The sequence below is a fragment of the Glaciibacter kafniensis genome (genome assembly GCF_039538945.1).
GTDB lineage: Bacteria > Actinomycetota > Actinomycetes > Actinomycetales > Microbacteriaceae > Cryobacterium > Cryobacterium kafniensis.
In genome coordinates, this window is sequence record NZ_BAABCN010000002.1 from 1246964 (window position 1) to 1362306 (window position 115343).

The window sequence follows — 115343 nt, forward strand, 5'->3', positions numbered from 1 at the left end:
TCCCAGCTGAACCGTTCGCGTGCCAGTACGTTCTCGTCTGTGACTGACATTTCCCGAGCAGTCAGGAGCGCGCCGCGTTTCTCGGCCTGAGCACGTCACATTGCACCCGGGTGCATGCTCGTACCGGCAAGCAGCGTCGACGGATGAGGCGTATGTTGTCCCCGAAAGAAGTCCTTCACCCGACTGATGGGAGAAGGCTGCGGGGAAGTCATCGGAGGCACAGATGATGAATGCGCTGGAGATTCTGCACCTGGCAGAGAATCCCGGAATCTTCCTCGACTGGGGTCCATTCTCCATTCAGATCGGTAATCTGGTCGTCATCGCACTCATGGTTGTGATGTTCGTTCTCGCCCTGTTCCTGCCGTTTCCCGGCGGAAAGCGGAGGAAATGAACAGCCGCAACGGCCCTGCCCCCGCAGAACCTGAGGATCAACCTCACATGAGCACATGGACGGGGGCCGCGCGTCGTTGGCTTCTGCGTCGACTGCCTCCGGACAAACTCCTTCCGGAGGATCAGCCAAGCTATGTGGCTTCGTGGATTTACGTCTTTGGAATGGCGACCATTGCCGCGCTCGTCTTCATCCTCGTCTCCGGGTTCGTGCTCAGTCTGAATGGCCCGCAGTGGTACCACGTCTCGGCTCTGGGCCACTTCGTCAACAGCGTTCATCTCTGGAGCGTGGAGTTGTTCTTCATGTTCATGGTGGTTCACCTCTGGGGCAAGTTCTGGATGGCCGCCTGGCGCGGCGGGCGAACCCTCACTTGGATCACCGGCGTCGTCGCATTTCTCGTCTCGATTGTCACCGCTTTTACCGGCTACCTTCTGCAGACCAATTTCGATGCGCAATGGATTGCCTTCGAGGCGAAAGACGCCCTCAACGCGACGGGAATCGGAGCCTGGTTCAACGTGGCGAATTTCGGCCAGATCTTCATGTGGCACATCACCTTGTTGCCGCTGGCCGTCGCCGGGGTCGTCGCATTGCACGTTCTACTGGTGCGAATGCATGGGGTCGTGCCTCCGCTCGATGTCGCCGATAGCGACAGTCAGCTCGCGTCGCCCGACGCCGCTCCGTCTGAGACGGATGGTGACCGACCGTGAGCACGACTCCACCGAACGTGTCGGTGCGCAAGCGTAACGATGTGGCGAGCAGGCCCTGGCGCGGGCCAGTACGCAGATACGACCTTTTCAAGGAACTGTCCGTCGGCATTGTTGTTGTCGGCCTCGTGATTGTCGGCCTCTCCGCATTTCTCAGCTCGCCTGACGACCCCAGTGTGACCCTGCGGCAATGGGCGCACAGCGCCCCGGCCGATTTTGTGGCGACGACCACCGCCGAGCTCGGCGGAACCAGCACCACTGCGATGTACGGGCCACCGTACAACTCGACGCCCGACGCAACCCAAACGCTCGGACCGATCGACCTTCAAAGCCTGTCCGGCGTCCGTATTCCAATTGATACCGCCAACGACTTCGTCATCGAGCCGCTGAGCACCTTACCCAGCCCTCCCGTCGCCATCCGTATCTGGAACAGCGCCCCTGAGACGCAGCGCACGACATGGACCTCCGCGTACGCGGCGGCACTCGCTGCCGCACCAAAAAACGATCCGGGCAAGGTTGCGGCCGGCGAGTACGGCCCGGTCCCTGCGCTGACCGGGGCCTTGCTCCAGATGGCCGATGGCGGCGCCCTGGACAACGTCATCCAGGCGCCCGGCGCGTTCTACAACATGGATTACACCCGCGGAATTCTGTTTCTCGGTGATGGAACCTACTTCCCCGGTCTTGCGGATGCTCAGCATCTCACCGGCGACCAGTGGGGAGTGATGAACGAGACGGGTAACTATCCCGGTCAGTCCTGGCTCTGGCTGTTCTCTTTCTGGTATCAGATCGAACCGTTCTCCTCTGCGCCCAACGCTGATCTGCTCGTCGTAGTGATCATGCTCGTGCTCTCTGTTGCGCTGATGCTGGTGCCGTTCATCCCTGGTGTGAGATCGTTGCCCAAATGGATACCGGTACACCGGCTGATCTGGCGGGACTACTACCGGCACAAATAGTGCAGGGGGGACTCTGCATGATGGAGGCCCGCATGAACGCTTCGTTCGCTGAGATAACGCCGGAGGAGCTTGAGCTTCTCAACCGTTACTGGAATGCCGCAAATTACCTTACTGTGGCGCAGATCTATCTCCAGGAGAACGCCTTGCTGCGAGAGCCTCTCACCACAGACCACATCAAACCGCGTCTGCTCGGGCATTGGGGTACGAGCCCCGGCCTCTCTCTGATCTACGTGCACTTGAACCGCCTCATCCAACGAACGGGTGCGCAGGTGCTCTACGTGGCTGGGCCCGGCCATGGTGGGCCCGCGATCGTCGCGAACGTTTACCTCGAGGGCACCTACTCGGAGATCTACCCCGAGGTCAGTAAGGATTCAGCTGGGCTTCGCCGGCTCATTCGCCAGTTCTCGACGCCGGGCGGCATTCCCAGTCATGTGGGACCCCAGACTCCCGGTTCCATCCATGAAGGCGGCGAATTGGGCTATTCGTTGGCGCACGCAACCGGTGCGGCGATGGACAATCCTGATTTGATCGTCGCCTGTGTGGTCGGAGATGGCGAAGCCGAAACCGGCCCACTCGCTGCGTCATGGAAAGCTCCCGCCTTCCTCAACCCCGCGCGCGACGGCGCGGTGATCCCCATCCTTCATCTCAACGGGCACAAGATTTCGGGCCCAACCGTTCTGGGCCGTCAATCAGATTCTGAGGTCGCCGCTCTGCTCGCTGCCCAGGGCTGGAATCCCCTTATCGTCTCCGGCCACGAACCGCTCGTCATGCATGCCGAGTTTGCTGCGGCTCTTGAGCAGGCGTACACCGAGGTTCGTACGATTCAGCAGCAAGCGCGCGAGCACGGCGCGTCCGGCCCCGCACGCTGGCCCGCGATCATTCTGCGTACTCCGAAGGGCTGGACCGGACCGGCCACCGTCGACGGTGTGCAGGTCGAGGGCACATTCCGAGCTCATCAAGTCCCGCTCGCCGGGGTCAGGGAAAGTCCCGCCCACCTGGCACAGCTGGAGGCGTGGATGCGTTCGTATGAGCCAGAGACCTTGTTCGACCGTTCAGGGCGTCTCGTGCCCGAACTTGAAGCCCTCGCGCCACGCGGCAGCCTGCGGATGGGTGCGAGCCCATTCGCGAATGGCGGCCCCGACGTGGCCGACCTCATCCTGCCGCCGATCGATGATTACGCCGTGCACGTCGGGATCCCCGGTTCCACGAAGCATGAGACCACCCGCCCACTCGGCGAGCTACTGCGGGATGTCTATTCCGATACGGCGACCGATCCGCGCTTCAGACTCTTCTGCCCTGACGAAACCAACAGCAACCGCCTGGGGGCTGTCTTCGAAGTCACTGACCGGGCCCTGATGGAGACGGCTCAGGATGGCGGCGAGAAGATCTCACCGGACGGGCGCGTGATGGAAGTTCTCTCTGAGCATCTCTGCCAAGGCTGGCTTGAAGGCTACCTGTTGACCGGGCGACACGGCTTGTTCGCCACCTATGAGGCATTCGCGATGGTCAGCGCCTCCATGACCGTGCAACACGCAAAGTGGCTGCAACATGCGCGAGAGCTCCCCTGGCGCAGACCGGTGCCGAGCCTCAACATCCTGCTCACGTCGACGTGCTGGCGCAACGATCACAATGGCTTCAGCCATCAGGGTCCCGGCCTCATCGACACCGCGCTTTCGCTCTCGGGTTCCGTTGTGCGGGTGTACCTGCCGCCGGACGCGAACACGCTGCTGGCAGCGGCGCAGCATGTGCTCGAAAGTCGCAACTACGTGAACCTGCTCGTCGTCGACAAGCAGTCTCATCCGCAGTATTTGTCGATCGAGGCGGCACGAGTGCATGCTGCGTCGGGTGCGTCGATCTGGGAGTGGGCCGGCAACGAAACCGCATCAGCGCCCACCGATCAACAGCCGGATGAAGAACCAGCCGAGCCGGACATTGTGCTGGCGTGCGCGGGAGATGTGCCCACCGAGGAAACGCTGGCTGCCGCCTGGCTGCTCCAGCGCTATGTTCCCGAATTGAGCGTGCGAGTGGTCAACGTCATGGACCTGCTCGTACTTCCGCCACGCGACGTGCATCCGCACGGCCTCGCCAACGACGCGTTCACACGACTCTTCACTTCGGATCGCCACGTCGTTGTCGCCTGGCACGGGTACGCGCGCGCCTTCCACCAGCTTCTGCACGGGCGGCCAAGCCCCGAGCGATTCCACGTGCGCGGCTATACCGAACAGGGCACGACGACGACCCCGTTCGACATGGTGGTTGTGAACCGGATGAGCCGATTTCACTTGGCGCTGGAGGCCCTTCACCGCGTGTCGGGTCATTTCGATGGCGCCGCTTCCCTCGTCGAACACTGTGAACGGATGCTCCGTCTGCACCACGACCACATCCGCGAGCACCTCGAAGACCTTCCCGAAATTCGCGATTGGGTCTGGACCCCGCCTGACGCCTAGTTGCCGGCTCGGCGTTGCCCGGCGCGAACCTTGCGCGTGCCCGAGGAACTCGCGCCAGCGGCAGGCCAAGCCGAGGACGTTACGCGGGCAGATGGGGCGGCTCGGATGGCCTGGGGTGTGCTGAACCGCGCGGCCCGCCGACTGACGTGGTGGGCGTGGCCGCGTGGTCGTGGGGGCGCTGACGGCTGTTGCGCTGCCTGGGCGAAGAACCAGGCCTTAGCGAACTCGACGACGATCAGATAGATCACGATCATGGCCAGCACGGCGAGAAAGAACGGGGCGGGGAGCGGGTCGAAGCCGAGCACACCCGCCAGCGGCGAGAGCGGAAGGTAGACCCCGATCGCCACGACGCCAAGCGAGGCCACGATCAATCCGGCGGACGGACGACTGCGAAAGAACGGGACTCGGCGAGTTCTGATTGCGAAAATGATCAGTGTCTGCGTCGCAATCGATTCGATGAACCAACCGGCGCGAAATTCTCCAGGAACAGCGTCGAAAACAAAGATCATCAGACCGAACGTTGCGAAGTCGAAGATGGAGCTGATCGGTCCGAACAGCAGCATGAAGCGTCGGATGAACCCGATGTCCCAATGTGACGGCGCGCGAAGCTGTTCCGCGTCGACGCGGTCGCCGGGGATGGCCAGCTGCCCGGCGTCGTAGAGCAGATTATTCAACAGAATCTGGCCTGGCAACATGGGCAAGAAGCTCAAGACGACGGATGCCGTGGCCGCGCTGAACATGTTGCCGAAGTTGCTCGATGTTCCCATCAGCACGTATTTGATGGTGTTCGCAAAGATTCGTCGGCCCTCCATCACCCCCTCGGCCAGAACCCCGAGATCCTTGTCCAAAAGCACGACATCCGCGGCATCCTTCGCGATGTCGGTGGCGCTATCCACCGAGATTCCGATGTCGGCCGAGTGCAGCGCCAGGGCATCATTGACTCCGTCACCGAGAAAGCCGACCGCCCCGCCACTCTGACGCAGAAGCCGGATTAGTCGAGCTTTCTGCTCGGGAGACACGCGGGCGAAGATGCTCGAGTTGCGCGCGGTAACAGCGAGTTCGGCATCCGTCATCGCGTCGACCTGTATGCCAGTGAGAGTTCCGCCCGATACCAGCCCCAGGTCGCCACACACCATTTCGGCCACTCTCGCGTTGTCGCCAGTTGCGATCTTCACCGTGATGCCGAGCGAAGACAGCAGTTCGAGGGATGCCTTGGCATCGGCCTTCGGACGGTCGAGAAAGATCAGAAAACCAGCCAACACCAGATCCCGCTCATCGGCCGGCTCAATGGCAGTCAGCTCGACCGCTGGCGGCTCTATTCGCCTGTCCTGCCGCCAACGGCCTACCCCGCCCCTATTGCCAGTTGCTTTACGTTGGCGACATGGGTGTCCTACTGATCAGCGACCGATGACCTTTGGAGGCGCTGATCCACACGCTTGGATCGCCCATCGCAAGGACGCCAGGGCTGATCGACCTCGGTCACGTCCCGCTGAGTGGTGGAGTTTCTCAACACCGTGCGGGTCAGTGTTTTGATTATGCCGCAGTGAGTTCGGGGAGTGAAACCACCTCCTCGACCGGCTCGACCACGGGAGCGTTCATCGTGAGCAGCGCGGCCATGGAGGCTTCGGAGAGGTAGCGGCGGTCGCCTGCTTCCCACTCGTCGAGCATCATCGCGACCTTCGGATGGGACTTGCCGAGCATGCGGACGACCTCGTCGAACTGGGCGTTCACATGCTCGGCATCGGGCTGCGCGAACGCGGCCTCGACGGCGTGATCAACCACATGGACAAGTGGCACTTCGCCTTCATTGACGCCGAGACCAATGCCTTTGCCCTGGAGCAACTGCAGGCCAGCACCGCTCTGCTGATGGGCCGGCACACCTACGAGGTCCACGCGGACACGTGGCCCGGTCGGGTCGGCGACTATGCCGACAGGATCAACACCATGTCCAAGTACGTCGCCTCGACCACGCTGAGGACGGCCGAGTGGGCAAACACCACCATCCTGGACGGCGACCTGGTAGAGGCAGTCACCACGTTGAAGCAGACACCGGGCGAGGACATCTTGATGCACGGCTACGGCCCGGTCGCCAAGACGCTGCTGGCCCACGGGCTGCTTGACGAACTGCACCTGTGGGTTCACCCCCAGCTCGCCGGAATCGGCGGACCCGGTGACCTGCTGCTCGGCGAGAGCCTGAACACCCGGTTCACCCTCCTGGACGTCCGCCGTCTGACCTCCGGTGTCGTCATCCTCAGCTACCGGGCCAGCTAGATGAACACACGGATCTGGTCAAAAGAATCGACATCCCTGCTGGCTACACCGCACCCTCCAGGCTGGCCCATGTTCCGCTCCCCGGATTGCTGCATCCAGGGTCGCTGCGAGGTTACCGTGACTCCCTGTCCTTCCTCCGCGGCAGTTGGACGGGCGGCCGGCATGAGCAGATCCGCCCACCGTCAACTTGGCTTTCGTGCCATGAAACAAAACCCGCCTCATGAATCTCGAATGGCGTACGGCTATCGGGTAGTAGAGGCGCCTCGCCACTGGAATTGGTCGGTCCGCCTTGCTAGCTTTCAACGCATGGCAATTAAACTCGACGTCGGCGATCGACTCGTCAAGGACGCCGGCCAGGAAGCCCGCAGAACCTGAGTATCGGAGATTTCACTTTTCGCAACCCGAACAAGAAGGGAACTCACCATGAAACTCACCATCAGCCTGCAGATCACCCTCGACGGCGTCGCCCAGGCGAACGGCGGCAACAACGAGGAAATGGACCCCGGATTCACGCGAGGCGGCTGGGCGTTGCCGCTCAACGACGACGAAGCTGTGAAGTACATCCTCCACACATGGCAGAGACCGGACGCGTTCCTGCTTGGCCGGAAGACGTACGGGCTGTTCGAGACGTACTGGGGTGCCCGCAGCGACGATGGCGGCTTCGGCGAGGCGATCAGCTCGAAACCGAAATACCTGGTCTCCACCACCGTGACAGATCCGACGTGGGAACAGACCACGGTCGTCTCCGGCGATGTCACGGCCCGTGTGCGCGAGCTCAAGGCGCAGCCCGGCGGCGAGCTGCTCCTGGTGGGCAGTGCAGCCCTCGCCCGTTGGCTCCTCCAGAACGAGCTGGTGGATGAGTTGAACCTCATCCAGTTCCCGGTGATCGTCGGCGAGGGCCAGCGGCTCTTCCCGCAGAACGGCCTGGACTTTGGGCTGGAACTGCTGGATTCAACTGTGTTCGGCACCGGCATCGTTGCGCTCACCTACCGCGTGGGCGGGCGCCCCGAGTATGCCTGAGCCGGAGGGCCGAGGCCCTGCAGCACACGAGGGCGCCGGACGTGGCTGGCTAGCCTCGGCCGCCGTGGTGCAGGTCAGGATGCCGGCGATACCGGCGACACCGGCGGCCACGCGCAGCCCGTGAAGCACAAACATCCGCAGCGCCTTGAATCGACCGGTGACCGGCCAGGTGGTGACATGATTATCGTCGTTCCATCACGCGGCCGTGGCGACGAACGCATGTACGGCGTCGCGAACCGTCCAGGGTGTCCCCCTCAGGGTTCCGCTTGCGGGCACCTCGCGTCGTCACCTCTCCGGTGGCGGGTTCAGTCATTTGGGCGCCCGTACGACGTCCGGCTTGCGGGCGCAAGTGGACAAGCTGACAGTATAGAACTCATGACAGCCACGGAAAGCGCGCCTGGTCCGGGTCTGGTTCCGGAGATTCTCGTCGATGCTCTCGAGGACAGTTTGGATATGAGCGGAAATGCTTGGTGTGTTAAACATAAAAAACCCCTTGTTTTCCGCGGAAAACAAGGGGTCTGAGGGTGCACCCCCCCGGACTTGAACCGGGAACCCACTGAACCTCGTTCAGCAGTCCGGCCCTCACTCTAAAACTTCAGAGCCCCTTGTATTTACGCGGTTCTCTGTCTTCTGCGAAGAAACTAATATACGGGATCCCACTGGTTGATTCTGATTGAATGCGTGTAATCTCAAGGTTTTCGACACGGTTTTTGATTAGCTAAATTCTTTGTTCACTTGGTCCGAATGCGATGGCTCCGTGCCGGGTCGACCTGATGACCATCGTAGTTCGATAGCAGCTCCCCCACATCCCTCAGCCACTTGCTTATAGCGCGGGCAAAGCGCGGAATTCGACCAGATTTGGAGCAATGCGCGGGGATAAACGCGGGGAGATTGAGCGCTCGATCCGCGCCCCGTCGAACCAACCGAGCAGATCGTGCGCTAGTCCACCAACGTCGGGTAGTAGGAGAATGCTGCCGCCTCAATCGAGTTGCGCGACAGCCGCTTGTTCATCATGCGCGAAACGCTCGTGCTGCCGAGCCTTGATTCGGGGACAAACACGCGCGCGAACGACGGAGAGTCGGGTGTCAGCGTCAATTCCCGCTTGAGCCATTCGAGGAGCCGGTCATTTTGCAAACACCGCTCGTCTACCACTGCGACGAGGATCTCGTCATCATCGTCGTCGAACTCGCTCGGTGGGAGCCACAGCACATCCGCGTTCTCCTCGCGGTCAGGATCGACCCCGACAATGTTCTCGATGAGGAAGCGATCTTCAGCCTGCTTGCGAAAACGCTCACCGTACTTGAAGCCACATTTGATCGGTGGCTCTCCAGCGACACTCACGCCGATTTCGTCCACGCTCTTCCCGACATACTCAACCCGCATACATCGACGTTAGTCAAACCGCGCGCACTGCATTGCCGCAGCTTGTGTCGAACCGGCAGCGTAGTCCATCACGCACTGCCGGTTCGACCCCGAGCCTAGTTGCGCCAGTCAGACGAGACGGCGACGAGGCGATCCCACGCCACCGATGTCATGTGCTCTGCGAACGACTGAGCCTTGTTCTCCCACGCACCACCACCGATGATCGAACGGCGACCGGTCGCGAGATGTGACGCCGCGTTGATGAACGTCTCCCACTCGACCGCTTTCGCGGGGGTGCGAGGCTCAGCGGGGACGCTCCAGGATGCGGGCTCTGCGATCGCCGCGTAGAGCTTGAGCCCGCGCTCGGTGTATTCGCGGATCACTGGAGACTCCTCGGCGAGGGCTTATCCGTTCTCCTCGGTGGGATCATTGGCGAAGTCCGACAAACGCGCTTGCTGGTTTGCTCGCCACCGGAACTGATTCGCGAGACGACCGTAAAGACCGCCCGCTCCGGAACCCGAGCCGTGGTAGACCGTGTACGAGTGCGACGGATCGAACCATCCGTAGATACCCGGCTCGGTGGGGATTTCGCTCTTCTGATCGACGCGAATCCAGCGGAGATCGGTGATCTTTCAGACTGTTTCGAGAGTGAGCCCGTTGACTTCGTACGATGCGACGAGGTCGTTGAACATGGTGAACCAATCTGCTCCTTGCACTGACCCACACGGCGTATCCCTGCGGTGGCTCGACAGCACACGAAGAGTAGCTAGCGCGCCCGACATCGTGCGCGGTCGAGTCAGTAGGTGCCGTACCCGCGATGGAACGCCGCGATGTCGTCAGCGTTGTGGAGAAGCTGCCTCATGAAGTCTGAGCACATTGTGGCGACCGACTCCTTACGCTCGCGCTCATCCCACAGATCGAGGTCTACCAGGTACGGAAGATCCCCGTGGATGATGATGTTTTGCGCCAGCCAATCGTCCGGGGCGAAGACATATCCATCAAGCGGCGGGTACCAGATATCCGAGGCGAGCATCGCTTCGTGAACATCGCGCAACAGCGCTCCGACCGCCTCCGCGTCATCTGCACGAATAGGGCGGTCGGGGCGGAGGTAGCCGACCACTACAGCACCTCGATCGCCGACCTCGATCACCTCGTCGATGAGAATCTGCTCACTACGAACGCCCGCGTCTCGGAGAGCGCGGAGACCGTCAAGGTTGGAGATGCGATTGCCCCAGCCTCCAACCTTGACGACGAGGGTGCGCAGATCACTCCAGATATCGCTTCCCCGTTGAAGATTTACCAGCGGCGCTTCCGGTGTGATCCCATGCGCTCGTAGTGCTTTGGCAATGTCGGCCTTGATCGTCATTACTCCATACTGTCGACCGACGATTCGCGCCGCCCACCGCGACACACGGAAAGACGATTCACACTCACTGACGACGAAGGAGAGTGTCGAACGGCTGAACATCCACTTGGAGAAAACATTGCTAATAGCGACAATGATGGATACTCTCTCTGTTGTCGCTGTTATCAACTCCGACTCGGCGAAAACAAGCCTCTCCCAACCTACTTACGTGCTCACGTCCGGCAGGTCAGGAGAGGCCCGACAGATAGGAACCTACATGAACGACGTACTCACCCTCGACATTGGTGGCATTTCCTCAACGCAAGTCGCGCAGCTGCTTGAAATGGTGCGTGCAATGCGCGCTCCCGAGACTGATCGCCCGGTATTTGAAGACGACGAGCGCTGGCGCAATGCCGAGTCGACCGGCTGGACTCCGGAACACGTCCAAGCTCTGCGTGACAAGCTTGCCTCCCGAGGAAACACGGTGCAGCTCGCGGCATTTGATGAAGCCATTGCGAACGGCGGTTTCCTCTCCCGCGCAGAGCTGTATGACATCGGAGAATACGGCGCCGAACGCAGACTGAATCAATGGTCCACAGCGTTCATAATCATCCAGAAGGAATTGGTCGCCGACCACGCGCTCCCCAAAGACGCCGCTGATGCGATGCTTCCGGATTACGGCCCTGGCACCGGCTACCGCCGGTTGCGCGGATACTCGGTTGCGCCAGAGATCGTACGTCTCGCCCGGGCGTAAGCGCCTTTGAACTGCTGGCCAGCCTGCGTGCTCTCGGCGCAGGGTGGCCAGCATGTCTTCCTGTAGCAGACCCCGGATTGCATCTGGAACCTCCGACAACGGCACGAGTTGCCACCAAAACCAACCGGGCGATCGTATTCGTGCGGCCTTCTTGATCGAGATCGCCGCGTAGCGTTCCGGTCGTCACGAGCAACGCGTGGATGCGCCACGTGCTTTTTTCATGGGCCAGCTACGAACAGATCCATTGAGCAGTCGCAGATGGGTAGGCGTGAGCTTCGCCCATGCGAGCAGTGGTCGTGTTGCCAGAGCCGGAGGACCCGCTGCCCGAGAGCGACGACGGTCTCGGCGGCCTTCATGACGACCGAACCGCAATTGCACCGGTTTGACGGCGCAATTGGATTTTAAATCGACCCAGGGACGGACGGCGCCAGCGCTTAGGATCGCTCCCACAGCAGCAAAACCTCAAAGGTATTCGAATCGCAGCTCGACGCCACTGGATATTGCGTTTGAGTGCCGCCGGGTATTGCCGGTGAGTGCCAGCGGTTCAGCACGCACTCACCGACGTCCGTCACTCCGCGCCAAGAAGTACCCCAAAAGCGGAATTGGCGAATACTGAATGACTTGCCAAGATGATGACAACCAGAAAGGGACGAACGATGGGTGGACGCAACTCTAACGAGCTCCCTTGGATTGCTCGGGCGTTGATGGTCATCGGGCTTGTTGTAGGTCTTCTTGTTTTCTTTAATGTGTGGTCAGGCGGCACGCTACTCCGCTTTTTCGAAGCTGCTACTGCTGTGTCGACTGAGTCTTCTTCGCCTGCCGACATCGCCCCCGAGCCTGTCTTCGAAGCGCCATCTGAAACAGAAATTGACGAGGCGATGCGTGCGCCTTGGGACTGCTACTACGAACCGTCATTCAACGAGGACTGGCATGACGACGTTGTGTGTGTCGATGGCGTTGAATCGTTCCGGCCTCGTCTGCTTCCTGAGTCCGGCTTTGTCACCGAGGATGAGATGCGGGCGGCTGGTGAGGCATACGAGGTTGAGCTAAACGCGGGGCCCTAATGGGGCTACTGCAGCTTCGGTCAACTCGATCACCAGCCCCACGGGTTGGCTATGCAACAGCTTGAGTTTGACGCCGACCCGCGCCAACTCGCGGTGCACATACTTCCAATCGGGCTGTGCGTGCAAGCGTTCATGCACACCCTGGTCGGGGAGCAATAGCGCATACGCCGCGGAGTCTTCTGGGCCGGCGACATCGTCCCAAACGAGCTTCTCCCGATCCGCGGCCTCAAGCACCGCCGCCACATTTGTGCAGGGACAAGCCCTACACGGCGATCTGCTTCCCCGAAGGCCCTTCGCTGCGCAGCCTGAGCACGAGCTTCGCGCTAGTCTTCCGTACATCTTCGACTACTTCTGCCGCGCGATAGGGCACACGGCAGAAGGATCCTACGAACGGTGGCGCTGAACTCGAATATTTGGTGGCGCTGAACAACGCTATTCAGAGAGCGAGCGAGTGGCGCTCAACCGCAATACTGGTGGCGCTCAGAAACTCTAATACTCACCGAAGCGGCGTGACGATGCGTGCGAAGGTGCCAAGGCGTAAGGCCTCAAGCAAAGCAGGCTGACTACGCAGCTGACCCGTTCTGAAGTTCCTATGGGGTCGGCCGCCCATGGCTAAGCCGAGGCCGTGGTGTCACCGGGACAATACCTCGACGTGCTCCCAGGAGAGCTTCATCCTTCACGTTTTCACTCACCGCCATGCGAGTGAGGATGCGCTTCTGCGTCTCGGCCGTCCAGTAGATCTTGAGATGTTGTCGTGCACGCGTGATTGCAGTGTAGAAAATGCTGTGTGAGATCCGCTTCTCGTTGGCGTCAGTGATGACGACCTTCACGCTAGAGTATTCAAGACCCTGCGCCCGATGGATGGAAACCGCGTAGGCAATCTGGAGCGGAAGTACCGTCGTCGCACTGTCATCATCATCGTCGGTATTGGCCCGCTCATAGACGTCGAACTGGACTACCGTTTCCGCAACCCAGCGAAGATCAGTCCAAGACAGCTCCGCTGGAGTCACCACGCGCTTGATGTCAACATCGAAGGTGATCTTGCCGGGCGTGCGCAGGATCTTGGTGATGATGCCCTTCATATTGTTAAAGATCACCGGTCGGAAGCGATCCGTCTCATTGAAGAGCACCGGATCACCCTCCTTGAAGGTGGCATCGCCCCAGACCACTGGCGGGTTCGGGTTGCTTGTTTGCATGAAGCGGTTGATGTTGTTGATTCCATACAGGCCGTCGTAGTTCAGGCAAAGTACGATCTCATCCGGATCGGCCCGCGTGAAGAGCGTCGCGTCGAGCACGGTTGAGTACCCGTTGGCCGAGAGCGACTCCTCGATTCGGTCGTCAAGCGTTCGGACGCGGTCCCACAAGTTCAGGAGACCGTCGTCCTTGGTCCGGTACGGCTCTGTGAGCTCGAAGACCGAGTCTGGAGTGACGTATGACCGGATAGTGCGAAACCAGTTGCCGAACTCGATCGACTCGATTTGGTAGACGTCACCGACGAGCACGAGCAGATCAAATGACGTGCTGTCGAGGACCTTGAGGAGGTCGGCATTTCCGACGGTACTGCACTCATCGATTACCAGCAGGTCGTAGTGCAGAGACGAAGTACTGCCGCTTCCCAGGTGCAGGTCAATCGTGCTGAAGTGCGCATCGCTGCTGTCAATCCGACTTCGCAGGTTGTCGACGGCCGTGTTTGTCTTTGCGAGGAACAACTGTCGATTTCCGTCGAAATAGTCGGCCACGTGCTCAACCATCTTGGTCTTGCCGGTACCGGCAGCGCCGTAGATAAGCGCAACCTTCGAATGAGAGAAAAGTCGTATTAGGGCGTCTGCTTTCAAGCCATCATCGATTTCGAGAGGGTTGGCGACTGTCCACGACTTAGCGTCGGTTTCGTGATTCGCGAGCCCTCCAGCTGCGATCGTCTGAAGCTTGTCGATGATGGTTACGGAGTCATCTTCGTAGCCCGTGATGAACACATGGCCCTTGTCATGGACGAGCTTCCGCGGCGCGTGTCGCGAGGTCGGCGGCAGAAGCTGGTTGTGCGTCGCAATGAGCTGGTCGATATCACCGAGGCCCTCAATTTCCTCATCGGGCGTGTAGATATTGCCTCCCTGCTCGACATTGTTCATGACCCGACGAGCGAGGAACTCATGTTCGCGGCCTGAGGTGTCGAGCGCGACGGCGAGATCGTAGAAGCGAGGAGTGTGGCGGCGCGGATAGCTGCAGAACGGCATGCGGTCGAAAGGGCGTGACATGGAGGTGAGGTACAAGTTCGATAGCCATCCGGCCCGATCGACGTTGTACTGACCGCGGATCAGCATGTTGTTCATGCCGAGCAGCAAATAGCGCAGTATTCGAGTCCCGGGCTGGTTCCCGCGGATGATCCTCCTAGTGCTTTCGAGCATCAGGAAGATTTCGGGGTCGCGCTTTATCCCGGTAGTCGCCCATGCCTGAACACGTCCGAACTCGGCGTCCGGCATATCGACGAGGTCGAGAAGCGTGAATTGCGTGCTCGTGAGGTACTGCATGAGGTTGCGGTACTCGATCTGCCCGGACTGCACCTTGGTGCTTTGCCCGAAGAAGCGAGCATAGTTGTTGAACTCACAGGGTCGGATCGACACTTCCCACGACCGAATGATGTTGATCGGCATCGTCTGCCCAAATACCTCAATCGAACTACCCTCAAGCTCCATATTGGCCGCGTATGTATCGGTGACATCGATGTCAGTGAAGCCGATGACGCGATCGAACTTGCTCGTCTTGTTGTGAGCCGGCGAGAAAGTGACCTCGTAGTAGATCCGCCTATTGGCGTAGAACGGCCGCGAGCTGAGAACGTAGTAGCGATCACGGCGCGGGCCGGTCGGCGGCACCAGCTCCGGCGCATCAATCTTGGCCGCAATCTTGTCGTGATACTCACGGAGCGCTGGATCGAGATCCAGCGGGAAGTCCTCCAAATTCTGAAGGATCACGATGCCGAGATGATCGTTTGCGATCTGTCGTACCCGAAGTAGGTACTCGTAGTACTTGAGCATCAGCCTTTCGGAGGGATCGCCGTCGAGCGTGTAATGCGAAACACTCACCTGCAGCATGGCGTGGAACCGCGTGAGTGGCCTGAACTGCGCTTTACTCTTCGCGTGGTTGCGAGCTGATTCAAACTGCGTCATGTAGTTGAAGCGCAACGCCGCATCACCGGTGTGAGCCCACACAACCATCGCCTCAACGAGATCACGAAGGTACTGCAGCACGTTCTTCGAGAGAAAGCCGCGATCGCTCGTAATCATGGCGATGTTGGCGTCGATCGCGTCACTCGCCGCTCGAACCTGTCCTTCGAGACTTGCCATCAGGTGTCCTGCTCCTCTTCAAACGCTGACCGGACCAAGCAAGTGAGATGACACCGTTCACTGCTTGCCGAGCTTCGGCTACTTGTACTTCTTGTTCACTGTGATCCGCGTCTCGTGCTCGTCGAATGTGCTCACGATTCCACGACTCTGGAGCTCAGCAAGGAGCTTGCGGTTGGCTTCGGTATTGGAAATTTTCGGCTTGTCGTAGCCCACAAATGTCAGCTGCGCGTAAGCGCCCCCGACCGTGCGTAGAAGAGCGAACAGCCGCGGGTCATCGAGCGCACCGAGGTGAGGCCGCAGCAGCGATGTCACAGTTCCCGCATCGACGCGGTCCGCAGCCAACTGCTCGATAACCTCAACAGGGAGCCCTCCGCGATTCGCAAGAGCGAATCGTGCAAGCTCACGTCGGCCGGCAGCGTCCCCAGCATCCGCATAGTCGATCGCCTCATCCAGAACGGCGAGCTTGACGGGCTTGCCAACCTTCGTGCTGACGAGCAATTGGCTGAGGTCATCGCCGATGAGCTCCGGGGTCATGTAGCCCTTGAATTTGGTCGATACTTGAATAGCTTGCTCGTGCGTGTCCCAGTTTGTGCTGGGCGCGAAGTGGGCGTATGTCTCTGCATCATCAACAACGACGCCATTCCGAATAAGTTGAGCGAAGAGCGATCCGTTCTCGGGCTCGACCGACGCGGCTTCGATCGGATCTTGTAGCCGGAGACTCTCGACGAGAGCGACCCGTGTCGCAGCGTTGATGTGCGCGCGTGAACTCAGGATCTTCAGTGCGAGTTGCACCTTTTCGGTCTCGACTGCACCGGTGACCTCCCCGATTGTGCCAGCCTCATTCAACACGTTTGCAAGATCCTCATCGATCAAGCCAACCGTCTCAACGTACGACATGATGTTGTTGAAGGTGGCGGGGAACCGATTAGACCTCGCCAGCGCGGGCCACGCCGCTTCCGGCGTATCCGAGAGGTTGGACACGCGGCTTTTGTCTGAGGCGCGGGCAACAACGTCATCGAGATGATTGGGGCCATGCTCGAGAACGTCCTCGATCACCGAGATGAACCCATCCGCCCCTACGTTCGTGGCGGCGTGACCGTCGACTGCGACGAGGTACCCAGCGATGTCGGTCAGCAGGTAGCCGTACACGTCCTCGTCGATTGATCGAATTGTGTCAAGCGCTAGGTCGGCTTCTTCCCCCAACGCTGCAAGCAGATTCGGTCGGGTGATCGTATACAGATTGCGTGCCACGAACGCCTTGCGCGCTGTATCGCTCAATACGCCCAACTCCGCCGGTTTGATTCCGGCCATGCCAAACACGATCGTGATGCTCACTGCCGTCTGCGCCGTGATGCGATCGACAGTCAGCGCCGGGAGCACCGTGTAGTTCTCAGCGAGGTACCGAGTCGTGGCGTCATCAGTGAAGTACTTCACTCCGCGAGCGAGGTTCGCGAGCGCATCGCTCACGAGCTGGAGCCGGGTAGCGTCGTCAAGTTCGGCCTGTGACACCAAGTACGGAAGCACACGCGCTGACTTATGCACGAGTCGCGCCAGGAAGAGGGAACGCTCAGTCCCTGCGTTTAGGTAGGCCTGCAGGAAGCGACGAGCGTCATCGCCGAGGCGTGCAATGGACGTGACCATAACGTCGGCCTTGTCAACATCCGTTCGCAGCAGGTGATCGAGAATCGCGATGTTGTAGAGCGCGTGCTCGCTAAGGGCGGCGGCGCCGCGCTCGCGCACGACGGCGTCGACGTCCGCACCCGACAGCTCGAAGTCGACGTCCATGAGGTTCTGCTCGACATGGTGAATGATGAAGTTCGTGGCCGCCGAGCTGACCCGATTGCCATGGAATGTCGACGTGTACAAAGTGAAGTTACGGTTGATGTGCCCTTCGCGAACGAGTTGGAACCCGAGGCCGCGGGTGAGAAAAAGCTCGGCTACGGAGTCGAGAGACTGCGCCACGTCCTCGAAGTCGACGAGGAATTCGGGGCGCTTCATCGCGGCGCCTATATCCGCGCTGCGTAGGAATTTGAGCTGCTCGAGCTGATCAGCGAGCGTTTCGTTCAGACCTTCTTTGTCCGCTGCTTCCCAGGCCTCGGAGTCAAGCGGATCGCTCAACGCTTCCGCGAGGTCCGACCGGACAAAGGACAGTGTGTTGTTGGAACTGTTGCGCCAGTTCAAGGTGGCCGACGGAGCCGTCGTAAACTCTTGCCAGAACTCGGGACTCTGCAAATCGGCGACAGTCTTGACCATGTTGCCAAGCCGATACTGCTGACCCTGCTCATGGCAGCCCGCTGCCCGAGCCGTGCGACCGATATGGGCAACCAGCGCATCGCCAAGTCGCTCGCTTCGCGACTTGGTGTTGCCCGCGCGGGTGAGTGCCGATCGCGTCGCACGCACGTCTCCCTCGATGCGCCGGATGTTAGTACTCACCAACTTTCGATGCGCGGCGTAGAGCTTGTCGAGCTTGCTCTTGCCGAGACGGATTGCTTCAAAGTCGCTCAAGTGAGTGCTCTTATAGAGCATCATCGCGAAGAGGTCGGTTTCGCTGAGGTCGAGTTCTTGACCGTCGCCCGAGAAGATGCGGTCGCGGAACACGATGAACTCATTGCGGACGTTCTTGAGCAGACGCATGTCTGGCACGAAGCGGCCCGCGAGGTCTATCAGATCCGGTGACACGTCGTTCTTGAGACCGCCAAGAAGCTGGCTCGCGAGGTTTCGAGCGCTCCGGTGGGTAATGAAGGGGACGACCGGGATCACCAGGTCGAAGAACTTGGTACGGTTCGCTCGAACAGCTTCGGCCTCCGCGGGGTCCGTGATGTCAGCGAGCGTCGCGTCTTTGCGTCCCTCTGATTCAAGGCCAATCCGGTCGAAGATACTGTCCTTGATTGCATAGACGAAGCGGATGGTGCGGTTGGTGCGGCTGACCTCGGGTGCCGCGTTCAGGAGAGTGTTCAGCGATCGGAGGGTTTCGAAGATGTGGGAATCGTTGAAGCGGTCGATGTCTTCGAAGATGACGACGTCGTAGTCAGAGGTCTCGAAGAAATAGACGATCTCGTCGAGATACTGGTCGAAGTAAGAGACGGACTTCTCGTCCAGTGTGACGGCGGCGGGGCCAGCGGAGAATGCCTTGATGTGCACACGACCGTGGAGCAGAAATCTCAGCGCGTACACGGCTCCGGTCGCCAACGCAAACAGGATCGGATATATCCAGAGCGCAAAGTCGACTACCGGCTGGAGCGTTGTCGTGACCGTCGCACCCCAACCCGCCAGCAGAAAGAGAACTGCCACAGCGAATCCGATGATCCCCGCAAGCACAAGTTCCCGGGTCCACTGGAATCGTTCGATGCGCCGGAATCTGGAACCAGGTGCGCGATTCGGCTCCTCGCGGTAGAGAAGCTGCTTGACGATCTCCTGCTGAATGCGATTCGTCGGCGTGGTCGCTTGGGCAGGAACCGAGTCATCGAGACTAGATATCTCGATCGGCGCCAAGGTCGAGAGCGAGAGTTCAACAATCCGACCAGATTCAAGCTGGGTCACCCGCTGCAGAATGCTGCTCTTGCCAACCCCGTAGTTGCCAGAAAGAGCTATGTTCCTGACCTCGGGCGTCTGGAGCGCAGAAATGATCGCCGCTACGTATGGGCCGTGTTCTGCTTCGAGGTACTTCGGGGTGAGGGGCAGCAGATCCCATGCCGCAGGCGTAGCCGAAGAGGCATCCGATTTCATCAGCTTCTACCTCTTAGTGGGCGCTTCTCGCATGACGCACGATTGGTATCGACCTGTACCATTGCTACTCGGTTCCGCCAGAGGCCAAACCGAAGAACCGCTCGAAGAACCTTGTCAGCGCCTCAACCACGTTCTTCTTCTTAACACCGTGCCCGCCGTCGGAAGCGAAGCGCGACACAGGCGGCAGGATCTTCGTGATGGCAGTCCCGCTCGTGCGGAGCTGGCCATCTCGGAAGGCTGATTCGAGGAACGCACGTGTCTGCTCGGGCCGGAGCTTCTGCTCCTCGATAATCGCCTCGAGTTCCGCCTCACGCTTGGCGGCAATGAACGCGCGCCATTGTTCATCGACGGCCCCGTCAACCGAGATTGAGTCGACAAAATTCTCAACCAAGTCGCGCTTGCTCCGTAGGGTCGGGCTCGCGTCAACCGCGCGGGTGATCTGTGCCCGAATTTCCTTGTCGTCACCATCGCCAAATCGCGATCGGTACTTATCGACGAGCATAAGTATGTAGTCGACGTTGATCTCGACTTGTTTCACAAGCTCGATCTCGAACACGACATCGTCGTTGATCAGTTCCTTGTCACCGTCAATCCTCGGGCGCCAGTCGGCGTACAGATCGAGGTAGACGCTGCGGTAGTCCTGGCCCTGACGCTCGGTGAGCGCGTCCTGGCCGGCGAATTCGTCGAACGACGTCAGGATATTCTGCAGTCGCAGAATTGCGCCGAACAGCTTGATGAACTCCTTCTGCGCAGCCTCACCGATGATCTGCTGCCCGAGCGGGTAGTCCTGGAGCAGCTCAGTGACCTTGTCGCTGTATTCGCCGTGATACTCGAGGTACGGCTTGAGCAGAACAACGCCGCGCGCGTCCTTGTTACCAAACAGTTCGAGCGCCGCGTTTGTCGCGTCTTCGAGGTTCCGGAAGGCGATGATGTTGCCGTACGTCTTCACCGAGTTCAGGATGCGGTTGGTGCGGGAATAGGCCTGTATGAGACCATGGGAGCGCAGGTTCTTGTCGACGAAAAGCGTGTTCATCGTCGTCGCGTCGAAGCCCGTCAGGAACATGTTGACCACGATGACCAAGTCGATCTCATGGTTCTTCATCCGCTGAGACAGATCCTTGTAGTAGTTCTGGAATTTGTCAGCCGAGGTGTCATAGCTCGTGCCGAACATCGCGTTGTAGTCGCGGATGGCTGACTCGAGGAAGTCCCTCGTGTTGCCGCTCAAGCCCTCAACGTCGAACGCTTCGTCGTCCAGGATCCCGTCGTCGCTGGCTTCGTTCGCGCCGTACGAGAAGATGATGCCGACCTTGAGGCGGCGATCCGGCGTCACTGACTCTTGCTGAGATTTGAACTGCAGGTAGTAGCGCTGCGCAGCATCGATTGAAGCGGTAGCAAACAGGGCGTTGAAGCCCCGGACGCGCTTCTTCGCGCGGATAGATTCCATCCGCTTGCGCGTGCGAACCGACTCGGCGACGTTGGTGACGATTGAGTGCTCGTAGCCCGCGACGTCGCGCTTCGTCTTCTGATCGAAGTGCTCGAGCGTGTACTTGACGATCTCGCCGATACGGCGCCCATCGAGAAGCGCATTCTCCGCGTCGATGCCAGCTACGTCCTTGTCGATGACCGTCCCGACCTTGACCGTGTTGATGTAGTCGATGCGGAAGGGAAGGACGTTCTTGTCCGTGATCGCATCGACGATCGTGTAGGTGTGGAGCTTCTCGCCGAAGGCTTGCTCGGTGGTCTTCAGTTGCGGATTTCCGCCTGTACCGGCGTTGGCCGAGAAGATCGGCGTGCCGGTGAAGCCGAAGAGGTTGTAGCGCTTGAAGGCGCGGGTAATGTCCGTGTGCATGTCACCGAACTGCGAACGGTGACACTCGTCGAAGATGATCACTACATGGCCCGAGTAGATCTCGTGCCCCTTGTTCGCCTTGATGAAGGTCGACAGCTTCTGGATCGTCGTGATGATGATTGTCGCGTTCGAGTCCGCGAGCTGCTTTTTCAGCACTGCCGTCGAGGCGTTCGAGTTGGCAGCGCCCTTCTCGAATCGCTCGTACTCACGCATCGTCTGATAGTCGAGGTCCTTACGGTCCACGACGAACAGCACCTTGTCGACGCTTGGGAGCTTCGATGCCAACTGGGCAGTCTTGAAGGAGGTGAGTGTCTTACCGGAGCCGGTCGTGTGCCACACGTAGCCGCCGGCCTCGAGCGTGCCAAGCTTCTTGTAGTTGGTGGCGATGTCGATCCGCTGCAGGATTCGCTCCGTCGCGACGATCTGGTACGGCCGCATGACGAGGAGATCCTGATCCGCCGTCAGGACGCAGTACTTGGTGAGGACGTTCAGAAGGGAGTGCTTCGCGAAGAAAGTCTTGACGAACGAGGTCAGCTCCGGGATCGGCTTGTTCTGCGCATCCGCCCACCACGAAGTGAACTCGAAGGAGTTGCTTGTCTTTTTGGCGCCCGCAGACTTCTTGCCTTCGTCGATGTGCCGGTTACGCGTCGTGTTTGAGTAGTACTTCGTGAGCGTCCCGTTTGAGATCACGAACAGCTGGACATATTCAAAGAGCCCAGAACCCGCCCAAAAGCTGTCGCGCTGATAGCGGTTGATCTGATTGAAAGCTTCGCGAATGTCCACGCCGCGACGCTTCAATTCGATATGCACCATCGGAAGGCCGTTGACCAGCACCGTGACGTCGTACCGGTTGGCGTAATTCACGCCACCCTCGCCCTGGCCAAGCTCGTACTGGTTGATGACCTGCAGCCGGTTGTTGTGAATGTTCTGCTTATCCAGCAACGTGATGTTCTTCGTCGAGCCATCGTCGCGCTTCAGGATCTGAACATGATCCTCCTGGATGCGGACGGTCTTCTCGACTATGCCGTCGTTCTGTCCGGCAAGCTTGTTCCTAAAAAACTCGTCCCATTCGCCTTCACTGAAGGTGATGTCGTTGAGCGTTTCGAGCTGAGTGCGCAGATTCGCTACGAGTTGCGCCTCGTTGGTGATGGGCAGGTACTCATAGGCCTGCGACTGGAGCAGACGGATTATCTCGCGTTCGAGGTCAGCCTCCGACTGGTACGCCGCGACCTGGTGCGCGTCCGGATTGTACTCTGCGACGACCGTACTCTCCGCGGAAACAGCGATCGGCTCATACTTGCGAACTTGACCGTCACTCATGCGACGAGCTCCTCGAAGGCCAGAAGGCGATCTCGGTAGTAAACGAACTGCACCTGACGCAACGCGAGCTCCTCCTCAAGGACGGCGATAAGTTCGGACGCCGCGCCAACTCGCTCAACGATCTCCCTCTGCGCTGCGAGCGACGGAAGCTCAATCTCAAATGCTTCGAACTGCTCTTCCTTCCAACGTCGACGGCTCTTTGTGCCACCGGTCGTCTCCGAGGCAGCCGCGTTAACGACGGCCGGAGTCTGGAAGTGAAGGTAGAGCCACTCAGGGATAACTCGGGACGGGTCCAGGTCATACGAGGGAAACTCATTCGATACCACGCCATGGGCGAGGTCCTGGGTGACGAGACCGAACGAGCCCTCGGTAACAAACATGCGGTTGTAGATAAACTGCCCAGGTTTCACTCGATAGAGCGTCGCGGCTTTGATATCTGACCCCAGCTTTGGAGCGCGCGCGAACGCGCCTTCCCCGTACCATTTCACGCCAAGATTTGTGTAAGTTGCTTCAGGAGCGACGCGAACTGGGTCGACATACTTAGTCGCAATATCGCCGATGCGGGTCCGAACGCCCCCCTCTGGATCCAAAGCTTCAAGCCGCTTCGACTTCACCAGCGCTCCCCGCACCGCAAGCCGCTGTTCCCTGCGCGCTTCAAGCTCCGCAATCAGTTCATTCTCGAGTTCGCTGAACGAGTCCAACAGCCACGCGATCTCACGCTGGACGTCCAGCGGCGGCACCGGGACTCGAATCCGCATGAAACGTGACTTCGACACGTTTATGCGCGTCACGCCGCTTGCGGTCTTGCGGATCTGTGACCTGACCAGCTCGCTCCGGAAGAGATACTTGCTGAATTCGGGCAGGAGGTCAGGCTCGTTGAACCGTAGCGCGAAGCAGAAGCTGTTGAGGTAAAGCGGCTCCACTGGCTCCTGAACAAGAACAGCGGACATCCCGACGTCCTCGAAGTTTTCGGATGAAACCGTGAAGACGACATCACCGGCATGGAGTGCGTTCTGGCGCTCGCCAACGGCGACTGTCACGAAGTCGGGCGCTTCCGCGTCCACGGTCGCGTTCGCGAATACGTTCTTGTAGCTGACGTAGCGCGCGTTGCCGCCAGTGAAATCGAGCTTCGACTTGCCGGTCAATCCAGAAACTGTAGTCGCGATCTCGGAGAGTGAGGCATACCGGACGCCGTCGGGAGCGAGCCGCTCGATCAGGTCACGAACCTTGCTCACGCGTCGTCCTCCAGGTCGGCGGCAATCTCATCGACGCGCCTCCGAAGGTCTGCCTGGCGCAGCACAACCTCAGAGATTGCTGCGTTCAAAGCCTTGATGTCGACGTCTTCGGTCAGGTCAGGCTTGTCAACGTACGGGGCGACCGAGAGGATGTAGTCGTTATTCGCGATATCCTCATTGCTCACGAGCTTGGCGAGGTGGTCTTCATCCTGACGGAGCTCGAAGGCGCCAAGGATATTCTGCAGGTGGTCGGGCGTCAGTTTATTCTTGTTGCCGACCCGATCAAACTCCGCCGAAGCGTCAATGAACAATACGTCGTTGCCATTCTTCGACTTCTTCAGCACGAGAACGCAGGTCGCGATTGTTGTGCCGAAGAACAGGTCCGGCGGCAGCTGAATCACGGTATCGACATAGTTGTTGTCCACAAGGTACTTACGAATCTTGCGCTCGGCGGCGCCGCGGTACAGGATCCCTGGGAACTCGACAATGGCGGCAGTACCGTTGACGGCCAACCAACTGAGCATATGCATCGTGAACGCTAGGTCTGCGTAGTTCTTCGGTGCAAGCACGCCGGCCGGTGCAAAGCGCTCATCGTTGATGAGCAGCGGATTCGTGTCACCATCCCACTTGATCGAGTAGGGAGGATTGGAAACGATCGCCTCAAACGGCTCATCGTCCCAGTGCGCCGGGTCGGTGAGCGTGTCGCCGTGGGCGAGATTGAACTTCTCGTAGTTGACGTCGTGCAGGAACATGTTGATCCGCGCGAGGTTGTACGTGGTCAGGTTGATCTCCTGGCCGTAAAAGCCCTGACGGACGTTCTCCTTGCCGAGCACCTTGGCGAACTTCAGCAGCAATGAACCGGAGCCAGCAGCCGGGTCATAAACCTTGTTTACGGCAGTCTTGCCAACGACCGTGATGCGGGCGAGCAGCTCCGAGACTTCCTGCGGCGTGTAGTACTCGCCACCGGACTTACCGGCGTTGGCCGCGTACATCTGCATGAGGTACTCGTAGGCGTCACCGAACAGGTCGATCGAATTGTCCTGTAGGTCGCCGAGCGGCAGGTCACCAATCGCATCCAGAAGCTTTACAAGCTTCTCGTTGCGCTTGGCAACGGTGGCGCCAAGCTTGTTGCTGTTGACATCGAGGTCATCGAAGAGCCCCTTGAGGGCGTCTTCACTGTCGGTGCCGAGTGCCGAGCCCTCGATGTTCTTGAAGACGCGTTCCAGCGTCTCGTTGAGATTCTCGTCAGCGGGCGCGTGCTTCCGCACGTTGGCGAAGAGCTCCGAGGGAAGGATGTAGAAGCCCTTCTCGGCGACTGTCTCACTCCGCCCGAACTCTGCTTGGATGTCGGCGAGGCTGGCGTAGTCGAACGACTCGTCCCCAGCGTCAAACTCGCCCTTGCTGATGTACGCGGTTAGGTTCTCCGACACGAAACGATAAAAAAGCATGCCGAGGACGTAGGTCTTGAAGTCCCAGCCGTCGACACTGCCTCGCAGGTCATTCGCAATGCGCCAGATAGTCTTGTGCAGCTCGGCGCGCTGTCCTTCTTTGGTCCTGGGTGTCATGTAGTTTTCTCCTGCGCGTAGATGCGCCTCAAGTTAAGTCTGCTCGGGTACCTTCTCACGGTACTGGGCAGCACAGACACTGGGTGCCGCGCCACGCGCCCTATGCGCGATGGGTCGCATGCGATCGGGAGCATGAACGCTCACACCTGACATCACAATCTGTCAAAAATTATTTAATGACCAGGTGTTTTAGTAAACGATATTGGTGCCGAGATAGACGAACGCAGCGACGACAACACACCGACCGAGCGCCCCGATGACGTCCCTCGAAGTGGCGGCGTGCGGATGCGGCGGGCGCGGTCGGACATTTCGCGCTTATGTCATCAGGCCTGAGCAGCAGCTACCAAGTCGATGCCTCATGCCACGCCTGGGCATATGGAGAATCTCGACGTCGTGGGACTCGCGGAATACCTCGCAGCGACGGTCGATGAAGCGCGGGCGCTGCACGCTGCGGTTGTTCCGGTGGCGAAGCACCTGTAGCGGTTCACCTTCAATCCTTTCGTGGCGCGACCACTGATCGACCTCGGCGCGACTGGCGTGTGGGCACCCCAGAGCATGCTCGTCTCCCGCGCCACCTTCCCGAGCAACCTCTACTACGTCGGGATGAAGTGGGGCAAGCCATTTGCCGACAACGTGGGCGTCCGCGTCGAGCAGTACGTCGGTCTCCAGTTGCGCCTGCTCGGCGGGGATCACGTCGAGGGCGAAATTGAACACGCGAGGGGACAGAAGTCCGTCGACTCGTTCTGGGTCATTGATCAAGCCGTGATCCTCTTCGAGTGCAAGTCCGCCCGCATGACACAAAGGCTGCAGATGACACCCTCGAGGGCGTCGTCGCACCCTCGATCGGCAAGAATCGGGCGCAGATCGATCGCACCGCAGGATTCATCCGAGACCGCCACTCTGCCTTCGCGCATCTGCCGAGCGACTGACCCATCGTCGGCATGATTGTGACCGCTGAACCGTTCTACCTCGGCAATGCCGGCATACTGCACGAGTACGGCGCAGCCGGCGTGACTGGTTCGCAGGTCGTCTCGCTCCGGGAGCTCGAGTATTTCGTCACGCTCGAGGAAGGCGAAGCTGCGGACCTCTTGCTCTCCGCGGCCGCGGACCCAGTGAAGCGCACCTGGGCGCTGTCGTCCGTCATGAGAGACCTTCGCCACCTCCCCAAGAACCCGATCCTTGAGCACGCATGGAACCAATACGGCTACATCGACGCGCTTGGCCCTGAAGTCGCTCCGACACTAGTCGAGCAGCGTTGATACCGATTGTTCACTGGCGCCCCAGCAGATCACGGGTCGATAGTGGAGGCATGGTCACGAACACGATCGCCGCAGACGCGCAGGTCTTCGAGCACGAGGGGTTGCTCTGGCGACCAAAGCCAGAAGCAACATCGACTTTCGAAGAGTTCCTTCACGCCCAAGGTCGCTGGCTGGAGATTTGGCACGAGACGAACTGGAACCCATGGCGCACCGACGAACTTGCGCCGGAGTTGGCTCACGTCGAACAGGTCACATCAGAGTGGCAGCGGGCAGAGCCCTCCTTCCGGCCACTCACGAACCGCCAACTTGGAGCGCGCATGGGCGAAATCACGCGGAGGGTGCATGCCGAACGTTTGGCCGACGAGGTGCGGTGGGAGCGCGACAAGGAACGATACGACTCTGAACGCGAGAAAGCCCGATTCGCCCTCCTCGAGCGGGAAGTAGTACAGGCGAGCATGGGACGCGAGCTTGCACAGCACCACGCCGGCACCCTGTTTCCAATGATGCCGGCGGATCGGCGCGCCAAAGAGGTCGCGGATTTGGAAGCGACGATCGAGCGGAACCATGCGGAGATCGTCCGGCTTGCCGCACTCGTCGGAGACCGAGAAGACGTCGTCGACGAAGAGGGCAAGCTCCCCCGCGATCGGCGCAAGTGGAACATCATCTGGTACGGCGTCACACGCCGGGATCAGGTTGAAGAGTTCAACGCTTCCATAGGATCACTGCGGGAGAAGATCGCTGAGACGATGGATCGCAGCGAGAAGTCCAGCCTTCGCATTCAGCTGTCGAGCGAAGAGCGATGTCTGGCAGGGCTCCTCGCCGTGCCCCGGCTCGAAGCCGAGCAGATGTGCGCAGACTGCTACACGCCGCAGTTTCAGCACGCCTCTGGCGGTGACATCTACTCGTCACGACCTTGCCCGCGGTGGCCGATGCATGCCGCGAGGATGGAGCACGTCTGGGAGATACTGCGCTCGGCATCCAAGCGTGCGCATCCCACAGCGCCCGAGCCACCGAAGCCGCAACCGCTGGCCACGCTGCCAGGTAGCCTTCCAATCTCCGAAGTGATCGAACGGCTTTCGACACTCCAGAAGGAGCATCCCGACGCGGTCGTCAAGCGCGGTCGTTCCAATCGCTGGGAGCTTTGGCCGAAAGACGCCTAACAACCTCGCCCTCGCAACGAGAGCGCATTGAGCGGTGAGCTCGACGCGGGCGTGCCCGGATGGAACGAACAAATAGATTGTCCGCCTAGCAACCTCGGCCGGCCAGCATGATCGGCTCGTCAAACGTGCAATTGAGCCACGGACTCAACATCATCGGCTTCCGAGCGCGGTTCGCGGTTTCGTTGGACCCGTTCGGTTACTCTCGTGTGTCCAAGGAGCACGAGACTGATCGGCCCCATGATGATGAACTTCAACGCGTTCCAGATGAGCAACAGCAGGAGCACGTTGGCCCAGCCGGGGCCACCGCCTGCGATCCACGCAGAGCAAGTGACTGCGGCGATCAGGTACGGCACGGCCAGGAGCATCGCTGGGATGCCCCATTTGCGCCCGCGACGAGTTCGGATAGCGTCGAGCAGGATGTTGGTGGGCATGTAGCGGCGCAGGAAACTGCTGGTGTAAACGCTGGCCGCCCAGAGAAGTCGGAACATTGTCTGGTCTCGCTTCACTCGCGTATTGCTCCGCCGAGGAGGCAGTTATATATGAGCGCCCGATGGGCCGTCCCGAAGGACCCGAAGTTGAGGAGAGCCTGCCTCACCCGCCACTGTACGCCCAGCCCCGCAGAGCAGGAAGACCCGCGCTGCTACAGGCTCGGCCCGACCCGTTCGGCACCCGCCCGACGGACACGCACCGCAGCGTCGTCGATACCGGCGCCCAGCTGTCGTGCACGCCCCATCGCGGATCGTGCATGGGCCGCGTCGGCGCGTTGGGCGGTGTCCTCGGCCGCAGCACCGAGCGCGCTGTCGGCAGTGATGCCGTATCGGTCGCGGTAAGCGGCAATGACGCGCACCTGTTGCCGCCACGTCTCCGCTTGCCGTTGGCTGCGCGGTGCCTCCCCCATCACGCCTATCCAGGCTTCGTGCAACTCCAACGCGGCGTCGACTAGGGCGATTGAACGCTGTTCGATGAGGTCACGTCGTTCGTCGAGCGCCTGGCGCATGTCCGCGCTCATGGCCCCGGTGGCCGCAGGGATGAGGCCGGCGATCATTCGCGGCGCGCGCCGGGTTCGGCCGGCGCCTGCGGGTCGCGCCGTCGCCCAAGCCACGCGTGCGTGGAGCACAGCGGCGATGTCGTCGGCGTCGGTGAACCCGCGCGCGGCCACCAGTCGCGGGAGCAACGAGTCCATGTCGTGGTGATTGGCCTCTGCGCGGCGCAGCTCGGCGGTCAGCGGTCCGAACGCGTCTGACGCGATTGCGTCCTCCGCGTCGGCATCCGACAAACCGGATGTCCGAACCAACGCCGACCAGCGGTCGTGCTGGGCTGCTGCGGCGATGGTTTCGTATTCTGCGGCAAGCTGCGTGATCGATCCCCAGACATCCTGTTCAGCCCCGATGGTCTCGTGCGCCGACAGCTCGGCGCCGACGTGCTGGAGCACCCCGTGGAGAACGCTGCGCGCCGTCGCGTCCGCCGTGTCGCCGGGATGCGGAGTCGAGTGGACCTCATCGGGCCGGTCGATCGCAACGTAGGCGATGTTCGACTCCCGACCGCGCGTGAGCGCCACATACAGGTTCTCGCGCGTGGTGCTCGGCTCGATCAGTGAGTGGGCGGTGTCTACGGTGAGGCCTTGGGCGCGGTGGGTCGTTACGGCGTAGCCGAGGCCAACATGCTCGGCCACATAGTCGGCGGGCAGATCGAGTGACCCGCCCCACCTCGTGCCGGGGCGTCGCACGGTCAGCGAACCGTCGCCACGCACGCCGGTGACGCGCCAGCTGTGACCGTTGCGCACCCAGTCCCGGCCCGTGCGCAGCCGCCTGTCGTTGCGACGGCTGATCACGATGTCGCCAACGGATGCTGCGGTTCCGTCGCGCAGACCAACTTCCCGGCTCGCATCGACGATCCCGTCGAGGATGAGGTCGGCGCGGGCACGCCGGTTTAGTTCGGTGACGGCCTCCCCGGTCTCGGCGATCAGCATGGACGCCAACCCGGCCGCCCGGTCCTGCCGCCACGCGGTGTACGCCGCGGTAGTCACCTCCTCGGTATTGCCGCCGATGATCCGGCCGTAGTCGCCGTAAGTCTCGATGGCAGCGGGCTGGCCATGCCGGAGGTCGAGTGAGGCGGTTTTCTCCCAGGCGTGGGTGAAGCGGTGCACGTCGACCAGTTCGGGGGCGTCGTCGCGGTCGCCGACGAGCATCGCGAAAGCCCCGCCCGCGTCGACGGACTGGAGTTGTGCCCAGTCGCCGACCAACAGCAGCTTCGCTCCGGCATCCGCGGCGAGTCCGGCGATGCGGTCGAGGGTGAGCGTGCCGGCCAAGGATGCCTCGTCGATGATGACCAGCTGTCCGGCGGTGAATGTCGTGCAGTGGCTGAGGTGGTTCTGCCACCACTTCGCGGTGTTCTCCGTGGCGATTCCCAAGTCATCGGCGAGCACCTGTGCGGCGACGGCGGATGGTGCGAGTCCGACGACGGAACCCGCCCCGTTGCCTTCCTCCCATGCCCGGCGCAGTGCGTTCATCGCCGTGGTCTTCCCCGCGCCCGCCGGGCCGACCAGCACGTCGATCGTGCGCCCCGACACCCCGACGGACGCCAGAGCGGCAGCCTGGTCCTCGCTCAGCAGCCGGCCCCGCGCATCCGGGCGCTCGGTGATCCGCTCCAGCACATCGAGCGCGATCACCGGGCCGCTCGTGTCGTGTGCGAGCGCGAGAAGCCGGTCCTCGGCGGCGAGAAGTGTCTCCGACGAGAAGACCGTGGAATCTTTGGGTCGGAACACACTCGAACCGTCGGGGCGTTGAAACACCGCGGGGCTGGTCGCAAGCTCGGGCGGTGTGAGCCGCAGGGAGGCTCCCTCGGCAGCATCCACGACCATCCCGACAACGGCCTCGCGATCTTGGGTGCTGACGAACCGCCATCCCATCGTCTGCCTTGCCGCCTCCGCGTACAGGTTCCACCGTCGCCACGTCGACCGCTTCTCCCCCACAGCCTCGACAACGGCCTGCCCGAGGTGGGCGACAACATCCAGCGGCATATCGTCCGCGCGCAGCAGCAAGGGAGTCTTCTTGTTGGTGACGGTGCGCGCCCATTGCGTTGCATCCTGCCCGAGCAGGTTGCTCGCGCGCTCACGCCAGCCGGCCGTCAAGTCGGCAAGCGACCTGACCTTCTTCTCGGGACGGGTCGTCAGGGTGGCCTGCTGACGTAGCCGGATGATCGTGGCGTTCGAGGGGTGTCGCCCGTGCTCCGCGGCCCATGCCTCGACGAGGCGGTGGGCCTCGGCGTCGATGTGCCGGGACCGGCTGGAGAACTCCGCGACGATCTCCTCGGGCACCGTCGAGATCGCCCAGGACGGATTGCGGTCACGGCCCCTCTCCCGCTGTTCCCACTCGACGCCGAGCGCGCGGCCGAGGTGGTCGGCGAACACCGCTTCGTGCATTTCGGACAGCGCGACGACGGCCGCGTGCATCGGACGCCCGTCGAGCGAACGCCACTTCTCATCGAACGCGGTGCGCACCTTGTTGCTGATGACGACGTGTGTGTGCAGGTGGGGGTCGCCGGCTCGGGAGTCGAAGTGGTCGAACGCCGTGGCGATCAAGCCGGTCACGTCGACCTGGGCAACGGCGCCGTCGCGTCCGGTTGCGCCCGTCCGGGTGGCTGCAACCTCCCGCTCCATGAACGCCACCATCTCCGTAACCGCGGCGTGGTGGGCGCCGGCGATGAGCGCTTGCGTGCCCGGGTCGGCGACCGCCCAGAGAACCGAAGCGGATTTCGGGATGGAGAACGTGAAGTCGAAACCTGCCACTGCTCGGCGCGTGCCGCGGTCTTTCTCTTCGACTTCGATTGCAGCGGATGCCTCGGCACGGTCGACAACGCCGAGAGCGCGGTCGAGTCGGGCGACGCGCTCGGCAATCCGCTCGGCGACAGCGGTGTAGGCCGGGTACGCCCTCCCGAGCGGTTCGCCGGTGAGGGGGTCGCGGCCCATGCCGACGAGGAGCTGCAGTTGCGACTCCGAGACGGGATCACCGACGACGATCTGACCGTCACCGAGCGACCGAACACCGCTCCCCAACCACCGGCCCGGCGGCGTTCCCGCCTCGGCGTAGTACCTCGTCAGTGGAGTCGACAGCGATCTCTCGCCATCGCCGGCCGCGACGGTCCGCAGCAGATACTTGTAGCCATCGCCCGCGCTCATCACCCTCATCGAAACCGTCACCGCGAACCCACCTCTGAAGAGGAGGTGCGCCGCCGGGGCCAGCCGCATCAGATGCGATCGGCCCAGGGCGTCCTCGATCTGCAAGAAGCGTGGCAGCTCGGTTGGTTCGCGAACGAATGACCGATGTACGCCAGCAAAGGGACAGCGGCGCGAGGAAAGCTTCAAAGCGTTTGAGCGCGATGGCGTCGTGCCCGGGTCCGCCGTAATGCGATGTCGACCGTGCGAGCGGCCCCTGAGTTAACCAAACCTTCCACATTCCCTGTCGGCCTGCCTATACGGCGCTCCCTAAATCCCGTTGAAGAGGGCATTCCTTCGCCCACCTTTGCCGCTATCCCGGACGACTTCCCAGCAGGTGAGGCACATTTCGCGATTCGAAGCCAAGATTCGGTCGTGGTGCGCCGTGCGGACGCCCAATCCGTCTGGTGCAGGTGGGCCTTTACGTCGTCGACGCGATGGGCGAGCCTCTTGTTGACGTCCGACTGCGCTCCTCCGACAATGCAACCGGTCTCGATCCTCAGACCGCATTGCGATCGACCGAGTACGGGCGCCCGTCGAGGAGGATCATCGGAACGTCCCGCCACCCTTGTGCTGCCACGGTGTCGGCGGCCATACGCCAGAAGGCAGACTCAACGTGGGAAGGTGGCCACGGCATGCGCTCGATAAGCTCCGATGACCAGAGACAGTCCCAGAGCAGGTGGAGGTCTCGCACGAACTCCTCTGGCGTCAGCGCCGCGACTTCTCTCGTGGCCAGTTCGACGGCCATGGCGAAATCATGATGGGGCAGCTTCTCGACGATGCCGCACACGACAAAGGCGCTCACGAGATCATTCACCGGAGTCGCCGGCGCAAGGACGCTGCGCGCTCCGGCAACCAGGGCAGCATTCGCCGCAGAGAGCGCGTCCCGTTCCCAGACACCGACAACGCTTGCTCCCGAGTCGCACGCGGCCAACACGACGTTGTCGAAGCCCACCAGCCAACGCTCGGCGAACAGATCCGAGAGCGACACACCCTGGCGGCCGATACCGAGACGGAAGTGGCCGCCGTCGTCGGAGAAGGATCCGTGGCAGCTCGCGATGAGAGTCGCCCCTGACCCGGGGGACCGCACGACCGCCGCCTGGCCGGGGGGCTCTCCAACCAGTGTCGTCGCCGGGCCGTCGTAGTGCGCACGGATCCAGGCTGCCTCCAGCCATGGACCTATCAGAGTCCCTGACCCGTCCCCGAGATGGAGGATCGGGGGTGGACCGGTTGGCATTTCTGCTGCGACGTCGACGAGGAACCGCGCGGAAGGGAGGTGCGCGGGTCGGCCGATTCCAGACGGACCGCCATGGGCGTGTGCGAAGGCGCGGTCGATGGCGATGAGCTCCTGCGGCGCGAGACCGTAGTCGATCAGGACCGGAATCGTTCCGGGCGCCACCCCCTGCCCCATGAGTTCGTCCCAGAACCGCGTCAGATGCATGTTCAATCGCACCTGATCCCCAATGATGCCGCGATCCAGTGAGATTGCGTTCACTCTCTCCCGCCCCAACCCAAGCAAGGTGAGGATCTTCCCGTGGACGAACTGGTACACGATGGGCCGCACCCTCGCTCGCTCGAGCACCACGGACGGGGAAAGGGGCACGAAGAACTCCGTCCACTCGTGCGCGTGTAGCCGGAGGAGGTCGGGCGCTCCAGGTCTCGCCGTGCCAGTACCCTCCGCATGGAGCAGAAACAGATAGCGCAATCGTCCCCGTTCGAGCGCGTCGATGGCGAGCTCCACCTGCCCCTGTTGGATCGCAACGAGGGCGATCGCGCGGGGCGCGTCGCCTAGATGGTCCTCGTACGCCGTGTTGGCGGTCCGATCCAGCAGTTCCCGATCCTGGAGGTGGACGAGCCGCTCCAGATCTTCCCGGAGCGTGGCGTAGGAACCCGACGCTATCGCGCTGCGGATCCGCACCTGGCGCAGCCGCGCTTCGATCGACCGAGGAAACGCCACGTCCAGGAGTGCGGTGAGCCGAGTGAAGGACTCCTCGGCTCGGTAGTCCTCCCTTTCGACGAGCAAAATCTCGCAGCGTGCCAGCTCCGCTTTCGCCCGGGCGGTGCCAGTGCTGTTCTCTGCGAGCGCTAGCAGGTCGTCTTCGAGATCTGACGCCAGCGGCCGCACCTCATCCATTCCGAACCGGGACGCGACCTGGACGACGCCGATGGCCAGATTGACCAGCATCTCGCCGGCGTCGAGCGTTCCCGATGCAGTGAGGTCCTGCAGCGTCCCTAACCAGAAGTGCGCGTCTTCGAGGTCGCTCACATCCACGGCTTGTGTGAGGGCGAGCGCGGCATAGTCCGCCTCGAAGCCAGCGCTGCGCACCTCGGCGCCGTCGTCGACGACCTTCGACAGCCAAGTTCTGGCCGTCGCTAGGTCGCCGGATCGACGCGCAGACTCACCGACCAAGTATGTCAAGAATCTCCGCACCCTCTCATCTGGGTGCTCGACGTGCCGCTCGTGGAGGCAGAGGACCGTCTGGTGAATCTCTGCGAATCCCTCTTGTGCGACGGTCCCAGAGTTCATGAAAACGATGAGCGTCCGGATCGCCTTGGCCAGAGCCTGTTCCTCACCGAGCTCGTCTCGCACCGCGTCGATGGCACGCAGCGTCGCCGTCAACGTCCGGCCGTTGGGCGGTGCAAGCAACGGACCGAGCTCGACCGGGACCTTGCCACGCCTCGGCGACGACGCATACGCACGTCTCGTGCGCGCGGCGAGATCCTCCCGATCTGAGTCAGCCAGGCCAGTTTGCGTCTGAGAAGACTCCAACAGGACGACGAGAATCTCCACCATCCCCGGTAGCGCAAGGTCACTGTCCCGGACCGAACGGTGCACCTCGCGCACCAGGTCGCGGTATTCCATCGCCCCCACTCCAGGGGCGAGCCCCACGGAGCGCATCCGCACGAGGAACTGCGCCAGCCACCGTCGGTCCTCATCGCCTGTCGTCCGATCGCGCCAGGCCGCCAGCATCCCGCTTAGTGCCTCGTCGGCTTTCCCGGCTGCAAGAGCCGCACGCACGAGGTCGGACAACGAGTAGGCGATATCGGAATCGCCTATGGCCCCGTCAAGGGCGTCGTGCAGCATCGCTCGGACGTCGCCGATGAGGTCGCGCCACTGGTCGGAGTCGTCCGTCGATGCCCGGCTCTCGATACGGTGGGCTGCTTCCACAATGAGGTTCCGCCACTCGTCGGTGTCACGACGCTCCTGGACAACTTCCAGAACGTCGCGCGCGGCGTCCGCGGCAGTACCGCCGTTTGCGGCATTTTGTATCAGATCGAACTGCTGGGCGAGGAAGGCCCCTTCCGCCGCGTTCCGCCCGAACATCTCGACGGCGTCGCGGAGATACGCGCGCGCCGCACGCCGGTATTCTCCTGGGATTCGCTCATCTCCGATCCGTGCCCGCCCCCGTAGGCGTGCCAAGTCCGCTTCTCGCAGCGGATCGGCGGCGACGCCCGTGATCGACGCGACGGCGTCCCCAAACTCGTCCAAGGCCATCGTCAGAGATTCCGCGTCGATCGCCCGACCAAAGACCACGACGAGCAGGGCCGGCGGAAAGCCGATGTTCATCATCAAACCGCAGAGGTAGAGCGACGCCCACTGACCAGCCAAGAGGGTTTCCTCCCCGCCGTTCCCGAGCGGATTCAGACGGCTAGCCAGCGCCCGTTCGAACGCTTGCTTCTCCTGGTCGATAAGAGGGTCGGCCCAGCTCCCTGGTGTCGGAGAGTCACCCTCGGCGTGAAAGAGGCTTTCGAACCACTCCCCGCCGGCCATCCGCCAAATTTGCAGCCGGTATCTTGCCCCGTCGCCCTCGTCGATCTCGAGCCGTGAGGCAGCGAGGGAGGACGACTGCAGAAGAAGCGCCACGATCTGATCCCGATAGTGTTCCCATATCCCGACGCCGCGCGGGATCCCGGCGAAGACAGAGGCCCACCGTCCGAAGGCCGCGGTGAGTTCACGCTCTGAGTCCGCCCGGAAAGTCTCGGCGATGCTCCGGTTCACCATCGCCAGCAGAATCCTCTCGGCGCGGCGGAGCGGGTCCTCTGGCCCGGCCCGACGGGCACTGTCCTCCGCATCTGCGAAGAAGCTGACCGCGCACTCCGACCAGTGGCGCCGCTGCTCCAGCTCGGGCGGATGCTGGGCGAGGGTCAGCGTGGCCTTGCCGAGGGCCTGGACAAGCAAGTCCCAAGCGTCTGGAGATCGATCCGCCAAAACGGTGCCATACTCGTCGAAGAAGGCCTGGACACGCGCAATTCCGTCCGGATCGAGCTCCGCCCCGCGAAACAGCCCCGCGAGTTCCGAGACAGTTCGGATCAGCTCCGCCGTGCCGTCCTCGCGGTCCAGCATGTCCCGTATCGACGCTGTCGCCGCCCTGACCGCATCGAACACGGCCGCGTCAGCGGTCCGCCCCTCGGGCGCAACGAACTGGTCGTCCATTCCTTGCTTGGTCGCCTCTGAGTCCATGCCAGATACCCTTCACGCCTGGATCCCGAAGGCTCAGCCTTGGGCAGTTTGCTCGTCGGTCACCGTGATCTTAACTTGTGGTTCGGCTCGGGTGAAAGCATCGAACAGCGTCTCTTCAAGTTCATCAAAAGACCTGTCGGAATCGGCCGAGACGAGGACAGTGGCTCTGGCCGTCGTTTGCGTCGCCACCGTGATTGTCACCTCGGACCCCTGGGCGGCTTTGCCCGCCCAGCGCCGAATCGCCGCGACGATGCCCTTTATTGTGGCCTTGGTCACCTCCGTGACGACCACCGTTGTCGCGGCGCTGACCGCGCCAATGATAATGGCGGGGAGTAAGTCGACGTCCACGCGATCCGGGCGGAACGCCGGGCGGGCCAGTCGTTTCTCAACTAGTTCGATCGACACCTCATGCGGCACTGTGACGAAAAGTTCGCTGCGTACGTCCATCGTCCTCCCTCTCTCTAATATTTCGCATTCTAGCTGTCCGGAATCGCGCGGACGTCCAGATTGAGGTCCATACACACCTCTGAGAACTTGATCGTTGTCCGCTTGGCAGCCGAGGATCTCGCTCAGGCAAACAACTCGTTTCGGCAACGTTCATCAGCTGTGGCCATCGGCGAGGCGCGCCAGACCCGTCTCGACGGTTGATTGTGGCGACGAAGGATAGTCGTTCTGTTTGTGGGCTTTCATGGCGGGTCCTGCCGTTGAGGTAGCCAGGCTCTATCTGGCGACGAACCCACTCGGGAAACCTACTTCTCTTGCGAACAACCAAGCCTCATGAGCTGCCCCGACGGCGTGACCGTCGCATCCTCCCCGCAGTCGGCCGGTTCACCTGGTGCACCTGATTGCCACAGAGTCTCAGAACTCTGTCGATCAGACGACGGAGGTACGCCCATGGCCACAAGCCCAGATTCCCGGGAAACACGGGATGCCAAGATCGATACGCTGCATGAACAGCTCACCGGCGCGGTCGAGAGGCTCGTCTCCGGTGCTGATTGGGCGCGCGCTCTGGAGTTCGCCGCGCGGTTCAGGTCGCGGTCGTTCAACAACACATTGTTGATTTGGACGCAGCACCAGTCGGCGTTCGAGGCCGGGCGCGTGCCCGATCCGACGCCTACTTACGTGGCCGGCTTCAAGCAGTGGCAGGCGCTGGGCCGTTCGGTGCAGAAGGGCCAGTCCGGCTACATGATCCAGGCTCCCGTCACTGCCCGGTTCGCTACCTCCACACCGCAGAACGCGGAGTCATGGCGTCGTCTGGAGCGTTTCGAGAAGCCGCGCCCTGGTGAATCTGTGCGCTCGAAGATGATCGGCGTGCGGCCTGCATATGTGTGGGACGTGTCGCAGACCGCCGGTGATGCGGTGCCCGAGCGACCGCACCCAACGCTATTGGAGGGCAAAGCGCCGGCCGGCCTGTGGGACGGATTGGCCAAGCTGATCGGCGGGCAGGGTTTCACGCTGATGCGCGTGCCACATGAGGGCATGATTGGCGGGGCGAATGGGCTCACCAACTACACCGACCATTCGGTCGCGGTGCGCGAGAACATGGACCCCGCCGCGCAGGTCAAGACGCTCGCTCACGAGCTGGCACACGTGATCCTGCACGTCTCGGGCAGGCCCGACGCGGTAGCGCACCGCGGCATCGACGAAGTGGAAGCCGAGTCCGTCGCCTTGATGATCGGCGCCGCGCACGGCCTGGATACCTCGGGCTACGCCATCCCCTACATCTCCTCGTGGTCGTCCACGGTGGAAGGCAAATCACCGGTGGAGGTCGTGCAGGCGACCGGCGAGCGCGTGCGCGCGACCGCGGTGAAGATCCTCGATGCGCTGCCAACGGTGCAGGTTGGTTTCGGTGACCCACCGGGACTGACTCGTGAGCATCAGGGCCGGGCAGTAATACGCGTCGAACCCGAGCGTTCTCAGGCCGAACCGAATACTGGCTTGCCGAAGCAGACGACGGAACTCGCCGGGTTGAGGAGCCTGTGATGGATGCTGCCGTCCTGCTCGCATCCGTCTCCGGTCTGCCGTTGCCCGCAGCCGCGCGGCGGTTCGTGACTGACGGCGTGGCGGTGTTCCCCTGCGTCCCGGGTGGGAAACGGCCGCTGACCTCGCATGGCTTCCATGATGCGAGCGTTGACCCTGCGCGAGTGGAATCCTGGTGGTCGCGGTGGCCCGATGCGAATATCGGTCTGCCCACTGGAGTGTCGGGGATGGATGTCGTCGACATCGACGTGCACACGCATGTCTCCGGGTTCGTTGCGTTCGAGCGCGCCCGCCGTCGAGGACTCGTTGACGGGTGGGTGGCGCTGGTGCGTACCCCTTCCGGTGGTGTGCATGCCTACTTTCCGGCGAATGCGTCTCATCCGCAATCGTCCTGGCAGGCAGCCACGGTGGGTATCGATTTCCGTGGGGCCGGTGGTTATGTCGTCGCCCCGCCGTCGAGCATCACCGCCGACGACGAGCGGGCCGTGTACGAGCTGATCGCCCGGGGGAAGTCCTCACCGAGGCCGGTGGATGCGAGGGCGTTGCGGGAGTTCCTCAACCCACGGCCGACCGTATCCATGATGCCAACTGACGGCGTTCGAGCGGATGCGAATGTGGCGCGGCTCGTGGGCTGGGTGGCCTCGCGCGGTGAGGGCGAGCGAAATCGCGGCTTGTTTTGGGCTGCGTGCCGTCTGGCTGAGTCCGGCATTCGCGTCGACGTCGCGTGCTCGACACTGGGACCGGCCGCCGAGCACGTGGGACTACCTGGTGCGGAGATCGTCTCGACGATCCGTTCGGCTTACCGAGCGACGGATGGCGGGCGGGCGACGCACAGGCATGACGAAGTACCGCGACGTGAACCGCGACGAGCTATTGCACAGGTGCTCCCGTGAGACCGGGCGTCGCTACGCGGCGTGGTGGACGGATGCCGGTGGTGACGGCTATAGCGGGAACGGTGTTTATCGCAGTGGGGGCATTCTGGCTCTCGTTCACCGCGCTGGCGGACCTTGCCGAGCGTTCGGGCATTGGCGCCGGGCAAGCGTGGGCGTGGCCGCTGATCGTGGACGGAATCATTGTCGTCGCGACGGTCTCGGTCGTTGCCCTCGCGGGGCAGAGTGCGGCTTGGTATCCGTGGCTGCTACTCATGGCTGGTGCTCTTGTTTCGGTTGCGGCGAACGCGATTCATGCGATTGTGGCCGCCGATGTTGATGTGCCGGGCGTGCTTGCCGGTGCGGTCGCTGCTGTGCCGCCGCTCGTTCTTCTGGCGATCACGCACCTGACCGTGATCCTCACACGAACGTCGCCTGAACCGTCGTGCACAGGCGTGGCGCACGATGAGTTGTCCACCGATATGAGATTAGGCGGGCCATTCGAGCCCGAGCCAACCGCATTATTAGCTCGAGAGTTGGCCGTGGTCCTGCACAGCGAAGGTCTTTCCAACAGGGCAATCGCACGGGCGACCAGAGTGCATCCCTCAACGGTGGGGCGCTGGCTGGTATCAGCTGCTTCAGGGCCCCCGCAGACAATCCAAGAGCGTCCAACAGTGAGGCCAACCGATGAGACAGATTCTGACGATGCCCGGGCGTAGTGATCCGAGCGTGCTGGCCGCTGCCGCAGCCGCGGATACCGCCGCTCGCGAATCGAAGACGGCTGTTGAACGCACAGCGGAGGAGGCCGCACTTTGGGCTGTGCATGGCGACCCGTCGCATCGAAAGCCCGCAGCCTCCTCTGCTTCGGTCACACGGTGGCGTTCAGGGGTCGAGTGGGTGCGTGCCTCCGAGCTCTTATCCAGTGCGGGCGGCCGCGTAGCGGGTCGCGGTATCGACTTTCAAGCGGAACTGTCCCGGCGCGCCAGGACGCTGCCCGTTCAAGCGGCTGCTGCCAGCCGTCGGACGATTCGCGACCGCGCGCTCCGTCTACCGCCGGCGTCCGCGTTCGGCCGCCGCGGCGCATCCGCCCCCTTGCCGACACAGGCCAGGATCGGCCGGCGGTGATCTTCCCGTGAGCACTCGGCGAAAGGCCTCCGGCTCTGGGGAGCAGTCGTGCACCTGCTTGCCAGGAGGTGACCGGAGTATGCATGACTACAACGAACTGCGGCCCAGATTTGAGACATCCGAGGGCCTGCGCAGACTGTTGAATCGGATGGAAGCCTTGGGGCGAGACAGCTGGCAGCACGACCCTGAAGTCGCTGCTCTCATGGAACACATCGCAACCCGTTACGCGGCGCTGGCACGCAAGCATGGCCTCGACCGGTGGGATGCCGCAGCAGCCGCATTTGAGGCGATGCGCGCACCGTCCATTCGTAAAGCGATCGACCCATGGGCCGTCGTCACCCGTGCGGTGCAGGTGACGTTGATCGCCGAAGACCGCGCCAACGGGCTGCTGTGCTCCCCTCATCAGGCGCGCCGCCCGCAGTACTCGGTGTTCCACGACGCAGAACGGTTCAGTGATCGCGAGAACCCTCTCACCGACTACCATCACGCATTCCACGTCGATCCTGCTGGCGAGGACGATGCCCCGGATGCCGTGCCTTCGTCAAACGAGGACGGCTCGATGGGCGTGCACACAGCGGTGGAAGATACGATCGCTCTGTTCAGCGCGCTCGGGTGGCCGCCAGAGACGGCACGCGATGCAGTGGAATACGCGTGCGCCCGTCTGGCTGAGAGTTCGTCACGCCCCAGTGCGCATGAGTCCCTGCGCCGTGACAAGCACGCTCGCGCACTACTCGATCTGTCTTCTGAATCGTGGAATGTGCTCCTGCGCATTGTCCTCGGCAACCCTGACCCTGACCGGGCTCACACGTCGACGGGGCGGGGTGTGCTGCTTCGCCTGCTTGTCGGTGATCCACTACGCAGGCTGTTCGACGAGGACGACCTCGTTCTGGCCATCGGGCAATCTGCGCCGCACACGCTCCCTGGGGGTGAGCGACATGGGTAATTCATCTGGGTCGATTGGGCTGGAGCGCGCCACCGACTCCATCATCGTCGGCAACCGACACCGCGTCGACCTCGGTGATATTGACGCTCTGGCAACATCCATCAAACGCGAAGGACTGCTTCAACCGGTCACCGTCACGCCCAACGGAGTACTCGTCTGCGGAGCCCGCAGACTGGCTGCGCTGCGCAAACTTGGCATCAAGAAGGTCAATGTGTGGGTGCGTAACGGAATCTCCGATCGGCTGGGCGAGCTCATGGCCGAGCAAGATGACAACGTGCTGCACAAGCCGCTCTCGCAGACCGAAGCAGCTGCCCTGTACCGCGAGCTCAAGGAGGTCATCGCTGAAGATGCTGCGTCTCGTCAGCAAGCGTCCCGGTTCTCCTCTGATCAACAAAAGCCCAGGTCAGACGGTGCCGCCACCGTGGCGGCACCGTCCGCCGGCGACACCCGACAGCAGGCCGCGCGCATGGTCAGCGGCCGCAACTCCTACACAAGCCTGGAACGCATCAACGAGTTGCAGCAGATGGTCGACGACCCCACCCAAACGGATGCGGTGCGCGAGCAAGCCCAGGCTGCTCTGGACACCATCGACGAGGGAGGGTCAATCACTGCCGCCCAGCAACGTATGCATGCCGCGGTGTCGCTGGCTGAACTTGAGGCGTTTGTCGCCGATGCCACACTGCCCCGCAGCGTCCGGGATGCCGCGGAAGTTGCCGTAGCCCGCGTGCGATCTATCGAAGCGACCGCCCGTGCGGACGATTTGGAGCGAGTCGCCACCGAGGCACTCATACGCGTAAAGAGCGGGGCGAAGCGCAAGAGTTCGCAGCCCCGCACGCAGCTGCCCGACGACCAGCCAGCGCTGCACACTTTGCGCTCATTTGTGTTGATCTGGGACGACCTCGACGGTTGGCCAGGTCGCTACGACCCTGCTGTGATTGGCCCGGGCCTGACCGATGAGAAGTGGGAACAGTTCCTTGCGACGGTCGCCGCGACCAATGACTTCGCCGAGGCTGCCGGTGCTGCCCGTTCCGGCGCGGCCCGCACCGCTGACTGATCTCCCGGTCTCTTGAACGCCCCGGTGGGGCATGCGTACCTTCCCTGCGGCATCCCATCTGATGCTCACCCAGGGGAAGGACCTCGCGCATGAATATTTCCACTCGCCGACACCGCCGGCCGCCCATCATTCTGGCCGTTGCCGTTGCCGCCCTGCTCGCACTTGTCGGCATCGGCCTCTACGGGTTCGAGCACGGACCCGACTCGCGGAGCGATTCGTCTGCCCGGTCGGACGACATTCCGGCACCGACCGCGGTGTCGACCTCGGCGCCGATAGTCCCGGCACTCACCGCGATCACCGCAGCACCGCGGCCGATCGACCCGACCACCGACCCGGAGATGTTCGCGCGGCGGGTTGCTGAGGCGCTGTTCGCGTGGGACACCGCCAGTAACTACGGTCCCGTCGATCACGCGCAAGTCGTGGTTGATGTGGGCGACCCGACGGGCAACGAAACTGCCGGACTCGCATCCGACGTGCACGGCTACCTTCCCACGACCCAGGCATGGGCACAGCTACGGCAGTTCCAGACCCGCCAATGGCTGGACGTCGAAGCGGTAATTGTGTCCGATGCATGGTCGGACGCAGTCGACCAGGCCGTGCCGGGCCAGATCCTGCCGGGCACCATCGCCTACACAATCACCGGCACCCGGCACCGCTCCGGCAGGTGGGCCAGCGACCCCGTGGGCACCACGCACCCCGTCGCATTCACCGTCTTCGTCACCTGTGCGCCAGCGTTCGACACCTGCCACCTGCTGCGCCTCTCCGGCCTCGACAACCCGCTGCGATGAGGCGACCCGCATGAAGAAGCTCGCCATTGCGCTGGGGGCGGCGATTTTGCTCGCGCCGAGCATTGGCCTGCTCAGCGTTGGGCTGCTGTTCAACACCGCAGCCTTGGCCGCTGCCTGCGTCACCTCAAGTTCACTCGTCGTCGGGCCGATCCCCGACACCGTGACGGCCACAACGCGCAGCGGGCAGAAGGTCACGCTCAATCGGGACCAGCTGACGCACGCGGTGTCGATCATCTTTGCAGGCGGCACGACGGAGGGTGTGGGACGACCCGGCGTGATCATCGCGCTGATGGCCGCGCTCACCGAGTCCGATCTACGGATGCTGGCGAACCCATCCGCCTACCCGGAGTCGGCGAACTACCCCAACGACGGCAACGGCTCCGACCACGACTCACTCGGGCTGTTCCAGATGCGCCCCACCGCGGGCTGGGGAACCATCGCGGAGCTCATGGACCCCGGCTATCAAACACACGCGTTCTTTGGCGGGCAAACAGGCCCGAACTACCCCTCACCGCGCGGTCTGCTCGACATCCCGGGCTGGCAGCAAATGGACCCCGGAGCTGTCGCACAGGCCGTAGAAGTGTCCGCCTACCCCGATCGCTACCAGAACTATCAACCCGTCGCCGAAGCCATCGTCGCCGCACTCACCCTCCCTACATCGACCGACGGCGGGTCAAGCGCGCCGCCCGCGGACGCTCCCGAGACCTCGCGCGTCGTGTTCCCCCTGCCGTCGGGCACGTGGGTGCGCTCGGACGGATTCGGCGGCAGGGTTCACCCGGTCACCGGCGAGTGGAAACTGCACACCGGCACTGACCTCGCCGCGGCCGACGGCACTCCGATCCTCGCGATCGCCGACGGCGTAGTCACTCACGCCGGATACCTCGGAACCTACGGCGGACTCATCGTCATCGAACACACCGTCGGCGGGCAGCGTGTTGCCTCCGCGTATGCGCACATGTCGGAGCACGGCATTGTCGTGAGCGAGGGCGATCATGTGTTCGCCGGGCAGCACATCGGCGACGTCGGTTCGTCGGGCAATTCGACCGGCCCGCACCTACACTTCGAGATCCGCCCCGGCGGTAGAAACTCCCCCGCGATCGACGCTGAACCATGGTTGGCCGAGCACGGCGCGCAGGGCCTCAACGCAGCGTCGACGCCACAGTCCGGATGTGCGCCCGACACAGCTCTTTCAGCGATCGCCGGCACCAACACGACCGCTTCTGCATCAACGTCAAAGCCCTGACGTGAATCTCATGAATGTGTTCCCTGACTTCGGCGGCGTCGGCGGCGCCAGCGATCTACGCGCCATCGTTGGCGCACTGATGATGTTCGTACTCATCACCGCAGTGCTCATACTCATCGCCAGCGCGATCGTATGGGCCATCGCCTTGTCAAGCGGCAACTACCAAGCCGCGACCCGCGCCCGCGCCGGGCTGTTCGTCGCCATCGGCACGGCCGCTCTGGCCGGTGCTGGCGTAGCGTGGGTCAACTTCCTTCTCGGCGTCGGCTCGCAGCTCTGACGCCCGAGTAGTCGTAAGCATCGGCGAGTGTGCGTGTGGCTTCGATGACGTCGTTTGTGATGAAGTCGAGGTCGTTCATTTTGAGAACGCGTTCTACCTGTGGGAAGCGGCCTTCGAGGAGCCTGAAGTTGGAACGGCTCATTCGCTCGACGGAGGCGAACGCTTGGCATCGGCTAAATCGTCGGTGCATCCTGGCCATCTTTGGCGTTTCGAGACACCCACCTCGAGCGTATGACGCCCGGCGGGACGGGCTTAATCTCGGGCGGGTCATACGGGCATCACCTTCCCCCGCGCCCAGCGGTGCCGAGCCGCTACATGGGACCGTCCGCTGGCCGTCCGGCTTGCGGGACACTTTCGACATGATCTTTTGCGGATCATGCTGGAGACTGGGACTGTGTGTCAGCAGGGACGGCAGTTGCCGCCCCGGATCTGGAGCTGCGATGGGGGCAATTCGTGTCAGGTGAAGAGTGGGAATTTGAATCACCTTCGTACGCTCCGGCGACGGAGACAGATTATGCGCAGGGCAGGATGCCTGGCCGTTTATATATGTCGAAGACCTTCGCAAATCGCAATCCCAACTCTTCTGACCTTGGCCAGCCAAGTCGTTTCGTCTACCAGGTTTTTGATGATGACGGCACTGCCTCGTCGCTGCGACGAGAGGGCGAGGAGTGGATAGTCACCCCGATCGATGGAACCCGTACACAGATCAAGGTCCTAATTTCAAGAGAAGCAGGATCTCTCGTGGACCTGTGGATTCAACGCGTGCCAGCTGCCGGATCCGGAGCGGTAGTCAAAGAGCTCATACGAGTCCGACGTGAGGACGCAATTCGGTTAGCAGAGTTCTTTCGCCGTCTCATGCTCCTCGAACCCGACGGCGCCGATACCGGTATCAGGCTGGACGAAGAAACACTCTCCCAGCTGTTGAATAACCCCGAGTCGGCGAACCGGCTGTATGAAATGCAGGCCCCGGCCGTCCGCGCCCTTATCGCAGACGATGCGCACGCGCGGGATGTTGTTGCCCTCGCCGGTAGACGCGCGGCGCTCGAGCATTTTCGAAAAATGCTTAGCGACGACGCCTTCTTCGACTCGCTCGTTGAGGCGGGCAAGGGAAAAGAAGCAGTCTGGCAAGAGTTCTTTGAGGCCAATCCTTGGGTTTTAGGTGTCGGTCTCGGCACGCAGTTGTACACGTCGTGGTCAGAAGAGAAGCTGGAGCAGATCGTGAAAGGCCACTCCATTGCTGGGGACGGAAAGCGCGCAGACGCTTTGCTCCGCACTAGTGGGTTGATCCAATCCATGGTGTTCGCAGAAATCAAGCACCACCGGACACCTTTATTGAAGGGGGAATACCGCCCCAGCGTCTGGTCATTGTCAAACGATCTCGTCGGCGGTATCAGCCAGGCACAGGTTACAGTCCACCAGGCTGTCGCGGGAGTGGGTGAGCGAGTGGCTCAGCGAGATGCTGGTGGCTTCGAGATGGCGGACTTAACCTACCTAATCCGACCGCGTTCATTCCTGATCGTTGGAAGGCTTTCAGAGTTCCTGAACGATCGGGACCAGCACCATCCTGAAAAGATTCGCTCTTTTGAACTAGCACGGCGTCATCTTCAAGAGCCCGAAGTCGTTACCTTTGATGAGCTTCTAGCACGAGCGGAATGGATAGTCGACAACTCTGCCTGAACAAGGGCTTAGTCGTGGAGGACTGCTTGGTAAAGGTTGTGGTCTTGCCATTCCCCGGCAATTTGTAGGTACCGTGGAGCCATCCCGATCTGCCGGAATCCCGCCTTCAATAGCACCCGTTGCGAGCCGGCATTGTGCAGGAGAGTGCTGGCCTCTATGCGGTGAAGTCCGAGCTCGTCACGCGCCGTTTCGACGATCAACTGAACTGCCGCAGAGGCAAGCCCGCGTCCCGCGTAGGAGGTATCGACCCAGTAACCTAGCCCAGCACTCTGGAAGGGTCCGCGCACGATTCCGGCTAGGTTGAACCGGCCCACGAGGGTATCCTCGGCAAACAAACCCAAGGGATAGCCCTCGCCGGATTTCACCGCAACAAGGCGGTTAGCAATGTCCGAGGCTTGCCACGCCTCCGTGTAGTACTCCTCGGGACGCACCGGCTCCCACGGAGAAAGATACTCACGGTTGCGCACATACGCAGCGGCAAGCGCCGGCGCATCACTCGAGCGCAGTGTGCGCATGCTGACATTCTCACTAAGTTGACGAGGTTCAAACACCAATCAACAGTACCCGCCGCCTACTCCCGCTATGATTCCCGGTCAGGATTCCGTCTGCGGACAGTATCAGCAATCACGCTCCAACAGGAAAGATTCGTGGACTATCTCCTTTAGCCTTGGCTACGCTACAAGCGAGGCCGCCGCTGGCCGATCGGGGGGTCAAATGTCGTTGTCACTTCAGCCCGCAGGTGTGAAGGAGGCCGACGCATTGCCGATGCAGCCGATCGTGGCGCGCATCCGGCGTCTAATCGTGCTCGCTATGATCTCTGCACTTGGGTACAGCGCCTTTGCGACTGCGAGCAAGGGCTACTGCCCGGGCGGCGTGAATGCTGATGGCTCATTCATCGATGCGGCCGGTAACGCTACCGAGCTCGCGCCGAGCTGCATTAGCCTCACACTCCAACCGAGCGTCCTTATCTTTATCGGGATCTTCGCGATCGTGATCGGAGCACTTACCTTCGTACTCCGCCGGGCGCACGATGTTCCCGCCGCTCTGCGTTACCTCGACCGAGGCGCTGCCGCGGTCGTAATCCTGGTTGTCGCATCGGTCGCGATTAGCCAAATTTGGTTTGCGATGATCCCCATTACGGATTGGAATGGCGCAGGCCGATTCTTTTACCCATTCCCATTTGGTTCAGTCGATCTCGTCATCACTCCAATGCAAATTCAATGACCTTTCGAACGGATGGGTCAGGTGTCCGCATAAGGCCACTCAATGGACGCGAAGTGGCCATGATTAGGATCAGCGACAGTTGTCGTGGGCGAGCAGCTATGCCGCGATGTTCTGGCCTCGTCACTTCAAGTGCCACAGGCTGCGACCGCAGCTCGATAGACAGCGCGCACGTTGCCGAGATATTCCGCCTTCGTTAAGTTGCTGAGGGCGCCAGAAGTGGACCAGTTATTCTCGGCGGCATCGCTGGCGTCGCTGATTGAATAGCCGTCTCCGATGCGATCACATGTGAGGCGCATTGAGACGAGAAGTTGTTCGTCAGGTAGCCCGTCTACTCGCGAGTCGGGGTCTGATCGCAACGCGTGCAGGAACGCTTGTTCCTGATTTACACGTGTGAGGGACACGATCGCAGTGATGACGATCGCGACAACAGCGAGTGCGGCCACGATCGTGATCCATGTGCGTCGCTGGAGCGCTGGCGACGAAGCTGCCGAAGTGTGAGTTGGAGGCCGAACGGTCATGGTTCATCTTGGCGCAAATCCCAGTATCATCCTCGTCCCCTCGCACGGCTTGAAGGAAACACGATTTCACGCTTGACAGTGCCCGTTGATCGTCCCGCTTGAGGCCAGTTCTCGCTTTGGACGTCGATCAAGCGCGGGTGGCTCGACATCGATGGGTACGACCCAAGCGCGGTTCTCGAGCCCGGGACAAAGGTCCTCATCGACGCAAACAACTACAATCACCTCGCCGTGCATCCACCGCACTTGAAGTGGGCAACCATCATCGAAGTAGAGTCCCGCGATTTCGCCCCTGGTATTGCGTGAGAGCAGCCGACGGCAACGTCTATGGGGCGTAACGGGACTATTTTGTGCGAGCACGCTCAGATCTCTAGCCACGACACCGGTGTTGCCAAAGAATAGGCTCCTGGAGTCGGATCCTTGGCTGAGGGGTTGTTCGGCGTCACTCGCTGATCCGCTACCGGAACGTTGAGGCTGTTCCGCTGACCGTTCCGCTTGCGGGACGCCACTACAGGGCCACAGAACATCGCCATATTTCAACAAGAACCTCACCAACTAAATCTGGGGAGGGTTGCGCGCGATACTCAAGCATTCGCCCCTCAACGCCTTGAGCTCCGGGAGCGCTGCAGGATTGTCCTTAATGTTCAGAAGCGGAAGGTGCTTCCTGATGAGCGCCACCTCGAGCGGTCCGACTGGATCGTCGATAACCACGAACGAAACCAGCAGATGCTTGTCGATCCAGTCGACAATTTCCAGCCTGTCGTTAAGGGCAAACGTGTAGTTGTTCTGATTCACTTTGTCGCGCAGCGAACCCTGCTGCGGTCTGAAGCCGAGCACCGCACCGATAGTTCGGAAGAAGGTGCCGTGGCCACGTCCTCGAAGTTCCTGAAAGAGAAACCGTGTGTAAAGGCTTTGACTGGCCTTGCCGAGATAGATCAGATCGTGGCCGCGCTCGATGGCAAGCGATGTGAAGGGCTCAGGAAGGTCGACCCTCTCCACCATCTTGATGACGTAGAGCCCGGGCCGTGTCGGCACTAACGCGTCAATACCACCCGCACTCCTGAAGTTCTCGGCGGCGAGGAGGCGGGCCTCGAAGGCTGTCAAATCAAGCATCACAAGCAAACTCTATTGCCGGGCCACGACATCAGGATCGCGCAGCGCTCGGATCCATCGCGGGGATCGACGTGCGAACAAGGGCATCGGACAAGTCGCAGCTCCGCCGCCAGGACGGGGCGCCGTGCGCACCTTGCAGCCAAGAACTCTTCCATCTGTCAAGGGAGCACCGCCGTGATCGACATCATCCCCAATTCCACCGGTCTACCCGGCATTGAGCAACTGCGCATCATCGTCGGCGCAGTCATGACCGTGGGGCTGATCCTCTCCATCCTCGCTCTGATCGTGTCGGCGATCGTGTGGGGCTTCGGTGCGAACTCGTCCAACCCACACCTCGCCTCGCGCGGCAAGGTCGGCGTGCTCGTGTCTTGCGGTGCGGCGATCATCTGCGGCGCGTCGGTGACGCTGATCAACTTCTTCTGGACTGTCGGCCAGGCCGTCTGATCCGGCGCTGACAGCCAGATAGGAGCGGACGATGAGCGTATGCGACGTCCCCGTCATCGCAAATGTCTGCGATGCGGCCGGTGAAAGCGCCGCATCCCTGGTTGCTGCCCCGTTCGACTGGCTCGCCCAGGCGATGGGGCAAACCGCGGCGTGGCTCTTCAAGGCGGTGTGGGCGGTGTTCGACACCACGACCCTCGTCGACGTGACCGGTGCGGAGTACGTCGGTGTTTACAACATCCTGTTCGGCGTCGCCGTTTTCGTGATGCTGATCTTCTTCTGCCTCCAGCTCATCACCGGCCTCATCCACCGTGATCCCACCGCGCTCTCCCGCGCTGGAATCGGCCTGGCGAAATCAGTGCTCGGGTCGTTCATCGCGATCACGCTGACCGGGACGCTGCTGGAAGTCACCGACCAACTCGCGATCGGGATTGTGCAGGCCAGCGGCAACACGATGGAGGGTATGGGCGACCGCATCGCGCTGCTCGCCGGCGGATTGTTGACGATCAACATTGCGGCGCCTGGCGTCGGTTCGATCGTGACGATCTTCCTGGGCGGGCTCGCCATCTCAGCGGCGGCTGTCGTGTGGTTCACCCTGCTCATCCGCAAGGCTCTCCTGTTGGTGGCAATCGTGTTCGCGCCGATCGCTTTGGCGGGGTACTCGTGGGATGCGACCAAAGGATGGTTCGGCAAGTGGGCGGCATTCGTCATCGCGCTTATCTTGTCCAAGCTCGTACTCGTGGTGACCTTCTTGGTCGCCATCGCCCAGGTCTCCGCCCCAATCGAAGTTGACCTCGCTTCGGTCAGTGACCCGGTCGCCGGCATCGCGCTGATGTTCGTCGCCGCATTCGCCCCCTACCTGACGTACAAGTTCATCTCGTTCGTCGGGTTCGACATGTACCACGCGATGTCGAGCGAGCAGGAGGCCAAGTCGGCACTCAACCGGCCCGTACCTGTACCGCAGAAACCACAGGCCAGCGACGCGAAATCGGTGCTCGACGGCGGCAAGGGATCAGGCTCTGGCTCAGACGCAGCAGCTGGCGCACCGGGCAACGCGGCACTACATCCGCCCGCTGGAGGCGGTGGCGCTGCACCAACGGCCGACGGCGCGTCGGTCTCAACCGCAGGTGCGGGGGCGGGGGCAGGGTCGAGTGCCGCCACCGGTGGTGGAGCCGCTGCCGGCGCGGGGGCTGCTGCCGGCCCGATCGGCGTGGCGGCGGTCGTCGCGGCGAAGGTGGCTGAGGATGCCGCGACTGCTGGCCCCAAAGCCGGTACCGCCGTCGGAAACGTTGCTTCCGGACACGCCAATGCGGCAGAACCCGCTGTCTCGGCTCCATCTCTCGTCTTCACGCCGCTGACATGGCCCGCACCCTCGGTCCCCGCTCCGCGGTCGGCTGGCCCGGCCGCGGCTGCCGCAGCGATTCGACCACGAGGAGCGGAGTAGCCGATGGCCAGTAATCACAAGGCGACCGGTTTGCATCCGCTCAGCCCAGTGCAATTCTCGCGGCTGACGAAGCGGGGCGTGCTGCTCGGGCTCTCGCTGGCACAGCTGGTTGTCCTCGCCGTTGGCATCTTCACCATCGTTGCCGCGCTGTATGCCGGTGGCGGCCTGCTCCTGATGTGGTCGGCACCGATCTGGGGGCTGTGCCTGCTGCTCGCAGCGGTATCGATCGGCGGGCGCAAGCCTATTGAATGGCTGCCGCTGGCAGCGCGCTGGATGTGGCGGGTGAGTCTGGGCCAGCTCGTCTACCGCCGTCGCGTCGTCAAGCCCCGGCCGGCCGGAACACTCGCTCTGCCCGGAGATGCCGCCGCCTTGCGGGAGTTTATTGACCCGGAGACTGGCGCAGCGATGATCCATGATCCGCATGCTGGCACCCTCACCGCGATCGTCGGGGTCACGCATCCGGCATTCGTCCTGCTCGACCCGGGCGAGCAGGATCGCCGCGTTGCGTCCTGGGGGCGGGTGCTTGCGACCGCGTGCCGGTCGGGACGCATCGCCCGGATGCAGATCTCCGAACGCACGCTGCCCAACTCGGGCAGCGGGCTCGAAGAATGGTGGGCCACACACGGTACCGACGACGGCTCGTGGGTCGCGACTACCTACAAGGAGCTGATCGATCGTGCAGGGCCGGCAGGCGAACGACACGCCTCCACGATCTCTGTTGCACTCGACATGAAGTCATCCGCCCGACAGATTCGGGCGGCCGGCGGCGGCCTGCGAGGGGCAGCCGCAGTTCTCCGACAGGAGATGACGACGCTAACCACCGCGCTGCGCGCCGCCGACCTCTCTCCGACCGGGTGGCTCTCCCCCGTTGACGTCGCGGTCATCCTGCGTTCGGCCTACGACCCCGCCGCCGCACCCGCCCTCGAGCGGCACGGTGACCTCGGTGGTTCCCTGGCTACGGCAGGCCCTGTTGCGGTCACCGAAACCTGGGACCGGCTCCGCTCAGATTCAGCGTTCCACACCGTGCTGTGGCTGTCGGAGTGGCCGCGTTCGCTCGTCTACCCGGGGTTCCTCGCTCCGGTATTGCTCTCGTCGGGCATCCAGCGCACGTTCTCACTCATCTGCACACCGATCCGTGCCGACCAGGCCGCGCGCGACATCCGCAAGAAGAGAACCGAACTCATCTCCGACGCCGCGCAACGCGCGAAGATCGGTCAGATCGAGGATGCCCAGCAAACAGCCGAGTATCAGGATGTGCTCCAGCAGGAGTCTGACCTCACCGCCGGGCACGGCGTGCTTCGATTCACCGGCCTCATCGCGGTCGCTGCACCGACAACTGCCGAGCTGGATGCTGCCGTTGCCGCTATCGAGCAGGCCGCCGTCCAGGCGTCTTGTGAAACGCGCCGCCTCGTTGGCCAGCAAGCCCAGGCGTTCACCGTTGCCGCGCTGCCGCTGTGCCGGACGGTTTGACTATCCGACACTGACTGTCAGTCGCCCTGCTCCTCCCTGGGCGCTCAAGACAGCAAAATCGCTCGTTGGACGGGAATGCGCGACCGGATGATCCGATCGTCGGCAGCAGATCGAAGTGCAGCACAAGTTCGAAGCTGGCCATGCAAGAATCCAAATGGGCATTGCCCCGGACACCTGCTCACCTCACCCCGCTGAGGCCGAGCGGGTGCTCTGCAGACAGTAGGGAAGTTGGACTCTACGTCGCTAACTCGACTGTCTCTTCGTCGCTATTTCGGTGAACGGTTGCGCTTTTGAAGTCGTCGACTTATCCACAGCCTCTGGGAGCGAGCGGGGCAACGTCGTCACCGCTAATAAGCTGACCCCCACAATATGCGAGGGGAATTTCTCATGCGCAACATGCTCACCCTGAACGTCTGCTTTTTTGGGTCTGCTGTCCTGCTTCTGGCTGGTTGCACCGCATCGGGCGGTACCGGTGCCGAGGACGGGGTGAGCGCTGCCGATTGGGAGAGCACGGCAAGCCTTCTCTGGAAAAACGCTGACGTGCTCCTGAGCGCGACGAGGGTCGAATCGGAGGTCGCTCTGGCGTACGTGGCTATGGGCGACGGAAACGAGTTCGTCGTTGCACGCGATGCACGCACGGGACGTGAGTTTTGGCGTCAGCAGGCAATCCCCGGCATCAATGCTGCTGGGGTTGAGCATCAGGTTGCGATCGTAGAGGACGGGAACACGCAGACCACCGCATTTCTCGTCCCGACGGACGACTCCCAAAACCATATCTGGGGAACACTGTCCGTCGTTGACGTCGCGACCGGCACAGCGTTGTCACCCTCGTTGAGTTCGCAGTCGGTGTGGAGCAGTCGGCCCAAGGAATGCATCGATACCTTCTGCATCACCGGCCGGGTCGAGGGTCAGGACAAGAACGGTCTACTGATGTACCGCTCCGAAGAGGGAGGAAGTCTTAGCGTTGCGCAGGGCGCAGGAATTCCGTATCTCGACGGTGGCCGCTTCTTGGGCAACTTCGTCTCCTCGTCAACCACGACCGGCCTGGAGAGGCTCAACTTCGGCGAGAATGGCCGGATCACCTGGAGTCGGCCGTACACGGACGTCTTCGGAGAAGGCACCTCATCCGACGGGGGCTGGGCTTGGATCGACGACGAGCTGGACATTCCGCTCGTCGGCGTCGGGTACACGTATACAGATCAGGACCTGTCGAAGCCGTTCGATGGCGAGTACGACATGACCGAAACCAGACTGGTCGGTCTCGACAGAGATACGGGCGCAACCATCTGGCAACACGACGGCCTCGTCCCGTGCCCAGGCCTGGGCTCGGACATGACATATTCCGACGGGATTGTCGTTGCATGTCGTGTGAACTCGGGCACACAGGCCTTCCACTGGGATGGAACGCAGGCCACCGAAGTGCATTACTCGAACACAGACGTCGACCTTGTCGGCGTCAATCCGGAGAGCGGCGAGATCACGTGGGATCTGGCGTTGGGGAGCGACCTTGCGAACGTCGCATCTGCGTCCTGGGGTGGCCGCGCTTTCGCAGTCGGTGACGTTCCAATCGTCACTCTCGACGGCACCGCTTCTGTTGTTGACAGGGCTACGGGCGCAGCCGAGCCAGTGCCCGCGAGAGCTGTTCTCTTGTGCGCGCAGAAGCTAGAGAAGGTTCCCCTGTTGGGGGCGTGGAATGACGGCAAATCGTTCAAGTACCCAGCAGCAACCGTATTTGCCCCATGCTCACCCACTGGTGAAATCCTCGAAGATGGAACGGTATCCGTTGGCACTCTTGCCGCGTCAGGCTACGACACGTCGGTGATCAACATCGTGAATCTGAGCTCTGGCGTGACTGCGTTCGCACCCAAGAAGCCGTAGGCAACCCCGCATGCCAGCGGACAAGACAACCACATAGAAGACCTCGCGCACGTGAGCAAGCGGAGGCTCGTGGAACTCGTCAAGGTGCCATTCGCGGGGGTACTGACGAGGTTGTGCCTGCGACTGGTCGTGAAATACAAGACCAACGCGAGCGGACGGAGCTGCGCTGCCATCCACTGGGGCCACGAAGCGCACCTGCTTGACGAACACAACCGTCGAGGAGGACTTATGCCCACGTTCCACGATCCCGTCGCCGATGGAGACGAAGCCCGAGAGGCGATGCGCGCGCTGGCTCACGCCACACGGGCGTTCGAAGACCCCACACAGACCTATGACGTGATCGGCAACCTAATCGCCGCTGTCCGTTCATTGCGACAAGTGCTCGAGCAAGTCGCCGCCACCCATCTGGACCATCGAGATCGGGCACTCACCGGCGCCGGGGACAGCGTGGCCGGCGCCGCTGACGCACAACGCGCGGCGAACGCGCTGCAAGACTCGGCCTGGCACCTCGGCTTTGTTGAAATCAATCTGGATGCTGCCTCGCAGCATTCGGGGCGAATTGTCTGGCAGACACCCCTGACCCCAGCGAGTCCTCACCGTGCGGTCGTCACCGAGCTTGCAGCCCGACTCGGAACTGCGGCCCCGTTTTCTCGCCCACCACAGGGGCCCCCGCGGCGAGGGATGTCGCTGTGATCGGCGACGGCGAGAATGGTCGCTTGCTCTCGACTGTTCTGGTCGGGCCTGCCGGTGAGCGGCGGCGTGCACGCAAAGGACGTCGCCGGGCGGCCGCACGCCTCTCGACCGAGAATCGCAAAGAGCGACAGGCAAAGGGGCGGGTGCGCTGGGAAGCCGAGCGCGCGGAAAAACGCACCACCCGCTATCTGCCAGCCTCCGGTGAGTCGGGCGCCGCGACGTTGCGCACGCCAGGCCGGTTCCGACTACCGAGGCATCAGGACACTTCGGCGACGCTCGCGGGTGCGTACCCGTTCCTGGCCGAAGGCGGGCTGGGCTCGCAGGGCGTGTTTGTCGGGCAAGACCTCTATTCGGGTGCGTCGTTCGTCTACGACCCGTGGGTGCTCTACTCCCGCGGAGTCATCACCGCGCCCAACATCGTTCTGGCAGGGATCGTCGGCTCAGGCAAGTCATCGCTGGCGAAGTCGCTGTACACACGGTCAATCCCGTTCGGGCGACGCGTCTACGTGCCCGGCGACCCGAAGGGCGAGCACACCGCCGTCGCCAAGGCCGTCGGCGGCCAATCAATCATTCTCGGGCACGGGATGTCGAACCGCCTCAACCCGCTCGATGAAGGCTACCGTCCCTCCGGGCTCTCCGAAGCGGAGTGGGCCAGCCAAGTCACGTCACGGCGCCGGGATCTCATCGGCGCGCTCGCCGAGACGGTGCTCGACCGCGGACTCACCCCGCTGGAGCACACCGCGGTCGACATCGCCCTCGTGGACGCGGTGCGTACGGCCGACGTGCCGATTCTGCCGATGGTCGTCGAGCGCATCCTCGCTCCCAACACCATCGATGACGCCGACGGCCGACTGACTGAGGACGGGAGGATGCTGGGGCACGCGCTGCGCCGCCTGGTCGCCGGCGACCTTCAGGGACTATTCGACGGCCCCTCGACGGTGAGATTCGACCCATCACTGCCGATGGTCTCGCTCGACCTGTCGCGAGTGGCGGAGAACTCCACGCTCGTGGCGGTGCTGATGACGTGCTCGTCGGCGTGGATGGAGTCGGCACTGCTCGATCCGAATGGCGGTCAACGCTGGGTCGTGTACGACGAGGCGTGGCGGTTGATGTCGCATCCGGCTTTGCTGCGCCGGATGGACGCCCAGTGGCGGCTCGCCCGGCATTACGGCATTTCGAACATGCTCATCTTCCACAAACTCACCGACCTGGACAATGTGGGCGACCAAGGCTCGGCGATGCGGGCACTGGCCTCGTCGCTGCTGGCTAATGCTGAGACGCGCATTATCTACCGGCAGGAGGCCGATCAACTCGGCTCGACCGGCACTGCGCTGGGCCTCACCGGAACCGAGCAGGCACTCCTGCCCGGCCTCGGCACCGGACAAGGGCTGTGGCGGATCAAGGACCGCAGCTTCGTCGTGCAGCACCAACTGCATCCGGCGGAGCTCGCGCTGTTCGATACGACGAGCCGCATGACGGATGGTGTGCGATGAGCCGCCCGCACCCGCGTTACCGGCACACCCCGTCACCGGATGACGGCGAACTCATCGTAGAGGTACCGGTGGCGCTCCCGCTCGTCGTGATGACGATCCGACCGGATGCGACGATGACCGTCACCGTCGACGGCCAACCGTATGAGCCGCCACCGTTCGGCCCGTCGTGGGGGCGTTCCTCATTCGCGAAAATCCTCGATGAGCTGACCAGGCAACGCCGCTGCCCGATCCGAGTAGAGGTCCACGAGGCCGACGGAACAACATTCACCGACATCATTACCCCGCCCGCACACCGCCACCGCGCACTCGTTCCAGCCCTAATGCTTGAGCCGACGCCGGAGCTGCCCGCTCGCCCAGCACCTGACACGGCCCCGCGCTCTCGGGCGTTCGTGGCCGTCAGTGGCGCAGGATTCGTTCCCGGCGAAGATGTGGCCGTTGCGGTGATCATCGCGCACACTGACGCCGACCCCGACGGCTCCGCCCGGGCATTCCTTACCCCAGGCGCTCGAGCTCTAAGCACCGAATCCGAAGTCATCCTGCTCGGACGAGTCTCGGGCACGTTCACGCTCGGCCATCCGCGATGAGGGGCTCGGCGCCCGGATCAGGCGCCTACGGTGACGAACTGACCAATCTCGCCCTGGGTGGGCTCGTGGCCGCAATGCTGCTGGCCGGGTTGCTGCGCGTCGCGGGAAACGTCACCGCCTGGGCGACCGGAATCGCACAGCCGACAGCGGGATTGGCGGGCGGGCTCGGGGTGCTGTTCCATGCCGCGAAGCCCGGCACCGCACTCGGGATCCCGGAGCTGAATCCGGTCGCCTACTGGGTCATCGCAAGCATCCTCCTCGGCGTCGTAGGAACGGCAGCCTGGTGGGTCTGGCGACTGTTCCGGGAACAGGGCAGACGAACAACGACGGACCCGTCCCGCATCGTCGGAACCTCCACCCGCGCCGATGTCACCCGCACAGCATCCGATGCTGCGCTGCTCCGCCGAGCGAGCACGTTACGACCGTCGCTGGACAAACCAGTCGCTGCCGATGTCGGCTACCGGCTCGGCACATCGCACGGGAAACGGGTGTGGGCGAGCGTGGAAGACTCGATCCTTCTCATCGGCCCGCCGCGCTCCGGCAAGGGCACGCACATCGTCATCAACTCGATCCTCGACGCCCCCGGCGCCGTCGTGACAACGTCAACCCGCCCCGACAACCTCACCGCGACATTGCGGGCGCGTGAGCGGCGTGGTCCGGTCGCGGTGTTCGACCCTCAGCACCTCGCCGACGGCCTACCCGCAGGCCTGCGCTGGTCTCCCGTGCGGGGCTGCGACGACCCGCTCACGGCGATGATCCGGGCCACCGGCCTGGCCGCCGGCACCGGACTCGGCGGTGGCGGTGTGGACAACGGAGGATTCTGGGAGGGCAAGACCCGCACCGCACTCCAAGCCCTGCTTCATGCCGCCGCCCTCGATCATCGGCCACCGTCCGAGCTGTTTCGGTGGACGCTCGACCCCTCGGCGGCAGCCGATGCTGTGGCGATCCTGACCTCGAACCCTGCGGCGGCGATGGGGTGGGCCGAGTCTCTAGAAGCGATGATCCAGTCCGACCCGCGTACTCGCGACTCCATCTGGCAAGGCGTCTCCCTCGCCCTGTCCGCCCTCGCGGACCCGCGGGTGCTCGATGCGGTCAGCCCCCGCGAGGATGAGGACTTCGATCCTGGGACGTTCCTCCGCGAGTCGGGCACCCTGTACCTGCTGGCGACCGGCGCCGGAGCCGGCGCGGCATCGGCGCTGGTCGCGGCGTTCATCGAAGACCTCGTGGAGACCGCCCGACGGATGGCGGCCCGGTCGGCCGGCGCGCGCCTCGACCCGCCCGTGCTGTTCGCCCTGGACGAGATCGGCAACCTGGCACCGCTGCCGTCGCTACCTGTGCTCATGGCGGAGGGTGGTGGCACCGGCATCACGACGATGCCGGTGCTGCAGTCCCTCGCCCAGGCGCGGGAGAAGTGGGGCGACAACGCCGCCACCGCCATCTGGGACGCCTCGATCATCAAGATCATCCTCGGCGGCGCATCCAATTCCCGTGACCTCCAAGACCTCACCAGCCTCATCGGCGAGCGGGACGAGATCACCGATTCGCAGACCGTCGGCGACCGCGGTTCCCGCTCCGCACAACGTTCCGTGCGCCGGGTCGCCGTGATGCCTCCCGATGTCGTCCGCATGTTCCCCTACGGCACCGCCCTGGTCCTGCTGCGTTCCGCACCGCCGATCGTGACGCGGATGCGGGAATGGACCACGCGTCCGGAGGCACGTGACCTCCGCGCCGATCGCGCCGGCATCGAGGCGATGCTGCGCCAGGGGTGACGTTCGGGAGGCCGTGCGCACCTGATCGATAGGAACGGGCTCCACCGGGGGCCGTGTAACAGACAAGGAACTAATCTGATGGCCATCCGCACCCAGGAGTCCCTGTCGGGATTCATCGCATCCGACCCACAGCTCTCGTTCACCTCCAAAGGCGACGCCAAGTTCTACGCTCGAGTCGGACGCGAGCACTACGTTCGCCACGACGACGGCAGCTTCACCCAGGACGAGACGAGCTTCCACGACCTGGTGATGTACCGACGCAGCGCCGAGCGAGCGTATGAGCAGTTCGCCAAGGCCGACAGTTTCATCGCCGAGGGCTACATCCACCCGTACTCCTACGAGAAAGACGGCCAGACCGTCACCGGTGAGGAGTTCGTCGCCAAACGGCTCGGACACGACGTCGCCCGCACTATCTACACCGTCGACCGCACCCGCCGACAAGCCGCGGGCGTTGAGCCGGCTGCGGGCATCGCGCCGGCCGCAAGCGTCGAACAGGCTACCGGGCAATCTGTTGCCGAACCGATTGGGCCTCCGCCGGCTGCGGCCTCCACGCCCGTTGCTGCACTCGGGCTCTGAACGGGAGATCGAACAATGCGTAACAACGACAAGACCCCGCCGGTCGACGAGCGCACCGAGGCCACCGTCGGCCGAGTCGCCGAAGCCCCACGCGCGGATAGCCCGGAGTCCGACGAGCCTGAGCCCGTCATCCTCGACGACGCCGACGCCTTTGGTGACCAGTCGTTGCCTGAGCCGCCGCACCCGGTCAATTGGAATCTGCTCACCGCCACCGAGGCCGAGACCGAGTGGCTGGAGTTGAACGCCTGGGTGAACTGGTTGCGCCGCACCTACGGACTCGGCGCAAATACCATTCCCCCGTCCTGGCACCGCCACCCCGAGCTGGTCTGGGAGCTGTCGGCACTGCACCTGCACTGGTTATCCGCGTATGACCCCGAGCAAAATGGCTCCGCCCCGCTGGGCTGGCACCGCGACTTCTCGGATGCCCGGCAACGTTTGCGCGACTGGGTGGCCGCATGCGGAGCCCGCCTGGACCGTGACCGGCCGACGCGCCAGACAAGCTGGCCCGGCGAAAATCCGGTGCTCACGGTCGAGGACACGGCAATCGCTGATCGTGACGACGACTTCGTGCAGTTCGTGTTTGAGGATGTTGCGCAACGCCGTGCAGCCGAAGACGCGTTCTACGCCGATCTGGCCGCGGAGGCCGCTGCCGTATCTTGACTGCCGGTAGTTCACGGGGATGCGGAGACATCGCCGGAAATTCCGTCAAGTCCCTCGGCGTCAGGAATTGGCTCGTCGGCGTCATCGCGTGTCCCGGCGGGATTGTGCTCGACCCGTTTGCGGGGACTGGGACGATTCTAGGGGCATGTGCGCGGGCGTGCGTGCAATAGGTGGGGATTGAGCGGCAGGAAGCGTTCCTGCCACTGTCCGAGAAGAGGATGGCGACACTGGGCTGACGTTCTGCGTCGTTAGGCAATGGCCCGGCCTCCAGGGCATTTCTTCGTCCTCAACTACCAGACGAGTGTCTCATCCAGTATTGTCGCTGTCTCGTCACTCACCAGTTCATCTGTAACCACGTAGTGTGCCCTCGTGATTCCCTCATTTGCGTGGCCAAGAAGTCGCGAGGCCAAGCCGATCCCTCCGCGACGTTCGACGAGGGTCGCAGAAGTCCGACGGAAAATATGAGTCGTGAACTCCTCAACAGGAATGTCGGCATCTCTCATCGCCTCGATGTTCCCCTTCAGAAAGGTTCGCATCAGCCGTTCAAAATTGCTAACACTAAAAGGCGCACCAGATCTGGTAGCGAAGAGAAAATCATCTGGCTTCGGCCCCGCCTCGCTGAGTCTCGACCGCACCGCCTCCACGGCCAACTTTGGAAGGTGCACCCTCCGTTTCTGACGTTTGTGCTTGGGTGAGTTCTTCCGAGTCAACCCGTCCTTTCGAGTCTGAGTGAGAGTGCTCGCAATATGAATCGTTGGCTTGTCAGCGAGCAGATCCACATCGCGGCGCCGGAGAGCGAGAACCTCCCCAATGCGCGCACTTGTGCCGATCATGATGAACATTCCATCCTCAAGCTTCGACACATCAGGCCGGGTTCCCCCTTTACTGCGGTCGGTCTTCCACGAGCGCATGAGGTCACGCACGATTCCAATTTGTTCCGGCAGTAGGAACGAGTCCTTCTTTTCGCTCGTCGGCAGGTCCTGAGCATCGCGGACGGGGTTGGAGGCCATTACCCCGACGCGGACGGCGGTCCCGCATACCTGACTGAGGATGCCCCTGGCTTTGCGTGCATCGGAGGGAGAGCGTGACTTTAGGATTCGACGGAGCACAGAATCACACCGTGGCACGTTGAAATCCATGAGCTGGATTGATCCGCACATTGGTACGACAATGAGCCGCACCGAGTTCTCATACGCCTCAATTGTCGTTTGGGTTACGCGGTCGGCAGTTCGTTTCTCCTCTAGCCAGACACCGCACGCCTCAGCAATTGTGGATTCACCGCTGAGTAGAGGCACGTCCTCCCCGTTGACAACCGTGTTGAAATAGGCCGTCATGCGCTCAACGGCCTCATCATTTGAAAATCCAGTGATTCGTGGACGGTAGAGCCGACCTGCTCCGTCACGGAACCTGGCTCGGGCTTGAAACTTCCCGCCCGCCATGGATATCACGGTGATGTTTCCAACGTCACCAAATGGTTTCCGCGGCCTAGCCACGGGACTTGACCCACGCTTTCACATCGACCAGGTCGTACCGAACGTGGCGACCGAGCGTCACAAAAGGCGGGCCCTTCTTGTTGTGGCGCCAGTCCTCTATCGTGCGGACAGGGATCTGGAGCAGCTCGGAAAGCTGCATTTGGGTGAGGTATTCAGGCTGATTGTTATCCATGCCAGGGAAGTACGCAGGCAGTTCCCGAAACCGTCCGTAACGTCGAGAAGCTATACCGTACCGTCTTCTGCAAACGAGGGTTTTCGGCGCATTTCGGGAGTTAACGACAACGTTTTCGACAATATGAGCGGAAATGCTTGGTGTGTCAAACATAAAAAACCCCTTGTTTTCCGCGGAAAACAAGGGGTCTGAGGGTGCACCCCCCCGGACTTGAACCGGGAACCCACTGATTAAGAGTCAGTTGCTCTGCCAATTGAGCTAGAGGTGCGTGTTGTTTCTTTCAGCTTGCGCTGTCCGAACCGAGATCAACAATAACATCAGGCGTATGCCAGATGCCAAATCGTTGAAATGCCGGGCGCGTCACGCCTGAATCACTATCGTGGAGAGTGTGACCGAACCTTCAAATTTCACCCTCTCCGACGATCTCGCACTCGCTCTCCAGCTGGCCGATGCGGCCGATGCGATCTCGTATTCGCGCTTCACGGCGATGGACCTAGTTGTCACGACAAAGCCTGACCGCACACCCGTGACGGATGCCGACCAGGCCGTCGAGCGGGCCATCCGTGCCGGCCTGGCCGAAGCGCGCCCCGAGGATGGCATTCTCGGCGAGGAATATGGCACCGAAGGTTCAACACAGCGGCAGTGGATCATCGATCCGATCGACGGCACTGCCGGATTCTTGCGCGGGCTGCCGATCTGGGCCACCCTCATCTCGCTCGCCGTCGACGGCGTGCCCGTTGTCGGGGTCGTCAGCGCGCCGGCACTCGGCAAACGCTGGTGGGCGACGACCGGCGGCGGTGCGTGGATGAGCGACGAGCGCACGCCCGATGCCGCCCCCGTGCGATTGCAGGTCTCGGCGGTCTCCGAACTCGCCGATGCCTCGCTCAGCTACAACAGCATCCAGCAGTGGGATGTTGCCGGTCACCTGGAGCCGCTCATCGCGCTGTCACGCCAGGTCTGGCGCACGCGCGCCTACGGCGACATGTGGTCGTACATGATGCTGGCCGAAGGACTCATCGACATCGCCGGCGAGTTCGACCTCAAGCCCTACGACATGGCCGCGCTCGTGCCGATCGTGCAGGAGGCCGGCGGGCGCTTCACGTCGGTCGACGGGCAGGATGGGCCCTGGCACGGCAGCGCGCTGGCCACCAACGGATTGCTGCATGAGGCGACGCTCGACGCGCTGGGTATCGCGGCACCGGGCCTCGGCGCCTAGCTGCCGACATCCCATTTCGCGGGTGAAAGATCGCGGGGCCTCAGCGCCCGAGCCGGTTTTCACGCATCGCGAAGTACCGATTCGTTGCCCTGAGCCGAGGGAGAAAGTCGCCTAGCGCAGTGTCTTCGTTCTCGTAGGTGGTGTCGTAAATCGCGTTCGCTCGCTCGTCGGTCGAATACACGCGCCACGAATTGCCGACCTGCACGATTCCGACCTCGTCCGCACGCGGCGCGCGGCCTTCGTACCAGTTGAGGTGAGTGAGTTCCTCAGAAGAAATCACTCTCTCGACTTCAGACTTCAACCCTTGGCTCATTTCTTCGTCTCCCATTCGAGGTAGCACTCCCCCACGAAACGTGGACTCACTCGACCAGCACGATCATCGTCACCCGTGGAAGTAGTTGAACCCCCAGCGCCATCCAAGCGCATCTGCCGCTCGCTCGTCGAGATCAGGACGAATTTCTGCCAGTCGCACGCGGAACGGCTCCCACATGCTTCCGTCGACTGCCTCTGAGCGCGCGAGTTCGATGCGATCCGAATCGGCAAGCGCGTGACGTACCTCGCTCAGCAGCTCGTCAGCATGCTCCAGATCAATCTCGCGCACGGCATTCTCGTCCGCGGTTGGGATTGTCACGCGACCCTTGCCGACGTACGCGATGATTGCATCCGTAAGCAGCTGATCCGTCATCGTCATTTCAACACCCCTCACATTCCTCAACGATTCTCGGCACGCTCAACCAGGAATCGCCGCTGAGACCTAACAGTGGTCGCTGATGTACTTCGCGACCGCCTCCATGTCGTCGGTCATCGTCGTCGACTCTTGAAGAAGATCCGACCCCATCAGAGTGCCACCGGCCGGCAACGCCTCAGCCTCATCCCGGATTCTCTCGTAGTGCCCCTTTACGGCGTTCCACTCGTCAGCGACCTCCGCAGGAGGCGTCGAGTCCCCCAGCGCATCAAGTTTGTCTGACACAGCCGGAAGCAAATCTTCCTTCGGCACCCAGATCTGCACGAGACCAATCGTCGCGGCAGTTCCACCGGCCTCTTCGAATGTCGAACACATCGCTGCGACCTCGGGGCTCGATTCAGCACCACAACCAACTAGCGCCGGCACCGCCAGCAACGCGATGGCTGCCGCCGAAACGATACGAACTCTACTCATCTGATATTTCCCTCTTGTTGTGGCTCAAATTCAGCCGGTTCAGCAATCCGCACCCATTGGTCACGCAACGCGATGAACCGTTGGCACTACTCCAAGGCGACTTCCTCCACATTGCTGAATTCCCATTTGACAAGAGTCTTCAACGCCGCTCCCGATGCAAGCTCGTTCAAAAGAAATGGCACCCGAACCGTCTCGCCAAGTCCCGCTCTGTTTCGCTCCGTCGCACCGTCGCCCCAAGAACCGCACTGAAATGACGTTCAATCTATTTCAGCCCGAAGAGCGGCCTTCCCTCTGGATCAAGAAAAGACTCACGAATCTCTGCAAGTGAGCCTGAGCAGTAGACCGAAGCGGCGACCGCAGGATGGAAATCTCTTCCGTAAAGCTTGAAGACTCCCAGAATTTCACCATTCAGCACAAGCTCTTCTCGACCCGCGTTCTCGCCCTCCGTTACGGCGTGGAGAGAAGCTCCGGAGGCGAGTTCCTTGGCCCGAGTCGGAAGTCGGACGTCTCCAGAAATGCCAGAACGGCTCCTGACGATATTTCCCACATCTGCGGTGAAATGATGCTCAATCACCTCCAGCGAAGCAGCATCAAATTCCCAGCCCTCATCTCCACCACGATCTGATCTAGTGACACGGATCCAGCCGCCTTGAATCTCAGCGAGAAAATAGACCCACTCACCACCCCGTGGTGCAATCGCAATCCGATCAGAATCGGATCGGCCGATCGTGTGATCGGCGCGACGCAGCCATTCGATGAACTCCGGGCGAAAGTCTTCAACGTGGATTGTCATTTCAGAAAGTCTCCCAGTTGGTCAAGCGTCAGCGTTTCCATCTTCCCGTTCACCATTTCAAGGAATCGGACCTGTAATCCGCCACCTTCCCGACCAAAGGCAGGCGCGATCCGGGATATCTCGATCTGGATGCCAGCCGCCTTCAACTTCGCTGCCGCGTCGGGCGTGAATGAATACTCATAGTAATTCTGACGGAGTGAGGAAACCGGCAGGCCGCGCTGCTCAAACGAGGCGGCCTTCCCATCCTGCACCAGACCCAGGTACTTTCCATTCGGCGGACCGATGCGGTCAAACTGCGTGCCGTAGTCCTTGACGAAAGCGACCGGGTCTGTGTATGTCACCCTCGTGCCGGGCACGACACCATCGAATGACGGATAGCGATCCCAGTTGCCTTCGTTGCCCTGCACGAACCGCTCGTCATACTCGGGTTTCTTGAGCGGTGTCCCGTCGGGATGGGAGCCGTAGGGAGCATCGGGGTCCGAAACGAGGTCCCAGGTCTTCTCGTTCAGGGCAGTATCAGGGTTTTGCACGAACTCCCCAGTCTCTTCATCGATGACCTTTTCAGGCCGAGTCGGATATTCACCACTGTCGCCGTGGTTGGTGAAGACCTGTCCGTCTCCGCCGTCAGGCCTCGGGTTGCCCTCGGCCTCGACCGGTGCCTTCGTCCAGCCCTCACCTGCGTCGGCATTCGAGTCAACGGGGCCATGTCCAGAAGTACCACCAGCATCCTGGCCCGGAGCTCCGTCGCCCGCGGGCGTCGTCTCGCCCGGTGCCGAATCCCCCTGATCCGGGTGACCACCCGGCGTCGCGTCACCATCAGGCCCATCAGTGACCGGCTTTTCTGAGCCAGATCCGTCAGAACCGTTCGGCTTCTCGGCATCCGGCTGCTCCGAATGGCCGGGCTTCTCAGAGCCAGGCCCGTCAGAACCCGGCTTTTCTGAGGTGCCGTGCCCACCGTTCGGGGCATCCGCACTCGGGCCATGACCGCCACCCGGCGTGAGATCCGGCTTGGTGACATCGACATCGGCCTTCTTGAGGGTGTCCTCAAGATCGTCCAGAGCCTTCTCGAACCGCGGACCACTACCGCCGTCGAGCTTCAGAACGTCCATCAGGTGCGTCAGCGCACTGCCGACCTTTGTTCCGGCCCCGCCGACTGCGTCGAGAACCACCGCACCGCCCTTGCCGAGCAGCACACTCGCATGCTCGACCAGCGACGCCACCCGCGCACCCAACAGGCCGGCCTTCGCCGCTCCGCCCACGGCACCGGCACCGGGAATGAAGAAGCTGCCGACATTGAACACGATCGCGCCCGCCGCCTTCGACGGGTTCTCCTGCCACGCCTCCGGCGAACCAACCAGACCCTCGACAACCGCGACCTGACGATCCAGAACACCCTGGCCAAACTCCTGCGCCCACGAGCCCTTCGGCGCCAGATTCGCCAGCAACGGCACCGCCGGCCCAATCAACGCGATCGCGCCGAGCGTCGTCGCCATCTCAACCCACGTCGACCCCGCGTTGCCCCAATCCCCCCAATCGCCGGTCTCGGGATTGTACGAAATCAGTGAGCCCAGCCCCGCAACGGTCGAATAGAACGCGTCGTCAAATCCGTCGTTGAACGACTCGTAGCACGAACGGTCGCCGTTGCCCGTTGCACCCCACGGGAGGTCGCCCGCCGCATTCAACTGCTCAATGGTGATCGCCGATTCCGGCACCACACACACATCGGTGCGCAGACCATTGAGCGTGTTCACACACGCCGCCCGCGCCTCATCGAGCAGAACCACCTGCGTGTTGACCTCGGCAAGCAACGCATTGTTCTCGTCGACCCACGGCTGGTACTTGTCCCACGCAATATGAGCGGGACCCATATCCGCGAAATCGGTGAGCAGGATGCCCCCGATCAGTCCGCTGTCCCACGCGGGATGGTTCGAATCCCAAATATCAACCGTGATGCCGCCGTGGGCCTTCGTGACAAAAGTCTCGGCACGCTGCTTGATATCGACCAGCTTCGTGCGAATCGGTTCCACCGTCTCGGCGAGCGTCGACAGCGCAGACCCAATCGAGGTGATCTGATCGCCGAGCGTGGTGGTCTCCGTCCCCACCGGAGTCATCACGGCGAGCAATGTACCCGACTCGGGCGCCGAATACACCGCCGAGAGTCCGCTCCACTTCGTCAGCACAGCAGCGCCCTGGTCGCGAACCGACCCAGCAGCCTTCGTAAAATTGGTCGCCGCCGACGCAATCACACCGGGCTGAATTGTCAGCCCCGGAATCGCCGACGGCTCAATCAAGGTAGACCCCACGAACTACCACCCCCCTGAAACTGAATAACTAAACATTGAAGAATGAGAAATCGCCAGAGGCAGATGCTGCGACCGCAGCCCGTTGGGCATCCGCCGCCATCTTCTCGTCGGCATTGGTGTAGCTGGCCGCAGCCGAACTGGCTCCCAGCACCCCTGCGGTAATGCGGTTGCCGACGTTCGTGAAGCGACTCGCCTCGCTCGACAGCACACCGGCGACCGCCTCGGCCACGCCGGGAAGCCCCGGAAGCCCACCCATCAGTTCCTCTTGCGCAGCGCTCACCGAGCCGAAGGCCGTTCCGAGCGCATCCGAGGTGGTGCGCACGTCGCTCAGCACGCCGAACACGGCCGACGTGTCAATACTCCACTTGCTCATGCAGGCACCCCATTCACGAAAAGCTCGCCGCCCACTGCCTTGGCGATGTTGTGAGCGACCTGTACGCCGACCAGACTGTCCGTCGGCCCATACGCCTCGGTCCAATAGCTGTGCAGCGCGGTCGGCGTGACCGGGAGAAGACGATCGACTCCCGAGCCGGCTTCAACAACAATTGATCGCAACACGGTCAAGACAGCCTGGCCATCAGACCCGACAACCTGCACGGCACCGTTGCCCCAGATGGTTCGAATCTCCCAGTCAAGACTGTTCTCTGCCACACCCAACAGTTGATCGGCCAGATCGACCGGTCGCGGGGAGGTGATCACAAAATCACGAGGCATTGTCGCTCCCCTGTTCGTTCAGCCCGGTCGTCGCCCGCACAGCAAGACCCAGCGCTTCATGCATCTGTGCCGCACCCACGATTCCGACCCCGGCGGCGAACTGCGCCCACCGTTGTGAGGGATCCGCGCCGAACGGCACCACCAGGGAGGGAACTCGGCGCGAACCGGCGCGGATCGCCCCGAAGGAGCGCTCGAGCTCGTCGATGTCGATGTTCAGGTCGCGAATCGCGCGCGCGCCGATGACCGAGGCCACCGGAAGCGGCGGCGATGTCTGCACCGCGGTGAATGTTGCATCCGGCGCGCCGGATTGCTCATAGGCCATGCCGAAAAGCACCTGTTGTGTCGAGGCAATCTGGGCGAGCACCGCCGGCACGCGAGCGATCACTGCCTCAGAAACGGCACGATCGGATCCCAACGCGATGAGAATCTTGGTTTCTTCGGTCACACCGATTGCGCTGCGAAACACCTGCAGCGTGGCCGATAACGGATGCATCGCGCCGCCGGTTGCGAACAACCGGGTATCACGCGGCATCCGCCCCCGCACAAAACGGGTGAGGTTCTCGCGGTTCCAGTGGATGCCAGCCGGCTCGTGAACGCCCCAGCCGGTTGGCGCCTCGCCACAGATCTCTTCGGAGATCATCTCCAGCGCGCGCCCCAGCATCGTCTCATCGCGAGCCGCATGATGTGTCGAAATCGTGAACTGCAACCAGGTTGCCGCGTCGACAAGAGGCTGCGCGAAGTCGGCGGCGACCTCAATGGGCGCAGCGTCGAGATCATTCCACGCGTCATCGAGTCGTTGAAGCACGCGCCCGTTCGCCGCCACACGCAATGCGCCATCCGCGTTGCGAATCACCCACTGGCCCTGCAGAAGCTGCAGGTAGTGCGTCATTGCGAGTGTCAGCCGCGATTCGGGCGGCGTGATCAGCAGCACCCGAGTCGACTGTCTCGCCGCGTCGACGAGCAACCCCATACGACCTTCGGTCAAACCCACCACCGGTGAATCTGAAACGGTGGCGACAAAGCCGTCACCCACGAAATCGACCAGTGGATGCGCGACGGTCACCGCCGAGGTCTCCCCCGGTTCATGCTCCCCCACCGGCGATTAGCCGATCGCGTCGACTGCGGACTTCGCCTTGGTCAGCGCAGCCTGAGCAGACTGGTCGTTCTGCTCCATTGAATTGCGCAGTGAGTTGATGATGCCCTTGACCTCGGCGGCGACGTTCTTCCACCGGAGTTCCTTGGCTGCATACTCCTCGCTGACGCCGTCGGCGAGGTAGTCGGCCATCGCCGCCTTGACATCGCTGTCCCGCTGGTCGATCAGTGTCTCGAGCCGACCGGCGACGCGGTTGAAGTTGTCCTGTGCGTTCTGTGACGCCGCGATGTTGTAGTCGCGACGATCTGTTGCGTTACCCGACATGTTCGCCCCCTATGCCTTGCGCGAGCCGAAGCTCGCCGCGTCGAATGATGCACCCGACTGTGTTGCCGCAGTCTGGTCTGACATCTCCTGGTCACCCTGCGCGTAGCTGGTGTTCTGCGCCGCGATTCCCTGCAAGACGGCGCCCAAGGCACCGCTCAGGTCGACCGAGATGCGGTCAACTTCGTTCTTGAACTTGTCGAACGCTGCGCGACCGGCACCGTTGAACTGTCCCTGCAGCGGCTCAGCCGACTGTGCAAGTTCTTTGACCAGTGCGACCAGCTCATCCGATGAACCTGATGTCTGCGTTGTCAAGCGAGTCAGTGTCGCTTCACCCATGGCAAATTTCATTGTTGATCCCCCCTTTTAAATGAATGTGTAAAACAGAAACCGAGGACAACGTACCTCATTCGAGGGCCACGCCTGAAATCTATATGCGTATGAATTGACCTTGACCGTCTGCTCGGTCGCTCACCGTTGAGCAGAGCAGTCGAATCGCAACGATGACTGCCGCCGTCGCCCCTCCGACTCGACTCCCACCTCAGAGCGCGGCGACGGGCCACGGTACGATGATCACGGTGAAGTCACCGCTGGGGTGCTGTTCATGGGGGTGAAAGCGATGGTCGTTGCGACTGTGCGACCTGCGCACGACATCCTGTTCGGAGGAGTGGCGCGGGCCTCCGGTGCCCGAATCGCGGGATCTCTTCTGATCGATGTGGCGGTGTTCGCCGCTGTGGCTGCGGGAATCGTTCTCTGGGGAACGCTCACGGGTTCTCCCTCTGTGCCCGTGCTTCTCGCGCTTGTCGGTGTGGCGTTCATCGCCGGGCAACTCAGCGCACTCGCCCGCCACGGTCGAACTCTCGGGCGGCTCGTGCTTGGAGTGCGGTCCGTTCACCATCGCACCGCCTCCCCTGTCGGATTCGGTCCCGACCTGATGCTGCTGGCGATCGCGCCCGCTCCCTCCCGCTTCGTGCATGCGCGCCTGACGCTGGGGCGCGACCCCCTCGACCGAGCCTTCCAACCGGTCGCGCCTGAGGCGTTGCTCTCTGCCTCAGCCGTCGCCTCGACAGAGGAGTTCGCGACATCATCTCGGTTTGCGCCGTCCGTTGCCATCATCCGCGCCGATTCCCGCGCCACCGACTTCGCTGACGACCTCGCTGACGACGGTGAAACCGCCCTCGCCGAGCCTCGGGCATCCCGCCAGGAACAGTCGGGGGTTCTGCCCTGGATGCAGGGCCCCGGCTGGGCCGTGACGCCAATCCGCCGAAGCGCCCTCCTCGTTCTCGATAGCGGCGAGCAGCTCACTCTCGACACTCCACTGCTGATCGGTCGTGCGCCGGCACAGATTCCGAACCTCCCGTCGAGCACCCTCTACGCCTGGGCCGATCTCTCCCGCACGATCTCGAAAACCCATGCCCTGATTGAGTGGAGCGGGACTGCGGTCACTGTCACCGATCTCGGTTCCACCAACGGCACGACCCTCGCCGCCGACGATGATGTGTCCGACCCCCTGCTGCCGTTTCATCCCCATCGGGTCGGCAACGGCGCACAGATTCGAATCGGCGACCGTGCCATCCACGTTCAGCTCATCGGGGACCCGCGTTGATCGGCGATCGCCCCCGCACACGAAGAGGGTCGACCGATGTCGCTTAACCGGGACAGCGTCCTTCTCGAATCGGTGCGCACCCACCGGGCGCGCCTCCGTGGCGCATTTCTGCTCGGAACGCTCACCAGCCGCCGCACCGTCAACGACAACGTGAAGCGGATGATCGGCAGCCTCGTGCTAGCCGCCGTCGTCGGCGCCGGCTGTATCGGCACCTCCTTTGTCACGAACTTTCTCGCCGACCAGGCCGCGGCGAAGGCCGCCCAGCAGCAACAATTCGCGCCGACACCCTCCCCCTCCGCAGCACCGTCCGAAGGAACCAAGAAGTGACCGTCTTCACCAGACTGACCGTCATCGGAAGCGCACGGAAGGCCGAACTTGTCGTGCCCAACGATGAGAGCGTCGGCACTCTGCTGGTGCGCATCGCCGAGCTCCTTGAGGAGCCGACCGGTTCGCTCGCCCGGCCCCTGACGTTGACCCGAACGACCGGTGAACAACTCGATCTGAGTGAGTCCCTGGCGTCGCAGGCTGTGCGCGACGGCGAACTCATCCGACTCATTCGGGTCGACGAGGCGCCGCCGCCGCCCGAGGTCTCCGATGTGACGGATGTTGTCGCCGAGGTGCGCGAATCGCACGCCGGAATCTGGACCATCACACACCGCCGCCATGTCTCAGCGGCGGCCATCGGTGTCGGCACGGCGCTTATCGGGATTCTCGTGCTGCTGAACTCTCCCGGCTCCGCGACGACGGGACTTCTGATCGGCGGGTTCGCCGTGCTGCTGGTTGCGGCGGTGGCAACCGGTCTCGGACGGCTGCAGTGGGCGGCGACCGCGTTTCTCAGCGCTGCCCTCGGTGCCGTGCCGGCGGCATCCGCTGCCATTCTCGACCTGCTCTCCGTGCCGTCGGTCTCAGCGTTCGCCGTGCTTCTCCTGCTGATCTCGGTTCTCGGCTGGCTGGCTGTGGGAGCCGGTTTCGGAATCGCGTTGCGCATGCGCCCCGCACTGTGGAGCAGCCTGGTCGGTGTCGGGATCAGCGCGCTGCCCCTCGCTTTGCTCGGCGCCGGACTCCCCCTGGATCGGGTCGCGGCCGTCACCGGCGTCGTCGCCGTCTTCTGCATCGGTTTTCTGCCGTGGTTCGCCATGGCGGCGTCGGGGCTGACCGGGCTCGACGATCAGGTGATCGAGGGTACATTCGCGAGGCGTACCCACGTCACGCGCACCCTGAAACAGGCCTATTCGACGCTCACCTGGACGACGGTGGCGCTGGCCATCCCGGTCGCGGCGAGCATCGTCGTTCTCGTCTCCACCGACGACCCGTGGACGCTTTGGCTCGGGCTCGCGCTCCTGCTGGTCACGGCTCTTCGCACCCGCGCCTTTCCGCTCGCGTCACAGGCGACGATCCTCTGGGCCGCTGCAGCACTCGCGCTCGTGATCGGATTGGTCGCCCAAAGCGTGTTGTCCAGCGGGGCGACCCTCCTCCTGATTGCAGTGTTGACCATCGTTCTCGCACTCATCGGAGCGTTCGCACCGCCCGCGCATCTGCGTGCACGGTTTCGTAAACTGGGCGACCTTGTCGAGGTGGTCTCGGCGGTTGCATTGATCCCCCTGGTGCTCGGCGCCTTCGGCATCTATGCCGACTTGCTTGGGACATTCACGAAGTGACGACCTTCGCGAACCTCGCAGCCCTCGGTTCCCGTGCCCTGTTCGGGAGCCCGGCCGCCGCGCTTCGGCAGCTCTCTGCCGAGGACGAGCAGATTCGCATGGCGCTGCCGGTGAATCGCCGGATCGGGTTCGTGCAACTTGACGCCGGCAACGGATGCTCCACGCTCGCCGCACAGGTCGCCGGCGTCTTCGCCGCCCGCCGCTCCGGCCATGTACTGGGAGTGAACGCATCGGCCGGCCCGCACAACCTGATCGCCCATGCCGGGCTCGGCACCGCGTCATCCGACCAGCCGAACGCCGTGCGCCTGTTCGCCCAGTCGGCACGCGACGCGCTCACCGACCTGCGCCGGTCAGCAACCGGTCTGGTCGTGCAGGATCTGCGGCATTCACCCCTCGCCGACGCGTCGGTGGCGAGTTGGAACGAACAGATCACGCCGATCTCCCGATTCTTCGACCTGACGGTCACCGATTGGGGGGTGCGGCCGCCGGAAAACGACCTCGGCGCCGTCATTGCCACCAGTCACACCATTTGCCTCGTCGCCCGCGCCGATCGATACACCGCCGAGATCGCCGCCTCGCTCGTTCCGGCCATTCACGCGCACCAGACCCAGCCATCCGTGGTGCTGGCACTCGTCGACATCGACGGTTCGGCCGGTCAGGCGCCCAGCCGCATGTTCAGCGACGCGAGCTTGCCCATCTGCGTCATTCGCCACGACCCCGAGCTCGCCCGGGCCGGCGACACGATCGCACGCAGTCGCTCGGGTCGCTCACGACGCGCCGCCTCGACGCTGGCAGCCACCTTGCTCGCCGTGGGTGCACCGACCGCACGACCGTTGGAGTCGATCCGATGAGCACGACGAAAATCCACCGTCCCAGCCGAGTGACCACCCCGGTCGAGCGGCCCCCGGCCGAGACGATCGCCGCTCCGCCGCCCGTGCAAGACGGGGCGGCCGGCGGCATCCCGATCCAAGCTCTGATTCCGGTGCTCGGTGCCGCGACCAGCGTCACGATGATGGTGGTGCTGCGCGGCCAGGCGATCTTCATGCTGATCGGAGCCCTGGTCTTGATCGTGGCCCTGGTCGGCGGTCTGGGCATGGCGATCAGCCAGCGCGGCAACGCCACGCGGCAGCGCCTGACGCAGCGTGAGCGCTACCTCGACTACCTCGAGAAGTCGCGCGCCGACATCCGTGACCGTGCCCATCAGGCGCGGTCAGAACTCGCCCTGTTGAACCCCGCACCGCCGGCCTTACTCGATCTGTGCCGTGATCCCGAACGCCGCTGGGAACGCCGCAAAACGGATGCCGATTTTCTTCGCGTTCGCGTCGGCGACGGCGACGTGCGCTGGTTCGACATCACGGTGCCGAGCGCCGAGAACCCCGTCACACCATTCGACCCGATTCTGATCGACGAGGCCGAATCGGTCATCTCGCACTACTCCACCGTGCACGGGATGCCGGTCATCGTGAACCTCGACAATGCGGGAGAGGTCGCGCTGATCGGCAACCGCGAAGAGGTGCTCGGCATCTCCCGCACCCTGATCGCCCAGATCGCCTCCCTGCACTCCCCCGACGACGTGCACCTCGCCGCCGTGTTCGATGCCGACACAGCCTCGGAATGGGCCGGCTTCGACCTGCTGCCGCACGTGATCGAGCCGTTGGTCTACGACAGCGTTGTGCCGGCCCGCCGTGTCGCGTCAAGCACTCACGCACTGACTCGAGTGCTCGGTGAGGAGCTTGCCGAGCGTGCCCAACGCGCGGCCCTGGCCAAACGGTCGGGCACCCGCACGCCGTCCTCCCGGCTGATCGTCTTCGTCGACGACACGAACCGGGTCGCCTCGACGCTGCCGCTGCCCGACAGCGGCCTCAGCCTCAGCGACATGAACGTGACGGTGGTGCACCTGCTCACCGACCGCCTGCACGAACCGTCGGACGTCACGGTGCGAATCACCGCGACCGGTGACGAACTGCTCATCGAATCGAGCGATCCCGCGGGAGCTGGCGCTGGCGCTGGTGCTGGCGCCACTGGTCTTGCTGCCACCGCTGCCGTCACCGCGTCACTCGATCTGCTCTCCCCCGCGCTTTTCCAGTCGATCGCCCGCGTGCTCTCTCCCCTGCGTCTCACCGTGAGCCACCGCGACGAACCCGACGCGGTCGCCGCCATCGACATCACCGATCTGCTCGGAATCACCGACCTGGAATCGGTGAAGGGCGATGCGCGGTGGGCTCCCCGCTCCACGCGTGACTTCTTGCGCGTGCCGATCGGCGTCGACGACAACGGCGCACCTGTGCTGCTCGATCTCAAGGAATCCGCACAGCTCGGCATGGGCCCGCACGGCATCACCATCGGCGCGACGGGGTCGGGCAAGAGCGAGATGCTGCGCACCCTGATTCTCGGGCTCGCTCTGACGCATTCGCCTGAGGACCTGAGCATGGTTCTCGTCGACTTCAAGGGTGGCGCCGCGTTCGCGCCATTCAACGGGCTGCCCCATGTGGCCGGCATCATCGACAACCTCGCCGATGACCCCCAGCTGACACAGCGTGCCCGGGAGTCGATTGCCGGCGAAGTCGTGCGCCGCCAGCAGGTGCTCCGCGACGCCGGCAGCTCCCCCTCGATCACCCATTACCGCGAGCTGCGGCGCGAACGCCCCGATCTGCCGCCGCTGCCGCACTTGTTCGTGGTCATCGACGAGTTCGGCGAACTACTGACCGCCGAACCCGATTTCGTCGACCTGCTGCTCACCATCGGCCGGATCGGCCGGTCGATCGGCGTTCACCTGCTGCTGTCCAGCCAGCGCATCGAGGCCGGAAAGCTGCGCGGCCTCGAGACCTACCTCTCCTACCGCTTGGGCCTCCGCACCTTCAGCGAGTCCGAGAGCTCGATCGTTCTCGACACCCCAGACGCCTACCATCTGCCCGCCATTCCCGGCTACGGCTACCTCAAGGTCGACACCTCCGTCTACAAGCGCTTTCGCAGCGGCTACGTGTCCGGCCCGCTCCCCGGCGCCACGCCGGTCATCAGCGACGAACGCCTGCTCGAACCCCTCGTGCTCCCGACTTTCAACAGTCTGGCGGCGGCGCCGGGGTCCGACGTGGTCGAGGATTCCCTCGAAGCGCCCCGCGTCGGCCGCGCCCTGATCGACGAGGCCGTCGACCGTCTGCGCGACCCGGCGCGCGCCAGCCGGGCCGTCTGGTTGCCCCCGCTTCCCACCCGCGTCGCGTTGGCCCGGGTTCTCGAAGCCGAAGCGTCGGAGGAGCGCACACAACCGCTTCTCGTGCCGATCGGATTGATCGACGATCCCGCTCGCCAGACGCAGTCCGCCTGGCGACTCGACCTGTCGGCCAGTGGCGGCCATGTTGCGGTGATCGGCGCCCCGCAGTCCGGTCGCAGCACCTTCCTGCGCACCCTCGCCGCATCCATCGCCCTCACCCACACCCCGCGCCAGGTGACCATGTACGGCATGGACCTCACCGGCGGCGGCCTGCGCCGCATCGAAGGTTTTGCCCACGTCGGTGGTGTCGCGACGCGTTCACACAAGGATCGCCTGCTGCGTTCACTCGAAGAACTACACCGGATGCTCGCCACGCGTGAAGAGATTTTCGCGCGTTACGGCATCGACTCCGTGCAGTCGCTGCGCACCATGCACGCCGCCGGTGACATCCCCGAGTTGATCTCCGCCGACATCGTGCTGCTCGTCGACGGCTACGGCTCGTTGCGCAACGACTTCGAAGAGTTGGACGGCCCCTTCGTCGATCTGCTTCAGCGCGGCGGAAGCTTCGGCATCCACATTGTGCTCAGCATGACGCGCTGGAACGAGCTGCGGATGGCTCACCAGCCGCTGGTCGGAACCCGCATCGAGCTGCGCCTCAACGACCCGGCTGACTCGATCATCGGCCGCAAGCTCTCGCAGACGCTGAAGGCCGATCAGCCCGGCCGGATGCTCACGGGTGACGGTCTCTTCGCCCAGCTCGCCCTGCCGGTGCTGGACGACACCGACGACGACCAGCTGGGCGAGGCGCTCGAAGACCTGGCGCGCCGTGTCTCGGCGGGCTGGGAGGGGCCATCCGCGGCTCCGATCCGGCTGCTGCCGACAGAGTTCAGCCTCGACGAACTGCCCGACGAACTCGACGAACCTCACCGGATTCCGCTCGGACTGCGGCAAGACACCATGGAGCCCGCCTACCTCGAGCTCAGTAGTCTCGACCAGCACCTGCTTGCGTTCGGTGATGCCCAATCGGGCAAGTCGACGTTGCTGCGCACGATTCTTCACGGACTGATCGACCGGCACACGCCCGACGAACTCGTCATCGCGTTGATGGACTTGCGCGGCGAGCTCGTCGGAGAGATCCCCGACGCCTACCTCGGCGGGCATGCCTCGACGAGTACAGAGGCGCGCAGCCTGGCCACGGCAATCGCAGCGGAGCTGGAGAAGCGCCAGAACGCATCGACGCGAGCCGAACGCAACCAGGGCCCGCGCATCGTCATCATCGCCGACGATTACGACATCCTCGTCTCGGGCGGCACGGAGCCGCTCAAACCGCTCCTGCCCTACCTGCCGAGCGCGCGCGACCTGCGGTTGCACGTCATTCTCACGCGGCCGGTCGCCGGGGCGAGCCGTGCCATGTACGACGTGGTCTTGCAGTCGATTCGGGACACGGCGGGCTCGGCGTTCATTATGTCCGGTGAACGCAGTGAGGGCCAGCTGTTCCCCGGAGTCTACGCGGAGACCATGCTTCCGGGTCGCGGCCGCTTCGTGCGACGCGGCGACCGGCCCCGCATCATCCACGCGGCAACCGCCGAAACACGAGCGACGCCCGACCAGGAATTGGCGGGTTAGGCCGGCCTGATCGGGCGTCGCGTGAGGTGGGGCGGATGCTGCGGGTTCGGTGTTTGAACCCGGCGGGTTCGGTGCCGCTATGCGGCCTGGGGCAATGCAGCTCGAGCTGTGCGGACCACGAGCGCGTCGCCGTCGACCGACACAGTCACCGATTCGCCTGGCTGCAATGACGACGCCACCAGCAGGTCGGCGATGCGGTCGTCGAGCTCACGCTGGATGACGCGGCGCAACGGACGGGCCCCGTACTCCGGCTCGTAGCCGCGCGTCGCGATCCAATCGATCGCTTCGTCACTGATGACGAGCGACAAGTCGTGCGCCTTCAGCCTGCTCTCGGTCTGGCCCAGCAGCAACCGAACGATCTGGCGGAGCTGCGCCTGATCGAGCTTCTGGAAGAGCACGATCTCGTCGATCCGGTTCAGAAACTCGGGTCGCATGGCTTCACGCAGTTTGCCCATCACGCGGTCACGGAGTGCCTTTTCGGACCCGAATCCGTTGCCGGCGCCATCCGTTTCGGCGATGAAGCCCAGCGCGCCGCTGCGGCTGGCCAGAAACTCAGACCCCAGGTTTGAGGTCATGATGATCACCGTGTTGCGGAAATCAACGGTGCGACCCTGGCCATCGGTCAGGCGTCCGTCGTCGAGCACCTGCAACAGCAGGTTGAACACGTCGGGGTGCGCCTTCTCGATTTCGTCGAGCAGAATCACGGAATACGGATTGCGCCGCACCCGTTCGGTGAGCTGACCGGCCTCGTCGTAGCCGACGTAGCCGGGAGGGGCCCCGACGAGCCGACTGGCAGTGTGCCGTTCGCTGAACTCGCTCATGTCGAAGCGCAGCATGGCCTTCTCGTCGCCGAAGAGCGACTCGGCCAAAGCCTTCGCCAGCTCGGTCTTTCCGACACCGGTCGGGCCGAGAAACAGAAAGCTTCCGACCGGTCGGCCGGAATCGCCCATGCCGGTGCGGTTGCGCCGCACGGCCTTGGCAATCACCGTCACCGCGTCATCCTGGCCGACGAGTCGCCGGTGCAGGTCCTCTTCAAGGCGTCCGAGACGGTCACGGTCGGTCGCGGTGACCCGACTGGCCGGGATGCCCGTCGCTCGCGCGATGATCTCGGCGATCTCGGCTTCGTCGATAACTGCGGCGCCAGCATCCTTACTACCCGGCGCGGTGCCGGCCGATGAAATCTGCGCTTCGACGGCGTCGATCTCATCGCGCAACCGCGATGCCTCCTCGTACTGTTCGGCCGTGACCGCGGCGGACTTCGCGGCCTCGAGCGAGGCGACCTGCTCGCGCAATGCACTCACGTCGACGACGGAGCCGACCTTCAGACGCATCCGGGCACCGGCCTGGTCGATGAGGTCGATGGCCTTGTCGGGCAGAAACCGGTCGGTAATGTAACGGGCCGACATCTCAACCGCGGTGCGAATCGCGGCGTCGGTGTACGTGACGTTGTGGTGCTCCTCGTAGCGGTCTTTCAACCCGTCGAGAATCTGCACGGCATCCTCGATGCCGGGCTCGCCCACCGTCACCGGCTGAAAACGACGCTCCAGTGCGGCATCCTTCTCGACCTTGCGGTACTCCTTGAGGGTGGTGGCACCGATGAGGTGCAGTTCACCGCGCGCCAGGCGTGGCTTCAGAATGTTTCCGGCGTCCATGCCGCCGTCGCCGGCCGCACCGGCGCCGACCACGGTGTGCAGTTCGTCGATGAAAACGATCAGTTCGCCGGAGCGTGCGCTGATCTCATCCATCGTCTTGGTGAGCCGTTCTTCGAAATCGCCGCGGTAGCGGGTTCCGGCGAGCATGGCGGGCAGGTCGAGCGAGATCACACGCTTGTCGCGCAGCTGCTCAGGAACCTGTCCGTCGACGATCGCCTGCGCGAGCCCGTCGACGATGGCCGTCTTTCCGACGCCGGGTTCGCCGATCAGCACCGGATTGTTCTTGGTGCGCCGCGAGAGGATCTCGATCGTCTGTTCGATCTCATCGGCACGTCCGATCACCGGGTCGAGCTTGCCCGCGCGGGCACGCTCGGTGAGGTCGGTTCCGTAGAGGTCGAGCATGGGGGTCTCCGAGTCAGTGGATGCCGCAGCCGGGTTGGCAGCGTTCGTCGCTTCCGCCTGCGCGGCGTTCACGGCGCCGGCCTGCAACGCGGCAGGGGTGACACCGGCGGCCGCGAGCACCTGGCCGGTGGGGGCATCCTGGTTCACCATGAACGCGAAGAACAGGTGTTCGGGGTCGACGTAAGTTGAGCCGAATGAGCGTGCCACTTGGTAGGCGTCGAGCAGGGCGCGCTGGGCCGACGGAGTGAATGCCGGCGGAGTGGTGCCGCGTTCGGATGAAGATTCGGGGAGTCGCTGCTCCACCGCTTTCGCGATCGCCTGGGGGTCAAGTCCGGCGTTGCTGATCGCCTCGACGGCGGGGGCCTGCGCCACCATGACCCGCAGAATGTGCAGGGCGTCAACGTGAGAGTGCCCGTGGCTGACGGCGAACTCCGCGGCCTGCGCGAGCAGTTCGTGAGTGCGCCGGCTGAGCATACGGGTGAGATCAATGGGTCGCACAGGCTGGGCTGCGCGTTGGCTCTGCAGGTAGCGAGCAAGGAATTCGTCGAACGAACCGCTGCCGGAACCATCTGCGCCGAAGAATGTGGGCATCTGTCCTCCTAGAAACTTGAGTGCCTTCGACTCAAGTTAACGTCGCCGTGCCCATTTCATTCCCGCAGAGCCGACATCCGTTCTCTTTCGCGCTGGTGCGCCGGGTGCCGCGTTCAGGCTTCGAAACCCGCCCATCGTTCTCTAGCTGGGTACCGAAATCAGGAGTGGAGGTGTGTCGGCCCTGGCCCGCTTCCGGATTCCCGGGCCGCCGCATCCGCGACACGCACTCCACTCCTGATTTCGGTCCCGTCCGCGCCCGATGTGCTTGCCGCGCACATCGCGACGGATGCGCCCGCCTCGCTGATTGCGGAGCGCCCGACGGAGTCGGCCGCGTCTCGAAATCCCGCGACCAGTTCTCCGGACTCAACCCACGCCCTCTCCGCGGTGGGACCGCGTTCAGGAGTGGAGGTATGTCGGCCCTGGCTTGCCCGCGGATTCCCGAGCCGCCGCATCCGCGACACGCAATCCACTCCTGATTTCGGTCCCGTCTGCGCCCGATGTGCTTGCCGCGCACATCGCGACGGATGCGCCCGCCTCGCTGATTGCGGAGCGCCCGCCGACGGAGTCGGCCGCGTCTCGAGCTCCCTTTCTCCTATCCGGCCGCCAGCTCCGTGCGTGCGCTCAAATCGTCGCGTCGCGACCGCGTAGGCGACGATTCAAGCGCACGCGCGGAGGGTAAGCCGGTGGTCGAGCCTGTCGACCCCGCGAGCCGGCCTCCACACCCGACCACCTCGTTGGTCGAGCCCGTCGACACCCCGCTCGCCAGCCTCCACACCCGCCCAGCACCCCCACTCCGTCCTCCACAGGAACCCTGCCTCGAAGTTATCCACAACCCCCGGTCAGCAGGCCTTTCCGAAAAGTCGAGTGTCAGTGGTGCCTGGCAGACTTTCAGTATGAACCCGTTGTTGGAACGTTTCGGTGAACAGCTCGACCGGGCCGCCCAATCGCATCATCGGGAGGCGGTGGTTGCCGCGGAGACCGTGCTCGAGATCGACCGGACCCGGCTGCTCAGCGAGCGACTGACCATCCTCCCGGAGACCGAATCGAACCTGCGGCAGCGGTGGGCGAACCGGCGGGTGCTCGTCTCTGAATTGGCTGCTGCATTCGACCTGCCGGAGCGCACGATGGAAACGAAGATCGAGGTCGGCAAAGCCCTGATCCATACCCTGCCCGACACGTTCGCCGCGTTGCAGGCCGGGCAGATCAGCTACCGGCATGCCGTCGCCCTCGCCGACCAGACCTTCGGCCTCAGTCCGGAGGACAAAGCCGAACTAGAGCGGGCGGTGCTGCCCGGCGCCGGGGACCTGATCGTGTCGAAGTTCACCCAGAAGGCCCGCAAGGCCCGCGAGCGGCTGGACCCGGCCTCGATCACCGTGCGGCATCAGAAAAGTGTCGCCGATCGGGCCGTATTCTTCGACCCGGCTCCCGACGGAATGGCGTATCTGAGCGCGTTCCTGCCCGCGACCCAGGCACAGGCGATCTGCACCCGGCTGACCGGCACTGCGATGGGGCTGCAACGCTCCGACGAACCGCGCACCCTCACCCAATTGAAAGCCGATGTGCTCGTCGATCTGATCCTCGACCGCGACGAACCCGACGAACCCGACGAACCCGACGACATTGATAGCACCGGACCGAGGGGCCGGTCAACGAACCGGTCTACGAATGGGTCAAGAAACGGCGCGAGAAACGGGTCGACGACCGGCGCAAAGAACAACTCTGGCCGGACCCGGCGTCGCCGGGGCATCAAACCGGATGTAGTGATCCTGGTCCCGGCGCTGACACTGCTCGGGCGGAGCGACGAACCGGCCGTGCTCGAAGGCTACGGGCCGATCGACCTCGACACCGCCAAAGAGCTCGCCGGCACCGCGCCCAGTTGGCTGCGGGTGCTCACCGATCCCGAAACCGGGGCATGGCTCTCCGTCGGCCGCAAACGCTACAAACCACCCGCAGACCTCCGCGCCGTGCTCCGGCTCCGCGACGGAACCTGCCGGTCGGCGGGCTGCACCCGGGCCGCCGCGGACTGCGACATCGATCACAGCATCCCGTTTTGGGAAAACGGCCAGCGCGGCGAAACCAACCTGACCAACCTCGCGAGCCTGTGTCCCAAGGACCATCGCGATAAACACGAAATCGGCTGGTCCTACATCCACGGCGACGCCGGCACCATCATCTGGACCTCCCCCACCGGACACACCTACACGACCCAACCCGAACACCACATCGGACCGGTCGCCCTCCCCAACACCGACACACCACCACCGTTCTAACCTGCGTCGCCAGGCGCGGTCACCTGATCTCGACACGCTCGATCAACGGATGCGCTCGACCACCAGAATGCTCAGTCGTCGGTCGGCTTCCACGAAGCGACCAGCTCAAGAATGTGTGTCGCGAGTGCGGTCATCGCAATCAACGCCGCTCGCCCTTCCTCTTCGACCACGAACTCCTCGTCGATGAGCCACTCGAGAGCGTGCTGCTTGGTCTTGACGCCGTAGTAGCGACTCTGCAGCCGGCCCAATTCCTCCGGTGCGTCGTACATCACGTTGAGGAAACGACGGAACGCGCCCTTGCCGTCCAACGCGACCAGCAGGCGATCTGACGTTCGAGGGTCGGTGACTGCTTGGGCAAACGTCTCCATGTCGCGGTACGAGTCCCGCGACTCAACGGGACCAGTCTGATGCCACCCCATCTCGTCAGGATCGACGTTGTCTCCGTCTGGGCCCATCGCCTCACCACCGTCACCGAGGTAGCTCTGCCCATCGGTCGGGTCGTAGAACCCTCCGTCGCTGTTAGAACGAACGTCGGCGAGTGCATCGAGATTGATACGAGAGAGAGGGAGCGGTGCGATTTTCTCGGCCATGAATCTATTCTGGCGCGTTCAGGAAGTCGCTGGCCACTACTGGTCTCCACCGAGCAGCCACGTCAAGTGCCTGCTGCGCCCCCGCACGCGTTGCTCCTTCGCAGCGTCCGCTTCCGCTTCCGCTTCACTGATGAGATCAATCTGAACCAGCCAGTCGATCACACGGATCTCTACCACTGCGTCTGAGTATGCGAACCAACTCCGGCGGAGCGCCTCGGATATCTCCGCGATCTGATTCTTGAACCGCAGGAAGGCACCCCGACCGTCCAGCGACCGTTCAAGACGCTCACGCGCAACTGGATCGTTCACCGCCGCAGTGAAATCCTCCATATCGCGGTATCCGGTCCAAGACTCGTCGCCGTCAATTCTGATCCAGCCCTCTGCATCAGGGTCAATGTCGGGGTTCTCGAGACCCAAGACCTCGCCACCGCCGATGATATACACGTCACCGGTGACCGGGTCGAAGAGACCGCCCTCCCAATTCGTGAATGCCAATGACAGCTCATCGAGGTTGAGGTCGGACAAGGAAAGACGTCGCTGATCGCTGCTCATGCGGCCATTATGCCCACCCACCATCGCCGCAGAAGGGCGAATCTCAGAATGGCCGTCGTAGCGTCTCAGCTAAACAAGACGAGGCCACCCCGAAGGGTGGCCTCGCTCGATCAAGAGTGTGTGACAGCAACCGATGGTGGAGATGCGGGGAATTGAACCCCGGTCCACTGCTGTGGTCATATGCCTTCTACGGGTGTATCCAGTGAAATCGTTCTACTCGGCTCCGGAATTTGCCACTGGCACCTAATCCGACAAGCCCAGCCTTCGTTTGAGTCCCTCTACACCCCGCGGCTCAATGTAGAAGCAATCTCTCTAAATTGCGCCAGGGTCCGGGTAGAGAGCATTCCCGGTCTGACGGACTTCTTTAGTGCGCTCGCTTAGGCAGCGAGGGCGAAGTCAGTGCGCTTTGAATTGGCACTTATTGTTTTGCAGAGATCGTTTACGAGATAACCCTGCATCCTCGACCCGCTTCTCATAATTGCGCAGGCAGTGTCGAAACCGATCATCCCCATGCACACCTCGCGCCGAGATTCGAGATCCGGCCCTGAAGTGGGTTGTTGTCACACACTGTTGAATTTCCAAATGCAGAACACGAGGCCGAAACCTCTCGCTCCGCAGCCTCCTACTCTACAACACTCGCGCGCGAGGATCTATGCCCTGCGCACAAGCTTCGTCTCGAGCAGCCGCACGTCGTCAGCGGTGAAGCCCTGTGAGAGCAGATAGTCGGTGACGGATCCGTACCGCTCATCAATGAGCCGCAGGAGTTCGGCCATCACCTCGGCCGGCGTCGATCCCATGATGCCGCGAAGCTCTGGTGTGTCAGCAATTCCGAAACGCGACGTCAAAGCGACCATCGCTTCGAGCCATTCCCCCGCCAGATTCGACTCGGACCTCGCGTAGTCGGCGATGACGACATCCGGGGCCACGCCGACCGCCCGCAGGGCCAACGCGATCACAATGCCGGTGCGGTCCTTGCCCGCGGTGCAGTGCACGAGCACCGGTCCAGCATCCGGCGAAGCGATGAGGCGCAGCGCTCTCACGACAACCTCGCCGTGCTCAACCACAATGCTTTCGTACATCGACGGCAGGGTGATTCCCGGCCCACTATTTGCTGCAGCGCTTCCCTCATACACCGGGATGTGCACCGTCTCGATCTCGAGATCGTCAATCGCGTCGGGTTGCACCTCGCGTTCGAAATCGTCACGCAGATCGATGATGGTGTGCACGCCGAGCTCGGCCAGCTCGGCGCGTCCGCGATCGGTCAGACCCTTCAGCCCGTCGGATCGGTACAGCACCCCGCTGCGTGTCACACCGTGAGCGGCCGGGTAGCCAGCCGGCTCCCGCAGGTTGAACGTTCCGTCAACCGCAATGCGAACCGTGCTGTCCATGCCCACCCCATCTTCAATCGGTGAATCGGCCACTCGGCGAATCGGTACCTAGTCGCCGAGATTCTTTCGAGCCGACATCGCGCGATCCGATTCACGCTTGTCTTGACGCTCACGCAGCGTCTGACGCTTGTCGTACTCCTTCTTACCCTTCGCCACGGCAATCTCAACCTTGGCGCGACCGTCGGAGAAGTAGATCTTCAACGGAATGAGGGTATAGCCACCCTCCTTGGTCTTGTGACTGATCTTGACGATCTCTTGCTTGTGCAGCAGCAGCTTGCGCTTGCGACGCGGCGGGTGGTTCGTCCAGGTACCGGCCGAGTACTCGGGAATGTGCACGGCGTCGAGCCAGGCCTCGCCGCCTTCGATGAAGGCGTAGCCATCGACCAGGGACGCCCGTCCGGCACGCAGCGACTTCACTTCGGTACCGCTCAAGACCATTCCGGCCTCGTAGGTGTCTTCGATGTGATAATCGTGGCGGGCTTTGCGATTGGTCGCGACGACCTTTTCGCCTTTTTCCCTGGGCACGAGGTACTCCTTGAATGTCTGGGTGATGCCATGTATCGCAATGATGCCGTGTGGCCGAGCGCCACAGAGCCCATCAGTCTATCGGTCGATCGAGTTCGGAGATTCGCCCTCGCCCGACTGAACGCGAGAAAAACTCCGCCTGATCACCGTCTCAACGTTCGGAAACCCTGCGTCACGAAAAACCGGGGCTCTGTACGAAAGCGGAGCCGACCCGCTAGGTTCATAGCCACGGGGCATGGTGCTCTACGACGAGGGAGGCAGTCATGAGTTTTTGGAGTGATGTGTGGAATATCATTTGGCTCTTTTTCTGGAGCTTCGCGTTCATCGCCTATCTATTCGCTCTCTTCGCTGTCATCGGCGACCTGTTCCGTGACCACAAGCTCAACGGCTGGTGGAAAGCATTGTGGATCATTTTCTTGATCTTCCTGCCGTTCCTGACGGTTCTCATCTACCTGATTGCCAGGGGCCAGGGCATGGCCGAACGCCAAGCCCGCGCTGCTCAACAGGTGCAGCAGCAGACCGAGAGCTACATCAAGACAGTTGCCGGAGCGAGCGCCGCCGACGAAATCGCCAAGGCCAAAGCGCTGCTCGATGCGGGAACAATCACCGCAGAAGAGTTCGCGACCCTCAAGGCTCGCGCACTCGCACACCAGACCGCGTAGGCACGAATCGCACCACAGATACAGCTCAAAACGCAGAACGGCCAGGCGGATATCGCCTGGCCGTTCTTCGTTGAGCTCGTTAGACCTTCAGATAGCGCGAGATCGCGAAGTTCGCCGACACAGCAGCAAGTACCGCGCCGAGCACCAGAAGTATCGGCACGACCAACAGCGCATCGTCGATTCCGACAAGTGCAAACCCGAGGAGGCGCTTGCTCAGATACCCCTGCACGAACCAGTGCACGAGAGCGACGATCGCCCCGCCCGCCAGAATCGAGCCGAGGAGCGCGGCAAAGACGCCCTCCAAAATAAAGGGAGTTTGGATGAACCTGTTCGACGCCCCGACGAGCCGCATGATGCCGAGCTCCTTGCGACGGGAGAACGCCGACAACCTGATCGTCGTCGCGATCAGGAGCACCGCGGCCACGAGCATCAGTGAAGCGATGCCGATCGCTGTGTAGCTGGCGACGTTCAACACCGAGAAGATCTGGTCGAGATACTTGCGCTGGTCTTGTACGTTCTCAACCCCGGGCATCCCCGACAAGCTCTCACTGAGCACGTCAGACTTCGACGGGTCTTTGAGGTTGACCCAGAACGTCTGGTTCAGCTGGTCGGGAGTCGCGTAGTCGGCGACGGGATTGCCGGCGAACTGCTTCTGAAAGTTCTTGAACGCCTCATCGTGATCCTCGAAGAAATACTTCTCGATGAACGGTGAGAGCGTCGGACCCTTGAGCTGCTCTTCGACCGCAGCGAGCTGCTCGGCGTTCGCCTCACCGCCGACACAGGTCTCCCCCGTCGAAAACGAGGTGCACATGTAGATGCCGACCTGGGCCTTGTCGTACCAGTAGTTCTTCATCTGGCCGATCTGCATCTGAATGAGAATCGCCGCACCGACAAAAGTCAGTGAAATGAAGGTGACCAGCACCACCGAGATGACCATCGAGACATTGCGGCGCAGGCCGCTGGACGCCTCGGAAAGAACAAGTCCGAGTCTCATCGGGTGGGTCCTACAATCTGTTCCCCTGATTGGTCAGGCTTCTCGCCCGGAGCTCGCAGGCCCAGTTTTTCGGCGAGAGTGAGCTGTTCAGGAATCTCGTGCTGGGTCACCGGCAGGCCGGGCCGCGTCATGATGCGGCCGGTGTCTGCCGGAAGCTGGTCGCCCACGGTCGACACGGATGCTTCGGCCGCGTTGGCATCTCGCGGCTGCTCGGGAGCGGCCGCGACGGTTGACTGAGCGACAGTTGGCTGAGCGATGGTTGACTGAGCGACCGGCTGAGCGACAGTTGGCTGAGCGATGGTTGGCTGAGCGACCGGCTGAGCAATCGGCGCCGTGATGGGCTGAGCGACCGGAGGGGCGGCCGGGTGGAAGATCTGCTCCGCCGCTGGACGGACCGCCGATTCCGCGACAGGGGCGGCCGGTGGCGTCGACTGGATGATCGGCATTGCGGAGGGGTGCACCAGCGATGGCTGAGTCGCGACCGGAATCTGAACCTGAGTCTCAAGCCGAGCTTCAGGCGCAGCGGGCGCGACCGGCGGGGCAACGGGTGCCGCCGCAACCGGCGCTGCGACGACAGGCGCAACGGCAGCTGCAGAAACTGCAGGAACTGCGGGAGCCGCAGGAGCCGCTGCGGCAGTCGCCGAAGCCGCGACAACGGGTCGAGCGTAAGCCGACGCATCCGTTGAGGGCGTCGCCGCAGCGTCAGCCGCTGCCGCCGCATTCGGGGCCACAATCGTCTGGATCGCGGTCGTGGTGTAGCCGCCCTGACGCTCGTCGCGCACGATCTGGCCGCCGACGAGTTCGATCACTCGACGTTTCATCTTGTCGACGATGCCGGCTTCGTGCGTGGCCATCACGACGGTGGTTCCTGCCGCGTTGATGCTCGCCAGAAGCGCCATGATGCCGGCGCTCGTGGTGGGGTCGAGGTTTCCGGTGGGCTCATCGGCCAGAAGAATCTGGGGCTTGTTGACGATCGCGCGTGCAATAGCGACGCGCTGCTGTTCACCGCCCGAGAGTTCGTGAGGGAACCGACGCGACTTTTCGGAGAGGCCGACCATCTGCAGGGTGTCTGGCACTGCTTCTTGAATGAAGCCGCGCGATTTTCCGATCACCTGCAGACTGAAAGCGACATTGTCGTAGACGGTCTTGTTCGGGAGCAGGCGGAAGTCCTGAAAGACCACGCCGAGATTGCGCCGAAAATACGGCACCTTGCGATTGGAGATCGACCGCAAGTCCTGGCCCAGCACGTGAATGCTGCCGCTTGTCGGCTTCTCCTCCTTCAACATCAGTCGAAGGCAGCTCGATTTTCCGGACCCGGAGGCGCCGACCAGAAACACAAACTCGCCGCGCAGAATTTCTACGTCGACAGAGTTCAGAGCCGGTCGGTTCGTCCCGGGATATTGCTTAGTGATGTGATCAAAACGGATCATGGCTTATCGAGCCTAAGCATCCGGGCGGCTTTTACCCCCCACGACATACCGTGTCTCGGCAAGCTCGACGACCGGGCGTGCCTCAAATTCACGATTTCAGTCCTTGGGGCTCTGCTTGCGCCAGCGGATGCCCGCCGCGATGAACCCGTCGAGGTCGCCGTCAAAGACGTTAGTCGGATTGTTGACCTCGTAGTCGGTGCGCAGGTCTTTGACCATTTGGTAGGGCGCCAGAACGTAGCTGCGCATCTGGTCGCCCCAGCTGGCGGTGATGTTGCCGGCGAACTCTTTCTTCGTCGCTGCTTCCTGCTCGCGCTGCACCAGCAGAAGGCGGGACTGCAGCACACGCATCGCGGCCGCACGGTTCTGAATCTGGCTCTTCTCGTTCTGGCAGCTGACGACGATGCCGGTCGGAAGGTGGGTGATGCGCACGGCGGAGTCGGTGGTGTTCACCGACTGGCCGCCGGGGCCGCTCGAGCGGAACACGTCAACCCGGATGTCGTTGTCGGGAATCTCGACCGATTCGGTCTGTTCGATCAACGGCACAACTTCGACCGCGGCGAAGGAGGTCTGGCGCTTGCCGGCGGAGTTGAAGGGACTCATGCGCACCAGTCGGTGCGTGCCGGCTTCGACGCTCAGCGTGCCGAACGCGTACGGGGCATCCACTTCGAACGTCGTCGACTTGATTCCGGCTTCTTCGGCGTAGCTCACATCGAGCACGCTCGTCGGGTACTTGTGCTGTTCGGCCCAGCGCAGGTACATGCGCATCAGCATCTCGGCGAAGTCGGCGGCGTCGACGCCACCGGCCCCTGCACGGATCGTGATGACGGCCGGGCGCGGGTCGAACTCGCCGTTCAGCAGCGTCTGCACTTCGAGCTCTCCGAGGATCTTCTGGATGCTCTTCAGCTCAGCAGTTGCCTCGTCGGCGGAATCCTGGTCGCCCTGGCCCTCGTTGGCCATCTCGACCAGAATCTCAAGGTCGTCGAGGCGCCGCTCGATGCTTTCGATGCGCGCCAGCTCTGATTGACGATGGCTGAGCGCACTCGTCACCTTCTGAGCGCGCTCCGTGTCGTCCCAGAGGTCAGGCACGCCGGCCTGCTCGCTGAGGTCAGCGATGTCGGCGCGGAGTCGATCAATGTCGATCACCGACCGGATGTCGCCAAACGTGGCCCGCAACGCGGCGATCTGCTCCGAGAAATCCAGCTCAATCATGTCGTGGTCCAGCCTACCGGGCAGACGCGACCCATTCGCCGGTGTTCGATCCGACTTGATCTGTTCTGATCCGGCTTGATTCGTCACAGGCGTAGCATCGACACGTTATGACTACCGCCGATCGTTCGTTCAGCCTGCGCGGTGTTGCTGTGACGGCTTTCTTGCCGACGCTGCTCTTTTCGATCGGCGAGGGCTCGATCATTCCGCTGATTCCGCTCGTCGCCCACGACCTCGGCGCCACCCTCGCCATCGCCGGGTTCATCGCGGCGATGGTCATGCTCGGTGAGTTGATCGGCGACATCCCGAGCGGCTGGGTGGTCTCGCGTTTCGGCGAACGCAACTCGATGATTGCTGCTTCCTTTCTCACCATCGCCGCGGTGCTCGTCTGCATTGCCGCGCCCAACCCGCTCGTGCTCGGCATCGGCATCTTCGTCGTCGGCATCGCGACGGCCGTGTTCGCCCTTGCCCGCCACGCGTTCATGACCAGCTATGTGCCGCTGCCCTACCGAGCACGCGCCCTGTCGACGCTCGGCGGAATCTTTCGTGCGGGATGGTTTGTCGGGCCGTTTCTCGCCGCCGGCCTGATCAGCCTGACCGGAGGAACCCAGGCCGTCTTCTGGGTCTTCATCGGATGCTGCCTCGCCGCCGCCGTCGTCTTGCTGCTGCTCCCCGAGCCCGAGCGCCTGTTCGGTGCTCCGGAGCTCGCTCTCGCACCCGACGGCACGGTGAAGCATGCCGGAGCCGAGTTCGTGGCCGAGGAGTCGCAGGGGCTCTTTCGCTCAATCTGGATGCACCGCGACGTGTTGCTGAGACTCGGTACCGGGGCCGGATTGGTCGGCGCACTGCGCGCCAGCCGCATCGTGATTCTGCCGCTCTGGGCGGTCAGCATCGGCATCGATGCTCCCACCATCGCCCTGATCATCGGGGCGGCCGGCGCGCTCGACTTCGCCCTCTTCTACGCGAGTGGTCAGATCATGGATCGCTTCGGTCGAATGTGGACGGCACTCCCCTCGATGATCGGCCTCGGCCTCGGTCATCTCGTGCTCGCCTTCACGCACAATCTGCCGAACAACGTCGCCTGGTTCATCGGGGTGGCGCTCTTTCTGGCACTCGCCAACGGCATCGGCAGCGGGCTACTGATGACCCTCGGCGCCGATCTCGCCCCGCCGGCCGCTCCGGCACCGTTTCTCGGGGCGTGGCGATTCACCGGCGATCTCGGCAGCGCGACAGCACCGCTCGCCATCGCCGGCATGACCGCGCTCGGCTCCCTCGCGCTCGCGAGTGCGACGATGGGCGTCGTCGGGCTCCTCGGCGCGGCCCTTCTCGGCCGTTACCTCCCCCGCTATGCTCCAGGGCGCGGGGGCAGCAAAAGTGCGATTCAATAGACGGATGCCCCTCATCGGAGAATACAAGCCCAGCCCCGCGAAATGGGTCAGAGACCAAGTCGAGCTCTACGAAAGCTCGGGTGGAACGAAGGGCACAACGCTGCGGGGAATGCCGGTGATCATCTTGTCGACGCTCGGCAAGACATCCGGTGCTGTGCGCAAGACCCCGCTGATGCGGGTGGAACACGACGGTGTCTATGCCGCAGTCGCCTCCCTCGGCGGCGCCGCGAAGAACCCGACGTGGTACGCCAACGTGCTCGCCAACCCCGCCGTCGAGGTGCAGGATGGCCCGCATCGCTTTGATGCGATCGCCCGCGAGGTCACCGGTGATGAGAAGGCGCTCTGGTGGGAGCGCGCCGTCGCCGCCTACCCTGACTACGCCAACTACCAAACCAAAACCGATCGCGTGATTCCGGTGTTCGTGCTCGAACCCGTTGCGGCGGCAGCGAAATGAAGCGGCAGGCGACGAAGCCTCCCGTCCTCGATCAGATCATTCTCGAGAACTTGGTGGATGCCGACGGGGTCGATCTCCGCTCGGGCGACAGCCGTGAGGGTGAACGCTACACCGGGGCTGAACTCGGTGGGCGCGACCTGACCGCAACCAGTTTTCGGGAGTGTGAGTTTCGCATCCTGTCACTGAATGAAACCAAGCTGCGTGGGGCGTCCTTCGCCGAATGCGTGGCCTCCGACGTGCAGGCGCCCATTTTCAGTGTGCCGCGCTCGTCGTGGCGCGATGTGCGCATCGAACGCTCACGGCTCGGCTCGGTGGAAGCGTACGAAGCGCAGATGCGGTCGGTGCAGATCGACGGATCGAAGCTTGACTTCGTCAACCTGCGCAATGCGAACCTCACCGATGTGCTCATCTCGGACTGCATCATCGAAGAACTCGATTTCGGCAGCGCCACCATCCAGCGCCTCGAATTGCGCAACTGCCGCATCGGAACCCTCGATGTGACGGGCGCCAAGCTCAAGGACGTCGACCTGCGTTCGACCGACTTCAGCGCGATCCACGGCCTGGAAGGCTTGCGGGGCGCCACGATCGACGACGCCCAGCTTGCGCTGCTCGCGCCGGTTCTCGCGGCTCATCTCGGCATCCGCGTCGAGTAGGAATGTGCGGCGCGGGTCGAAAACCGTTGCGCCGAATGAATTCAAGGGGCGGCGCGGTTTTCAACCCCCGCCACGACAGCAGAGGCTCACGGGCGGGCGGCGTTGGGGAGTCGGCCAGAGCTATCAATTGATTCCGGCTGACGGCCCCTCGTCACCAGAACACCGACCGCGCCACCGCCGTGACGTCAATCGGAATTCCGGCCGGCAGCATCAGCGCCAACACCGGCGGTCGCCAGGTGGAACGCAGCGACACCGTCGCACTTCGACCGTCTGCACTCGCCGCGCTCACCAGCGTCAACTCGTCGAGCCCGTTGTGTGGGGTGGCCGCCAGATACTGTTCTGCCGCCGCCTCGACCCGCACAGAGTCAAGCCGCGCCCGCAGCAACCCCGCCTCGGCCGTGACGTCGTCGAGATCGAAGGCTTCGGCCCCGGCGAGCGCCGCGCCATCCGCGAGAGTGAAGAGTCGTTTGCGCTCGAGGTAGAGCGAAGTGGCCGCGACACAGGTCAGAATCAGAACCGTCGCCAGAAAGCCGTAGAAGATCGTCAGCAGCAGGGTCGAACCCGCGTCGTTCTCGGTGGCCGGCCGTCTGCGGCGCATCCCCCTCATCCCTCGCCTCCCGCACCCCAGAACCGCGAGACCGTCTGCGTCGCCCGCGCCTCGAGCGGCACCGACGCCACATTCTGCAGCGCGAGAAAATCAGGCATCAGCGGCAACGGGACGCGGATGCGCACAGTGACGGTGACCGACTGCTGTCGCGTCAGGCAGGTCAGTGGCGCCGCACTGCACTCGATCCCGACCTCGGCGGTGCTCGTCTCGACGCCATAGTCGTCAAGTCCCACCTCGACGGCGCGCTGTACCCGCTCGCGCGCAGCGGCTTCGTCGGGCGCGAGCACGAACACACGGGCCGCCTGCCGGGCTGCTCCTTCGGCCGCGAGCGCCCCACTTTGCAACGCCGACAGTGCGAGCACGAGATAGACGAGCGGAACGAGCAGGATCATTCCGACGGTGATGAACTCGAGCGAGGCCGACCCGCCGTCGCTACCCCAGCTACCCCAGGCGCGCCAGCCACTCCGGCTTCTCCCGCTACTCCAGCGTCTCGACCACCGCATGGCCCACCACCTTCAGTCCGCGCTCGAATCCGAGCATGCCGAGAAGCGGCAGCGGCGCGATCACACTCACCTCGACGGTGAGCTGCCCCGCACGTTCTGAGTAGGCAGCCGCAACTCCCGTCGCATAGGTCGACCCCACCGCGGTCGTGATCAGGTCCGTCGTGCGAGCGGCGCCCTCCGACAAACCATTGTCGGCGAGCGCGGCATACCGTGCCCCCTCGGCCGCGGCATCCAGCAGCGTCGTGCGGATGTGCAGGGCCAACGCCAGTTGCATGACCGACAGGGTCAACACGGTGAGAAGCGACCCGACGAGAACGAACTCGACAACGGCAGAACCGGAGTCGGTGCGGCGATGCCATCGCCCATCCCTCAGCCGCCACCGCGTGTGCATCGTCGGAGTGAGGTCACATGCCCGAAACGCGGTCGATCGCTTGTTGAAAGATTCCGGCGAGCGCCGGACCGGCCAGCCCCCAGATCAGCATCACCAATGCCGCGGTCATCAAAGTAATGAGCACCCACCCGGGCACGTCTCCACGTTCGTCGGCTAACCCGCTCCGGAATCGATGCGACAACACTGACATGATGTGTTCCTCTCTCTGCTGTGACACGGACTGCGGTGACACGGACTGCTGTGACACGGGTTGACACGGGTTTCGATCAGAACCCGGCCTGCAAGACGAACAAGCCGGGGAATATCGCAAAAAGGATCGACAAAGGGAGTATCAGAAAGACCAGCGGGATCATCATCGAGATCTCCTTGCGGCCCGCCGTCTCGAGCAGGTCGCGCTTCGCTTCCTCCCGCGCATCCTGAGCCTGAGCCCGCAAGACCTCTGCGAGCGGCGTTCCACGATCAAGGGCTCCCGTCACCTGATCGACAAACCGGGTGAGGGCGGGCAGCTGGATGCGTCGAGCCAGCGCCGACAGCGACGCGCTCAGCGGCATCCCCGTGTGCACGTCGGCGACGACACCGGCGAGCTCCCTCGACAGCTCCCCCGAACTCGTCGCGGCCACCCGCCGCAGCGCGTCGAGGATGCCCTCCCCGGCCGACAACGACAGGGTCAGAAACTCAAGCACCGTCGGAAGCTCACTGCTGATGCGCGCGAGCCGTGCCCGTGCCGCACGTTGGAGCAACCAGCCGCGCAGCAACGCCCCGCACAGTGCGGCGGTCGCCACCAGCAGCACGCGCCCGATCAGCGGCAGGGTCTGTGTGGCGGGACTGACCAGCACCAGAACCAAACCCAGAGCGCTGCCGGCCAGCGCCCAGAGCAGTTGCGTTGTTCGAAACTCATCGACGCTCTGCCGTGAACCGGCCTGACGCAATTGACGAGTGAGGGTCTCGGTACCACCCAGCAGGTGGTCGAGACGGGAGGCCAAGCGCCTCACCACCGGCGAGAAGAGTGAACCGAACACCGGGAGCGGGTTCAACGTCGTGCGCCCCACATAGTCACGTGCTTCAGCCGAGACATCAAGAATGTACGGCGCCACCCGCTGCGCAAGTCTCGGCCGCCCGAGCCGCGGCATGAGACTGACCAACGACCACAGACCGACGCCGAGAACCGTGCCGAGAAGAACACCCCACGCCGCCGGAGCATTCATCGAAACCACCGCCGTTCTTCGGGTAGCCGGCCGAACGCGATCATGATGCGGTACGCCAGCACCGACACGACGAGTCCGCCCAGAATCACGGCCATCCCGGTGGGAGTGTTGTAGGCGAGAGCGGCTTCGGGGCGCGTGATCAGAAGAATCAGGATGATCCACGGTGCGGCAGCCCCGAGCCGCGCGGCGTTCAGTATCCACGACTGACGCGACTCCACTTCCAGCCTGATCGCGGCATCCTGGCGCAACCAGCTCGCCAGGCTCCGCAACACGAGAGTCAGGTCGCTGCCGCCGACCTCGCGAGCCATCCGGAGTGTCTCGAGGATGCGGTCGGCGATCGGATCAGCCAGGGCGCCCTTCAGTTGATCGATACAGTGTGCGAAGTTGCCGGTCGCCCGATACTCCCGCTCGAAGCCGGCGAATGCTTCCCGTGTCGCCGGTGGGCCCGAATGCGCCAGACTGCTCACGCTGTCGGGGAGGGCGAGCCCGGAGCGCACCCCCGAGATCAGGTGATCGACGACATCCGGCCAAACCGTGCGATTGGCACGGCGCCGCGCTCGCGCCCGCCGGGACACGATGACGGCCGGAAGCAGCACCGCACCAAATCCGGCCGTGAACGACAGAGCCCGCACACCCAGGGTCGCCTCGGCGAGCGCGGCAATGGCAATGCCGAGCAGCAGCGAGACCACGATGAAGGCACCCGGCGTCACCCGACTGAACCCGGCCTGGGCAAGCCGGTCCCGCGCCCGTTCGCCCAGGGTAGGCTCCGTGACTGATGGGGCGCCCATACCCGCCGACACTGCCGTACCCGCCAGGCTCGCCGCGCCGGCCGGCCACAGGAACGGTGCCGCGGTGAGAAGCATCCCGGCCCCGAGCAGCAGTCCCAGCAGGAGGCTCATGTCATCGCCCGCCCGAGAACGAGCGCCGGATCAAGACCCGCCGCCTGAAACTTGACGAGCTTCGTCGGATACCCGCCAGTCGGCTGAAGCACACCGTTCTGCACGAGAAAGAGCGGGCTCGCCTCGATCATCGGCCCGGAGAGTTGGCCGCTCGGTGCGATGATCTCCGTCACCCGCCGCTGACCGTGCCGATTGAGTTCACAGTGCACGACGATGTCGATGCACCCCGCCACCGTCGGCAGCACGAACGCAGAGTCAATGTTGCGCCCGGCCAAGAGCGGAAGGGTGCACAGTTTGGCCAGGGCATCCCGTGCACTATTCGCATGGATCGAGCACATGCCAGGCAACCCGCTGTTTAATGCGATCAGCAGGTCGAGGCTCTCGGCTTCGCGCACTTCACCGACGACCAGCCGATCGGGGCGCATCCGCAGCGATTCTTTGATCAACCGGCGGAGCGTGATCTCCCCTGTTCCCTCCAGGCTCGGCTGGCGGCACTGCAGCCCGACGACGTCGCGCGCGGCAAGATCAAGCTCAAATGTCTCCTCGACGGTGACCACGCGCTCGTTTGCCCTGATGCACGACAGCAGTGTGTTGAGCAGCGTCGTCTTTCCGGCTTGGGTCGCTCCCGATACCAGGATGTTTTGCCCCGCCAGCACGCACATGCGCAGAAACTCGGCTGCCTGCACCGTGAGCGAGCCGCTCTCGACCAGCTGCGTGAGCGTTCTGATTCGTTTGGTGAACTTGCGGATGTTGACCGACCAATGCGCGCGTGTGACATCGGGAATCACCACGTGGAGGCGGGACCCGTCGGGCAGCGAGGCATCCACGAACGGTGACGAGAGGTCGACCCGGCGACCCGAAGCCTGCAGCATCCGCTCGACCAAGTCGCGCACGGTCTGCTCGGTCACCACCAGCGGGGTGAGCTCGGCCCGCCCATTCCTGGCGACGAACACCCGCGTCGGGGAATTAATCCAAATCTCTTCGATGCTCGGGTCATCGAGAAAGGGCTGCAACACTCCGAATCCGGTCAGCGCAGCGACGGCTTCTCGAGCGGTCTGGCCTTCGTCGGTGATGAGCGGATGCGCCCCGCCAAGCGCAAGCTCGCTGTAACGCTGCACCTCGTCGTGCACGTAGTGCTCGGCGAGCGCCCCGTCGGCCGCGAGATCGACGCCGTCGTGACGCACGCGCATCCGCACTTGCTCGGTGATGATGCGTGCGGCTTCGCTCATCCCTGCATCCTGCTCCACTGGCGCGCGTGCAGGCGGAACTTATCCACAGGACAGCATCACCGGCGGAGGCGATTACCCGACATACGAGACGCCGGGCGGACCGGACGCCGCCTACTTCACACTCCCCGAGGTGAGCCCGGCCACGAGCCACCGCTGCAGAAACCCGGCCGCAGCGAACAACGGGATGACGGCCATCAGCGAGGCCGCAGCGATCTTGCCGAAGTCCTGAATTCGCTCCCCCAGCATCAGCGACAGCACCACCGGCACCGTCTGCGCATCGACCCCCTGCGTGAGAAAGGTCGCGAGCACGAACTCGTTGTAGTTGCACCGCTTCGCGGCCGGCGAGATCGTGGGCAACGCCTGGAGCGAGATCGGATCGGGCGCCGTCGGCGTCACCGGCACCGTCGTCACACCCTCCGACGACGGCTGGACGCTCACGGGGAGCAAGTACTACACGACCGGCAGCATCTTCGCGGACTGGGTCGATGCCAGCGCCCGCGATCACAATGGCAACGACGTCACGGTTCTCGTCGCGGCACGGCAAGACGGCGTCGTGATTCTCGACGACTGGGACGGCTTCGGGCAGCAGCTCACCGGCACGGGAACCATCGTGTTCGACGGCACCCGCGTCGATGTCGACAACATCGTGCCGTTCGACGCCCGGTTTCGCTATCAAACCGCGCTGTATCAATTGGTGCTCGTGGCCGTCCTGGCGGGCATCGCTCAGGCCACCGAGCGCGATGTCAAAGCGGCGGTGCGGGATCGCAATCGGGTCTACAGCCACGGTCTCGCCTCGCTGGTGCGCAACGACCCGCAGATCCAAGCCGTCGTCGGTGAGATCTCGTCGATTGCGTTCGTGGCACGTCACACCGTACTGGCGGTCGCCGATGCGCTCGATGTCGCCGCAGGCACCGCCGCCGCCCGCGACAGCGACGTCGATCGCGAGGCGAACGTGATTGCCGAGATTCGCGCCGCTCAGGCGCAGGTCGTGCTCTCTGAGTCGGTTCCTCGTTCCGCGACGTTGCTCTTCAACACGCTCGGCGCATCCGCCGTCGGCCCCACGAAGAGCCTCGACCGGCATTGGCGGAACGCCAGGGTCGTCGCTTCGCACAATCCGGTGATCTACAAGGCCCGCATCGTCGGCGATTGGGCGATCAACGACACACCGCCCCCGTTCATCTGGGAGATCGGGGTTGCCGCGCGGGCTGAAACCGCCTCGTGAGGTGCCAACAATTGCTAGTACCGGAGCCCTCCGACTAGCAGAAGTTGGCACCTCACGGGAGGGACGGCGGGAGCCACTGACGAGGCACGGCTGCGCGGCCAGTACACTAGTACGGCACTACGCGGGAGTGGTGAAATTGGCAGACACGCAGGATTTAGGTTCCTGTGCTTTCGAGCGTGGGGGTTCAAGTCCCCTCTCCCGCACCAGATTGTCGGGCCCGATGCGCATCCAGCGCATGCGGGCCCGTTTTGTGCATTCGGGCCCGATCGGCACTCAGCCGCCTGTGAGCCGAGTTGCAGCGCGCTACTGGTCACCGTCCAGAATTATAGGTTAGGATCGCCTTACCAAACTTTCCCTTCTAGAACAGGCGACCCATGACTTCGACACTGACCGAGGCTGAATTCGATCTTGCAGCCTTCATCCGCGCCAGCTCGAGTGAGCAGCACCGCGGAACGGAACAGCGCTCGTTCATCACCGACCTCATGGGCGGCAAGCTGTCACTGGCGGACTACACCCGCTACCTGGCCCAGTACGGCTGGCTGTACGAGGTGCTCGAAGAAGCAGTATTGCGCGTCGACCTCGACAGCGTTCCCGGGCTCGCCGTGCTGTTCGATCCGAAGTTGGCTCGCATGGCCTCGATCGAGAGCGACCTTGTTGCACTCGGCGCAGCGGATTGGCGTGAGGCTCACCCGCCGTTGGCCGCGACAGTGGCGTATGCCGAGCACCTGAAGTCGCTCAGCGAGGCCGATGGCGTGCGTGTGCTCGCACACCACTACACCCGGTACCTCGGCGACCTGTCGGGTGGCCAGGCCATCGCCGCTCTCGTCGCACGTCACTACGCCGCATCCCCTGAGCAGCTCAGCTTCTACCGCTTCGAAGACATCGACAGCGTCGTGCAGTACAAGCGCGGCTACCGCGAAGGCATGAACGCTCTCGCTCTGAGCTCCGAAGATATCGATCTGCTCGTGCGCGAAGTGGATGCCTCGTTCACGTTCAACGGTTCGCTGTTCGACGCGCTGCTGGACTAAACAGTGCTCCGCACTTCAGCCCTCGGCGATCAGCTGGGCGACCTGCTCGGGCAGAGCGGCGTGATTCTCTTTTATCTGGTGATCTGGGGGCTCGTTTTCGCCGGCACTGCCCTGTTCCTCGGCGTCTTCATCCCCTTCATCACCGGCGACTCGTTGCTCTTCGGCGCCGGCCTGGTCGCAGCAACGAACCCGAACCTGAGCATCGCGATTCTCGCGATCGGAACCGGTATCGCAGCTTTTCTCGGCGATCAGGTGGGATTCCTGCTCGGCCGCCGGTACGGACGCGGCTACCTCGACCGACACGGAGGCCGCCGCACACAGGCGGCGATCGCCAAGACCGAGTCCTTCTACCGCAAGTTCGGCTGGTGGTCCGTGATCATCGCCCGCTTCATGCCGTGGGCACGTGTCTTCGTTCCCGTCATCGCCGGGGTCGGCCGAATGAATTACTACAAGTTCCTGAGCAGCAACCTTGTCGGGGCCGTCGCGTGGGGCACGGGAATGACACTGGTCGGGTACTACGCAGCGTCAATTCCGGGGGTGAAGAATGCCGCCTACGTCATCGCCGGTTTCTTCATCGTCGCGTCGATCATTTTCGGGTACCGCACCTGGCGCAGCGATCGGTTGGAGACCCGCGCAGCGGCGACTACGAACGCTGAACCGGAGCACACTTCCGGGGGCTAGCCCACGGGAATTCATGCGGTATTTAGCGTTAGCCTGTACCCAGCACAATCTTTCCGCCGCCTGGCCGTTCTGACCGACGCACTCTGGAGTACCCCTGTGATTCACACCTCACTGATCCCGTGGCTTGACCCAGAGATAATTCTGAATTCTGCCGGTCCGTGGGCTCTCCTCGTCGTGTGCGCGATCGTCTTCGCCGAGACCGGGCTTCTCGTCGGATTTCTGCTTCCCGGCGACACCCTGCTCGTCATCACCGGCTTGCTCACCGGCAGCCTGATCATGATCGATATCTGGTGGGTCTGCTTGGCCATCGGTTTTGCCGCGTTCCTCGGTGGTGAGGTCGGCTATCTGATCGGTCACAAATTCGGCCCCCGCGTTTTTGAGCGCAAGGAATCCGGGCTGTTCAGCATCAAGAATGTTGAACGCACCAATATGTTCTTCACGAAGTTCGGCGGCCTGGCCGTGATCCTCGCCCGATTCGTGCCGATCGTGCGCACTTTCGCACCGGTGGCGGCCGGTGTCGGGCACATGAACTACCGCAAGTACACGCTGTACAACTTCATCGGTGCCATGATCTGGGGCGCGGGTCTCACCTATTTCGGCTACCTGCTGAATCTGATCCCGCCGGTGGCCGAGTTCGTGAAGGCCTACATCGACATCATTCTGATCGGCGCGGTCGTCATCACGTTGATCCCCACGATCATTCACTATTTTCAGTCGGCAGCGAAGGCCAAGCGCGCCAACAATGAAGCCAAAACCGACACCGCGTCTCTCGTTCTGCCGCCCGAGGCCTTCGAGATCGACCACGATGGCAAGCACGAGGCGTAGGCCAATTCGTCCAGATCAGCCGTGCGTGACTCAGGGGTGCGCGTGATCCTCGTGGGCCGCATGCTCGGCTGGTTCCAGCTGGAACGTCGAGTGGTCGACATCAAAATGGTGTGACAAGCACTCGGACAGCTCGTCGAGCAGGGCACCTGCCCCTCCCGAGCTGAGCAGCTTCGGCTCCACCACGATGTGGGCCGAGAAGACGTGGGCTCCAGAGGTGATCGCCCAGACATGCACGTCGTGCACAGCGACGACACCGGCAGTGCCGAGCAGGTGAGTGCGAATCTCGGCGACATCGGTGTCGGCCGGCGCCGATTCGCTCAGCACCCGCACCACGTCGCGCAACAGCGAGTAGGCGCGGGGCACGATCATCGCCGAGATCAGCAGGGAGGCGATCGCGTCGGCCTGCCAGAAGCCGGTAGTCAGGATGACGATGGCCGCGACGATGACGGCAATCGAACCGAGCGTGTCTCCGAGCACCTCAAGGTAGGCGCCACGCATATTGATCGAGGAGCCGGCCGCCGGGCGCAGCAGCAGCAACGCCGCACAGTTCGCGACGAGACCGATGACCGCGACGATCAACATCGGCGTGCCGTGAACTTCAGAACCGGCTGCGGACACCAACCGCGTGATCGCGCCGACCACGACGAAGCCGGCCACGGCGATCAGAATCAGACCGTTGAGCAGGGCGCCGAAGACCTCGGCGCGCTGATAGCCGAACGTCTGACGGTCGGTGGCCGGTCGGGCTGCAAAAACTGTCGCGGTCAGCGCAATAATGAGTCCGGCGAGATCGGAGAACATATGCCCCGCATCGGCAAGCAGTGCCAATGATCCCGACAGCCAGGCACCGACGATCTCCACCACCAGCACAACCGCAACGATGCCGATCGCGAGCGTCAGACGCGTGCGATTCGTGCTCGTCGAATGTGAATGATCGTGGCCCATAACTCAACCGTACGAGCCGCACCGCCCAATCTCCAGCCCGCGCGCTAGTTGGGAATGAGTGTTGTTCTCAGCAACGCAGAAGGGGCGGCAACCGAGAGATTCTCGGATCGCCGCCCCGGTGAATTCGGAGCGAATCAGGCGTTCAGAAGCGCGACGAGAACCGGCACCAGCTCACCGAATGCGATGGCGCGGTGACTCTCGGCGTCCTTGACCTGCTGAGGCAGCTCAGCCGCCGAGACCTCGTGCCCGTCGGGCTGGAAGATCGGGTCGTAGCCGAACCCTCCACCGCCGGCCGGGGTGTGCAGGATGCGTCCCGGCCACACGCCCGTCACGTGAGATTCGGTGCCGTCGGGCAATGCAACGGCAGCGACACAGGTGAAGTGACCGGCGCGGTGCTCGTCGGCCATATCGCTGATCTGCCAGAGCAGCAGCTCAAGGTTCTCGACCGGGTGCTTGCTCGGCCCGGCCCAGCGTGCCGAGAAGATGCCCGGCGCACCACCCAGCACATCGACGCAGATGCCCGAGTCATCGGCGATCGCCGGAAGACCGGTGTGTGCCGCGGCGGCGCGCGCTTTGATCAAGGCGTTGTCGGCGAAGGTCGCGCCATTCTCGACCGGCTCAGGGCCGTCGTAGGCGAGCACCTCGACATCGGGCAGCTGCACAGCGAGAATTCGCCTCAGTTCCTCAACCTTGTGCTGGTTATGAGTGGCGAGAACGATCTGGGTCATGCCGACACCTCGAGCGCCTTCTTCTGGAACTCAGTCAAGGTGATTCCACCGGCGAGAGCCAGATCGAGCAAAGAGTCGAGTTCACGACGGTCAAACGGGGCACCTTCGGCGGTTCCCTGCACCTCCACGAACAGTCCCCGGCCGGTGACAACCACATTCATGTCAGTTTCAGCACGTGAATCTTCGGTGTATTCCAGATCGAGCATGGGCACACCGTCGATGATTCCGACCGAGACGGCGGCCAGGCTGTCGATGAGCGGCTGAGCCTTCTGGCCGATGAATTTCTTGGTGCGTCCCCATTCCAGGGCGTCGGCCAGAGCAACGTAGGCGCCGGTGATTGCGGCGGTGCGGGTTCCGCCATCGGCCTGCAGCACGTCGCAATCGATCACGATGGTGTTCTCGCCGAGTGCCTTCATGTCGACAACGGCACGCAAGCTGCGACCGATCAAGCGGCTGATCTCGTGCGTGCGTCCGCCTATCCTGCCCTTGACCGACTCGCGGTCCATCCGTGAGTTCGTCGAGCGCGGCAGCATCGAGTACTCGGCCGTCACCCAGCCCTTGCCCTTTCCGGCCATCCAACGCGGAACCCCGTTGGTGAAGGTCGCCGTGCAGAGCACCTTGGTGCGACCGAACGAGATCAGCGCGGACCCCTCAGCCTGGGCGCTCCATCCGCGTTCGATCGTGACGGGGCGCAGCTGGTCGGGGGTGCGCCCATCGGCGCGCAGGATGTCGGTCACGAGGTCTCCTTGAGAGGGGTGGGCTGTGTGGTTGCGGAAAAGGTGGCGAGCTCAGTGAGATTGAGAGCACCGGTCTCGATGAGGTCGACGCGGGAGATCTCGGGCCCGATCAGGCGGTGCGCGAGGGCGAGAAACTCCTCGGCGCTGGCGCCGGTGGCCTCATAGCGGTAGCTCGGAGCCTCGGAGGCCGTGCGAAGAAGCTGCTGGCCGACCAACACCCGGTAGACATCGTTGGCTGTCTCAGTGTCGCTGGAGACGAGGGAGACTGAGTCTCCCATCACATAGGAGATCGCGCCTTTGAGAAAAGGGTAGTGGGTGCAGCCGAGCACCAGTGTGTCGATGTTCGACGCCTTCAGCGGCGCCAAGTACTTTTCGGCCACCGCGAGAACCTCGTCACCGGTGGTCACTCCGGCCTCGACGAACTCGACAAAACGCGGGCATGCCTGGCTGAAGAGAGTGATGTGGGTAGCGGCGGCAAACGCGTCGTCGTAGGCGCGGGATTTGACGGTTCCGGCCGTGCCGATGACACCGATTCGATTGTTTCGAGTGGTTCCGACGGCTCGGCGCACGGCCGGCTGGATGACCTCGATCACGGGAACGCTGTAGCGTTCTCTGGCGTCTCGCAACATGGCCGCCGAGGCAGTGTTGCACGCAATCACCAGCATCTTGACGTCTTGCGCGACAAGATCGTCGAGAACGTTGAGGGCGAAGCCCCGCACATCCGCGATTTTCTTCGGACCATACGGAGAATTGGCCGTGTCGCCGATGTAGAGAATCGACTCGTTGGGCAATTGGTCCTTGATCGCCCGAGCGACGGTCAGGCCGCCGACACCTGAGTCAAAGATCCCAATTGGCGCGTCAGTCACAACAATCAAGCTTAGTCGGGCAATCCGCGGGTCACGGAAGGCTAGGCTTTCTTCGTGACCGAGTCCTCAGCCTTTCGCACCGACCGCTACGAACTCACCATGGTGGATGCGGCAATTCAAAGCGGCACGGCCCACCGGGAGTGCATGTTCGAGGCGTTCGCCCGGCGCCTCCCCGACGGTCGGCGGTACGGCATCGTGGCCGGAACAGGTCGGCTTCTCGAGCTGATTCAGCAGTTCAGGTTCACCGATGCGGAACTGTCCTGGCTCCGCAACAACGAGGTCGTGCGCTCCCCCACCCTGGACTGGCTGGCCGACTATTCGTTCAGAGGCAGCATCTGGGGCTATCAGGAGGGCGAAGCCTATTTTCCGGGCTCGCCGCTGCTCGTGGTCGAAGGCACTTTTGCCGAGGCAGTGATTCTCGAGACCCTCATTCTCAGCGTGCTCAACTACGACACCTCAGTGGCCAGTGCAGCGGCTCGGATGGTCTCGGTCGGCCTCGGTCGTCCCATCGCCGAGATGGGCTCACGGCGCACCAGCGAGTTCGGTGCAGTGTCGGCGGCCCGTGCCGCATACATTGCCGGATTCGCCGCGACGAGCAATCTGGAGGCGGGCCGCACCTGGGGAATCCCCACAATGGGCACTGCCGCTCATTCATTCACTCTGCTGCACGACAGCGAGGAGGCCGCGTTCCGCGCCCAAGTCGAGGCGTTCGGGGTCAACACCACATTGCTCGTCGACACCTACAGCATCGAAGACGGTATTGACATGGCAGTGAAGGTGGCTGGAACCCAGCTGGGCGCCATCCGCATCGACTCCGGCGATCTTCCGACAGTCGTTGCCGCTGCCAGAGCTCAACTCGATGCTCTGGGCGCCGTGAACACGCGCATCACCGTCACGAGCGACCTCGACGAGTACTCGATCGCGGCCCTCTCGGGTTCGCCCGTCGACTCGTTCGGCGTCGGCACCTCGGTCGTGACGGGGTCCGGCGCACCGGCCGCCGGCATGGTCTACAAGCTCGTCGCTCACAAGAACGACTCAGGCTCCTGGATCCCCGTGGCCAAGACCTCGGCGGCGAAGGCCTCGGTCGGTGGGCGCAAGGATGCCGTGCGTCGCCTCGACTCCACCGGCACCGCCCGTGAAGAAATCGTGCTGCTCGGCGATGGTCCAGCCGGCGAATCCGAGCTTGTCTCGCCGAGCGGTCTCGAACGTGCGCTGCTCGTTCCGCTGATCGTCGGCGGCAAGCCAGACGAACGCTACCTCGGACCGGCCGGCACCACGCGGGCGCGGTCCCACCACGCATCGGTGATGCGGGAGCTTCCGATCGACGCGTTCCGGCTCGGACGTGGCGAACCGGTCATCCCCACCACCTATCGTTGACGAGCAGTTGCCCGTTCGGCTTCGAAACCGAACATCGAACGGCAGGCGGAGGTCGACGAGCTCGACTACGGTGCGGCCCGTTGCGCGGGTCGAAAACCGTGACGCCCGTTGAGTTCAGGAGGCGTGGCGGTTTTCGACCCGCGTGGTGCAATCGGGTCCGGCATTCGACCCGCGCGACGGCATCCGACCCGCGCGACGGATGTGGGGCAGGGTCGCCGACGGGCAGACTGCGCGCTGCGCGGGTTGGGCGCCGCTGCGCGCGTTGGCGCCAACCCGCGTGACGGCACCCAACCCGCGCGACGGATGCGGCGTGGCCGACGGAGGCCCACTGCCCCCAAGCACCCGACACGTTCAACCACCGATGATCGAGCGTGTCGAAATCAGGTGCCGGTTACTCGGACTTCATCTTTTCGTAGATTGCCTTGCACGACGGGCACACCGGAAACTTTTCGGGGTCGCGGCCCGGCAGCCACTTCTTGCCGCAGAGTGCGCGCACCGGCTTGCCGGTCAATGCGGATTCCATGATCTTGTTCTTCGGCACGTAGTGCGAAAAACGCTCGTGGTCACCCGGCTCGATCTGCTCCTGGTTCAGCAGCTCTTCTAGTTCGCGATCGAGGGTAGACGTGCCGCCGCCGGGCTGCCCAGGGTCTGCGATGCTTGCGCGGAAGTCTTCAGTCATGCCTCAAGTTTAGCGATCAGAGCTGAGAGCGGCCATCGCAACACCGCGAAGATCTCTGACTGCGGCCCGACGCTGATCTGACGCTCAGCAGACGCTCGGCGAAGGAGTGCGATCAGGCGCGCAGCGCGGAGGAGAGCATCTCCGGACCCCGACGCTCGAAGGTTCGTGAGCCGAGCCACACGCCAACCACGACGGCGACCAGCCCGATGCCGATGCCGCTGAAAAGAGCAACGCGGTGCCACGACGGGTCGACGAAAATTCCGAGAACCGCCGCGATGATGGCCGGCAGCGAGAGCACGATCGAACCGATGAAGGTCAACGATTGAATGAGCGCCGATGCGGTGTCGGATGCCTGGGGCTGAGCGAACGGGCTGTCGCCTGGCTTCGTGGCCGGGTACGGAAACCGCGCAGAGGTGAAGCTCGAGAGGCCTATGCCGGTCAGCAGAATGCAGGTGCTCACCCCGAGCATTGACGGCAATGCAGACCAATCCCCGTAGATGGCGATGCTGATGGCCGAACCGAGACCGATCAGCGGGATCCCGACGACGAGCGCAGGAGCCAAACGCCCGATTCGATCGGCGAGGCCGCGTGTGCCTGAGACAACGTGAAGCCAGATTGCGGTGCTGTCATAGGCGACATCGTTGTGCATCGTCCAGCCGAGAAAGATGCACATCAGCGGAACCGGCAGCAAGGCGAGGTAGTGCGTGGGAACGGTGGCGATCGACAATGGCACGAGCGCGATGATCGGCACGACCGGAATCATGATCAAGGCCACCCAGTAGCGGGAGTCCCTCCCCCAGTAGGTGAAGCTGCGCGCCGCAATCACGCCGAGTGGGGTGTCAGGCAAACGGTCGAACCAGCCGAGCCCGCCATACTGCTTGACGGCCGCCTCACGACCGGGGGTCACCAGCATCCGTTCGACCAGACGCTGCCAGACCCACCAGAGCACCCAGAGCGTACCGGCCGCAATGACCAACTTCAGCAGTGCTGCCCCCCACTCACCGGTCACCGCGTCACCGGGAACCGCCCAGGCAGCGCCGATCGGGGTCCAGCCTAGAATTCCGGCGAATTCGCTCACCAGGGTGGCTCCCGACGTGCCCCAGTCGATGGACACCAAGAGAATGACAATGGGCGACAGGATGACGAGCAGCAGCACGCCAGCGATCCCCATGAACTCGCGTGAGCGTCGACTGGAGAGCACGAATGCGCCGACGGCGGTGCTCACCCGTGACGCCAATACGCAGGTGGCGAGCAGCAGGGCCGCCGAAATGATCGCCAGCACCGTTTCCAGCACACCATGCGACCACGTCACCACGGTTCCGAGCAAAATGATCGTGAGCGCCAGCGCGGGCACACCGACCAGCGCGCTGACGGCCAGGCCCAGGGAGAGTGTGCGATTCGGGATGCCGAAGAGTGCGAACGAGCGCGGATCCATCGTGTCGTCGATGCCGAACACCAAGGGAACGACGAGGGATCCGAGCACCACGAGCGACCCGAGCACAATCAGCGAGTCACGCACCAGCTCGACGTCGCCGACAAACCGCAGTCCGACGAGAACGATGAACAACACCGCGGCCAAACCGAGCCCGTAGAGCAACCCGACGATGACACCGACGACCTGCCAGGGGCTCCGCCGAAAGATGTTCGCGAGGAGCCGAAGCTTCAATCCGAGAAGCTGTGCAACCATTCCATGCCTTCCGCCACCTTGCGCCCGCCGGCCAGCTCCACAAACCGGTCTTCGAGCGACTTCTTGCCGCGCACCTCGTCGACCGTTCCGGAAGCCAGAACCTGACCCTGCACGATGATCGCGACGTGATCGCAGACGCGCTGGATCATGTCCATGCCGTGGCTCGACAGCAACACTGTTCCACCGCTCGCCACGTATTTCTGAAGAATCTCTGTCACGTTGACCGCCGACACCGGGTCGACCGATTCGAACGGCTCGTCGAGAACGAGAACCCGCGGCGAATGGATCATCGCGCAGGCCAAGGCGATCTTCTTGGTCATGCCGGCCGAGTAGTCGGCAACGAGTCGGTGCAATGCGTCTTCGAGACCGAATGCAGCGGCAAGGTCGGCGGAGCGCGTGCGCACCGTGTCGCCGTCGAGGCCGCGCAACACGCCTGAATAGTGAAGAAGCTGGGCGCCCGTCAACCGGTCGAAGAGCCGCAGCCGATCTGGGAGTACTCCGATAACGCGTTTCGCTTCGATCGGCTGTGCCCAGACATCGATGCCGTGCACTCGAATCGAGCCGGAATCGGGACGCAGCAGACCGGTCACCATCGACAGTGTCGTGGTCTTACCTGCGCCGTTCGGGCCGACGATTCCGTAGAACGAACCGGCACGCACTTCGAGGTTGACGCCCGACACTGCCGTCATCTGGCCGAACCGTTTGACGAGGCCGTCAACGGCGAGTACGACAGGGGCACGCGGCGGTTCACCTGACACCGCGGCGGCTGCAGCGCCGGACGTCACGCCGGCCTGGGCAACCGATGGAACGGTCGAACGCACCGCTTGTTGACGCGGTGTCACGCGCGGAGTGGTCTTGGTGACGGATGCCGGTCGCTTCGCAGGAACGGACGTGGAAGTGGACGTAGTTGGTTCTGACGGTGCAGGCGCTGACGGTGTCGTCGACGAGGCGGCTCTGAGGTTGGTCAGCGTGGCCGGAGCAGCAACCTCGCCGGCCGCATCAGACGGATGCGACTCGGGAAGAGCACGCCCCGCCGGGGTGACGAGCGCGGGTGCGGTTGACGCGGCGACGGGGGTCACTCCGTCAGATTTCGCAGCAGCCGGCTTCGCAGCGGCAGATTTTGCAGTAGTGGTACGCGGTAAAGCTGGCTTTCGTGCTGCAGGGGCCTTTCGCACTGCGGGCTTTTTTGCCGCGGGCTTCACCGCCGGAGCGTCGGGTGCTTCCGAAGCCGTTGCGGCAGGCTTCTTCGCTGCCGGTTTCGCCACTGCAGACTTCGCCGCAGCCGGCTTGCGCACCGCGGGCTTCGCCGCGGCCGGTCGCTTTGCCGCAGGCTTCTTCACTGCGGGCTTCACGAGAGCTTGTTCCTCCTCTGCAGGCGAGGCGTCAGAGACACCGTCGCCACTCGTCGGCTTGTCAGGCTGAGGAGTAGGGGGCAAAGAAGTCACCAAGCAAACCTACCAAGCTGAGACGATGTGCGTGGGCGCCGCCCGGCGGAATGCCGCTACCTGGGAAAATGCTCCACGGAGTGTCACGAATTGGACACGTCAGGGTCTTTCACTATGCCTGTTCAGGCAGTCCGGATAGTCTGACGGAGGCATAACGATGTGTCTTGATCTGAACTTTTGGGTGAACCCGGAGCGAAATCTTCAGAAATTGAAGCCTCTGCGTTGATCACCCACACCTTTCTTGAGGAGATAATCGTGACCACCCAGGTAGTCATTCTTGCAGCAGGCATGGGAAGCCGACTCGGCCGTTCCCTGCCCAAGCCGCTCACTGAACTCAGCGACGGCCGCACGATCATGGGCCAGCAGTTCGACAACATCGCTCACGCCTTCGGCAACAACGCCAAGGTCACCATCGTTGTCGGCTACAAGCTCGAGCACATCATCGAAGCGTTCCCGCAGGCATCCTTCGTCTATAACGAGCAGTACGACCAGACCAACACCTCGAAGAGCCTCATGCGAGCGCTGCAGGCGTCTGGCCCCGGCGGCGTGCTCTGGATGAACGGCGACGTCGTCTTCGACCCCACTATTCTCGACCGCGCAGCAGCCATGATGGCTCGCGACCAGTCATTCGTGACGGTGAACACCTCGAAGGTGTCCGACGAAGAGGTCAAGTACACGACGAGCGCAGAGGGCTACATCAAGGAGCTCTCCAAGACCGTCAAGGGCGGACTCGGCGAGGCCGTTGGCATCAACTACATTTCGAGCGCCGACAAGGCTCTGCTGCTTCACCACCTGACGAAGGTCGGCGACCAGGACTACTTCGAGCGTGGCATCGAACTCGCGATCGAGAAGAACCGCCTGCTCGTCGAGCCCGTCGACATCTCCGACCTGTACGCCGTTGAGGTTGACTTCGCCGAAGACCTCGAACGCGCCAACCTCTTCGTCTAGGTTGCACCTCGACGTTCGAAGCGCCCTCTACGATTGACGGTGTGACCACCTACGCTGACGTGCGCCCCGAGCAGCGCACACCGTTCGCGCGGTACCGCCATTCACTCTGGCTGCTGACTCAGCGCGACCTGCGTGTGCGCTATTCCACGTCGCTGCTCGGGTACTTCTGGTCGATTCTCGACCCCCTGGTGATGGCGGGAATCTACTGGTTCGTCTTCACGCAGATTTTCAAGCGCGACGTCGGTGACGAACCGTACATCATCTTCCTGCTTGCGGCACTTCTCCCCTGGATGTGGTTCAACGGGGCGGTCTCTGACTGCACGCGCGCCTTTCTGCGCGAGGCGAAACTCATCCGCTCGACCCGAATCCCTCGCACGATCTGGGTCAACCGATTGGTGCTCTCGAAGGGCATCGAATTTCTGGCCTCACTCCCTGTGCTCGCGCTCTTCGCTCTGATCTATCAGGCTCCGATCAACATCGACGCCATCTACTTTCCGCTCGCGATCGTGATCCAGACAGTGTTGACGGTCGGTGTCGGCTTGATCGTTGCGCCGCTCGTGGTGTTCTTCCGCGATCTTGAGCGTGCAGTGAAGCTGGTCCTGCGATTCTTGTTCTACGCCTCCCCTATCATCTACGCCACCTCCGATCTACCGCCCCAGCTTCACTTCTGGGCCGCGTTCAACCCGCTCAGCGGAATTTTTAGCCTTTATCGTTCAGCGTTCTTCCCCGAACAGCTCGATTGGTTCATCGTCGGAGTCGGCGCCGCAGTCTCGGTGGCGATTCTGCTGCTCGGATTGGTCGTCTTCGCGCGCACCGAGCGCGCAGTCTTGAAGGAGATCTAGTGACGTCCCCTGTCATCGCTCTCAGGGATGTCGGCATCCGGTTTCGACGGAATCGACGCAGTCGCCGCACATTCAAAGATCTCTTCGCCGGCAGTAAACGTCGCAATCGTCCCGATGAATTCTGGGCGTTGCGCTCGGTTTCCTTCACCGTGCAGCAGGGCGAGGCGATCGGCGTCGTCGGTCGCAACGGCCAGGGCAAGTCGACGTTGCTCAAACTGGTCACCGGCGTCGTTCTCCCCGACGAGGGAAGCGTTGTCGTCAAGGAAGGCGTTGCTCCGTTGATCGAGATCACCGGCGGTTTCGTCGACGACCTCAGCGTGCGTGACAACGTCTATCTCACCGCCGGTCTTCACGGAATGACCCGGCAGCAGGTTGCTGACCGTTTCGACGACATCATTGAGTTCGCCGAAATCCGGGACTTCATCGACACGCCATACAAGCACCTGTCCAGCGGCATGAAGGTGCGCATCGCGTTCGCCGTGATCTCTCGGCTCGAAGAGCCGATCATTCTCGTCGACGAAGTGCTGGCAGTCGGCGACAAGGCTTTTCGGGAGAAGTGCTACCGCCGCATCGAGGAGCTACTGGCCGGCGGACGCACTCTATTCATCGTCTCGCATAACGAACGCGACCTGCGCCGCTTCTGCTCGCGTGGGCTCTACCTCGACAAAGGCGCGCTCGTGCTCGATGGACCGATTGACGATGTGCTCGCGCGCTACAACCTCGAATACGGCGTCGCGACCCGCTGACCCCCGCGGGTAACCACGTCACGCATTCTCTTTGCGGAATGTACGGGTTCCCACGTACAGACCCGCTGCAAACAGCACCAGAGTCCAGAAGACGCCCCAGAACACTGTGACGTTCCAGAATTCACCGTTGAAAAGTTCGCGGATGGCGTTGACGATGTACTTCGTCGGCATGAAATCGCTCAGCGTGACCAACCATTGGGGTGCGCCGGTTTGAATGCTGATGGGTAGCAGGATGCCCGAGAGCAGGAGCACCGGCAGCGCGATGCTGTTGAGAATCGGCGCCAGCACGTCTTCACTCTTGGTTGTGAGCGCCAGAGCGTTCGATGACGCCGAGCAGGCCCCACCCAGCAGCATCGTCAGCAAGAGCCCGAGGACCATTCCTCCGATCGACCCGGTCAGCCCGAAGAGGAAGGCCAGCGCGATGAGAAGAACACCCTGCACGAACAAGAGCACCACATCGCGCAGCACCCGTCCGAGCAGCAGTGCTGTCCGGCTCGCCGGCGTCACCCGCTCAGCCTCGATCACGCCCTCCCGCCACTCGGAGATGAGTCCGAATCCCGCAAACAACGCACCGAACAGTCCGAGCTGCACGAGCAGACCAGGAACGAAGAATGTATACGCGTTCGCGACTCCGATTTGGGCGGCGAGCGGGGTCAGCAGAGGACCGAAGAGGGCCAGGTAGAGCACCGGCTGGGCGAGTCCGATGATCACCCAGGCCGGGTTTCGCAGGTTCAATCGCATCTGGCGCCGGAAGATGATCCACGTCTCAATCGCAAAGGTCATGAGTGATCACGCCTCCTCGCGCAGGGAGCGCCCGGTGACGGTGAGGAAGACATCGTCGAGGGTGGGTCGACGTACTTCGATCGATTGCAACGCGACGCCCGCGGCATCCAGTTCCCGAAGCAGACTCGGCAGCTCGGATCCGGCGCTCGGCACACGTCGACTGACGATGTTGCCGTCGCTCGACACGACTCCGTCGCCCGCGATGCGAGCAAGGCGTTCCGCCGCGACTGCCGCGTGCTCCGGGTTGCTGAGCACCAGTTCGATCAGGTCGCCGGAGATCTGCCGTTTGAGCGCGTCGGGGGTGTCGCTGGCGACAATGACGCCCCGATCGATCACGAGTACCCGGTCACAGAGTGCGTCGGCTTCGTCGAGGTAGTGAGTCGTCAAGAAGATCGTGCTCCCCCGCTGCGTGCGAAGCGCGGAGATGTGCTCCCAGAGATTGGCGCGCGCCTGGGGGTCAAGCCCGGTTGTCGGCTCGTCGAGAAAGATCAGTTTGGGATCGTGCACGAGCCCCATTGCGATGTCGAGACGCCGGCGCTGACCGCCGGACAGCGTCTTCGGCTGTCGCGTCCACATGCCGCCCAGATCGAGTTGCTCAAACAGTTCCTGACCGCGCAAGGTTGCTTGATCCCGCGGGATTCCGTAGAGAAGACCGTGGTCGACGATCTCCTCCCCCGCCCGCGCATCGCTTCCGGTCGAACCGCTCTGGGAGACGTAGCCGATGCTGCGACGCACGGCGACCGGGTCGCGGGCCACATCGAAACCCGCAACTGTCGCAGTACCAGCCGTGGGTTTCAGCAGCGTGTTGAGCATGCGCAGCGTCGTGGTCTTTCCGGCGCCATTGGGGCCGAGAAAGCCGACGATCTCCCCCTCCTCGACATTGAGATCGACCCCGGCCACCGCGGTGACCGTAATGTGTTCCCGACCTCGTCGAGTGTTGAACGTTCGGGCCAGCCCTCGTGCATGGATCACCGATTACTCCCACCGTCGCGCGACATCCGCGCGTCGACCTCACTCGGCCACTCGCGATATATCTCGAATCTGAATGCTCGCGCCAACATACCGCCGGTTGCCAATCCGGGCAAGGACGCCTCTCAGAGCATCGGCACAGAGCCACCGCGGAGTCTCAAGCAGGCTGTCCGGTGCCGGCGCTCAGCGGCTTACTCCCCTGTTGAACATCTAAGCTCGAATCATGGCCAGGAAACCGAAGCCGATCGTCTCTCCAACCGGCGGCACCCCACAGGGCGGGCAGCTCCCCCCGAGCTTCGTCACGGGCATTGACCGGGTGCTGGCGGTCCACCGGCCTGTCGTGCTCGCCCATATTCGCAGCATCCGTCGCCGCAACCCCGAGGCGAGCCCCGCGGAGCTGGTTCACATTCTCGAGCGACGCTATCTCGCCGCCGTCACCACCGGTGGCGCCGCGGTCGGCGCAAGCGCGATCATTCCCGGCGTCGGCACCGGAGTCACCCTCATACTCTCCGGCGTTGAGACCGCTGGCTTTCTCGAGGCCACCGCCCTCTTCGCTCAATCGGTGAGCGAGGTGCACGGTATTGCCGTCGAGGATCCCGATCGGGCCAGGGCGCTCGTGATGACCATGATGCTCGGCCGCGAGGGGTCAGATCTGGTGCGGCAATTGGCCGGACAGGCAACGGGCAAAGGTGTGGGGCTCAATGCCTACTGGGGTGAACTCGTGGCCACCAGCATTCCACGCGCAATCGTGGGCCCGCTGACTGACCGACTGAAGAGCGCGTTCTTCCGCCAATTCGCCGCACGTGGCGGTGCCAGCTTCATCGGCAAGGCCGTGCCGTTCGGGATCGGGGCTGTGATCGGCGGCGCGGGAAACCACATCCTGGGCAAGCGGGTGGTGCATTCCTCGCGACTGGCCTTCGGGCAGACCCCTGCGTATTTCAGACCCGAGCTCGAACCGCTGGTGCGCATCGTCACGGTGCGCGACCCGGCATCCGTGCGGATCGTGCGCATAGGCCAGGGCGCTCGTGCCGCGCTGCCCCGAATGGTGCCACCGGCACTGCGCCGGGGGAAGCGGGCCGTGACCGGGCCGGAAGATCCCGCAGAATCGGCCTGACCCCTCCTAGACCGAGCCCGGCTAGACGGGATCGCCGTCCGGCTCTTCTTCGAGCTCGTCGATCTCACCGTCGGCCGCGTGGATGGCAGCGAAGCGCTCCCATTCGTCGAGCAGGTGCTGCACGGCGCCATGGAAGCGGGCTGTTGCGGCACCCGGTGTCGGATCGCCGAAATAGCGTTCGACCCAGATCGCGAGTCGGGCTTCGGCGGTCTCGTCGTGGGTGAGCTTCTCGAGAACGTTGGCGATGTTCGGGGCGTCACCGGCGAGCAACCATTCGCAGTCCGACAGGTATCCCCCGGTGTCGATCTGTGCCTCGGGCGTCGCGGGCCGAGTGATCATCAGTGGTTTTCCTGCAGCGAGACGGTCGTAGACCATCGCAGAGATGTCGACGACTGCGACATCCGCTGCCGAAAGCTGCCAGCCGAGCTCGGCGCCGGCATCGTAAATGTGTTGGGCCGAGGCATCCCGCGCATTAGCGGCAGCAATGGCTTGGATGATGCGCTTGTTCGCGACGCCGTAC

The 115343-nt window shown here is 63.1% G+C and carries 107 protein-coding genes, 2 tRNA genes, 1 other RNA gene and 1 pseudogene (1 of these 111 cut by a window edge); 52 read left to right on the plus strand and 59 right to left on the minus strand.

The window, feature by feature from the left end; translation table 11 throughout:
- Window positions 1-223: 223 nt before the first annotated feature.
- The 4 genes from ABD791_RS06375 to ABD791_RS06390 are packed head-to-tail and all read left to right on the plus strand — an operon-like array spanning window position 224 to window position 4492.
- Entirely contained in the window at window positions 224-391 is a 168-nt protein-coding gene (locus tag ABD791_RS06375) for a hypothetical protein (RefSeq protein ID WP_345063557.1), read from the plus strand.
- Between the two features lie 47 nt (window positions 392-438).
- Window positions 439-1095 carry a cytochrome b N-terminal domain-containing protein gene (locus ABD791_RS06380; RefSeq protein ID WP_345063560.1) on the plus strand — a complete coding sequence of 219 codons (657 nt, stop codon included), beginning with the start codon at window positions 439-441 and terminating at the stop codon, window positions 1093-1095.
- On the plus strand, window positions 1092-2045 hold the full coding sequence (locus ABD791_RS06385; protein WP_345063562.1) for a hypothetical protein: 954 nt from the start codon (window positions 1092-1094) through the stop codon (window positions 2043-2045). The genes ABD791_RS06380 and ABD791_RS06385 overlap by 4 nt, the downstream gene beginning before the upstream one ends.
- A gap of 32 nt (window positions 2046-2077) precedes the next feature.
- Window positions 2078-4492, plus strand: coding sequence for a phosphoketolase family protein (locus ABD791_RS06390; protein ID WP_345063565.1), 2415 nt, complete (start codon window positions 2078-2080; stop codon window positions 4490-4492).
- Here the strand turns inward: ABD791_RS06390 and ABD791_RS06395 are convergent.
- Window positions 4489-5751 carry an HAD-IC family P-type ATPase gene (locus tag ABD791_RS06395; RefSeq protein ID WP_345063568.1) on the minus strand — a complete coding sequence of 421 codons (1263 nt, stop codon included), beginning with the start codon at window positions 5749-5751 and terminating at the stop codon, window positions 4489-4491. The genes ABD791_RS06390 and ABD791_RS06395 overlap by 4 nt on opposite strands.
- Before the next feature lie 274 nt (window positions 5752-6025).
- Window positions 6026-6253, minus strand: a pseudogene (locus ABD791_RS06400) (hypothetical protein); the annotation flags it as partial.
- 21 nt (window positions 6254-6274) lie between these two features.
- Here ABD791_RS06400 and ABD791_RS06405 point away from each other — a divergent pair.
- Window positions 6275-6763 (plus strand): dihydrofolate reductase family protein, encoded by a 489-nt coding sequence (locus ABD791_RS06405; RefSeq protein ID WP_425562227.1) that lies wholly within the window; start codon window positions 6275-6277, stop codon window positions 6761-6763.
- 18 nt (window positions 6764-6781) lie between these two features.
- On the opposite strand, the gene ABD791_RS21245 is transcribed toward ABD791_RS06405, so the two are convergent.
- The gene (locus ABD791_RS21245) at window positions 6782-6985 is read right to left on the minus strand and encodes an NAD(+)--rifampin ADP-ribosyltransferase (protein WP_425562228.1); all 204 of its coding nucleotides are present in this window, start codon (window positions 6983-6985) and stop codon (window positions 6782-6784) included.
- Window positions 6986-7186: 201 nt separating this feature from the next.
- Here ABD791_RS21245 and ABD791_RS06410 point away from each other — a divergent pair, with 201 nt between their 5' ends.
- Window positions 7187-7783 (plus strand): dihydrofolate reductase family protein, encoded by a 597-nt coding sequence (locus tag ABD791_RS06410; RefSeq protein WP_345063572.1) that lies wholly within the window; start codon window positions 7187-7189, stop codon window positions 7781-7783.
- 939 nt (window positions 7784-8722) lie between these two features.
- Here ABD791_RS06410 and ABD791_RS06415 read toward each other — a convergent pair.
- The 3 genes from ABD791_RS06415 to ABD791_RS06425 all read right to left on the minus strand — a co-directional run bounded on the left by ABD791_RS06415 (window position 8723) and on the right by ABD791_RS06425 (window position 10511).
- Entirely contained in the window at window positions 8723-9166 is a 444-nt protein-coding gene (locus ABD791_RS06415) for a hypothetical protein (RefSeq protein WP_345063574.1), read from the minus strand.
- Between the two features lie 95 nt (window positions 9167-9261).
- On the minus strand, window positions 9262-9528 hold the full coding sequence (locus ABD791_RS06420; protein WP_345063577.1) for a hypothetical protein: 267 nt from the start codon (window positions 9526-9528) through the stop codon (window positions 9262-9264).
- 413 nt (window positions 9529-9941) lie between these two features.
- Window positions 9942-10511 carry a protein kinase family protein gene (locus ABD791_RS06425; RefSeq protein ID WP_345063579.1) on the minus strand — a complete coding sequence of 190 codons (570 nt, stop codon included), beginning with the start codon at window positions 10509-10511 and terminating at the stop codon, window positions 9942-9944.
- A gap of 256 nt (window positions 10512-10767) precedes the next feature.
- Between ABD791_RS06425 and ABD791_RS06430 the strand changes: the two genes are divergently transcribed.
- Both ABD791_RS06430 and ABD791_RS06435 read left to right on the plus strand, forming a co-directional pair.
- A complete protein-coding gene (locus tag ABD791_RS06430) occupies window positions 10768-11244 on the plus strand; it encodes a hypothetical protein (protein WP_345063581.1) in 477 nt (158 codons plus the stop codon).
- Window positions 11245-11900: 656 nt separating this feature from the next.
- Entirely contained in the window at window positions 11901-12308 is a 408-nt protein-coding gene (locus ABD791_RS06435) for a hypothetical protein (protein WP_345063583.1), read from the plus strand.
- Between the two features lie 590 nt (window positions 12309-12898).
- Here ABD791_RS06435 and ABD791_RS06440 read toward each other — a convergent pair.
- The 6 genes from ABD791_RS06440 to ABD791_RS06465 form a co-directional block, all read right to left on the minus strand.
- Entirely contained in the window at window positions 12899-15646 is a 2748-nt protein-coding gene (locus tag ABD791_RS06440; protein ID WP_345063586.1) for an ATP-dependent DNA helicase, read from the minus strand.
- Between the two features lie 78 nt (window positions 15647-15724).
- On the minus strand, window positions 15725-19372 hold the full coding sequence (locus ABD791_RS06445) for a YobI family P-loop NTPase (RefSeq protein WP_345063589.1): 3648 nt from the start codon (window positions 19370-19372) through the stop codon (window positions 15725-15727).
- Between the two features lie 64 nt (window positions 19373-19436).
- Window positions 19437-22541: a type I restriction endonuclease subunit R gene (locus ABD791_RS06450; protein ID WP_345063592.1), complete on the minus strand. Its 3105-nt coding sequence runs from the start codon at window positions 22539-22541 to the stop codon at window positions 19437-19439.
- The gene (locus tag ABD791_RS06455; RefSeq protein ID WP_345063595.1) at window positions 22538-23776 is read right to left on the minus strand and encodes a restriction endonuclease subunit S; all 1239 of its coding nucleotides are present in this window, start codon (window positions 23774-23776) and stop codon (window positions 22538-22540) included. The genes ABD791_RS06450 and ABD791_RS06455 overlap by 4 nt, the downstream gene beginning before the upstream one ends.
- Window positions 23773-25341, minus strand: coding sequence for a type I restriction-modification system subunit M (locus tag ABD791_RS06460; protein WP_345063598.1), 1569 nt, complete (start codon window positions 25339-25341; stop codon window positions 23773-23775). Before ABD791_RS06460 ends, ABD791_RS06455 begins: the two co-directional genes overlap by 4 nt.
- Before the next feature lie 315 nt (window positions 25342-25656).
- Window positions 25657-26100: a hypothetical protein gene (locus ABD791_RS06465; protein ID WP_345063600.1), complete on the minus strand. Its 444-nt coding sequence runs from the start codon at window positions 26098-26100 to the stop codon at window positions 25657-25659.
- Between the two features lie 182 nt (window positions 26101-26282).
- Between ABD791_RS06465 and ABD791_RS06470 the strand changes: the two genes are divergently transcribed.
- Both ABD791_RS06470 and ABD791_RS06475 read left to right on the plus strand, forming a co-directional pair.
- Window positions 26283-26600 (plus strand): hypothetical protein, encoded by a 318-nt coding sequence (locus ABD791_RS06470; RefSeq protein ID WP_345063603.1) that lies wholly within the window; start codon window positions 26283-26285, stop codon window positions 26598-26600.
- 50 nt (window positions 26601-26650) lie between these two features.
- Window positions 26651-27760 (plus strand): hypothetical protein, encoded by a 1110-nt coding sequence (locus tag ABD791_RS06475; RefSeq protein WP_345063605.1) that lies wholly within the window; start codon window positions 26651-26653, stop codon window positions 27758-27760.
- Between the two features lie 119 nt (window positions 27761-27879).
- Here ABD791_RS06475 and ABD791_RS06480 read toward each other — a convergent pair whose 3' ends face one another.
- From ABD791_RS06480 to ABD791_RS06495, 4 genes are all read right to left on the minus strand, one after another.
- The gene (locus ABD791_RS06480; RefSeq protein WP_345063608.1) at window positions 27880-28248 is read right to left on the minus strand and encodes a sulfate permease; all 369 of its coding nucleotides are present in this window, start codon (window positions 28246-28248) and stop codon (window positions 27880-27882) included.
- A gap of 152 nt (window positions 28249-28400) precedes the next feature.
- Window positions 28401-31946, minus strand: a complete 3546-nt coding sequence (gene mobF / locus ABD791_RS06485; RefSeq protein ID WP_425562238.1) for a MobF family relaxase — start codon at window positions 31944-31946, stop codon at window positions 28401-28403.
- A 526-nt stretch (window positions 31947-32472) separates the two neighbouring features.
- Window positions 32473-36435, minus strand: a complete 3963-nt coding sequence (locus ABD791_RS06490) for a CHAT domain-containing protein (protein ID WP_345063615.1) — start codon at window positions 36433-36435, stop codon at window positions 32473-32475.
- A gap of 33 nt (window positions 36436-36468) precedes the next feature.
- Window positions 36469-36882, minus strand: coding sequence for a hypothetical protein (locus tag ABD791_RS06495; RefSeq protein ID WP_345063617.1), 414 nt, complete (start codon window positions 36880-36882; stop codon window positions 36469-36471).
- A 447-nt stretch (window positions 36883-37329) separates the two neighbouring features.
- Here ABD791_RS06495 and ABD791_RS06500 point away from each other — a divergent pair, with 447 nt between their 5' ends.
- The 9 genes from ABD791_RS06500 to ABD791_RS06540 all read left to right on the plus strand — a co-directional run bounded on the left by ABD791_RS06500 (window position 37330) and on the right by ABD791_RS06540 (window position 46391).
- The gene (locus ABD791_RS06500) at window positions 37330-38418 is read left to right on the plus strand and encodes an ArdC-like ssDNA-binding domain-containing protein (RefSeq protein ID WP_345063619.1); all 1089 of its coding nucleotides are present in this window, start codon (window positions 37330-37332) and stop codon (window positions 38416-38418) included.
- Entirely contained in the window at window positions 38418-39308 is an 891-nt protein-coding gene (locus ABD791_RS06505; RefSeq protein ID WP_345063621.1) for a bifunctional DNA primase/polymerase, read from the plus strand. Before ABD791_RS06500 ends, ABD791_RS06505 begins: the two co-directional genes overlap by 1 nt.
- Before the next feature lie 32 nt (window positions 39309-39340).
- A complete protein-coding gene (locus ABD791_RS06510; protein WP_345063623.1) occupies window positions 39341-40003 on the plus strand; it encodes a DUF2637 domain-containing protein in 663 nt (220 codons plus the stop codon).
- A gap of 485 nt (window positions 40004-40488) precedes the next feature.
- Complete coding sequence (locus ABD791_RS06515) at window positions 40489-41352, plus strand: hypothetical protein (protein WP_345063626.1); 864 nt, start codon at window positions 40489-40491, stop codon at window positions 41350-41352.
- Window positions 41345-42406, plus strand: a complete 1062-nt coding sequence (locus tag ABD791_RS06520) for a ParB/RepB/Spo0J family partition protein (protein ID WP_345063629.1) — start codon at window positions 41345-41347, stop codon at window positions 42404-42406. Before ABD791_RS06515 ends, ABD791_RS06520 begins: the two co-directional genes overlap by 8 nt.
- An 89-nt stretch (window positions 42407-42495) precedes the next feature.
- Window positions 42496-43194, plus strand: a complete 699-nt coding sequence (locus ABD791_RS06525; RefSeq protein WP_345063632.1) for a hypothetical protein — start codon at window positions 42496-42498, stop codon at window positions 43192-43194.
- A gap of 10 nt (window positions 43195-43204) precedes the next feature.
- The gene (locus tag ABD791_RS06530; RefSeq protein ID WP_345063635.1) at window positions 43205-44437 is read left to right on the plus strand and encodes a M23 family metallopeptidase; all 1233 of its coding nucleotides are present in this window, start codon (window positions 43205-43207) and stop codon (window positions 44435-44437) included.
- Window positions 44438-44447: 10 nt separating this feature from the next.
- The gene (locus ABD791_RS06535; RefSeq protein ID WP_345063638.1) at window positions 44448-44714 is read left to right on the plus strand and encodes a DUF6112 family protein; all 267 of its coding nucleotides are present in this window, start codon (window positions 44448-44450) and stop codon (window positions 44712-44714) included.
- Window positions 44715-45110: 396 nt separating this feature from the next.
- On the plus strand, window positions 45111-46391 hold the full coding sequence (locus ABD791_RS06540; protein ID WP_345063640.1) for a Shedu immune nuclease family protein: 1281 nt from the start codon (window positions 45111-45113) through the stop codon (window positions 46389-46391).
- 8 nt (window positions 46392-46399) lie between these two features.
- Here ABD791_RS06540 and ABD791_RS06545 read toward each other — a convergent pair whose 3' ends face one another.
- Window positions 46400-46906 (minus strand): GNAT family N-acetyltransferase, encoded by a 507-nt coding sequence (locus ABD791_RS06545; protein WP_345063643.1) that lies wholly within the window; start codon window positions 46904-46906, stop codon window positions 46400-46402.
- A gap of 199 nt (window positions 46907-47105) precedes the next feature.
- Between ABD791_RS06545 and ABD791_RS06550 the strand changes: the two genes are divergently transcribed.
- Complete coding sequence (locus tag ABD791_RS06550; RefSeq protein WP_345063645.1) at window positions 47106-47615, plus strand: hypothetical protein; 510 nt, start codon at window positions 47106-47108, stop codon at window positions 47613-47615.
- A gap of 125 nt (window positions 47616-47740) precedes the next feature.
- Here ABD791_RS06550 and ABD791_RS06555 read toward each other — a convergent pair whose 3' ends face one another.
- Both ABD791_RS06555 and ABD791_RS06560 read right to left on the minus strand, forming a co-directional pair.
- Entirely contained in the window at window positions 47741-48058 is a 318-nt protein-coding gene (locus ABD791_RS06555; protein ID WP_345063647.1) for a hypothetical protein, read from the minus strand.
- Window positions 48059-48685: 627 nt separating this feature from the next.
- Window positions 48686-49243, minus strand: coding sequence for a GIY-YIG nuclease family protein (locus ABD791_RS06560; RefSeq protein WP_345064548.1), 558 nt, complete (start codon window positions 49241-49243; stop codon window positions 48686-48688).
- 174 nt (window positions 49244-49417) lie between these two features.
- Between ABD791_RS06560 and ABD791_RS06565 the strand changes: the two genes are divergently transcribed.
- The 10 genes from ABD791_RS06565 (at window position 49418) to ABD791_RS06610 (ending at window position 60251) form a co-directional block, all read left to right on the plus strand.
- Entirely contained in the window at window positions 49418-49687 is a 270-nt protein-coding gene (locus ABD791_RS06565; protein WP_345063650.1) for a DUF6112 family protein, read from the plus strand.
- A gap of 31 nt (window positions 49688-49718) precedes the next feature.
- On the plus strand, window positions 49719-51128 hold the full coding sequence (locus ABD791_RS06570; RefSeq protein ID WP_345063653.1) for a conjugal transfer protein TrbL: 1410 nt from the start codon (window positions 49719-49721) through the stop codon (window positions 51126-51128).
- Between the two features lie 3 nt (window positions 51129-51131).
- The gene (locus ABD791_RS06575) at window positions 51132-52598 is read left to right on the plus strand and encodes an SCO6880 family protein (protein ID WP_345063655.1); all 1467 of its coding nucleotides are present in this window, start codon (window positions 51132-51134) and stop codon (window positions 52596-52598) included.
- Window positions 52599-52985: 387 nt separating this feature from the next.
- Entirely contained in the window at window positions 52986-54476 is a 1491-nt protein-coding gene (locus ABD791_RS06580) for a hypothetical protein (protein ID WP_345063657.1), read from the plus strand.
- Between the two features lie 228 nt (window positions 54477-54704).
- Window positions 54705-55169 carry a hypothetical protein gene (locus ABD791_RS06585; protein WP_345063659.1) on the plus strand — a complete coding sequence of 155 codons (465 nt, stop codon included), beginning with the start codon at window positions 54705-54707 and terminating at the stop codon, window positions 55167-55169.
- 23 nt (window positions 55170-55192) lie between these two features.
- Complete coding sequence (locus ABD791_RS06590) at window positions 55193-56662, plus strand: ATP-binding protein (RefSeq protein ID WP_345063661.1); 1470 nt, start codon at window positions 55193-55195, stop codon at window positions 56660-56662.
- Window positions 56659-57246 carry a hypothetical protein gene (locus ABD791_RS06595; protein WP_345063663.1) on the plus strand — a complete coding sequence of 196 codons (588 nt, stop codon included), beginning with the start codon at window positions 56659-56661 and terminating at the stop codon, window positions 57244-57246. Before ABD791_RS06590 ends, ABD791_RS06595 begins: the two co-directional genes overlap by 4 nt.
- Window positions 57243-59015: a type IV secretory system conjugative DNA transfer family protein gene (locus ABD791_RS06600; protein ID WP_345063665.1), complete on the plus strand. Its 1773-nt coding sequence runs from the start codon at window positions 57243-57245 to the stop codon at window positions 59013-59015. Before ABD791_RS06595 ends, ABD791_RS06600 begins: the two co-directional genes overlap by 4 nt.
- Window positions 59016-59093: 78 nt before the next feature.
- Entirely contained in the window at window positions 59094-59591 is a 498-nt protein-coding gene (locus tag ABD791_RS06605) for a single-stranded DNA-binding protein (protein WP_345063667.1), read from the plus strand.
- A gap of 15 nt (window positions 59592-59606) precedes the next feature.
- The gene (locus ABD791_RS06610; protein ID WP_345063669.1) at window positions 59607-60251 is read left to right on the plus strand and encodes a hypothetical protein; all 645 of its coding nucleotides are present in this window, start codon (window positions 59607-59609) and stop codon (window positions 60249-60251) included.
- Window positions 60252-60541: 290 nt separating this feature from the next.
- On the opposite strand, the gene ABD791_RS06615 is transcribed toward ABD791_RS06610, so the two are convergent.
- The 3 genes from ABD791_RS06615 to ABD791_RS06625 form a co-directional block, all read right to left on the minus strand.
- A complete protein-coding gene (locus tag ABD791_RS06615; RefSeq protein WP_345063671.1) occupies window positions 60542-61585 on the minus strand; it encodes a tyrosine-type recombinase/integrase in 1044 nt (347 codons plus the stop codon).
- A gap of 151 nt (window positions 61586-61736) precedes the next feature.
- Window positions 61737-61916, minus strand: a complete 180-nt coding sequence (locus tag ABD791_RS06620) for a helix-turn-helix transcriptional regulator (RefSeq protein ID WP_345063673.1) — start codon at window positions 61914-61916, stop codon at window positions 61737-61739.
- A gap of 195 nt (window positions 61917-62111) precedes the next feature.
- A tRNA-Lys gene (locus tag ABD791_RS06625) sits at window positions 62112-62184 on the minus strand.
- 120 nt (window positions 62185-62304) lie between these two features.
- Between ABD791_RS06625 and hisN the strand changes: the two genes are divergently transcribed.
- The gene (hisN, locus tag ABD791_RS06630; protein ID WP_345063675.1) at window positions 62305-63132 is read left to right on the plus strand and encodes a histidinol-phosphatase; all 828 of its coding nucleotides are present in this window, start codon (window positions 62305-62307) and stop codon (window positions 63130-63132) included.
- Window positions 63133-63172: 40 nt separating this feature from the next.
- Here the strand turns inward: hisN and ABD791_RS06635 are convergent, their stop codons facing one another.
- The 10 genes from ABD791_RS06635 to ABD791_RS06680 all read right to left on the minus strand — a co-directional run bounded on the left by ABD791_RS06635 (window position 63173) and on the right by ABD791_RS06680 (window position 69866).
- Entirely contained in the window at window positions 63173-63412 is a 240-nt protein-coding gene (locus ABD791_RS06635) for a hypothetical protein (protein WP_345063677.1), read from the minus strand.
- Between the two features lie 102 nt (window positions 63413-63514).
- Window positions 63515-63823 (minus strand): hypothetical protein, encoded by a 309-nt coding sequence (locus tag ABD791_RS06640; protein WP_345063678.1) that lies wholly within the window; start codon window positions 63821-63823, stop codon window positions 63515-63517.
- 63 nt (window positions 63824-63886) lie between these two features.
- On the minus strand, window positions 63887-64291 hold the full coding sequence (locus ABD791_RS06645; RefSeq protein WP_345063680.1) for a hypothetical protein: 405 nt from the start codon (window positions 64289-64291) through the stop codon (window positions 63887-63889).
- A gap of 262 nt (window positions 64292-64553) precedes the next feature.
- A complete protein-coding gene (locus ABD791_RS06650; RefSeq protein ID WP_345063683.1) occupies window positions 64554-65084 on the minus strand; it encodes an Imm61 family immunity protein in 531 nt (176 codons plus the stop codon).
- Complete coding sequence (locus ABD791_RS06655; protein WP_345063685.1) at window positions 65081-67387, minus strand: glycohydrolase toxin TNT-related protein; 2307 nt, start codon at window positions 67385-67387, stop codon at window positions 65081-65083. The genes ABD791_RS06650 and ABD791_RS06655 overlap by 4 nt, the downstream gene beginning before the upstream one ends.
- Window positions 67388-67415: 28 nt before the next feature.
- Window positions 67416-67760 carry a DUF6507 family protein gene (locus ABD791_RS06660; RefSeq protein ID WP_345063687.1) on the minus strand — a complete coding sequence of 115 codons (345 nt, stop codon included), beginning with the start codon at window positions 67758-67760 and terminating at the stop codon, window positions 67416-67418.
- The gene (locus ABD791_RS06665) at window positions 67757-68101 is read right to left on the minus strand and encodes a hypothetical protein (protein WP_345063690.1); all 345 of its coding nucleotides are present in this window, start codon (window positions 68099-68101) and stop codon (window positions 67757-67759) included. The genes ABD791_RS06660 and ABD791_RS06665 overlap by 4 nt, the downstream gene beginning before the upstream one ends.
- On the minus strand, window positions 68091-69197 hold the full coding sequence (locus tag ABD791_RS06670) for a DUF6177 family protein (RefSeq protein WP_345063692.1): 1107 nt from the start codon (window positions 69195-69197) through the stop codon (window positions 68091-68093). The genes ABD791_RS06665 and ABD791_RS06670 overlap by 11 nt, the downstream gene beginning before the upstream one ends.
- Before the next feature lie 6 nt (window positions 69198-69203).
- Window positions 69204-69518, minus strand: coding sequence for a pore-forming ESAT-6 family protein (locus ABD791_RS06675; RefSeq protein ID WP_345063694.1), 315 nt, complete (start codon window positions 69516-69518; stop codon window positions 69204-69206).
- Between the two features lie 9 nt (window positions 69519-69527).
- A complete protein-coding gene (locus ABD791_RS06680) occupies window positions 69528-69866 on the minus strand; it encodes a hypothetical protein (RefSeq protein ID WP_345063696.1) in 339 nt (112 codons plus the stop codon).
- Between the two features lie 253 nt (window positions 69867-70119).
- On the opposite strand from ABD791_RS06680, the gene ABD791_RS06685 reads away from it, so the two are divergent.
- From ABD791_RS06685 to eccCa, 5 genes are read left to right on the plus strand one after another with little or no spacing between them, the layout of a single operon-like run.
- Window positions 70120-71121 carry an FHA domain-containing protein gene (locus tag ABD791_RS06685; RefSeq protein ID WP_345063698.1) on the plus strand — a complete coding sequence of 334 codons (1002 nt, stop codon included), beginning with the start codon at window positions 70120-70122 and terminating at the stop codon, window positions 71119-71121.
- A 36-nt stretch (window positions 71122-71157) separates the two neighbouring features.
- On the plus strand, window positions 71158-71448 hold the full coding sequence (locus tag ABD791_RS06690; RefSeq protein WP_345063700.1) for a hypothetical protein: 291 nt from the start codon (window positions 71158-71160) through the stop codon (window positions 71446-71448).
- On the plus strand, window positions 71445-72779 hold the full coding sequence (gene eccD / locus ABD791_RS06695) for a type VII secretion integral membrane protein EccD (protein WP_345063702.1): 1335 nt from the start codon (window positions 71445-71447) through the stop codon (window positions 72777-72779). The genes ABD791_RS06690 and eccD overlap by 4 nt, the downstream gene beginning before the upstream one ends.
- Complete coding sequence (locus ABD791_RS06700) at window positions 72776-73630, plus strand: hypothetical protein (RefSeq protein WP_345063704.1); 855 nt, start codon at window positions 72776-72778, stop codon at window positions 73628-73630. The genes eccD and ABD791_RS06700 overlap by 4 nt, the downstream gene beginning before the upstream one ends.
- A complete protein-coding gene (gene eccCa, locus ABD791_RS06705; protein ID WP_345063706.1) occupies window positions 73627-77613 on the plus strand; it encodes a type VII secretion protein EccCa in 3987 nt (1328 codons plus the stop codon). Before ABD791_RS06700 ends, eccCa begins: the two co-directional genes overlap by 4 nt.
- A 77-nt stretch (window positions 77614-77690) precedes the next feature.
- Here the strand turns inward: eccCa and ABD791_RS06710 are convergent, their stop codons facing one another.
- Window positions 77691-80258 carry an ATP-dependent Clp protease ATP-binding subunit gene (locus ABD791_RS06710; protein WP_345063708.1) on the minus strand — a complete coding sequence of 856 codons (2568 nt, stop codon included), beginning with the start codon at window positions 80256-80258 and terminating at the stop codon, window positions 77691-77693.
- 893 nt (window positions 80259-81151) lie between these two features.
- On the opposite strand from ABD791_RS06710, the gene ABD791_RS06715 reads away from it, so the two are divergent.
- The gene (locus ABD791_RS06715; RefSeq protein ID WP_345063710.1) at window positions 81152-82528 is read left to right on the plus strand and encodes an HNH endonuclease signature motif containing protein; all 1377 of its coding nucleotides are present in this window, start codon (window positions 81152-81154) and stop codon (window positions 82526-82528) included.
- A gap of 71 nt (window positions 82529-82599) precedes the next feature.
- On the opposite strand, the gene ABD791_RS06720 is transcribed toward ABD791_RS06715, so the two are convergent.
- The 5 genes from ABD791_RS06720 to smpB all read right to left on the minus strand — a co-directional run bounded on the left by ABD791_RS06720 (window position 82600) and on the right by smpB (window position 85583).
- The gene (locus ABD791_RS06720; protein ID WP_345063712.1) at window positions 82600-83118 is read right to left on the minus strand and encodes a UPF0158 family protein; all 519 of its coding nucleotides are present in this window, start codon (window positions 83116-83118) and stop codon (window positions 82600-82602) included.
- Window positions 83119-83154: 36 nt separating this feature from the next.
- Window positions 83155-83670 (minus strand): UPF0158 family protein, encoded by a 516-nt coding sequence (locus tag ABD791_RS06725; protein ID WP_345063714.1) that lies wholly within the window; start codon window positions 83668-83670, stop codon window positions 83155-83157.
- Window positions 83671-83804: 134 nt separating this feature from the next.
- Window positions 83805-84180: a transfer-messenger RNA gene (ssrA, locus tag ABD791_RS06730) on the minus strand.
- 140 nt (window positions 84181-84320) lie between these two features.
- Window positions 84321-85058 carry a tyrosine-protein phosphatase gene (locus ABD791_RS06735; RefSeq protein ID WP_345063716.1) on the minus strand — a complete coding sequence of 246 codons (738 nt, stop codon included), beginning with the start codon at window positions 85056-85058 and terminating at the stop codon, window positions 84321-84323.
- A 48-nt stretch (window positions 85059-85106) separates the two neighbouring features.
- Window positions 85107-85583: an SsrA-binding protein SmpB gene (gene smpB / locus ABD791_RS06740; protein ID WP_345063718.1), complete on the minus strand. Its 477-nt coding sequence runs from the start codon at window positions 85581-85583 to the stop codon at window positions 85107-85109.
- A 263-nt stretch (window positions 85584-85846) separates the two neighbouring features.
- On the opposite strand from smpB, the gene ABD791_RS06745 reads away from it, so the two are divergent.
- Window positions 85847-86245 (plus strand): SHOCT domain-containing protein, encoded by a 399-nt coding sequence (locus ABD791_RS06745; protein WP_345063719.1) that lies wholly within the window; start codon window positions 85847-85849, stop codon window positions 86243-86245.
- Window positions 86246-86324: 79 nt separating this feature from the next.
- Here ABD791_RS06745 and ftsX read toward each other — a convergent pair whose 3' ends face one another.
- The 3 genes from ftsX to prfB form a co-directional block, all read right to left on the minus strand.
- Window positions 86325-87239, minus strand: a complete 915-nt coding sequence (gene ftsX, locus ABD791_RS06750) for a permease-like cell division protein FtsX (RefSeq protein WP_345063721.1) — start codon at window positions 87237-87239, stop codon at window positions 86325-86327.
- Window positions 87236-88669, minus strand: coding sequence for a cell division ATP-binding protein FtsE (gene ftsE / locus ABD791_RS06755; protein WP_345063723.1), 1434 nt, complete (start codon window positions 88667-88669; stop codon window positions 87236-87238). Before ftsE ends, ftsX begins: the two co-directional genes overlap by 4 nt.
- Before the next feature lie 96 nt (window positions 88670-88765).
- On the minus strand, window positions 88766-89878 hold the full coding sequence (gene prfB / locus ABD791_RS06760; protein WP_345063725.1) for a peptide chain release factor 2: 1113 nt from the start codon (window positions 89876-89878) through the stop codon (window positions 88766-88768).
- 107 nt (window positions 89879-89985) lie between these two features.
- Here prfB and ABD791_RS06765 point away from each other — a divergent pair, with 107 nt between their 5' ends.
- Genes ABD791_RS06765 through ABD791_RS06775 form a run of 3 tightly spaced genes read left to right on the plus strand, consistent with a single transcriptional unit; the run spans window position 89986 to window position 92370 of the window.
- Window positions 89986-91263, plus strand: coding sequence for an MFS transporter (locus ABD791_RS06765; protein ID WP_345063727.1), 1278 nt, complete (start codon window positions 89986-89988; stop codon window positions 91261-91263).
- Window positions 91264-91267: 4 nt separating this feature from the next.
- Complete coding sequence (locus tag ABD791_RS06770; protein ID WP_345063729.1) at window positions 91268-91717, plus strand: nitroreductase family deazaflavin-dependent oxidoreductase; 450 nt, start codon at window positions 91268-91270, stop codon at window positions 91715-91717.
- Window positions 91714-92370 carry a pentapeptide repeat-containing protein gene (locus tag ABD791_RS06775; protein ID WP_345063732.1) on the plus strand — a complete coding sequence of 219 codons (657 nt, stop codon included), beginning with the start codon at window positions 91714-91716 and terminating at the stop codon, window positions 92368-92370. Before ABD791_RS06770 ends, ABD791_RS06775 begins: the two co-directional genes overlap by 4 nt.
- Window positions 92371-92521: 151 nt before the next feature.
- Here the strand turns inward: ABD791_RS06775 and ABD791_RS06780 are convergent, their stop codons facing one another.
- From ABD791_RS06780 to ABD791_RS06815, 8 genes are all read right to left on the minus strand, one after another.
- Window positions 92522-92968 carry a pilus assembly protein TadG-related protein gene (locus tag ABD791_RS06780; RefSeq protein ID WP_345063735.1) on the minus strand — a complete coding sequence of 149 codons (447 nt, stop codon included), beginning with the start codon at window positions 92966-92968 and terminating at the stop codon, window positions 92522-92524.
- 5 nt (window positions 92969-92973) lie between these two features.
- Entirely contained in the window at window positions 92974-93480 is a 507-nt protein-coding gene (locus ABD791_RS06785) for a hypothetical protein (RefSeq protein WP_345063738.1), read from the minus strand.
- Complete coding sequence (locus tag ABD791_RS06790) at window positions 93455-93871, minus strand: TadE/TadG family type IV pilus assembly protein (RefSeq protein ID WP_345063741.1); 417 nt, start codon at window positions 93869-93871, stop codon at window positions 93455-93457. The genes ABD791_RS06785 and ABD791_RS06790 overlap by 26 nt, the downstream gene beginning before the upstream one ends.
- 13 nt (window positions 93872-93884) lie before the next feature.
- Window positions 93885-94061, minus strand: a complete 177-nt coding sequence (locus tag ABD791_RS06795; RefSeq protein WP_345063743.1) for a hypothetical protein — start codon at window positions 94059-94061, stop codon at window positions 93885-93887.
- A gap of 76 nt (window positions 94062-94137) precedes the next feature.
- The gene (locus tag ABD791_RS06800) at window positions 94138-95076 is read right to left on the minus strand and encodes a type II secretion system F family protein (RefSeq protein ID WP_345063745.1); all 939 of its coding nucleotides are present in this window, start codon (window positions 95074-95076) and stop codon (window positions 94138-94140) included.
- Complete coding sequence (locus ABD791_RS06805) at window positions 95073-95975, minus strand: type II secretion system F family protein (RefSeq protein ID WP_345063747.1); 903 nt, start codon at window positions 95973-95975, stop codon at window positions 95073-95075. Before ABD791_RS06805 ends, ABD791_RS06800 begins: the two co-directional genes overlap by 4 nt.
- Window positions 95972-97204, minus strand: a complete 1233-nt coding sequence (locus ABD791_RS06810) for a TadA family conjugal transfer-associated ATPase (protein WP_345063749.1) — start codon at window positions 97202-97204, stop codon at window positions 95972-95974. Before ABD791_RS06810 ends, ABD791_RS06805 begins: the two co-directional genes overlap by 4 nt.
- A 111-nt stretch (window positions 97205-97315) precedes the next feature.
- Window positions 97316-97513, minus strand: coding sequence for an ABC transporter permease family protein (locus tag ABD791_RS06815; RefSeq protein ID WP_345063751.1), 198 nt, complete (start codon window positions 97511-97513; stop codon window positions 97316-97318).
- A gap of 13 nt (window positions 97514-97526) precedes the next feature.
- Between ABD791_RS06815 and ABD791_RS06820 the strand changes: the two genes are divergently transcribed.
- From ABD791_RS06820 to ABD791_RS06840, 5 genes are all read left to right on the plus strand, one after another.
- Window positions 97527-98426: an acyl-CoA dehydrogenase family protein gene (locus ABD791_RS06820; RefSeq protein ID WP_345063754.1), complete on the plus strand. Its 900-nt coding sequence runs from the start codon at window positions 97527-97529 to the stop codon at window positions 98424-98426.
- Between the two features lie 121 nt (window positions 98427-98547).
- Window positions 98548-98632: transfer RNA gene (locus tag ABD791_RS06825), tRNA-Leu, on the plus strand.
- A 168-nt stretch (window positions 98633-98800) separates the two neighbouring features.
- Complete coding sequence (locus ABD791_RS06830; protein ID WP_345063757.1) at window positions 98801-99454, plus strand: biliverdin-producing heme oxygenase; 654 nt, start codon at window positions 98801-98803, stop codon at window positions 99452-99454.
- A 3-nt stretch (window positions 99455-99457) separates the two neighbouring features.
- Window positions 99458-100135 carry a DedA family protein gene (locus ABD791_RS06835; RefSeq protein WP_345063760.1) on the plus strand — a complete coding sequence of 226 codons (678 nt, stop codon included), beginning with the start codon at window positions 99458-99460 and terminating at the stop codon, window positions 100133-100135.
- Between the two features lie 96 nt (window positions 100136-100231).
- A complete protein-coding gene (locus ABD791_RS06840) occupies window positions 100232-100960 on the plus strand; it encodes a DedA family protein (RefSeq protein ID WP_425562229.1) in 729 nt (242 codons plus the stop codon).
- A 30-nt stretch (window positions 100961-100990) separates the two neighbouring features.
- On the opposite strand, the gene ABD791_RS06845 is transcribed toward ABD791_RS06840, so the two are convergent.
- From ABD791_RS06845 to murI, 4 genes are all read right to left on the minus strand, one after another.
- Window positions 100991-101902: a cation diffusion facilitator family transporter gene (locus tag ABD791_RS06845; protein WP_345063763.1), complete on the minus strand. Its 912-nt coding sequence runs from the start codon at window positions 101900-101902 to the stop codon at window positions 100991-100993.
- Window positions 101903-102036: 134 nt separating this feature from the next.
- On the minus strand, window positions 102037-102630 hold the full coding sequence (gene rdgB / locus ABD791_RS06850) for an RdgB/HAM1 family non-canonical purine NTP pyrophosphatase (RefSeq protein WP_345063765.1): 594 nt from the start codon (window positions 102628-102630) through the stop codon (window positions 102037-102039).
- Window positions 102627-103367, minus strand: coding sequence for a ribonuclease PH (gene rph, locus ABD791_RS06855; RefSeq protein ID WP_345063768.1), 741 nt, complete (start codon window positions 103365-103367; stop codon window positions 102627-102629). The genes rdgB and rph overlap by 4 nt, the downstream gene beginning before the upstream one ends.
- Complete coding sequence (gene murI / locus ABD791_RS06860; RefSeq protein WP_345063771.1) at window positions 103364-104233, minus strand: glutamate racemase; 870 nt, start codon at window positions 104231-104233, stop codon at window positions 103364-103366. The genes rph and murI overlap by 4 nt, the downstream gene beginning before the upstream one ends.
- A 54-nt stretch (window positions 104234-104287) precedes the next feature.
- Here murI and ABD791_RS06865 point away from each other — a divergent pair, with 54 nt between their 5' ends.
- Window positions 104288-105610: a nicotinate phosphoribosyltransferase gene (locus ABD791_RS06865; protein ID WP_345063774.1), complete on the plus strand. Its 1323-nt coding sequence runs from the start codon at window positions 104288-104290 to the stop codon at window positions 105608-105610.
- A gap of 391 nt (window positions 105611-106001) precedes the next feature.
- On the opposite strand, the gene ABD791_RS06870 is transcribed toward ABD791_RS06865, so the two are convergent.
- The 3 genes from ABD791_RS06870 to ABD791_RS06880 all read right to left on the minus strand — a co-directional run bounded on the left by ABD791_RS06870 (window position 106002) and on the right by ABD791_RS06880 (window position 108818).
- Entirely contained in the window at window positions 106002-106289 is a 288-nt protein-coding gene (locus ABD791_RS06870) for a DUF3039 domain-containing protein (RefSeq protein WP_345063777.1), read from the minus strand.
- A gap of 112 nt (window positions 106290-106401) precedes the next feature.
- Window positions 106402-107976: a hypothetical protein gene (locus ABD791_RS06875; RefSeq protein ID WP_345063779.1), complete on the minus strand. Its 1575-nt coding sequence runs from the start codon at window positions 107974-107976 to the stop codon at window positions 106402-106404.
- Window positions 107952-108818 carry an ABC transporter ATP-binding protein gene (locus ABD791_RS06880; protein WP_425562230.1) on the minus strand — a complete coding sequence of 289 codons (867 nt, stop codon included), beginning with the start codon at window positions 108816-108818 and terminating at the stop codon, window positions 107952-107954. The genes ABD791_RS06875 and ABD791_RS06880 overlap by 25 nt, the downstream gene beginning before the upstream one ends.
- A 49-nt stretch (window positions 108819-108867) precedes the next feature.
- Between ABD791_RS06880 and ABD791_RS06885 the strand changes: the two genes are divergently transcribed.
- From ABD791_RS06885 to ABD791_RS06900, 4 genes are all read left to right on the plus strand, one after another.
- A complete protein-coding gene (locus ABD791_RS06885) occupies window positions 108868-109398 on the plus strand; it encodes a hypothetical protein (RefSeq protein ID WP_345063781.1) in 531 nt (176 codons plus the stop codon).
- Between the two features lie 278 nt (window positions 109399-109676).
- Window positions 109677-110369 carry a phosphocholine cytidylyltransferase family protein gene (locus ABD791_RS06890; RefSeq protein WP_345063784.1) on the plus strand — a complete coding sequence of 231 codons (693 nt, stop codon included), beginning with the start codon at window positions 109677-109679 and terminating at the stop codon, window positions 110367-110369.
- A gap of 41 nt (window positions 110370-110410) precedes the next feature.
- Window positions 110411-111211 (plus strand): ABC transporter permease, encoded by an 801-nt coding sequence (locus ABD791_RS06895; protein ID WP_345063787.1) that lies wholly within the window; start codon window positions 110411-110413, stop codon window positions 111209-111211.
- Window positions 111211-111957, plus strand: a complete 747-nt coding sequence (locus ABD791_RS06900) for an ABC transporter ATP-binding protein (protein ID WP_345063790.1) — start codon at window positions 111211-111213, stop codon at window positions 111955-111957. The genes ABD791_RS06895 and ABD791_RS06900 overlap by 1 nt, the downstream gene beginning before the upstream one ends.
- Before the next feature lie 18 nt (window positions 111958-111975).
- Here ABD791_RS06900 and ABD791_RS06905 read toward each other — a convergent pair whose 3' ends face one another.
- Window positions 111976-112740, minus strand: coding sequence for an ABC transporter permease (locus ABD791_RS06905; protein WP_345063793.1), 765 nt, complete (start codon window positions 112738-112740; stop codon window positions 111976-111978).
- A 6-nt stretch (window positions 112741-112746) separates the two neighbouring features.
- A complete protein-coding gene (locus tag ABD791_RS06910) occupies window positions 112747-113712 on the minus strand; it encodes an ATP-binding cassette domain-containing protein (RefSeq protein WP_345063796.1) in 966 nt (321 codons plus the stop codon).
- Between the two features lie 220 nt (window positions 113713-113932).
- On the opposite strand from ABD791_RS06910, the gene ABD791_RS06915 reads away from it, so the two are divergent.
- Window positions 113933-114823: a hypothetical protein gene (locus ABD791_RS06915; RefSeq protein WP_345063799.1), complete on the plus strand. Its 891-nt coding sequence runs from the start codon at window positions 113933-113935 to the stop codon at window positions 114821-114823.
- A 21-nt stretch (window positions 114824-114844) separates the two neighbouring features.
- On the opposite strand, the gene ABD791_RS06920 is transcribed toward ABD791_RS06915, so the two are convergent.
- Window positions 114845-115343, minus strand: partial view of a CDP-glycerol glycerophosphotransferase family protein gene (locus tag ABD791_RS06920; protein ID WP_345063802.1) — the 3' portion only. 779 nt of this gene lie beyond the right edge of the window; 499 of the gene's 1278 nt are visible here — the last part of the coding sequence; the start codon falls outside the window, past its right edge; the stop codon is at window positions 114845-114847.

Coding starts and splice junctions, on each gene's coding strand:
- ABD791_RS06375 (WP_345063557.1), top strand. CDS start 224: ATGATGAATGCGCTGGAGATTCTGCACCTGGCAGAGAATCCCGGAATC.
- ABD791_RS06380 (WP_345063560.1), top strand. CDS start 439: ATGAGCACATGGACGGGGGCCGCGCGTCGTTGGCTTCTGCGTCGACTG.
- ABD791_RS06390 (WP_345063565.1), top strand. CDS start 2,078: ATGAACGCTTCGTTCGCTGAGATAACGCCGGAGGAGCTTGAGCTTCTC.
- ABD791_RS06405 (WP_425562227.1), top strand. CDS start 6,275: ATGGACAAGTGGCACTTCGCCTTCATTGACGCCGAGACCAATGCCTTT.
- ABD791_RS21245 (WP_425562228.1), bottom strand. CDS start 6,985: ATGAGGCGGGTTTTGTTTCATGGCACGAAAGCCAAGTTGACGGTGGGC.
- ABD791_RS06410 (WP_345063572.1), top strand. CDS start 7,187: ATGAAACTCACCATCAGCCTGCAGATCACCCTCGACGGCGTCGCCCAG.
- ABD791_RS06415 (WP_345063574.1), bottom strand. CDS start 9,166: ATGCGGGTTGAGTATGTCGGGAAGAGCGTGGACGAAATCGGCGTGAGT.
- ABD791_RS06425 (WP_345063579.1), bottom strand. CDS start 10,511: ATGACGATCAAGGCCGACATTGCCAAAGCACTACGAGCGCATGGGATC.
- ABD791_RS06430 (WP_345063581.1), top strand. CDS start 10,768: ATGAACGACGTACTCACCCTCGACATTGGTGGCATTTCCTCAACGCAA.
- ABD791_RS06435 (WP_345063583.1), top strand. CDS start 11,901: ATGGGTGGACGCAACTCTAACGAGCTCCCTTGGATTGCTCGGGCGTTG.
- ABD791_RS06440 (WP_345063586.1), bottom strand. CDS start 15,646: ATGGCAAGTCTCGAAGGACAGGTTCGAGCGGCGAGTGACGCGATCGAC.
- ABD791_RS06445 (WP_345063589.1), bottom strand. CDS start 19,372: ATGAAATCGGATGCCTCTTCGGCTACGCCTGCGGCATGGGATCTGCTG.
- ABD791_RS06450 (WP_345063592.1), bottom strand. CDS start 22,541: ATGAGTGACGGTCAAGTTCGCAAGTATGAGCCGATCGCTGTTTCCGCG.
- ABD791_RS06460 (WP_345063598.1), bottom strand. CDS start 25,341: ATGACACCCAGGACCAAAGAAGGACAGCGCGCCGAGCTGCACAAGACT.
- ABD791_RS06470 (WP_345063603.1), top strand. CDS start 26,283: ATGATTGTGACCGCTGAACCGTTCTACCTCGGCAATGCCGGCATACTG.
- ABD791_RS06475 (WP_345063605.1), top strand. CDS start 26,651: ATGGTCACGAACACGATCGCCGCAGACGCGCAGGTCTTCGAGCACGAG.
- ABD791_RS06480 (WP_345063608.1), bottom strand. CDS start 28,248: ATGTTCCGACTTCTCTGGGCGGCCAGCGTTTACACCAGCAGTTTCCTG.
- mobF (WP_425562238.1), bottom strand. CDS start 31,946: ATGAGGGTGATGAGCGCGGGCGATGGCTACAAGTATCTGCTGCGGACC.
- ABD791_RS06490 (WP_345063615.1), bottom strand. CDS start 36,435: ATGGACTCAGAGGCGACCAAGCAAGGAATGGACGACCAGTTCGTTGCG.
- ABD791_RS06495 (WP_345063617.1), bottom strand. CDS start 36,882: ATGGACGTACGCAGCGAACTTTTCGTCACAGTGCCGCATGAGGTGTCG.
- ABD791_RS06500 (WP_345063619.1), top strand. CDS start 37,330: ATGGCCACAAGCCCAGATTCCCGGGAAACACGGGATGCCAAGATCGAT.
- ABD791_RS06505 (WP_345063621.1), top strand. CDS start 38,418: ATGGATGCTGCCGTCCTGCTCGCATCCGTCTCCGGTCTGCCGTTGCCC.
- ABD791_RS06510 (WP_345063623.1), top strand. CDS start 39,341: ATGCCGGTGGTGACGGCTATAGCGGGAACGGTGTTTATCGCAGTGGGG.
- ABD791_RS06515 (WP_345063626.1), top strand. CDS start 40,489: ATGCATGACTACAACGAACTGCGGCCCAGATTTGAGACATCCGAGGGC.
- ABD791_RS06520 (WP_345063629.1), top strand. CDS start 41,345: ATGGGTAATTCATCTGGGTCGATTGGGCTGGAGCGCGCCACCGACTCC.
- ABD791_RS06525 (WP_345063632.1), top strand. CDS start 42,496: ATGAATATTTCCACTCGCCGACACCGCCGGCCGCCCATCATTCTGGCC.
- ABD791_RS06530 (WP_345063635.1), top strand. CDS start 43,205: ATGAAGAAGCTCGCCATTGCGCTGGGGGCGGCGATTTTGCTCGCGCCG.
- ABD791_RS06535 (WP_345063638.1), top strand. CDS start 44,448: ATGAATGTGTTCCCTGACTTCGGCGGCGTCGGCGGCGCCAGCGATCTA.
- ABD791_RS06545 (WP_345063643.1), bottom strand. CDS start 46,906: ATGCGCACACTGCGCTCGAGTGATGCGCCGGCGCTTGCCGCTGCGTAT.
- ABD791_RS06550 (WP_345063645.1), top strand. CDS start 47,106: ATGTCGTTGTCACTTCAGCCCGCAGGTGTGAAGGAGGCCGACGCATTG.
- ABD791_RS06560 (WP_345064548.1), bottom strand. CDS start 49,243: ATGCTTGATTTGACAGCCTTCGAGGCCCGCCTCCTCGCCGCCGAGAAC.
- ABD791_RS06570 (WP_345063653.1), top strand. CDS start 49,719: ATGAGCGTATGCGACGTCCCCGTCATCGCAAATGTCTGCGATGCGGCC.
- ABD791_RS06575 (WP_345063655.1), top strand. CDS start 51,132: ATGGCCAGTAATCACAAGGCGACCGGTTTGCATCCGCTCAGCCCAGTG.
- ABD791_RS06580 (WP_345063657.1), top strand. CDS start 52,986: ATGCGCAACATGCTCACCCTGAACGTCTGCTTTTTTGGGTCTGCTGTC.
- ABD791_RS06585 (WP_345063659.1), top strand. CDS start 54,705: ATGCCCACGTTCCACGATCCCGTCGCCGATGGAGACGAAGCCCGAGAG.
- ABD791_RS06595 (WP_345063663.1), top strand. CDS start 56,659: ATGAGCCGCCCGCACCCGCGTTACCGGCACACCCCGTCACCGGATGAC.
- ABD791_RS06600 (WP_345063665.1), top strand. CDS start 57,243: ATGAGGGGCTCGGCGCCCGGATCAGGCGCCTACGGTGACGAACTGACC.
- ABD791_RS06605 (WP_345063667.1), top strand. CDS start 59,094: ATGGCCATCCGCACCCAGGAGTCCCTGTCGGGATTCATCGCATCCGAC.
- ABD791_RS06610 (WP_345063669.1), top strand. CDS start 59,607: ATGCGTAACAACGACAAGACCCCGCCGGTCGACGAGCGCACCGAGGCC.
- ABD791_RS06615 (WP_345063671.1), bottom strand. CDS start 61,585: ATGACGGCCTATTTCAACACGGTTGTCAACGGGGAGGACGTGCCTCTA.
- ABD791_RS06620 (WP_345063673.1), bottom strand. CDS start 61,916: ATGGATAACAATCAGCCTGAATACCTCACCCAAATGCAGCTTTCCGAG.
- ABD791_RS06640 (WP_345063678.1), bottom strand. CDS start 63,823: ATGACGATGACGGATCAGCTGCTTACGGATGCAATCATCGCGTACGTC.
- ABD791_RS06645 (WP_345063680.1), bottom strand. CDS start 64,291: ATGAGTAGAGTTCGTATCGTTTCGGCGGCAGCCATCGCGTTGCTGGCG.
- ABD791_RS06650 (WP_345063683.1), bottom strand. CDS start 65,084: ATGACAATCCACGTTGAAGACTTTCGCCCGGAGTTCATCGAATGGCTG.
- ABD791_RS06660 (WP_345063687.1), bottom strand. CDS start 67,760: ATGAGCAAGTGGAGTATTGACACGTCGGCCGTGTTCGGCGTGCTGAGC.
- ABD791_RS06665 (WP_345063690.1), bottom strand. CDS start 68,101: ATGCCTCGTGATTTTGTGATCACCTCCCCGCGACCGGTCGATCTGGCC.
- ABD791_RS06675 (WP_345063694.1), bottom strand. CDS start 69,518: ATGTCGGGTAACGCAACAGATCGTCGCGACTACAACATCGCGGCGTCA.
- ABD791_RS06680 (WP_345063696.1), bottom strand. CDS start 69,866: ATGAAATTTGCCATGGGTGAAGCGACACTGACTCGCTTGACAACGCAG.
- ABD791_RS06685 (WP_345063698.1), top strand. CDS start 70,120: ATGGGGGTGAAAGCGATGGTCGTTGCGACTGTGCGACCTGCGCACGAC.
- ABD791_RS06690 (WP_345063700.1), top strand. CDS start 71,158: ATGTCGCTTAACCGGGACAGCGTCCTTCTCGAATCGGTGCGCACCCAC.
- eccCa (WP_345063706.1), top strand. CDS start 73,627: ATGAGCACGACGAAAATCCACCGTCCCAGCCGAGTGACCACCCCGGTC.
- ABD791_RS06710 (WP_345063708.1), bottom strand. CDS start 80,258: ATGCCCACATTCTTCGGCGCAGATGGTTCCGGCAGCGGTTCGTTCGAC.
- ABD791_RS06715 (WP_345063710.1), top strand. CDS start 81,152: ATGAACCCGTTGTTGGAACGTTTCGGTGAACAGCTCGACCGGGCCGCC.
- ABD791_RS06720 (WP_345063712.1), bottom strand. CDS start 83,118: ATGGCCGAGAAAATCGCACCGCTCCCTCTCTCTCGTATCAATCTCGAT.
- ABD791_RS06725 (WP_345063714.1), bottom strand. CDS start 83,670: ATGAGCAGCGATCAGCGACGTCTTTCCTTGTCCGACCTCAACCTCGAT.
- ABD791_RS06735 (WP_345063716.1), bottom strand. CDS start 85,058: ATGGACAGCACGGTTCGCATTGCGGTTGACGGAACGTTCAACCTGCGG.
- ABD791_RS06745 (WP_345063719.1), top strand. CDS start 85,847: ATGAGTTTTTGGAGTGATGTGTGGAATATCATTTGGCTCTTTTTCTGG.
- ftsX (WP_345063721.1), bottom strand. CDS start 87,239: ATGAGACTCGGACTTGTTCTTTCCGAGGCGTCCAGCGGCCTGCGCCGC.
- ftsE (WP_345063723.1), bottom strand. CDS start 88,669: ATGATCCGTTTTGATCACATCACTAAGCAATATCCCGGGACGAACCGA.
- prfB (WP_345063725.1), bottom strand. CDS start 89,878: ATGATTGAGCTGGATTTCTCGGAGCAGATCGCCGCGTTGCGGGCCACG.
- ABD791_RS06765 (WP_345063727.1), top strand. CDS start 89,986: ATGACTACCGCCGATCGTTCGTTCAGCCTGCGCGGTGTTGCTGTGACG.
- ABD791_RS06770 (WP_345063729.1), top strand. CDS start 91,268: ATGCCCCTCATCGGAGAATACAAGCCCAGCCCCGCGAAATGGGTCAGA.
- ABD791_RS06775 (WP_345063732.1), top strand. CDS start 91,714: ATGAAGCGGCAGGCGACGAAGCCTCCCGTCCTCGATCAGATCATTCTC.
- ABD791_RS06780 (WP_345063735.1), bottom strand. CDS start 92,968: ATGCGCCGCAGACGGCCGGCCACCGAGAACGACGCGGGTTCGACCCTG.
- ABD791_RS06785 (WP_345063738.1), bottom strand. CDS start 93,480: ATGCGGTGGTCGAGACGCTGGAGTAGCGGGAGAAGCCGGAGTGGCTGG.
- ABD791_RS06790 (WP_345063741.1), bottom strand. CDS start 93,871: ATGCACACGCGGTGGCGGCTGAGGGATGGGCGATGGCATCGCCGCACC.
- ABD791_RS06795 (WP_345063743.1), bottom strand. CDS start 94,061: ATGTCAGTGTTGTCGCATCGATTCCGGAGCGGGTTAGCCGACGAACGT.
- ABD791_RS06800 (WP_345063745.1), bottom strand. CDS start 95,076: ATGAATGCTCCGGCGGCGTGGGGTGTTCTTCTCGGCACGGTTCTCGGC.
- ABD791_RS06805 (WP_345063747.1), bottom strand. CDS start 95,975: ATGAGCCTCCTGCTGGGACTGCTGCTCGGGGCCGGGATGCTTCTCACC.
- ABD791_RS06810 (WP_345063749.1), bottom strand. CDS start 97,204: ATGAGCGAAGCCGCACGCATCATCACCGAGCAAGTGCGGATGCGCGTG.
- ABD791_RS06830 (WP_345063757.1), top strand. CDS start 98,801: ATGACTTCGACACTGACCGAGGCTGAATTCGATCTTGCAGCCTTCATC.
- ABD791_RS06845 (WP_345063763.1), bottom strand. CDS start 101,902: ATGGGCCACGATCATTCACATTCGACGAGCACGAATCGCACGCGTCTG.
- rdgB (WP_345063765.1), bottom strand. CDS start 102,630: ATGACCCAGATCGTTCTCGCCACTCATAACCAGCACAAGGTTGAGGAA.
- ABD791_RS06870 (WP_345063777.1), bottom strand. CDS start 106,289: ATGACTGAAGACTTCCGCGCAAGCATCGCAGACCCTGGGCAGCCCGGC.
- ABD791_RS06875 (WP_345063779.1), bottom strand. CDS start 107,976: ATGGTTGCACAGCTTCTCGGATTGAAGCTTCGGCTCCTCGCGAACATC.
- ABD791_RS06905 (WP_345063793.1), bottom strand. CDS start 112,740: ATGACCTTTGCGATTGAGACGTGGATCATCTTCCGGCGCCAGATGCGA.
- ABD791_RS06915 (WP_345063799.1), top strand. CDS start 113,933: ATGGCCAGGAAACCGAAGCCGATCGTCTCTCCAACCGGCGGCACCCCA.